Consider the following 88,106-nt stretch of genomic DNA (forward strand, 5'->3'; position numbering starts at 1 on the left):
GAACTGCGAGTCGGGCTGCTTGAGCACGCAGGGGAAGCCCAGCTCGCGCGCGACCGACGACACGTTGCCGCGATGGATCAGAACCGTCTTGGGCTGCGGAATGCGGTGGCGATCCATCAGCTCCGCGAGAAACACCTTGTTGGTGGCGCGCAGGATCGACACCGGGTCGTCGACGACGATCAGACCCTCGCGTGCCGCACGACGGGCGAAGCGGTAGGTGTGGTGGTTCACCGCCGTGGTTTCGCGGATGAACAGCGCGTCGTATTCGGCGACGTGGCCGTAGTCCGACTTGTCGATGAAGTCCACTTCGAAGCCGAGCTTCTCCGCGGCCTTCTCGAACAGCTTGAGGGCGCGCGCGTTCGAAGGCGGTTCCTTCTCGTCCTCGTTGACCAGGATCGCCAGGTCGTAACGCGCGGAGTCGCGACGTGCACGCGGCATGCGCCGGCGCGTGAAGTAATCGCGCGCAGCCTGGTGCATCAGCTCGCGGTGCGAGGTCGGCACCTCGCCGAGAGCGATCGGACCCAGCTGCGCGACGCGCCACTCGTCGCCGCGATAGACGAACGTGGCCTGCAGCAGCGGCGCGGGAAACAGGTTGAACAGCGCCCGTGCGAGACGTTCGTGCCGCTTCGACGGGGAATTGCCGAAATAGACGTTGAGTACGTACTCGGGCGAGCCGATGCGCGCGAGGCTGGTCTGGATCAGTTCCTCGATCTCGTCGTTGAGGACGCTCGGCGCTTCGGCGAGCTTCAGATCCTGGATCGTCGTGATGTCGGGCAGCGGGCGATGCCCGCGCGCACCGGCGAGCAGCGACACGTAGTAGCCCGTGGTCTGGTAGCCGAAGCTGCGGCACAGGTTGTAGACGCGCACGTTGCGCGCGAGCGTTTCGGGTTCGAGCGAGAGGTATTCCCAGGCGGTGACGATCTGCATGCCGGGAATCTGCAGCGGCCAGTCGGAACGCGTGTCGACAACGACGAGGCCGCTCATCGGGTGTACTTCAAAAGAGGTGGCAGGACGCGAGCGCGCGCATGCCGGAAAAGGGCCGCGGCACTACGGGACGGACGGTGGAGACAAAGCCGTCGTCTCATCGGAGACAGGGCCCCGGAGGTTCTTCGGCGCGCGCGTTGGGCATGGAGGAAGCGATCGGTTGATGGAGGTTGTCGACCGCCCGCGCATGCTAGCAAAGAGTCCCTCCGCCAAGTGCCGCCGCATGCCCCGAAGCGTGTTGCCAAAGGCGAGGGCGCGGCTTACCGTCGCGAACTCCGGCGCGCCTCCGCCATCCGACGGTCCCCAATGCTCATGCCGCACCTGCGCACCTGCCTTGCCGCGATGGTCGCGGCGCTTGCTTCGGCGGCTGCGGTCGCAGCGCCGCTGCCGGTGAAGATCGAACGATTCGAAGGCGAGGTGGTGCAGGTCATCGGTACGGTGCACAGCGGCGTACTTCCGGGCAAGAACCTGGAGCAGGGGACGCAGATCCAGACCGGTACCGACGGTCGCGCCGACCTTTCGCTGAGCGGTGCGCCGACGGTCTCGGTCGGTGGCAATACCGATCTGCTGGTGCACAGCGTCGAGAAGGGCGCGCTCCGCCTTCGCGTCGCGAGCGGCGCATTGCGAATTGATTCGCGGGCGGCGGGGCCGCATCAGGCCAGGGACGTGCGGCTCAATGTCGGCGATCTGAGGCTGCGGATTTCCGGAGCCGAGGGATGGACCGAACTGAGTGATCGCGGCGGACAGGTCTGCCTCATCGCCGGCGCGATCGACGCACAGCAACCGAGCGGCGCCGTGCGACTGGATGTGCCGGGACAGTGTTTGCGGCAGTCCGGGCTCACGGCGCAATGGTCGATGGTGCCCTTGAGCGTGCTCGAGGAGCGGGTTGCGCTGCTGGGCGTCCGCGCCCCGGCGGTTGCCCTGGAGCCGAAGCCCGAACCGAAGATCAAGGCACTGCCGCTCCCGGTCGAACCCGAGCCCGCGGTGGTTGCGCTCGTCGAGCCGGCTCCCGCGGCTGAGTCTCCCAAGCCGGTCGCCATCACGCCGGCCGTTGCTCCTGCGCACGTCGTCATCGAAAAGGCGCCCGCGGCCGCTGCTCTTCGTACGCCGGCCCTGCCGGTGGAAACCGTGGCGCCAGTCGTCAAGGCGGCAGAGCCGGTAGCGGGCGAAGCCAAGCCGACACCGCCGCCGGTCGAGGGCAAGCCGACGCCGCCGATCGCGGTCGCCACCGCTCCCGTCAAGGATCCCGAGATGCCTGCCGCCAGCGTCGTGACAATGGCCACACCGGCGCCCATCGAGACGCCGGTGTGGCCGAATCTGCCAGTCACGCAACCCAAAGCGCCTGTTGTCGAGCCGGTCGCGCCTACGGCCAAGGCATCCGCGAAGCCGCAATCCACCCCTTTGCCGGCGGCTCCTTCACCTGTCCAGGCAGAGGCAGCATCGAGCAGCGCGGTGACTTCCGCGGCGGGATCGTCCGCCTCGCCGGTCGACGAAGCCGGTGCTGCGAAGCCTGCGGCGCAGCAGGTCACCGAAGTCGCCTTGGCAGCGCCTGCAGAGCCGGAGCCTGCCGTTGACGATGGGCGCCGGTGGCGTGTGGTCCTGGCGTCGATGCCCGAGCGCCTGAAGGCGGAGACGGAAGCCGAGCGCCTGAAAGCGCGCGGCTGGACGGTGGAAGCGAGGGAATACCGCGTCGGCGATCGACATGGATACCGCATCGGTTTCGGCGAATTCGCTGCACGCGAGGAAGCGCAGAAGGCCCTCGAAGCATTCATGATCCAGGCCCCGGATGCGACGGCCTGGCTGGCGAAGTACTAGGTCGCCGGACCGCTTCGACGGGAGAAGACCCGCTGGTGTTTCGGGTGGTCCACGAAGGCCGCGGCGGCCATCCGGACGTGGACGGCTCGCGCTATCCGATCGAGCATATCGAGGCTGTGAGATTCGCCATCGCGGTTGCGGCGGGCAACCGGCGCAGGCTGCAGCTGCAGCTGCGCCGGATCGAGCAACTCGTTCTCGATGAACCTGGGAAATAGCTCATCGGCAAGCTCTGCAGGACCGCTCCTCGCTAGCCCTGCACCTGCACGGCCTCGCCGCGCAGGCTGATCACGGGCCAGCCGCACTGCTCGGCGGTCTGGCGTAAACGATCGTCCGGATCGACCGCGACGGGCGAGTCGGCCAGCAGCAGCAGCGGCAAATCGTTGTGCGAGTCCGAATAACAGCTGATGCGCTCCGGCGGCGCGGGCTGCTCGGCGAGCCAGGCCTTGAGGCGCGTGACCTTGCCCTCGCGGAAATTGGGTGTCCCGCTGAGTTCGCCCGTGTAGCGGCCATCGACGAACTCCGGATCGGTCGCGATCAGCACGTCCACCCCCAGCAACTCCGCGATGGGCTCGGTGATGAAGCGATTGGTCGCCGTGGTGATCAGCAGGCGATCGCCCTGGCTGCGATGACGCTCGAGCAGCGCGGGCGCGAGTGGCGCCACGACGGGTCCGATGCGCTCTCGTATGAAGCGGGCACGCCATTCGAGCAGCGTGGAGAGCGGGTTGCGGGCCAGCGGCGCGAAGGCGAAGCGCGAGAATTCGACGATGTCGAGGGTCCCGTCGCAATAGCGCTCGTAGAAGATCTGGTTCTGACGCTCGTAGGCGGCGCCGTCCACGAGGCCGAGGTCGACCAGGAAGCGACCCCAGAGGTAGTCGCTGTCCCCGGCCAGCAGGGTGTTGTCGAGATCGAATATGGCGAGATTCATTTGCCGCGCAGTGTCCGGTTTCCGAGCACCGCATTCCAGTTCGCGCTTTCGCGGCCGCAGGGCCCCGTGCACAATCGGACGACGATTTCCGCGGCATCTCCCGTGATCGACGCAGACGGCTTTCGCCCCAATGTCGGCATCATCGTGGCCAACCAGGCCCGCGAGGTGCTGTGGGCCAAACGGGTGCGTCAGGACGCCTGGCAGTTCCCGCAGGGTGGCATCCAGCATGGGGAATCGCCGGAGCAGGCGATGGCCCGCGAGCTGCACGAGGAGCTGGGACTGTCACTGGATGATGTGGAGATCATCGGATGCACGGTGGGCTGGTACAGCTACCGGCTACCGAGCCAGTTCGTGCGGCGTGGCCGCGGCCGTACCTGCATCGGGCAGCGGCAGAAATGGTTCGTGCTGCGCCTCACGGCCGGCGCAGAGAGCAAGGTCCGATTCGATGCAGGCCCGCAGCCGGAGTTTGAAGGCTGGCGCTGGGTCAACTGGTGGCTTCCGTTGACGGAAGTCGTGGAGTTCAAGCGCGATGTCTACCGTGGTGCGCTGCGCGAACTGGCCCCGCTGCTGGGAATTGCTCCGCCGGAATCCTCCGCTGTCGATGCGGTATAGCCTGCTTATGCTCGTCGCGGCGCTCGCGCTGAGCAGCTGCGCGACGCTGAACGAATCCGAATGCCGTACGGCGGACTGGTATCAGCTCGGCATTCGCGACGGCACCGACGGCTACCCGCGCACGCGGCTCGACGACCATCGCAAGGCCTGTTCAGAGTTCGGCATGTCGGCGAACGACGCCGAGTGGCAGGAGGGCTACGAGACCGGTCTGCTGAATTACTGCACCGTTGACAACGGGTACAAGGTGGGGCGAGGCGGCGGCTACTACTCGCGCGTCTGTCCGGCGCAGTCCGAGGCCGATTTCGTTTCGGCGTACGAACTGGGCAAGGAAACCTACGACGTGGAACGCGAGATGGCCGATCTCGACCGACGCGTGGAGACCCTGCAGGACCGCTTGGTCAGCGACAAGGTTGACGACGCGACCCGAAAGGACGCCCGGCGCCAGCTTTCGGACTTGTACGACCGTTCGCACTGGCTGCGACGCGCACATGACCGGCTCGAGAACGAGTGGCGCCGCCGGTACTGAATCCATCGCCTTTCGCCACCGGCCTGTGGCTCCCCGGCACACGGTTGACAATCATTCGCATTAACTTTAATTTTGCGAGCCATGATCGTCTGCATCTGCAAGGCCGTTTCCGACAAGCGCATTCGCCGTGCCGCGAGTGAGGGCGTCGTCAGTCTGCGGGAGCTGAGCCGCGAGCTCGGCGTCGGTACCTGCTGCGGCAAGTGTGTTCCTCAGGCGCGCGAGGTTCTCTCCCAGGCCGTCGAATCGCAGCCGATGAAGCTTGCCGACATGATGTCACCGGCCTTGATACAGGCGACGGCCTGAAGATCGCGATTCGACGCGTTTGAGAATCGCACGTAAAAGCAATTGAAATTCCTTCGTCTTCAGCTACTTAGGCTGGACGATCGAGGTGTGGCGGACTAGACTCGCGGCTTCTCTACCGGAAGCCCTGCCATGCGCGGTGACGCCAAGGTCCTCGAGTACCTCAATCTCGCCCTCCGAAACGAACTGACTGCGATCAACCAGTACTTCCTGCACGCCCGGATGCTGGACAACTGGGGCATGAAGAAACTCGGAAAGAAGGAATACGAAGAGTCGATCGACGAGATGAAGCATGCGGATTCGCTGATGAAGCGGATCCTCTTCCTCGAAGGTCTGCCCAACCTCCAGGACCTCGGGAAGCTGTTCATCGGCGAGGACGTCAAGGAAGTCCTGGAGTGCGATCTCAAGCGTGAGCTGGAAGCGCACCCGATGTACAAGGAAGCGATCGCCTACTGCGAGCAGGTGCGTGACTACGTGACGCGCGAACTGCTGGTGCGTATCCAGGAGAGCGAGGAAGAGCACATCGATTTCATCGAAGAGCAACTCGGGCTGATCGAACGGATGGGCCTGCAGAACTACATCCAGAGCGTCAGCGGCGAAATCGAATAAGCAGCTGTTCCGATATGAAAAGCCCCGCACAGCGGGGCTTTTTGTTGGGCTCAGAACGGTTTGACGATCACCAGGATCACCACCGCGATCAGCACGATCGCCGGCACCTCGTTGACCCAGCGCCAGAATTTTCCCGAATGCGTGTTGGTGCCGGCCGCGAACTTGCGCAGGTTGACCTTGAGCCAGCCCTGGTAGCCCGACAGCGCTACCACCAGCGCCAGCTTCGCATGTAGCCACCCCATCTTCATGTACTCGGGCACCAGCGTGATCATCCAGATGCCGAAAGCCCAGGTCAGCACCATGCCGATGGTCATCATCGCGTAGAGCTTTCGCTCCATCGTGCAGAAGCGCGCGTGCTCGTCGGGAGTCTTGGCTTCGAGGTGATAGATGAACAGGCGCGGCAGGTAGAACAGCCCCGCGAACCAGGTGACCATGAAGATGACATGGAAAGCTTTGATCCAAAGCATGAGTGGCGACGTGGATTCAGAAGTCAGCCGTTAGAATAGCGACCCTTTCGCGGTCGGAACGCAAATGACCAAGGTCGGTATCGTCGGCGGCACCGGTTACACCGGGGTCGAACTCCTGCGGCTGCTTGCGCATCATCAGGGCGCGCACGTCGAGGTCCTGACGTCGCGTCAGGAGTCGGGCAAGCGCGCCGATCAGCTGTTTCCGCAGCTGCGCGGATACTGCGACGCCGTCTTCGAATCTCCGGATATCGAGCGCCTGGCCAAGTGCGACGCGGTGTTCTTCGCGACCCCGCACGGCACCTGCATGCAGATGGCGCCTCAGCTCATCGAGCGCGGCGTGCGCATCATCGATCTGTCCGCCGATTTCCGGCTCAAGGATCGGGACGTCTTCCAGCGCTGGTACAAGATGCCGCACACGGCGTTCGATCTGCTGCAGGAAGCGGTCTACGGCCTCCCCGAATTCGATCGTTTCTCGATTGCCCACGCACGGCTGGTCGCCAGCCCGGGCTGCTATCCGACGGCCGTGCAGCTGGCGCTGATGCCGCTGCTGGAACTCGGGGCCCTCGAGACCACAGGCATCATCGCGGACTGCAAATCCGGAGTCACCGGCGCCGGTCGCGAGGCCAAGATCGGCTCGCTGTACTGCGAGGCAACCGACAGCCTCAAGGCTTATGGCGTCGCGGGACATCGGCACCTTCCGGAAATCGAGCAACAGCTCGCCGTTTTCGCGGGCGAATCGGTGCAATTGACGTTCGTGCCGCATCTGACGCCGATGAGTCGCGGTATCCACGCGACGATCTACGTGCGGCCGAAGGATCCGGATATGGACTTCCAGTCCAAGTACGAGCTGCGCTACCGCGGCGAGCCCTTCGTCGACGTCATGCCGGCCGGCGAGCACCCGGAAACCCGCAGCGTCCGTGGCAGCAATGTCTGCCGAATCGCGCTGCACCGGGCGCCGGATCGCAAGACGCTGGTGATCCTGGCGGCGATCGACAACCTGGTCAAAGGCGCCTCGGGCCAAGCATTGCAGTGCTTCAACCTGATGTTCGGGTTCCCCGAAACGCAGGGCCTGGACGGTCCGGCGCTGGCGCCCTGATCGAGCGCGGCCGTGCAGCACCGGGTCGTCGTCCGGCACGGTCGCCGATCGTGGGGCAGGGTGGCCGCTGCGACCGCAGTCGCCGTCGTCGTGCTGGTCAGCGCGGCGTATGCGGCCTATCGCTATGGAAGGGACGGCGGCGGCATCGGCCAGTACCCTGACAAGGCTTCCGAGGTCGACCAGTTGCGCGAGGAGCGGCGCCGCCTGACCCGCGAACTGCGGGCCGCGCGAAGCGAGTTGTCGGAGATCAAGGGACGTTCCACGTTCGAGGCCCGGTCCTGCGAGATCGACGTGCAGGCCTGCGAGGCCTTGCGCGGCAGCGTGGCGAGCCTTGAATCGCAGCAGGCCGAATTGCGCGAGCAACTCGCGTTCTACCGCAACGTGGCGGCCCCGGAACAGGAAGTCCGGGCGGGTGTGCGGATCCTGCGCATGGCGATGCGGCCCACCGGCGAAACCGGTGTCTGGCGCTACGAACTGGTGGTGGTGCAGCCCACGCGCAGGGATCACACGGTGACGGGCCGCTGGGATCTCAAGGTGGCCGGCGCGCTCGGCAAGCAGATGAAGACGCTCGGCTTGTCCGAGTTGCAGGCCGGCAAGCCGTCCGACAAGAGCTTCACTTTCCGGGCTTTCCAGGAGTTCGGCGGCGAGCTGACGCTGCCGTCGGGATTCCTGCCTTCACGTGTAACGGTTACGCTGCGTGTGCAAGACGGCAAGAACGAGGCGGCAGAAGTCGAGGAATCCTTCGATTGGTCCCGGCTCGCAGCCGCCAAGGAGTGATCTGATGTCTCTCTTCGGAAACGACGGCAGCAAGCCGCGCAAGCGCAAGCCGGGTGTGGTCGACACGCTGGTCGGCAGCAACACTGAAATTCGCGGCGATGTGCTGTTCACGGGCGGTCTTCACGTGGATGGCCGTATCAAGGGCAAGGTGCTGTCGACGCCTGGCGACGCGGCCATCCTGTCCGTCAGCGAAGCCGGCTCCATTGAAGGTGACGTGAGCGTCCCCATCCTGACCATCAATGGACAGGTTTCCGGGAACATCTACGCAAGCGACAAGATGACGCTGGCGCCGAACGCCCGGGTCACCGGCAATGTCTATTACAACCGCTTGGAAGTTCAGGCGGGTGCAGAGGTCAACGGGCAACTGGTGCACGACCCGGGCGGCGAGCGAGCCCCGGCGTCCATGCATGAGATGCGCGGTGATTTTGCGGTTGGAGATCTGCGTGACGTGCGCGACCTGCGCCGTCCCAAGGTCGCCTCCTGAGCGAGGCGGGTAGCGAGAGGGTTATCGAGATGGAAGCTGAAGTGCTGGCAGATGTTCCCCTGGTGTTCACCGACTCCGCCGCGCGCAAGGTGCGGGAACTGCTGGACGAGGAAGAGAATCCCAGCCAGGTGCTGCGCGTGTTCATCACCGGCGGCGGCTGTTCCGGATTCCAGTACGGATTCAAGTTCGACGATACGGCCGAGGAAGACGACCTTCAGGTCGAGAACCACGGTGTCCGCCTCGTGGTCGACCCGATGAGCCTGCAGTACCTCACCGGCGCGGAAATCGACTACAAGGAAAGCGTCGAAGGCGCGCAGTTCGTCATCCGCAATCCCAACGCCAGCACCACCTGCGGCTGCGGCTCCTCGTTCTCGGTCTGAGCCGATCCTCCGTCGGCGGCTTCGCGCGGTAGCGGTCGTCGCCCTCGTCGCGATCTGCGTACTCGCTGTCATTCGCTACCGGCCACGAGAACCGCTCGCGGCATCCATCGCACAGTCGCAGGCGGTTTTCGACGCCAAGGGCCGGCTGCTTCGGCTGACGCTCGCGCGCGATCAGCAGTACCGATTGTGGACACCGATCGAATCGGTCTCTCCGGTGTTCGTCGATGCGCTGCTGCTGCATGAAGACCGCAGCTTCTGGTGGCATCCCGGAGTCGATGTCGCAGCGCTCGTTCGCGCGACCTGGGCGCTGGCGACCGGCGGCGCCCGCCAGGGCGGATCGACGCTGACGATGCAGCTCGCGCGCCTGTATTACGACATCGACACCACGTCGATCGCGGGCAAGTTGGGCCAGATCCTGCGGGCGCTGTGGCTGGAAGCGCGGTATTCCAAGCACGACCTGCTCGAGGCCCATCTCAACCTGCTGCCCTACGGCGGCAACCTGCAGGGCGTCGGCGCCGCGAGCCGGGTGTACTTCAACAAGTCCGCCGACCAGCTTTCGCTGCCCGAGGCGTTGAGCCTGGTGCTGATTCCGCAGGCTCCAGGCGCACGAGGGCCGGCCCGGACCGAGCCGCCGAACCTGCTGGCGGCACGCCTGAGGCTGTTCGAGCGCTGGGTGTCGCGCCATCCACAGGATGAGCGGGAGCGGGGCCTGGTGGCGTTGCCGCTTCGCTACGGCAGCCTCGCCCAACTGCCGTTCTCGGCTCCGCACTTCGTCGATCGCCTGGTGCGCGAGCACGCGGGCGCAGCGCGTCTGCAGACCACGCTGGATCTCGACCTGCAGCGGGCGCTGGAGCGCGAGATGCGCGAGTACCTCGCGCGCGGATCGCGCATCGGTCTGCGCAATGCTGCGGCGATGCTGGTCGACTGGCGCGACATGAGCGTCAAGGCCGCGATCGGTTCGGCCCGCTTCTTCGATGCCGGTCTGCTCGGTCAGGTCGACGGGACGCACGCGAAGCGCTCGCCCGGATCCGCACTCAAGCCGTTCATCTACGCGCTGGCGATCGACCAGGGCCTGATCCATCCGCGCTCCGTGCTCAAGGACGCGCCGACGTCGTTCGGGCCGTTCACGCCCGAGAATTTCGACGGCGCGTTCGTCGGTCCCATTGATGCCACGCAGGCCCTGATTCGCTCGCGCAACGTTCCCGCGGTGGCGCTGGATTCGCGGCTCAAGTCGCCCGGTTTCTACGAGTTCCTGAAGCGCGGCGGCGTGACCCGCATGGCCTCCGAATCGCATTACGGCCTTGCGCTCGCGCTCGGCGGCGGCGAGACCACGATGGAGGAAATGCTGCGTCTTTACGCCCTGCTGCCCAATCGCGGCCGTCTGCGTCCGCTGCGTTACTTGCAGGACGACCCCGAAACCGCCGACGGCACGCGCCTGCTCTCCGACGAGGCGAGCTTCATGGTCCTGGACATGCTGCGGCAGAACCCGCGCCCCGACGACCTCGTGATCCAGGGCGTCGGCAAGGGCGTGCGGGTGGCCTGGAAGACCGGGACGTCCTGGGGATTCCGTGATGCCTGGACGGCGGGCGTGTTCGGACCCTACGTGCTCGCCGTCTGGATAGGTGAATTCGACGGACGCCCCAATCCGGCCTTCGTCGGCGTTCGTGCCGCTGCACCGCTGTTCTTCCGGATGGTCGATGCGACGCGTGCGCAGCCCGGGTACGTGGAGCCCGCTGTGACCCAGCCGCTGCACCTGGCCAGGGTGGAAGTGTGCAGTGCGTCGGGCGATCTGCCGAACACGGATTGCCCGTTGCGCACGAGCACCTGGTTCATTCCGGGCGTGTCACCGATCCGCCTGTCGCAGGTGCATCGACGCATCGCGGTGGACACGCGCACGGGCAGGCAGGCCTGCCCGCCGTTCGACCCGGCCAACGTGCGATGGGAGTTGCACGAGTTCTGGCCGTCCGACCTGATGCGCCTGTTCTCGCAAGCCGGCATTCCGCGCCGTGCGCCACCGCCGACGGGCGATTGCAGCCTGGGTGTGGCGCAGGGGTCGCCGCCACAGATCGTGTCGCCGATGACGGGGGTGAGCTACGGCGTGCGCGACGCGCAGATGGAGACGGAGCGACTGAGCCTGAACGCCAACGCGGACGGCGACGTTCGCACACTGTACTGGTTCGTCGACGAAGCCTTCGTGGGTCAGTCGGCACCGGGAGTCGCGCTCGGATGGGTGCCCACGCGGCCCGGTCGCTTCAGCGTCAGCGCGCTCGACGAGCGCGGCCGGTCGGACCAACGCGAACTGCGGGTGGAGCTGGTCCGTTAGCTACTCGTCGATGCGTCGCACGGCGACCCGCGTGCCGACGCCGTCGATCTTCATCTTGAGCTGACCCAGGAAATCGCGCTCGAGGACCACTTGCGGCCCTTCGATCTTGCGCACGTTGAATGTGCTCGTGCCGATCGATTCCCAGGTCTGTCCGTTCTCGAGCTTGAACCGGGTGCCCTGGCGCCAGCCGTCGAAGCTACCGACGATGCGGGACTCGATGCGCTTGGGTTCTACGGGTTCAGGAGCGGCTGCGGCGGGCGCCGCGGCAGTCGGAGCCGCGACGGCGGGTGGAGCCGGCGAATCCGCGGTCGCCGGCGGCGCGCGCCCCGCGACACGGTCGTAGCAGAACAGCCGCACCGCATCGTCCTTGATGCCGACGCACTCGCCCAGATCGGCCGCGGAGGCGCAGAAGGCGGCAAGCGTCAGCAGCGCGGCGAGCGGCGGCCCATGCCGCCTCATGCCGCTCCTTGGACGATGCCGTGGGCCTGCTGGTCGGCGTGATAGCTCGAACGCACCATCGGTCCGCTCGCCACGTGTGCGAAGCCCATGGCCTCGCCGACGACGCGCAGGCGATCGAATTCGTCGGGGTGCACGAAGCGCGCAACCGGCAGATGGTTTCTGGACGGCTGCAGGTACTGCCCCAGCGTGAGCATGTCGACCTTGTGCGCGCGCAGGTCGTGCATCACCTGCTCGATCTCCTCGATCTCTTCTCCGAGCCCCAGCATCAGGCCCGACTTGGTCGGCACCTCCGGATGCAGGCCCTTGAAGCGTTCGAGCAAGTCCAGGCTCCAGTCGTAGTCGGAGCCCGGGCGCGCCTGCTTGTACAGGCGCGGCACGGTTTCGAGGTTGTGGTTGAAGACGTCGGGTGGCGTGTCCTTGAAGATCGCCAGGGCCGGATCCATGCGGCCGCGGAAATCCGGCACGAGCACTTCGATCTTCAGGCTGGGACTGGCGATCCGCGATTCCCGGATGCAGGACGCGAAGTGAGCCGCGCCACCGTCTTTCAGGTCATCGCGGTCCACGCTGGTGATCACGACGTACTTGAGCTTCATTGCCGCGATCGTCTGCGCCAGCTTGGCCGGCTCATCGGTGTCCAGCGGTTTCGGGCGCCCATGCGCGACGTCGCAGAACGGGCAACGCCGCGTGCAGATGTCGCCCATGATCATGAAGGTGGCGGTGCCCTTGCCGAAGCATTCGGACAGGTTCGGGCAGCTGGCTTCCTCGCAGACCGTGTGCAGGCCCTGCGCACGCAGGATCGACTTGATGCGATCCACTTCCGGCGAATTGCCGAGCCGTGCACGGATCCAGGCGGGCTTGCGCGGCAGCTCGGCCGTCGCTTCGAACTTCACGGGGATGCGCGCCATCTTGTCGGCGCCGCGCAGCTTGACGCCCGGCACGACCGGCGCGGGCGCTAGGGGGGGAGTGCTCATGGGGCGTAGTTTACGCCCCGTTGCGCCGGCTCAGGCCGTCAAAAGTTCCGGAGCGACGGTATCGGTTGCCGTTTCCAGCATCGAATGCGCCAGCGCCTCGCGAATCGACGAGCGCGCGGCCTCGGCCAGCTCTTCGCGGGTGGCGCCCTCCGGCTGCAGCGGCCGGCCGAAGCTGACCTCGACGTCCAGTCCGCGGCAGCGCAGCAGGCGCAGCAGGTGCGAGACGAGGTCGTCGTCGCCGATGAAGGGCGCGATGTTGTGGCCCGCCCGATCCAGCCCGTAGCGCAACGCCACCGGCTGGACCGGTCGGCGGGAATCGATGGCCGCGCAGAACAGGCGCGGATGAAAGGGCAGCACGTCGCGGCCATCGCTCGTCGTGCCCTCGGGGAAGATCGTCACCGCGCCACCGGCTTGCAGAAAGGGCAACAGCTCGTTGAGCAGCGGCCGTGCGCCGCCCTTGCCGCGACGGATGTAGAACGTGCCGGCCGCATCGGCCAGCCATCCGGCCACCGGCCAGTGCTGCACCTCGGACTTCGACACGAAGCGCGTCGAGGCGACCGCGCACATCACCTGGATGTCGATCCAGGAAACGTGGTTGGCCACGATCATGCGGCCCCCTTCCATCGGCACCGCGCCGCGAACACGCAGCCTCATGTTCAGCAGGCCCAGCAGCAGACGCGACCAGTGGCTCGCCATCGGCTCGGGCTTCAGCCTTCGCCAGAAATCCAGGCGCAGCAGCGCGATCATCAACATGCCGTAGACGATCAGGACCAGCAGCGCCGTGCTGCGCAACAGGAACCGGAGCAAGCCGACCTCGGGTCCTTGTCCGAAGCTCATGTAACCCGCGGGGAGCATGCCGATCTCAGGCGTGGCCGGCCGCGAGCGTCTGCACACTGCCGGCCGCGCGTTCGAGGAAGTGCCGTGCGTAGCGCGGATTGAGGTCGGTGACGTTGAGCAGCATGAAGACGTCGGCGCAATTGAATTCGCGATCCCAGTACGCCTCGCCGCAGGCTTTCGCGCCGAGGCTCACGTAGGCCTTCAGCAGCGGCGGCATGCGTACCTTCTCTGCGAGCGTTCCGTCGACGGCCGGCAGCGGGTAGTAGGGCCGCACGCGCTGATAGTCCGGCGACAGGTACTTGCCGCGGATCTGCTGCAGGATCGCGTGCGCCTGCGCGCCGCCGTCCTCCAGCCCGATGCTGGCGCAGCCGAACAGGTAATCGAAGCCGTGCGTCATGACGTGCGCCGCGATGCCCTGCCAGAGCGTCGCGATGACGGCGCCGCTGCGGTACTCCGCATCCACGCAGGTGCGGCCGATCTCGGCCACGCGCCCGGGCAGGGCATCGAGCATCGCCAGGTCGAACTCGCCTGAAGAGTAGAAGCCGCCGGCATTGGGCGCCTTGTCGTCGGTGAGCAGGCGCGTACAGGCCACCAGCCGGCCGTTCTGTGTGTCGAGCACCAGCAGATGGCTGCACCAGGGATCGTACTGGTCGCGGTCGACGCCTTCGGCGCCGCCGTCGATCTGGGCGCCCATCTCGCCCGCGAAGATGCGGTAGCGCAGGCGCTGGGATTCGAGAATCTCTTCTTCGTTGCGCGCAAAACGCACTTCGAAGCGGGGCAGGTCCGAGGACTGCGACTCACGGACGGCGCCGGTGGCGCCAGGGCTCATCTCGATGATGGCGGACATTCGATTTTCCTTTTTCATGACGAGGAAAATCTATGAAAGCCGCGTGTGATCACCGTGAAAGCGCAGTGAAACTTCGGTGACACCGACGCCGCCCGTTCCCGCGATGCGTGCATACTCGGTGTGCCGCCACGCGCGGTGAATATCCACTCGGGAGGTAACGATGATCAGCGTTCGGTCGTGGGGATTGGCTTCAGTCGCGCTATGCGCCGCGCTCGTGCATCAGACGGCGTCGGCAGAGATCGTGGTCGGTGGCGGCGTCGGCATGTCGCAGCTGTCGAAATATGACGATGTCGACGAGGGCACCGCATACCGCGCGTTCGCCGGCTATCGCTCGTCGGACCTCCCGCTCTACTTCGAAGTGCAGTACTTCGATTCCGGCGACATGGATATCGACGATGTCGATGACGTCTCGCTGTCGTTCGATGGCTTTACCGCGGCGGTGGGCTTCCGTCTTCCGCTCAGCGATACCGGCTCCGACATCCTGATAAAGGGCGGCGGCTACATGCAGGACTCGAAGCTCGAAGGCCCGGGTGGCAGCGCCGACGATGACGGCAGCGGCGGCATGCTGGGCATCGGTGGCAACTGGATGTTTACCGAGCACTTCGGGCTGAATCTCGACGTGCAGGTGCTGTTCGGTGTCGAGGACTTCGCAAACAAGGAAGACCTCACGCTCGCAACGGTCGGCCTCGTCTACTCGTTCTACACGGACTGAGAGACTGGCGGCGCGGCTGGGGCGGTAACGCCCCAGCCAGCGTGAGGCTTGCTCGACGTCCAGATGCGTTCGTGCAGCCGGCCCAGCAGCAGCGGGTCGTACAGCAGGACATTGCGCTGCACGTCGTTCAGCGATTCCGGCCCGTCGTTGAGCGCGCGTTCGATCAGCTGCTCGCGTTGTTCGATCAAGGCCGCAGGTCGCCGCGTGCGCGGGATGCCGGCCGTCGACACCAGCGCGTTGGTCACCGGATCGGTGACGGCCTTGCGGAAATCGGCGAGCGGTTCGCGCTCACGTCGCACGGCCATCCACAGCCAGCGCAGTTCACGCGGAGGCATCGACTCCTCCGGGATCAGGAACAGGCGCGCCGAGCGGAATCCGCGTCCCAGACTGACGCGCGATGACCATACCGACAGCGGGATCGCCATGATCAGGCTGCCGACGACGGGCAGCAGCCACCACAGGAACTGCGGCTGCAGCCAGAACACGCCGCCGGCCCACACCAGGCCCAGCAGGCTGCCCATGCCGTGCTTCTCGAAGGCTTCGCGCCATGTGGTCTCGTTGTCACCGCGCGGCGGCGACTTCCATACCAGCTTCCAGCCCAGCAGCGCCCCGAGCACGAACTTGGTGTGGAACAGCATCCGGATCGGAGCCAGCAACGCCGAGAAGAGGGTTTCGATCGCGACGCTCGCCACCAGTCGCAGCGGACCGCCGAAACCACGCAGCTCCGAGCGCTTCACCAGTAGCAGCACGGTGGCGAGGATCTTGGGCAGGAACAGCAGGGTCGCGGTGGCGCCGAACAGGCGGATCGCCCATTCCGGATGCCACTCGGGCCACAGCGGGAAGAGCTGGTAGGGCTCGGGGAAGTACACCGGCTCGGCCATCACGCTGATGCCGAGCAGGGCCGTCGAACAGACCAGGAACAGGAACCACAGCGGCGCCGACAGATAGGCCATGACGCCGGTCATGAACACCGCGCGATGCGCCGGATGCAAGCCCTTGGCGGTGAACAACTGGAAATTCTGCAGATTGCCCTGGCACCAGCGGCGATCGCGCTTGAGTTCGTCGAGCAGCGACGGCGGCATTTCCTCGTAGCTGCCCGGCAGGTCGTAGGCGATCCACACCGACCAGCCAGCGCGACGCATCAGCGCGGCCTCGACGAAATCGTGCGACAGGATCTCGCCGGCAAGCGGACCCTTGCCCTCGATCTTGCCGAGCGCGCAGTGCCGCATGAACGGCGCGACGCGCAGGATCGCGTTGTGACCCCAGTAGTGGCTCTCGCCGAGCTGCCAATAGTGCAGGCCGGCCGTGAACAGCGGACCGTAGATCCGCGTGGCCATCTGCTGGATACGCGCGTAGAGCGTGTCGCGTCCGGCCGCGCGCGGCGCCGTCTGGATGATGCCGGCCTTCGGGTTGGCCTCCATGAGCTGCACGAGGCGCTTGAGGCAGCCGCCGCTCATGACGCTGTCGGCGTCCAGCACGATCATGTAGCGGTACTGGCTGCCCCAGCGTCGGCACCAGTCGGCGACGTTGCCCGACTTGCGCCGGATGCGGTTCGTGCGGCGGCGATAGAAGATATGGCCGAAGCCGTTCACTTCGCGACACAGCTTGAGCCAGGCTTCGAGCTCCGCCACGCGCGTGTCCGCCTCGCTGGTGTCGCTGAGGATGAAGAAGTCGAAGTGCTCGCGTTCGCCGGTGCGGGCGAGCGAGTCATAGGTGCTGCGGATGCCGGCGAACACGCGCGCCACGTCTTCGTTGCAGATCGGCACCAGGATGCCGGTGCGGGCATCCGGAACGATCGGCGCATCCGGCGCCGCGGTCGCGTTGATCGAGTAGCGATCCTTCCCGCGTATCAGTACCCAGAATCCCATCAGCGCAGTCCAGAAGCCCATGCCGACCCAGGCGAACAGGATCGAGTACAGGGTCAGCAGGATCATCTCGAGCCAGTGACTGCCGTGGTACGGCAGGATTGCCGTCATGAAATAGGCGGCGAGCCAAGTCTGGCCGATGACCAGCGCGACCAGGATCAGCCGGCGCAGGCGGGCAGCGCCCTGCCAGTGCAATTCACGTTCGGGATCGGGCACCGGCACGTCGAGCGTGGCGCCTGGCAGGCGGCTGGCCATCAGGCCACGCCGCGGGACTTTGGCGGCCGCGACGCGCTTGGCGATGCGTGCAACGAGATTGGTGTCCCAGGGCAGCGGCGTCATCGATGCACGCGCCAGCGGTGGCATCGTGACCAGACGCGCGTGACCGTGGCGATCGGACTGCAGGACGCTGTCGAGTTCGGCGTCGCCCCGGCGGTGACGTCGGGTCCAGTCCTGCCTCAGGCGGGCTCCGACCGAATTCTGCGGGCCGGCGCCGTCGCGGCCGGACAGCTCGGCGTGGATCTGTGCGAACGCTGCGCCGGTGGTTTCGCCGGCAATGCGCTCGAGGATCGCCGCGCGACGTTCGGTGTCCAGCGGCAGGCGATCGAGATAGTCCGCGATGCGGCCCGCGGCGGGTTCTGCAGAGGTCGCGTCGTCCGCCATCAGGGCGCCAGCAGGTAACTCCAGGTTTCGGTCAACGTGTCCTGGTCGTTCTTGAGGAAGGCGCGGATCTCCACCGGCTTGTCGTCATCAAGCCGGCGGAAGCGGAAGGACAGGCGCCAAGCGCCGGTGACCTCGTTACGGAAGACCTGGCGCTCCATCAGTTCGCCGTTGTCGTTGAACCACATGCCGCCCAGCACCTTGGCGTCGGGCTTGAGCCCGCGCAGCCGGGGTCCGTCGAAATCCACCACCATGCGGATGGAATTGTCCGGCTCGCGCGACCAGCCATGGCCCTTGCGCGACTGCACGGTCCAGCCGGAGTCGGGGCGCGTCTCGTCGTTCTTCTGCCAGGACAGGCGATAGCTGATGTCGAACGGACGTCCCACGGCCGGCGGGTTGTCCGGCACCCAGTAGGCCACGATGTTGTCGTTGGTCTCGTCGGGCGTGGGAATCATCACCAGCTCGACGCGACCGGCGCCCCAGTCGCCCTTGGGCTCCACCCAGGCGCTCGGGCGCAGCTCGTAGCGCGCTTCGAGGTCTTCGTAATGCTCGTACGAGCGATCCCGCTGCATCAGGCCGAAGCCCTTGGGATTCTGCGAACCGAAGGACGTCACGATCAGCCGCTTGGGATTGGTCAGCGGTCGCCAGATCCATTCGCCGCTGCCGCTGTGCACCAGCAGGCCGTCCGAGTCGTGCACTTCCGGGCGATAGTCTTCGGCGTTGGCGCGCTGGTTCTCGCCGTACAGATACATGCTGGTCAGCGGCGCGATGCCGAGCTTGGCCACGTTCTCACGCAGGAACAGCCGCGACTGGACGTCCATCGTCGTGGTCTCGCCCGGACGCAGCTCGTAGCGATAGGCGCCGGTGACACGTCGCGAATCCATCAGCGCATAGATGACGAGGTGCTCGTCCTTGTTGCGCGGCCAGACCACCCAGTATTCGGTGAACGTGGGGAATTCCTCGCCCGAGAGCATGCCGGTGTCCACCGCCAGTCCGCGTGCGGACAGGCCGTAGCGCTGTCCTCGGCCGAGTGCGCGGAAGTAGCTGGCGCCCTGGAAGACCAGGACCTCGTCCTTGTAGTCGGCCTTGTTGAGCTTGTAGTGGACGCGCAGGCCCGCGTATCCGATATCACCGCTGTACTTGCTCGGATCGAGCTGCCCGTTGAGCTTGCCGTAGTCGAACAGGCTCGGCTTGAACAGCAGCGGGCTGACCCCCTCGGAGTGCACGAGGTTGATCTTCACCGGGTATTTGAAATACAGCCCGCTATGGAAGAGCTGCAGCTCGAAGGGCAGGTCGCGGTTGCGCCAGATCGCCTGGTCGGGCTTGAAGCGGATGTCGCGGTACTGGTCGTAGCTCAGGTCGAGCAGCTCCTTGGGGAGCGGTGACTCGGGCGCCTTGTAAGGCTGGGCGGCGAGCGCCTGGGCGCGCTTGGCCACATCTTCGATGTCGAAAGCCTGCGCGGCGCCCGCTGCCGGGACCAGGCAGAGCGCGATGAACAGGTTCTTGAGCCAGATGCGGGTCCGTCTCTGCGGCATTAGCTTGTTTTTTCGATGCGGCGGCGTTGCCGAGCGGTCCGCATTCTATTCGATGGAGCCGTAACGGCGGACGACAAGCTGACCGCGTCCGCCTTGCCTTGAACTGAATGGCCGGCATCGTCGAGCGTGGCCATACGCTCCTGGATGCGTTCCATCAGCCCGACGGCCTCCATCAATTCCGCTCGGGAAAACGCTGCCAGCACCGAAGCGCGCAGTTCCGTCAGGACCTTCTCGATGTCCGCACACAGCGCCCGCGCCGCCGCCGTGAGTTCCACGTGGTACGCACGCCGGTCGCCGGGGCAGTTGCGACGGTGCACCCATCCCTTCTCCACGAGCCGGTCGAGCAGCCGGACCACGGTCGGCGATTCGAGTCCCAGCGCACGCGCGATCTGGACCTGCGTCATCGGCCCGGAGGCCCCGTCGAGCAACAGCAACGGACGCCATTGCGCACTGGACAGCCCCATCGGCTCCATGCGCGCGTCGATCACGTTACGCAGCAGCCAGTAGTTGCGCGGCAGCAGGCTCAGGAACTTTCGTTGCAATTCGGGGACAGTGGGATTCACGTGCCAACCAGTTGGGTAGGTACCTTGACAGTAAGTTAGCAGGCTAATCATTATGACGCTAGCTTTGATCCGGTCTCGTCCGCCATGCCCTCGCCCTCCCTGGTTTCCCGCGGTTCCGCGCGGTTCGTTCTCCTCCTGCTGGTCGGCGCTGTCATGGCGGCCTGTTCGGGCAAGAAGGAAGCTCCACCGCCGCCGCCCTCCGACGTTTCGGTGATCGAACTCAAGCCGCAGGCGGCCCGCGTCACGGTGGAGTACGTGGCGGAGACCGAAGCCTTCAATACCGTCGAGATCCGGCCGCGTGTCGGCGGCCTGCTGGACAAGGTGGAGATCGTCGAAGGCGCCCGCGTGAAGAAGGGCCAGGTGCTGTTCGTCATCGACTCCCAGCCCTACCTGGCCGCACGGGCCGAGGCACGCGCCGCGGTGGCGCAGGCACGCTCCGCCACCGAGCAGGCCGAGCGCGATTTCGAACGCGTCTCGCCACTGGCCGCGATGAACGCGGTCAGCCAGCAGGAGGTGGATGCGGTCAAGGCGCGTCTGTCCGCAGGCAGGGCATCGGTGGACGCGGCCCTTGCCGCGTTGAAGACGGCCGAGCTGAACCTCGACTACACCACGGTTACGGCGCCGATCGACGGCATCGTCGGCCGCGCACAGATCCGCATCGGTGGACTGGTGACCGCCTATTCCACGTTGCTGACCACGGTGTACGACACCGACCCGATGTACGTGAACTTCAGCATCAGCGAACGCCGCATGCTGGAGTTGCAGCACCGCTACGGCATCAATCGCGAGAAGCCCAGCCCCACGGCCGTGTTCCATGTGGTGCTCGCCGACGGCACCGAGCACGCAGGGCCGGTGAAGCTCAATTTCATCGACGCTGCGGTGGATCGCGCCACCGGCACCCTGCCGATTCGTCTGGTTGTCGACAACGAGAAGGGCGAGCTGCTTACCGGCCAGTTCGCCCGCGTTCTGGTCGACACCGATCGCCTCGACAACGCGCTGCTGGTGCCGCAGCGCGCCGTGCAGGAACTGCAGGGGAAGACCTCGGTGTGGGTCGTCGACGCCGACAACAAGGTGCAACCGCGTGACGTCACGATGGGTGCGCGCATCGGCTCCGACTGGCTGGTGCAGCAGGGGCTGAAGGCCGGCGAGCACGTCGTCATCGAGGGCATGCAGAAGCTCAAGCCCGGCGCCCCCGTGAACGCCAAGGTAGCCGACGCTCCGCCACCTGCCGTGGTGCCCAAGGCCGACGAGCCCGCGCCTGCGAAATCCTGAGGCGCACGCCATGGTCAATTTCTTCATCGACCGTCCGATCTTCGCGGCGGTCATCTCGATCATCATCACGATCGCCGGCGCGATTTCGCTGACGCAGTTGCCGGTTGCGCGCTTCCCGCAGATCGTGCCGCCGTCGATCGTCGTGTCGACCAACTTCCCCGGCGCCGATGCCGCCACTGTCGAGCAGTCCATCGCGGCGCCCATCGAGCAGCAGGTCAACGGCGTCGAGAAGATGCTGTACATGAGTTCGAAGAGCGGCAACGACGGCAGCTACGCGCTCACCGTCACCTTCGACATCGGCACCGACCAGGACATCGCCGCGGTGCAGGTGCAGAACCGCGTCGCCATCGCGCAGCGCCAGCTGCCGCAGGAAGTCGTGCGCCAGGGCGTCACGGTGACCAAGCGTCAGCCGCAGATCCTGATGCTGGTGACGCTGCGCGCCACCGATCCGAAATTCGATTACCTGTTCCTGAGCAACTACGCGACGCTGAATGTCTACGACGCCCTCGCGCGCGTACCGGGTGTCGGTCAGGTCATCGTGTTCGGCGCGCGCGACTACGGCATGCGCATCTGGCTCGATCCCGAGAAGATGGCGCGCCTGGGCGTGACCACGCAGGACATCGCCTCGGTGCTCAACGAGCAGAACGTCGTGGCGCCCGCCGGCACTGTCGGCGCGGAACCCGCGCCCAAGGGGCAGGAGAAACAGTACGCGGTCTACGTGAAGGGTCGTCTGACCAGTACGACCGAGTACGAGAACGTGGTCGTGCGCGCCCAGCGTGACGGCAGTCTCGTGCAGTTGAAAGACATCGCGCGCATCGAGCTTGCCGCCACCGACTACAACCGCGCCAACAAGCTCAATGGCGAACCCTCGGCGGGTATCGGCATCTATCAGCTACCCGACGCCAACGCGCTCGACGTGCGCCGCGGCGTGCAGAAGGCGATGGAAGACCTGTCGAAGAGCTTCCCGAAGGGCATCGAATACGCGATTCCGTTCGACATCACGCAGTTCGTGTCCGAGTCGGTCAACGAGGTCGTGCACACGCTGGTCATCGCGACGATCCTGGTGCTCGTCGTCGTGTTCCTGTTCCTCGAGAGCTGGCGCGCAACCCTGATCCCGATGCTGGCAGTACCGATCTCCATCATCGGTGCGTTCAGCGCGTTCGTGGCACTCGGGTTCTCGATCAACACACTGACCTTGTTCGCGCTGGTACTCGCCATCGGCTTGGTGGTCGATGACGCGATCGTCGTCGTCGAAGCAGTCACGGCGAAGATGGATGCCAACAAACGGTTGACCGCGCGCGAAGCCACACGCGAGGCGATGGCCGAAGTCGCGGGTCCGGTGGTGGCCATCGCGCTGGTGCTGTCCGCGGTGTTCATCCCGGCCGCGTTCCTGCCAGGTCTCACGGGCCAGTTCTACCGGCAGTTCGCGATCACCTTGTCGATCTCGGTGCTGATCTCGCTGCTGGTGGCGCTCAGTTTCACACCGGCGCTGTGCGCGATGCTGCTGCGGCCGAGCGAGGAGTCGCACCTGCCGGGCGTGCTCGGCAAGATGTTCGGTGCGTTCAATCGCGGATTCGCGCGTGCGACCGAAAGCTATTCGCGCACGGTGCAGCGTGGTATCCGGCGATCCGCCATCGGCATCGCGGTGTTCGGCGTGCTGACGGTCGCTGCCGGCTGGCTGGTGCTCGCGCGACCAGGTGGCTTTCTTCCCGACGAGGATCAGGGTTACCTGCTGGTGTCCATCCAGTTGCCGCCCGGCGCTTCGATGCAGCGCACCGAGCAGGTGATGCTCAAGTACGACGAGGCCGTGCGAAAGATCCAGGGCGTGGACAACGTCATCGAGATCATCGGCTTCAGCTTCCTGTCCGGCATCACCAACTCGTCATCCGGTACGTCGTTCATCTCGCTCAAGCCCTGGGGCGATCGCGGATCGAAGCATTCGGCGCAGGAGATTCTCAAGGAACTGCAGGCGGCGACGAGCAAGATCACGGACGCCAATTTCCTCGTGATCAATCCACCGTCGATCCCCGGCATCGGCTCGGGCGGCGGCTTCGAGTTCATTCTCGAGGATCGCACCGGCGGCCAGCTTGGCGGCCTCGTCGGCAGCATGGGCGACCTGCTGTCGAAGGCGAATCAGAATCCCGAGCTGACGCGCGTGTTCACCGTCTTCAATCCGAACACGCCGCAGGTCGAGTACGCGATCGACCGTGAACGCGCCAAGACGCTGGGCATCCCGATCTCCGACATCTTCAGCTCGCTGCAGACGTTCTTCGGCGGCAGCTACATCAACGACTTCAACCTGTTCGGTCGCACCTATCGCGTCACCGCGCAGGCCGACGGCCACGCGCGGGCATCGCCCGAGGCGGTCAACCAGCTCTACGTGCGCTCGAAGGACGGCGACATGGTGCCGTTGTCGACGCTGGTTTCCACCAAGATGCGGCAGACGCCGGACTACATCGAGCGCTTCAACATTTTCCGCTCGGTGACGATCAATGGCTCGGGTGCGCCCGGGGTGAGTTCAGGCGAGGCGATGGCCGCAATGGAACGCCTGGCGGCGGACCTGCCGGCGGGATACATGCATGAATGGAGCGGCGTCAGTTTCCAGGAACGGCGCGCATCCGGGCAGGCGCAATACATCTTCGCGGCCAGCGTGCTGTTCGTGTTCCTCGTGCTCGCAGCGCTGTACGAAAGCTGGGTCGTGCCATTCGCGGTGCTGCTCGGCATTCCATTCGCGGTGTTCGGCGCGTTCCTTGCGCTGACATTCCGCGGGTTCGCCAACGATGTGTACGCGCAGATCGGTCTGGTCATGCTGATCGGTCTGGCGGCGAAGAACTCGATCCTGATCGTTGAGTTCGCCAAGCTCGGCTACGAGCGCGGCATGCCGCTGGCCGAGGCCGCGGTGGAGGGCGCCAAGGCGCGCCTGCGGCCGATCCTGATGACCTCGTTCGCGTTCATCCTGGGCACCTTGCCGTTGGTGATCGCCAGCGGCGCAGGCGCCGCGGCGCGGCAGGTGCTCGGCACGACGGTGGTGTTCGGCATGCTGGCCGCGACGCTGATCGGCATCTTCCTGGTGCCGGTGTTCTATGTCGTGATCCAGGGCACGATCGATCGCTTCCGCGGTGGGCCATCTCATCCGCACGCCCCTTCGGCTGAGCGTCCGCAGGAGGCCGTGTCATGAGAGGTCTGCTCGTCAGCGTTGCAGCCATGGCGCTTTCGGCCTGCGCGCTCGGACCCGACTATGCGCGGCCGGACATCGACGTCCCCGCCAGCTTCGGCGAGGCGCCTTCGACGGCGCCCGGATCGATCGCGGACCAGGGCTGGTGGGATCTCTACCGCGATCCGGAACTCAAGCGTCTGATCGCCACCGCCGTCGAGAACAACCTGGACCTGCGTGCTGCGGTTGCGCGCGTCGACCAGGCGCGAGCGGTGTTGGGCTCGACCGGCCTGACCTTGCTGCCGCAGATCGGCATCACCGGCGGCGTCGAGCGAGGCAAGAGCGCGGTAGATGCCAGCGCAGGTGGCGATCGCATCGGGACCACCCGAACCGCGCGGGTGGGTTTGTCGTGGGAGCTCGATCTGTGGGGCCGTCTGCGACGCGAGGACGAAGCGGCGAGCGCCGAACTGCTCGGCGCCGAGTACGCGCGTCGTGGCGTGCTGGTGAGCCTGGTGTCGGATGTGGCGACCGCGTGGTTTCGGCTCGAGAGTCTGGAAGAACAGCTGCAGGTCACGCGCGCCACGCTCAATACCCGCGAGGAATTCCTGAAGCTGACACGAGCGCAGTCGGATCGCGGCGTCGTCAGCGGTCTGGATGTCGCATCGGCGGAAGCGCAGCTGGCGCAGGCGCGCGCGAACATTCCGGACTTCGAGCGCCAGGTGGCTCTGACCGAGCACGCCCTGTCCCTGTTGCTCGGTCGCAATCCCGGGAGCTTCACGCACGGAACGCTGGCGACCGCCAGCACGATGAATCCCGAGGTCCCGAGCGGCCTGCCGAGCAAGTTGCTCGAACGCCGGCCCGACATCCTGCAGGCGGAGCAGGGACTGGTCGCGGCCAATGCGCGCGTCGGCGTGGCCAAGGCGGCGCTGTTCCCGAGCATTTCGCTGACGGGTGGTTACGGATCGCTGAGCGGCGACATGGCCGATCTGTTCACGCGTGGTGCCGAGACGTGGTCGATCGGCGTGGACCTGCTGCAGCCGCTGCTCGACGCCGATCGCAATCTCTATCGCGTCGACCTGGCGGATGCGCGCAAGGCGGAGGCCCTGGCGTTGTACGAACGCGCGGTCCGCAACGGTTTTCGCGAAGTGGCGGACGCGTTGGTCGCGCGCCAGAAGCTGGCCGAGGTCGAGGTTTCGCAGAATCAGTTGGTGGAGGCGCAGCAACGCGCGGAGGAAATTGCGACCGCGCGCTACAAGGTGGGCTATTCGTCGTACTTCGACGTCATCAACGCCGACCGCGACCTGTTCAACGCCAAGCTGGCGCGCGCATCGGCGCGACTGAGCGCACGCCTGTCGACGGTGGACTTGTATCGGGCGCTCGGCGGCGGCTGGGTGGAGCAGGCATCACCGTAGCCCGGACGTTGAATTTCGCGAAGCGAAAGAGCGGGGTTTTCCTCGCAATACGGAGCGCAACCCCGGACTTCGTCCGGGCTACGCTGAGGCAGCGCCGTCCTCGGCTTCCACCGCAGCCGCATCGCGCGGCAGGCCGATGCCTTCGAACAGCGGCCGCACGCGGTTGATCAAGGTGCAGAACAGGTCGGCCGTCATCTCGGCGTCGTAGATCGCCGAGTGCGCTTCGCGCGCGTCGTACGGCAGTCCCGCCGCCTCGGCCGCGCGCGCCAACACGGTCTGGCCGAGCAGGCTGCCGCCCAGGGTGACGGTGTCGAAGCACGAGAACGGGTGGAACGGATTGCGCTTGATGCCGGTGCGCGCGACCGCGGCGTTCAGGAAGCCCAGATCGAAGTGCGCGTTGTGTCCGACCAGCACGGCGCGCGTGCAACCGTTCTCGGAGATCGCCTGGCGGATCGGCTTGAAGATGTGCGCCAGCGCGTCGGTTTCCTTCTTGGCCAGCCGCAAGGGGTTGTCCACCTTGATGCCGTTGACCTCCATCGAGGCCTTTTCCATGTTGGCGCCGGGGAAGGGCTCCACATGGCTGAAGACGGTCTGGCGACGCACCAGATTTCCGGCCTCGTCCACGCCCAGGATCACCGCGGCGATCTCGAGCAGGGCGTCGGTCTGGTTATTGAACCCGCCGGTTTCGACATCCACCACCACCGGAAGGAATCCGCGGAAGCGATGGCCGATGCGGGGCGGAGGAGGAGGGGGAGGGGCATCCATGGGGGCGGCACTATAACCGACGGTCCGGGCGGACCCGGGACCTTGCTGGCGTTTTCAGCCGCTTTTTTGCAGCCCGACACCGTATGGAAGCGCGATCAACCGCCGAGCTTGCTGAGCGCGAAGGCGGACAGGAAACCTGCCACGGTGATCAGGCCCGCCATGTCGTGCGCTTCCTCGAAGGCCTCGGGGATCATCGTATCGGCCAGCATGGCCAGGATCGCGCCCGCCGCGACGGCGGTGGTGGCGGCGATGACATCCGGCGAGAACTCGCGGAACGCGGAGTAGCCCAGCAACGCCGCCAGACCGGACGCCAGCGCGATCCCGCCCCAGACGCCGAAGATGAAGCGCGCGCTGCGTCCTGCGCGCTTCATGCCGGCCGCGCTCGACAGGCCCTCCGGCAGGTTCGACAGGAAGATGGCGATGACCGCGACCATGCTGACGACGCCGCCCTGCAGCAGGCTCAGGCCGATCACGATGGATTCGGGAATACCGTCGAGCAGCGCACCGACGGCGATGGCCGTTCCGCTGCCCTGGCTGTCCTTCTCCGTGGGTTGCAGCGCGCCCGAGCGCTTGCGGTGTTTCGCGCCGCGGCGGGCCAGCAGGGCGTTGCCGCCCGTGAACAGCGCGGCCCCTGCCAGGAAGCCGATCGCGGTCGAGTCGAATCCGCCACGCTCGAAGGCCTTGTCCATCAGTTCGAACGACAGCGCGGAGATCAGCACGCCGCTGCCGAAAGCCATGACGGCGGCGATCACGCGCTGCGGAATGCGGGCGAAGTACCCGATGCCGGCGCCCAGCAGCAGGGCGGAGCCGGCGAGCAGGCCCCAGAAGCCGGCTTCAAGCCAGGTGGGCATGAGGGTGTCGCACGAGGGTGAGGGGCAGGCCGGTCGGGGTCACAGGTGCCCAAGATAGCCTGCGGTCACGGGTATGGAGGGGGTCTCCCGCCATGTGACAACTTGAGACATCCGCCCTGGGGTCCAATAATTCGCGCCCGCTTCGTCGCCCCTTCGGCCCTTCCCTCCATGAGCAAGACCCGCAAAGTCGTCCTCGCCTACTCGGGCGGTCTCGACACCTCCGTCATCCTCAAGTGGCTGCAGGACACTTACCAGTGCGAGGTGGTGACCTTCACCGCCGACATCGGCCAGGGTGAGGAACTCGACCACGTGCGTCCCAAGGCGCAGCAGTTCGGCGTCAAGGAAATCTTCATCGACGACCTGCGCGAGGAATTCGCGCGCGACTTCGTCTTCCCGATGTTCCGCGCCAATGCGATCTACGAAGGCGAGTACCTGCTCGGCACCTCGATCGCGCGCCCGCTGATCGCCAAGCGCCTGGTCGAGATCGCCAAGATCACCGGCGCCGACACCATCAGCCACGGCGCCACCGGCAAGGGCAACGACCAGGTGCGCTTCGAACTCGGCGCCTACGCGCTGTGGCCGGAGATCAAGGTCATTGCGCCCTGGCGCGAGTGGGACCTGAATTCGCGCGAGAAGCTGCTGGCCTACGCCGCCGAGCACAACATTCCGATCGCCAAGAAGAAGGGCGGCGGTTCGCCCTACTCGATGGACGCCAACTCGCTGCACATCAGCTACGAAGGCGGCGGTCTGGAGGATCCGTGGTGGTGCCCGCCGGACGATATCTGGCGCTGGACGAAGAACCCGGAAGACGCGCCCAACGAACCCGAACTGATCACGATCGAATACGTGAAGGGCGATCCGGTTGCGATCAACGGCGAGAAGCTCTCGCCGCACAATATCCTGGCGAAGCTCAACGAGATCGCCGGCAAGCACGGCATCGGTCGCCTCGACATCGTCGAGAACCGCTACGTCGGCATGAAGAGCCGCGGCTGCTACGAGACGCCGGGCGGTACCGTGTTGCTCAAGGCGCATCGCGCGATCGAATCCCTGTGCCTGGACCGCGAGGTCGCGCACATGAAGGATGAACTCATGCCGCGCTACGCCAGCCTGATCTACAACGGCTACTGGTGGAGTCCGGAGCGCAAGATGCTCCAGACGATGATCGATGCTTCGCAGGAGCGCGTGAACGGTGAAGTCCGCCTCAAGCTCTACAAGGGCTCGGTCTACAACGCGGGTCGTCGTTCGCCGGACAGCCTGTTCGACGCGACGATCGCCACGTTCGAGGACGATCGTGGCGCGTACAACCAGAAGGACGCGGAAGGCTTCATCCGCCTGAACGGTCTGCGTCTGCGTACCGGCGCCAAGCGCGACCAGCGCTGAGCGATGTAGCCCGGGTGCAACCCGGGGCTTCTTCTCCGATGTCGGAGGAAAGCCCCGGGTTGCACCCGGGCTACGGGTGCGGTGTGCGACGATCGCATCGCACTTTCCCACGACCTGAACGCATGGCCGTTCACGCACAGCGCCACAGCTATCGGGACGACGCGTCGGTGCCGCGCTTCGACGACGGTCGCCCGATCGTCGTCTTCGACGGCGTCTGCGTGCTGTGTTCGGGTTCGATGCACTTCATCCAGCAGCACGACACGCGCGACGCCTTCCGCTTCGTGCTCGCGCAATCGGCGCTCGGCCAGGCGCTGTTCCGTCACTACGGCCTGCCTGCCGAGAATTTCGACACGGTGTTGGTGCTCGACGATGGCGTGCTGCACACCAAGCTGGACGCTTTCGCAGCCGTGATGCGCCGCCTGCCCGGCGCATGGCGCGTGCTGTCGGCGGCCCGTTTCATTCCCTCGCTGATCGCGGATCTGATGTACGACCTCGTCGCGAAGAACCGCTATCGCTGGTTCGGCAAGCGCGAGGCCTGCCTGATGCCGACGGCGGCGTTGCGTGCACGCTTTCTGCCGGACGGATGGAAGACCGCGCCAGCGTCCTGATCGTCGGCGGCTACGGCGTCTTCGGAGGACGCCTGGCCCGGCTGTTGCTCGCGCGCGGAGACCTTCGCGTCCTGGTCGCCGGCCGATCGCTCGACGCGGCGCGTGCGTTCTGCGCCCAGCATGGCGGCGAGCCGCTGCAACTGGATCGCGACGATGATCCGGCGGCGGTCTTCGCACGCGAGCGCCCGTTCGTCGTCGTCGACGCCGCGGGTCTGTTCCAGTCCTACGATTCGGGCGATCCGTATCGCCTCGCGCGCGCGGCGCTGCTCGCCGGTGCGCACTATCTCGATCTTGCCGACGACGGTGCCTTCGCGGCCGGCATCGTTGCGCTCGATGCGCAGGCGCGCAGTGCACAACGGGTCGCGATCTCCGGCGCCAGCTCGGTCCCGGCGATCTCCTCGGCGGCCGTCACCGCGCTGGCCGCGGGCCTGCAGCGCATCGAGAAGATCGAGACGCTGATCCTGCCGGGCAATCGCGCGCCGCGCGGACTGTCGGTGATGCAGGCGATCCTGGCGCAGGTGGGGCGGCCGCTGAAGCTGTGGCGCGGTGATGCGACGAGCGTCGTCGATGGCTGGAGCGGGCTGCGCCGCGATGGACTGCAACTGCCGGATGGCACGCGCGTTCCGGCGCGATGGTCGAGCTGGATCGGAAGCCCGGACCTGCTGCTGCTTCCACGGCATTTCAACGCGCGTTCGGTGACGTTCCGGGCAGGCCTGGAGTTGCCGCTGCTGCATCTCGGATTGTGGCTGCTGTCGTGGTTGCCGCGGCTGCGACTGCTGCGGTCGCTTGCGCCGTGGGCGCGGGCCTTGCGCTGGATCGCGCAGCAGCTCGAGAGCTTCGGTTCCGATCGCGGTGGCATGCGCGTCGACGTGCTCGGGCGCGAGTCGGGTACGGGTCGCGGCGTTCGGCGGACCTGGACGCTGATCGCCGAAAGCGGTGAGGGTCCGTACGTGCCGGCCATTCCCGCGTTCTGTCTGATCGGGCGGCTGTCGAGCGGCACGCTCGCGGTGGGCGCGCGCCCTTGCGTCGCCGAGTTGTCGATCGACGAGATCGAACAGGCAACGAGCCGGCTTCCGATTCGTTGTGGCCGCGACGAGTCGGCGTGGTACACGCTGTACGAGCGGGCGCTCGGGGCCGAATTCACCCGGCTGCCGCCGCAGGTGCAGGACGGCCACGATGTCTTCGACGTGCGCCGCTTCCGTGGCGAGGCGCGCGTCACCGGCGGTGCGGGCGTGTTGGCGTGGCTGATCGGTCGCGTGATGCGCTTCCCGCCGGCGATCGAACGCACGCCCGTGCTCGTGCGGATGGAACGCTGCGGCGCGAGCGAGCGCTGGACGCGGCAGTTCGGACGGTACCGGTTCGAGTCCGTGCTGAGCGCGGCTGCCGGCGATCCGCTGGGCCAGGTTCGCGAGCGGTTCGGTGCACTGGTATTCCGCCTGAAGGTGCCGGTCGACGAGACGGGCTTGCAGATGCCGATGCTCGGTGCCACGGCGCTCGGCGTGCCCTTGCCACGATGGATCGTGCCGGTGAGCCAGACCCGTGAATACGTCGACGGGCAGGGGCGTTTCTGCTTCGACGTGGACATCAGCCTGCCGATGGTCGGGCGGGTGGTGCGCTACGAAGGATGGCTGCTGCCGGAGTCCGCGCACGGAACGTGCTGACATGCGCCCGGACGGACGTCGGGCTCGAGATCTTTCCTGCGTGGACCACGTTTTTGCCTCGGGAATTCGACGTCCGCAGCGGGATCGCAGTGATCCACGTCCGCGCTCCCGTGAACGTTGGGGCGTGGCCGGATGTCGATGCATCGGTGGGCGGCGCGACGCGCTACCCGCTGCAACACCCCTGGGTTAAGGTCCTCCCATCACGGCTCTCATTTTTCTCACACGCACGATGACCGAAGTTTTCGACGCTCCGCAGATCCAGACCATTCGCGCCAACGGTCTCGAGTTCGCCTATTACGAAGCCGGGCAGGGCCCGCTCGTGCTGTTGCTGCATGGTTTTCCGGATACCGCGCTGTGCTGGCGCCAGGTCGTTCCGCGTCTGGCGGCAGCGGGCTTTCGCGCGGTCGCGCCGTTCCTGCGCGGCTACGCGCCCACGGATCTGGCGCCGGATGGCGACTATTCCCTGCCGACGCTGGGGCTCGACCTGCTCGCACTGATCGAGCACTTCAACAAGGGCGAGAAGGCCTACGTCGTGGGCCACGACTGGGGTGCGCCGATCACGCAGTACGCCGCCAACCTGCGGCCGGATCGCTTCGAGAAGATCGTGGTCGCCGCAGTGCCTCACCTGCGGCGTTTCCTGCTGTCACCGAGCGGGGCGCAGCTCAAGCGATCGCACTACATCTTCAAGTTCCAGTCGCCGTTCTGGGCGGAAAGCCGGCTGCCAGCCAATGATTTCGAATGGGTCGTCGAGAACCTGATCCGACGCTGGTCGCCGGGCTGGAATTTCTCGCTGGGCGACATCGAGCCGATCAAGGCGAATTTTCGCGAGCCGGCACGCCTGAAGGCGGCGCTCTCGTACTACCGGTCGCTCCCCGGGCTGCTGGTGAACCCGTCCGCGCTCAAGGTCGCGTTCTCCGCCGTCAGCGTGCCGACGCTCGCGATCTACGGCACCGAGGACGGTGCCATCGGGCCGGAGATGTTCCAGAAACAGCAGAAGCGCTATCGCGGCCCGTTCGAGCTGTGCGAGGCGACCGGACGCGGACACTTCATGCAGTACGAAGACCCCGAGTGGTTCGCGGATCGCGTGATCGAGTTCTTCAAGGCCTGACCCGCAGCCGTAGCCCGGACGAAGTCCGGGATCCCCGCCCGAATCACCTCCGTCGGACCGCGACCCCGATCGGAAGATCGTCGTCGCCGAGGTCTGCCGGTTGTGACCGGGTAAGACGTCTCCATATTCGAGGGGTGACTGTTTCTTCTCGCCGCCACGACGCGATTTACGGACTTCTGCCTGCCCCCCGCCGCAAATAAAGTTGCCGTCCCCCTTGAATCCGCAGATTGAGTGGCCAAGAATTAGCAGCCTTCACCAGAGAGTGCTAACAACCTGAGTTCCGCCGGTCCGGCGAGTCTCATGTGGTTGTCGCAGCTTCTCAGTGAATCAACCCCAAAGCATTGAATAATCAGGAGTAGAGATATGGCACTGCGTCCCCTGCATGACCGCGTCATCGTCAAGCGTCTCGAAGAAGCCAAGACGAGCGCTGGCGGCATCCTCATCCCGGACAGCGCCGCTGAGAAGCCGCTGCGTGCCGAAGTCATCTCCGTTGGCCCCGGCAAGCGTTCGGACGATGGCAAGGTTCACCCGCTCGACGTCAAGAAGGGCGACAAGGTCCTGATCGGCAAGTACTCGGGCACCGAAGTGAAGATCGAAGGTGAAGAGCTCGTCGTGCTGCGCGAAGACGACATCATGGCGGTCATCGCCTGATCAAGGCTTTCGCCTCTCAAAAATAATCTAGCCCGACCGCACAGCGGAACGGGCCTTGAATGTAATTAACGGAGCTAAACATGGCTGCAAAAGACGTTAAGTTTGGTGATGATGCACGTTCGCGCATGGTCTATGGCGTCAACGTTCTCGCCAACGCGGTGAAGGTCACGCTCGGTCCCAAGGGCCGCAACGTGGTGCTCGACAAGTCGTTCGGCGCCCCCACCGTCACCAAGGACGGCGTGTCGGTTGCCAAGGAAATCGAGCTGAAGGACAAGTTCGAGAACATGGGCGCCCAGCTGGTCAAGGAAGTCGCTTCCAAGACCTCCGACGCCGCCGGCGACGGCACCACGACGGCGACCGTGCTGGCCCAGGCGATCGTCAACGAAGGCCTGAAGGCCGTGACCTCGGGCGTCGACCCGATGGACATCAAGCGCGGCATCGACAAGGCCGCCGAAGCAGTCTCCAACGAGCTCAAGCGCATCAGCACGCCCTGCAAGGACCGCAAGGCCGTTGCCCAGGTCGGCACCGTCTCGGCCAACGCGGACGAGGCGATCGGCAAGATCATCGCCGACGCGATGGACAAGGTCGGCAAGGAAGGCGTCATCACCGTTGAAGAAGGCAAGGGCCTGGACAACGAGCTGGACGTGGTCGAAGGCATGCAGTTCGACCGTGGCTACCTCAGCCCGTACTTCATCAACAACGCGCAGAGCCAGTCGGTCGAACTCGACAACCCGCTCATCCTGATCACCGAGAAGAAGATCGCGAACATCCGCGAGCTGCTGCCGGTGCTGGAAGGCGTGGCCAAGCAGGGTCGTCCGCTGCTGATCATCTCCGAAGACGTCGAAGGCGAGGCCCTGGCCACGCTGGTCGTCAACAACCTGCGCGGCATCCTGAAGGTCGCGGCCGTCAAGGCCCCGGGCTTCGGCGACCGTCGCAAGGAGCAACTCAAGGACATCGCGATCCTGACCGGCGGCACGGTCATCGCGGAAGACGTGGGCCTGACGCTCGAGAAGGCTGAGCCGACCCATCTGGGCAACGCCAAGAAGGTCCAGATCGACAAGGAAAACACCACCATCGTCGACGGTTCGGGCGACAAGAAGGCGATCGACGCGCGCATCAAGGAAATCCGCGTGCAGATCGAAGCCGCCACGAGCGACTACGACAAGGAAAAGCTGCACGAGCGTCTGGCCAAGCTGGCCGGCGGCGTGGCGGTGATCAAGGTCGGCGCCGCGACGGAAGTCGAGATGAAGGAAAAGAAGGCCCGCGTCGAAGACGCCCTGCACGCCACGCGTGCGGCGGTGGAAGAAGGCATCGTGGCCGGCGGCGGTGTTGCGCTGGTGCGTGCTGCCAAGGTGCTGGACAACCTCAAGGCTGCCAACCCCGACCAGCAGATCGGCATCAACATCCTCAAGCGCGCCATTCAGGAGCCCCTGCGCCAGATCGTGCGCAACTCCGGTGACGAGCCGAGCGTTGTGCTGAACAAGGTTGCGGAAGGCAAGGATTCGTTCGGCTACAACGCCGCCAACGGCACCTACGGCGACATGATCGAGTTCGGCATCATCGACCCGACCAAGGTCACCCGCCTGGCGCTGCAGAACGCGGCCTCCGTGGCCGGCCTGCTGCTCACCACCGAAGCCATGATCGCGGACGCTCCGGCCAAGGGCGATGCCCCTGGCTTCCCGGGCGGCACGCCGATGGACGGCGGTGGCGGAATGGGCGTCGGCGCGGGCATGAACTTCTAAGTTCGGCTCCAGCCCCTGGTCGCGCGCCCACCGCGCGGCCACGCGCAGCAGCAAGTTGCAGATCAGGGCGCCTTCGGGCGCCCTGATTTTTTGTGGGCGTCGTCCGAACCTGTAACCCGGATTCTCGTCGAATACGGAGCGCAACCCCGGGCTTTGCCAGGGCTACGGGTTCCCGGACGCGAGTGAATAATGGAGTCCGTTTCACACGAGGAGAACGATGCTGTGACGGTGCCTGACCTGATGAGCAGGGCGCGAGCCGCCAGCCGTTTCGTGGCGCAATGGGCCGGGCGCTTTTCCGGACAGGATCTGCTGGGCGCGATGCCCGAGCCGTCGGGCGCAGGGCAGCCGACGGATCACAACGAACGGATCGCCCAGCTGCGGATCGAGCGCAACGCGGCGATGGCGCGCATCGCGGCGACATCACTGACGGACGTCGCGTCCGTCGCGCAGACGCTCGAGCGTCTTTCGGCGCTGGCGGATTCGGCCTGCCAGCGCGCCGTTGCGTGGGTGAGCGAAGGGCTGATCGAGCGGCATGGACGCCCGCGCGACGCCGACGGTGCGCAGGCGCATCCGGTGATCCTCGGCATGGGCAAGCTCGGCGGCCGCGAGCTCAACTTCTCGTCGGACATCGACCTGATCTTCCTGCACACCGCCGACGGCATGACCGACGGCGCCCATCCGATCGAGAACGAGCGCTTCTTCATCAAGCTCGCGCAGGAGGTCGGCAAGCTGCTGTCGGAGCGCACGGCCGACGGCTTCGTGTTCCGCGTGGACACGATGCTGCGGCCTTTCGGTTCCGCCGGCCCGATGTCGATGAGCGTCGATGGGGCCGAGGAGTACTACCAGACGCACGGCCGCGAGTGGGAACGCTACGCGATGATCAAGGCACGGCCGATCGCGGGCGATATCGCGGCCGGCGAAGACTTCCTGCGACGGCTGCGGCCTTTCGTATATCGCCGCTATCTCGACTACAACGCCATCAACAGCCTGCGCGATCTCAAGCGCCGCATCCACGACGACGTCGTCGCTCGCAAGGTCGTCGACGACGTGAAGCTCGGACCGGGCGGGATCCGCGAGCTGGAGTTCATCGTGCAGTCGTTCCAGCTCGTGCGCGGTGGACAGGACGCGTCCCTGCGCAATCCGTCGCTGCGCCCCACGCTCGAGTATCTCGGCGAATCGGGCCTACTCCCGCGGGATACCGCGCAGAAGCTCGACGCGTCCTACGTCTTCCTGCGCAAGCTGGAAAACGCGATCCAGATGTACGAGGACGAGCAGACGCATCGGCTGCCGATGGACGAGGACAGGCGCCACGCACTGTGCGTGGGGCTGGACTTCGCAAACTGGGGCGAACTGCGCGCGCGCTTCGACGAGGTCGCCGCCTACGTCAACGCGGAATTCCGCCGCGTTTTCGCAGACCCCACACAGGACGCCGAAGACAGTGACTGCGCGCCGCTGGTGCGCACCGCGTTCGGACCCGAGATCAAGGTTTCGGATCTCAAGGCGGTGCTGCTCGAGAAAGGCTTCTCCGGCGCCGACGAAAGCCTTGCGCAGCGACTCGTGGACCTTGCACAAAGTCGCCTCGTGCGAGGTCTTTCGGAAGCTGCAGGGCTGAGCCTGCACCGCGCGCTCGGCCAGTTGCTGGACGAATGTCTGCGCACCGACGAGCCGACTCGCACGGCCGAGCGCGTGCTGCGCGTCGTGCAGTCGGTTGCCGGCCGCTCCACGTACCTGACCCTGCTCGACCAGTCGGCCGTCGTGCGCGCCCACCTGGTGCGGTTGTGCGCGGCGAGCCAGTGGGTGACGGAACAGATCGCCGCCTCGCCCGCGGTGCTCGACGCGCTGCTCGACCAGCGCACGCTCTACGCGCCACCGGGGCGCGACGCGATGACCTCCGAACTCGCGGCGCGCTTCGCGGGCGTGCCAGTGCAGGACGTCGAGACCGGCATGGACCTGCTGCGTCGTTATCGCAACGAGGTCACTGTGCGCATCGCGGCGGCGGACATCTCGGGCAGCCTGCCGCTGGTGAAAGTCAGCGATCACCTGACGTGGCTCGCCGAGGCTGTGCTGTCGGCGGCGATGGAGCGCGCGATGCTCGAGCTCAAGGAAAGTCACGGCCTGGTCGTGCGCGAGGACGGCAGCGTGGCGGGCCTCGGAGCCATCGCGTACGGAAAGTTCGGCGGCATCGAGCTCGGCTACGGCTCGGATCTGGATCTCGTGTTCGTGCACGAGGACGTGCCGGGGGACGTCGAGACGTCTGGAGGCGCGCGTTCGATTGTCGCCGCCGCCTGGTTTGCGCGCCTGACGCAGCGGATCATCCATTGGCTGTCGACGTTGACGCCGGCCGGCCGCGCCTACGAGGTCGATCTGGAATTGCGACCCAGCGGGCAGTCCGGTCCGGTCGTGGTCAGTCTCAAGTCCTTCGCTGCCTACCAGCGCGACAAGGCATGGACCTGGGAACACCAGGCGCTGACGCGCGCACGTTACGTCGCAGGTCCGGTCGCGCTGGGTGAGCAGGTGGAGGCGCTACGGCGCGAGGTGCTGGGTCGGCGCCGCGAGCCGAAGAAGCTGGCGAAGGAAATCGTCGAGATGCGGCGGAAGATGCGCGGCCATCTGGAAAAGCGCCGGCCCGGAGCCTGGGACGTCAAGCAGGGCGAAGGAGGCGTCATCGACAGCGAATTCCTGACGCAGTACCTGGTGCTGCGCGACGCGGCGGATCGGCCCGAGTTGCTCGAATGGTCGGACAACTGGCGTCAGCTCGACGCTCTGGCCGCGGCCGGCAGCCTGCCGCCGGAAGACAGGAGCGACCTGATCGCGGCTTATCGCGCGTATCGCGCTTTCGCGCACTCGCGGGCGCTGCAGAGCGAAGAAGCGCTGGCCACCGAAGAGAGGTTCGCCTCCGAGCGCGCGCATGTTCGCGCCGCGTGGAAGCGGCAATTCGCCGAAGCGGAAGAGTCGAAGGACTGACACCCTTGTCGCGAGGTGCTGCCGACGTGCACCCACCTTGTCCCCTCTCCCCGCGCCAGCGGAGAGAGGGGAGATGGGTCGCCTCGCGTTGACCATCTGGACTCCCCACCCATAACCTTGCGGCCTGTATCGTCCTTGCAACGATCACCCGGCCAGCCCATCGCCAGCCTCTCCCAGGAGCCTGCGATGCACAACGAAGCCCCGTTCCGTTCTTCGCTCGACTCACGCGCAACACGCACCGAGATCCTCCCCGTGCTGTCCGCTCCGTGCCGCCGACCTCGTTCTTCGCAGCTTTCTGCAGACTTCCTGCGCCTCAGCGGCTGCTTGGTGCTGGCGACCGGATTGGCCGCATGTGCCGTTGCGCCGGCGGAGCCCGAGCCTGTGAAGGCCCCCGCTGCTACGACGTACAAGGCGGTCGAGCGTCCTGTCGTCGATGCCGGCGAGGCTCCGTTCGAGCGCGACCGCCGCGCCATTCTCGCGATGCTCGGCGAGTACCAGGTGCGCTTCACGTTCGAGGAAACCACCGTGCTCGCGCCCGGCTACCAGCGTCGCGACAGCAAGAACACGGGCGCCTTCGAGACGGTGGTGCTGGTCGAGGATGCCTCGCGTCGCATCGTGCTGCAGCACCTGCTGGTCTCGGACGATGGGCAGCACATCACCAAGCACTGGCGGCAGGACTGGACCTACGAGGCGGCCAGCCGCTTCGAGTTCACCGAGGAGCAGACCTGGCGCATCAAGCCGCTGCCGGCCGCCCTCACACGCGGGGCCTGGACGCAGTGCGTGTACGAGGTCAGCGATGCGCCGCGCTATTGCGGCACCGGCCGCTGGACCTACGACAACGGTGTCGCTACCTGGAATTCGGATCACACCTGGCGGCCGCTGCCCCGGCGCGAATACACCGTGCGCTCCGACTACAACGCGCTCGAGGCGGTGAACCGTCACAGCATCACGCCGACCGGCTGGACCCACGAGCAGGACAACACCAAGACCCTGCGCGATGGCGAAAAGCCCACCGGCTCGCTGGTCCGCGAATTCGGGTTCAACGATTACCGCCGCATCGAAGGTTTCGACTTCATGGCGGCCTACGACTACTGGGCCGGCACGAAGGATTACTGGGCGCAGGTGCGCGCCGCCTGGGCTTCGCGTTTCGCTGCGAATGCCGGGCTGAGCCTGAAAACCAAGGTCGACGGCATGGGTCTGATCATTCCGCTGTTCACGCAGGCGGCAGCGGTCGAGGCGGGGGAAGCGGTCGGGGCCGAGCAGATCGACAAGACGTTTCAGGAGTGGGTCGTGCCGCCAGGAGCGGCTGCCATTCCGTTGGCTGCGAAGCATCAGGAAGCACCGCCGAGGTACTGATCGCCGGCGCGATCGATCGATAGCCAGCCACCCACAAGGTCGCCAGCCAACTCACCAGAAGATTTTCAATGGAGTTGGTCAACGTGTGGAGATGAGCGTGCGTTTTCGATTTCTGGCGAGTCCGTTTCACGATGCCGCCATCCGCTGCTGAAAAGTCCGGTCCGGGCATCGCACGACGCTGGTCGCGCGGAATCCTCGCGGGTCCCGTCGCGTTCATCGCGGCTGCCGTCGTGATGGCGGGCGGCGCGCTGTGGGTGCCCAAGGGAGCCGCGAGCATCGACAACATCGTGCTGCCGATCGTGTTGTTCCCGGCGATCTGGGCCGCGTTGTTCTTCTACACGAGCCTCGATCGCAATCTGCTGCGCGCCTGGCTCGTCACCCTGGGCCTGCTCGTCATCAATGGCGGGATGATCGCAATGGAGTTCGTCGGAAAAGGAGCTGCCGCATGATCCGGCTATCGCAGGAACGCGCGAAGGTGCTGCTGGCCGTCCACGGCTGGAGCGGTGTGCTGCTCGGGCTGCTCTTGTACGCGGTGATCCTGACGGGCGTCATCGCGGTGTTCGCGGACGAGATCGGCGACTGGTCGAGTCCGCTGGAGCAGGAAACGGTGGCGCCTTTCCCGGTGGGGCTCGACGCCAAGCTGCGCGAACTGGCGACGACCGTCGATCCGAAGTACCACGAGGACCTGTCGATCTTTCCGCGGGCGGGCGGACGCATCGAGGCGTTCTTCCATCACCACATCACGCCGGAAGGCGCGTCGCAGCCCGAAGACTTCGGCGTGGAGTTCAAGCTGCATCCGCAGACGCTGGAAGTGCTGGATCGTCGCGAGGGGTTCGGCGAGGACATCGGCGCGTTCAACGTCTCTAACGCACTCGCGGATTTTCTCGTCGAGCTGCACGTGAGCCTGCACATCCCTGATCCTTGGGGATTGCTGGTCACCGGCATGCTGGGCCTCGCGATGATGGTGGCGGCGGTGACGGGCCTGCTCGTGCACCGGCACCTGATCAAGGAGATGTTCACGATCCGCAAGTTCCGCGAGGCCATGCTCGTGCGACGCGACGCGCACGTGATCGCCGCGACGTGGAATCTGCCGTTCGCGTTCATCCTGGCGTTCACCGGCAGCTTCTTCAGCTTCGCGAGCTCGATGGGTATTCCGGCGATGGCGATGGTGGCGTTCGGCGGTGATCAGGTGAAGCTGATCGAGACCATCGTCGGCATGCCGCCGGTGGAGAACACCGCGGCGGCGCCGATCGGAAATCTCGACGCGATGTTCGCCGACGCGCGACAGCGCGCGAAAATGGAGCCGGCGTTCGCCAGCATTTCGCATTTCGGACGCGCCGATGCGCAGGTCACGGTGTTCACGCGTCCTGCGGACGGCGAGCTGATCAGCCACAACTACGTCTACGACGGCCCGACCGGGGCCTTCGTGCGCGAGAAACCGGGCCTGGGCCTGGTGCCTTCGGTGGGCGGCGCGGCGGCGGACCTGATGGGACCGCTGCATTTCGGCAACTTCGCCGGCTTGTTGTCCAAGGCGGTCTGGTTCGCGCTGGGTTTCGCCAGCTGCTACGTCGCGCTGACCGGGATGCTGCTGTGGACGGCGCGACGCGCCGAGTCGCCGGCGTGGCGTCGCATGGAGCGCGCGGTGATCTGGGTGGGCTTTGGCCTGCCGCTGTCACTCGCCTTGGTGCCCTGGGGTTACTTCATCGGCCGCAGCCGGGGGGCGATGGAACTCGAGGCGCCGATGGCGATTGCCTTCATCGCGACGGCGCTGGCGACCGGCCTGCTGACGATCCTGGTCAGCGAACCGGAGCGCCTTCGCCGATTCCTGCTGGCGGGTACGGGCGTCGCGCTGATCGGCGCGCCGGGCCTGCGATTGATCGCGGACGGACCGGGGTGGATGTCGGCGTTGTCGGCGCATCTTTCGACGGTGCCGGCACTCGATGTCGCGCTGCTGCTCGGCGGCGTCCTCTGCCTGCGCGCGGCCTGGGGCCGCTCGCGGGTCGTCGTGCCTGCGGCGCAGGACGGTGACGCCGAAGAAGGCGAGGTCGCCGCCTCATGAGCGTGACCTTGACCTGGGCGGCCTGTGCCGTCGCGGCCAGTGCGCTGGCGCTCACGCCGATCGCGCTGCGCGATCCCAAACGGCTGCGCACGGCGTTCAAGGGCGCCATGAGGACAGCCTCGCCGATGCCCACGTCGCAGCGACGGCTGCTGGCCTGGGCGAGCCTGCTGCCCGGCATCGTGCTCATCGTGTGCGGGCAGTGGCCGGCGTTCCTGATCTGGATGGGCGCGGCGACGGCGATTGGTTGGGGTCTCGTGCAAGTGCTGGCGCCCAAGCCGCGTTGATGTCCCGCACGGGTTGTCTGCGCCCGAGGTCGCCATCGTTGCAAATGCGATGAATTCTCATTAAAGTGGTTTTGCCAGCGAGACGACTTGCCAGCACGTCCTTCGTCCATCCAGGAACCGACGTGCCCAAACCGCTCCCTGATGACGTGTCCGCTGGCCCGATCGTCATCTTCAATCTCGAATCCCTGCTCGTCGACACGGTCGCGGGCGTCCGCCGCGCGCTCGATTCGGTGGCGCGGCTGCGCGGGCATTCCGGGTTTCCGAAGCTGAGCCAGGAGGACCTGCGCTCGCGCAGCCTCGGCGATCTGATCGGGAACATGACCTGCGGCACCGATGCGACGCTCGCCGCCGAATTCGTCGAGCACTACTGGCGCGTCTACGAACAGCAGGCGCGTTACCAGGCGCCGTTGCTGCCGGGTGCGAAGGGGCTGATCGGCCTGCTGCCGAACCTCGCGTCCGAACTGCATTACCTGTCCACGGCCGGCCCGGAGGTCGCGACGCGCCTCGCGCACGTGCATGGCCTGCAGCAGACGCTGACCAGCGTCTACACGCCGCCGACGGCCGTGTGCAGCCGCGCTCGCGGCGTGCTGCTTGAGCAGTTCTTCCGTACGCAGGACGTGGCGCCCTCGAACTGCGTCGTCGTCAGCGACTGCGTGACCGAGCTGTACGCGGCTCAGCGCCTGGGCGTCGCGGCACTTGCCCTGGGCTACGGGCACTCGCCGCTCCAGGCGCTGGAGTCGGTCGCCGGCGTGATCGGGGTGGCGCACTCGCCGCGCGACGTGGCGGTCTGGCTCTCCGCGCAATCCATGGCCCGTCGATGCCTGCGCGCGATGACGCGCAGGCCGTCGACCCACTACCTGCACTGATCGAGGACGCTGCCATGATCCTGGCCTGCCTGCTGCTGATCGACCTGCTGATGTGCGTCGGCATCGTCTTCCTGCTCATGCCGTCCGATACGCGAAGGAATCGCCGGTGGGGATGAGCCATCCCGTTTCCCTGCCCGTGCCGAACGCCCATCCCGAATCGCGCCTTGACCACGCGCGTCTGATCATCGAGTCGGAATACGCCTCGCCGCTGACGGCCCAGCGCCTGGCGCGGCGCCTGCGGCTGCCGCGGCTGGCGTTCCATCAGGGATTCATCGCAGCCTTCGGCACCTCGCCGCAGCATTACCTGCGGCGCTGCCGCATGCAGGCCGCGGCCCGGCTGCTCAGCGAGGGATTCGATCGACATACCGTCGCGCAGCGGGTCGGATATTCGGCTTTCACGCCGTTTGCCGCCGACTATCGACGCGAATTCCGTGGGGATCAGGATCGTGCCCGGCTGCTCGACGAATCTCGCCGAAGCCAGACGCAGCGAGCTTGATTGCGGCCGTTTTCAGATACGCGGCCGACAGCCGAATCCAGCGCCGGCCGGGGCCGCGCTGAGCAAATCGACGAGGGATTTACGCTAGTCGCCGGTCACGGCCGCTATGGCCGTGATGCGTCGGAAGCCGTGCAGCTTCCGCCCCCGCGCTCGCCGAATTGGCGCTCCTACCGGGATTCGAACCCGGGTTTAAGCCTTGAGAGGGCTCCGTCCTAGGCCTCTAGACGATAGGAGCGAGGCGTGGGGGCGCGTATTATAGGGATTCGTGTCGCGCGGACAACGCGAATTTTCCTCTCGCACATCCGCGGGCTTCCCGCTTCGAACATTCAGGATTTACGCCATTACTCAGCCCCGCCGTATTCCGCGCGCCGAGCACCCCATTTCGCGCTCGATGATTTCCCAGGGCACGCTCAAGACGCTGTACACGCTGCGCGATGGAGGCCATGAGGCCTACATGGTCGGAGGCGGGGTGCGTGATCTGCTCGCGGGCATCACGCCCAAGGACTTCGACGTCGCCACCAGCGCGCACCCGGAGCAGGTCAAGAAGCTGTTCCGGTCCTGCCGCCTCGTCGGGCGCCGCTTCGTGATCTGCCACGTGCGTTTCGGCGAGGAGATCCTGGAGGTCACGACGTTCCGCGGACCGGTCACCGACTTCCACCAGCGCGATGAAACCGGCCGCATCCTGGCGGACAACGATTACGGCACGCTGGTGGAAGACGCCTTCCGCCGCGATTTCACGATCAACGCGCTGTACTACGACATCCGCGACTACTCGATCGTGGATTACTGCGGCGGCGTCGAAGATCTCAAGACCGGCACGCTGCGCCTGATCGGTGAACCCGAGCTGCGCTATCGCGAAGACCCGGTCCGCATGCTGCGGGCCATCCGCATCGCCAACAAGATGCGCTTCCGGCTCGAGCCTTCGACCGCTGCGCCGATCCGCAAGCTCGCGCCGCTGCTCGCCGAGATCCCGCCCGCGCGGCTGTTCGACGAAGTGCTGAAGATCCTGCTCACGCGCGAGGCGGTCGACAATCTCTACGGCCTGCGCGTCTACGGCCTGTTCCGGCAGCTTTTCCCGGCAACCGACGCATTACTGGACGATGCCGCCGCGCTGGCGTTCGTGAACCGTGCGCTGGCCAATTCGGCGCACCGCATCGAAAACGATCTGCCGGTCAGCCCGGCCTTTCTCTACGCCGCGCTGCTGTGGCCGCCGGTGGAGAAGCGCACGCGCGAGCTGCGCGAGAAGGAAGGCTTTCCGGAGCACACGGCGCTGGCGCAGGCGGGCGAAGAAGTGATCGCCCGCGCGATCTCGCGCGTGGCCATTCCGAAGCGCTTCACGATGCCGATGCGCGAGATCTGGGGCATGCAGTCGCGTTTCGACGTGCGCAACTCGAGTCGCGCCCGCCGGCTGATGACCCATCCGCGTTTCCGTGCGGCCTACGATTTTCTGTTGCTCCGGGCAGAGTCCGGCGACCCTGCTCTGCGTGAGTCCGCCACGTGGTGGACCGAGGCGCAGAAGGGCGGCGATCTGCCCCCCGTTGCAGCGGACCACGTCGAAGGCGAAGAGGCCCAGGAAGGGGCCGCGCCGGCCGATGGGCCGAAGCGTCGCCGCCGCCGCCGTCGAGGCGGACGTCGCGGTGGCGGTGGTGGTGGAGCCGAGGCTGCCCCGGCGGGGTAGTCGTTCCATGTATTCCGCCTACGTGGGTCTCGGTGCCAATCTCGGAGACCCGGCGGCGCAGTTGCGCGCGGCGCTCGACGCCATCGCGGCGCTCGACGGCACGCGGATCGTCGCGACATCGCGCTTCTATCGATCTGCGCCGATGGGGCCGCCGGACCAGCCCGAATACTGCAACGCCGTCTGCCAGGTGCAGACCGCGCTGTCGCCGCGCGACCTGCTCGATGCCCTGATCGGCATCGAACGAACCGCAGGCCGTATCCGCAGCGGCGAGCGCTGGGGTCCGCGCCGGCTCGACCTCGACCTGTTGCACGTCGAGGGCATTGCGATGGACGAGCCCGGACTGCATCTGCCGCATCCGGGCATCGCGTCGCGAAACTTCGTGCTGGTGCCGCTGGCCGAGCTCGCACCGCAGTTGCAGATCCCCTCGCTAGAGCCGATCGACACGCTGGCCCGGACCGTCGGCATGGAAGGGCTGAGCGCCTGGGACGCCCTCGACGCGCCACCCGCGTGAAGTCCGGATACATCGCGATCGAGGGCGTGATCGGGGCAGGCAAGACCACCCTGGCGAAGAAGCTGGCAGCGAGCCTCGGGGCGACGTTGCTTCTCGAGCAGCCTGACGAAAACCCCTTCCTGGCGCGCTTCTATCGCGACCCTGCCGGCGCGGCGTTCTCGACGCAGATGACGTTCCTGCTGCAGCGCGCGGGCCAGGTCGAGCAACTGCATCAGCGCGACCTGTTCGCCGGGCAATTCGTCGCCGATTTCATGTTCGACAAGGACCGCCTCTTCGCCGAACTGACCTTGTCGGCGACCGACCTTGCGCTGTACGCGAAGGTCTTCGAGCGCCTGTCCTTCGAGTTGCCGCAACCGGACCGCCTGATCCATCTGACGGCACCGGTGGATCTGCTGATGTCCCGCGTCGCCCATCGCGGCCGGGAGTACGAGACGCCGATCGAAGCCGGGTATCTCGAGGCGCTGTCGGATGCCTATGCACGCTGGTTTCGTGAATCGGTTCGGGTGCCGGTGATCGAGATCGATACGTCGCGCATCGATCTGGTGGGCTGCGAAGCCGATTACGCCTTGTTGCTGGACGCGCTCGATTCCGACTCGCCGTTCGTGCAGTTGCCCGGTAGTGCCTTGTTATAGTCGCGGCCGCCGCACCTTCCGACCAAGACGATGGAATCCGCCGCTCCCAAGCCCGTACAGATTGCCGAACTTCGCCGCATGCGCGAGGCCGGCGAGAAGATCGCCTGCCTGACCTGCTACGACGCCAGCTTCGCGCTGGTCGAGGACCGCGCCGGCGTCGATGTGGTGCTGATCGGCGATTCGATGGGCATGGTGATCCACGGTGGCAACACGACCACGCCGGTCAGCGTCGCCGACATCGTCTATCACTCGAAATGCGTCGCTCCGTTTCTGAAGCGTGCATTCCTGATCGCCGACCTGCCGTTCCTGTCCTACGCCACGCTCGAACGTGCGCTCGATGCGAGCCAGCGCGCGATGCAGGAGGGCGGCGCGAAGATGGTGAAGCTCGAAGGAGGACGCGAGCAGACCAGCATCGTCGAGTACCTTGCGGTGCGCGGCGTGCCGGTGTGTGCGCACCTGGGACTGCGCCCGCAGTTCGTCCACAAGATGGGCGCGATGAAGGTCCAGGGCCGCGACGAAGCCGCTGCCGAAGAGATGTTGCAGGACGCCAGGATGCTTGTGGATGCCGGGGCGGACATGCTGCTGCTCGAATGCGTGCCGTCGGAGCTGGGCAAGCGCATCACCCAGGAAAGCCGGGTGCCGGTGATCGGCATCGGCGCCGGCCACGACGTCGACGGCCAGATCCTGGTGCTGCACGACATCCTCAACATCTCGCCGATGGTCACCATCGGTCGCAAGCCGCGTTTCGTGAAGAACTACATGACCGGCGGTGCGGATATCGAAGCGGCGATCCGCGCTTACGTGCAGGAAGTGAAATCCGGCGCGTACCCCGCGCCCGAACACTGCTTCTGAGGCCCCGTCGTGCGCACCGTGCACACGGTCGCGGAACTGCGCGAACAGATTGCGGAGTGGAAGCGGGCGGGCGAGCGGGTCGGCCTGGTGCCGACGATGGGCAACCTGCACGCGGGGCATCTGGAACTCGTCGCGCGAGCGCGTAGCCTGGCCAGGCGCGTCGTCGTCAGCATCTTCGTCAATCCGCTGCAGTTCGGTCCCAACGAGGATTTCGATCGTTATCCGCGCACGCTACCGGCCGATGCCGCCAAGCTCGACGCCGCCGGCTGCGACCTTCTGTTCGCCCCCGACGTGGCGCAGATGTATCCGCAGGGACGCGAGAACCTGAGCACGGTCAGCGTGCCCGCGCTGAACAGCCTGCTCGATGGCGAGTTCCGTCCGGGGCACTTCGACGGCGTGGCCACCGTCGTGAGCATCTTGTTCAACCAGGTGCAGCCGGATCTCGCGGTGTTCGGCGAGAAGGACTGGCAGCAGCTGCAGGTGGTCCGGCGCATGGTGGCCGACCTGCACCTGCCGCTGACGATCGTCGGCCATCCGACGGCGCGCGACACCGATGGCCTGGCGCTGTCCTCGCGCAACCAGTACCTGTCGGCCGAGGAACGCGCGCTGGCGCCGGAGATATTCCGCACGCTGGGTGGCCTCAGCGACAGTTTGAAAGCTGGACGCCGGGATTTCGAAGCGCTCCAGCGCGAAGCGCTGCAGCGGCTCGAAGGCTTCGGATTCAAGGCGCAATACGTGGAAATCCGCGCGCCGGACCTCTCCGCGGCGACGGCAGACGGCCGCGAATGGATCCTCCTCGTCGCCGCTTTCCTGGGGCGGACCCGGCTCATCGACAATCGGTATCTTTGCTTATGACCAGGTTGTTGCCGCACTAGGAACGCATCGTTACACTCCGCGTCCGCTTTGCACCATGCCTCGCAAAGCCCGGGTGTATGTCTTTTTGGGCCGCCCGTTGCTGTTCATAACTTGAATCCCGTGGTGCATGTCTTAGTGGGCCGCCCGGGGTCGCTTAGCCAAGTGGATCAGCCATGCAACTGACGATGCTCAAGTGCAAATTGCACCGTGCCCGCGTAACTCACTCCGAACTGGACTACGACGGTAGCTGCGCGATCGATTCGCGCCTGCTCGACCTGGCCGGGATCATGGAGTTCGAGCAGATCCAGATCTACAACATCGCCAACGGCGAGCGCTTCACGACCTACGCGATCAAGGCCGAACCCGGCTCCGCGATCATCTCGGTCAATGGAGCGGCGGCCCACAAGGCCCGCGTTGGCGATCGCGTGATCATCTGTTCGTACAGCGCGATGGAAGAAGGTCAGGCCCGCGTCTTCAAGCCGCGCCTGGTCTATCTCGACGAAACCAATCGCGTCGTGCGTACGGCCAACACCATCCCCGTTCAGGCCGCTTAATCCGGCGCGGCGCCCGGTTCTGTCGGGCGCCGCTGATCAAGATGTAGACGGTTCGCCGCGCTTGGCCGCGCGGCGAAGTTCGTGCATGGTCGCTCATGTCGATCTCAGCCGGTGCTGCCGTGATTCCACTCGAACGAACCGACGCCTGGTCGGCTGTGCTGTCGCACGCGCGGGCCACGGGTTCTGACTCGCTGAATGCGCTGTTCGCAGCCGACGAGACTCGCGCGCAATCGCTTTGCGCCACGGCCTGCGGATTGACCCTCGATTTTTCCAAGCAGCGCATTGATGCGCGAACCCTTGAGCTGTTGCTGGCGGTGGCCGAAGCGCGCGATCTGAAAACCTGGCGCACGCGCTTGATGGCGGGCGAGGCGATCAACCACACCGAAGGACGCGCGGTGATGCACGTTGCGCTGCGGGCGCCGCGCGGTCTGCCGATGTTCGCCGACGGCAAGCGCATCGACGGCGACGTCCACGACGTGCTCGACCGCATGGCCGCTTTCAGCGAGCGCGTGCGCGATTGGAGCTGGCGCGGCGCGCGCGGCGACACGATCACGGATGTCGTGAACATCGGGATCGGCGGTTCCGATCTGGGGCCGCGCATGGTCTGCGAAGCGCTGACTGCGATCGCCGGAAAGGGACCGCGTGCGCACTTCGTCGCGAACGTCGATGGCGCGCAGCTCGCCGCGGTCCTGGAGTCGGTGGATCCGGCGCGCACGCTGTTCGTCGTGACCTCCAAGACGTTCACGACGCAGGAAACGATGGCGAATGCCAACGCCGCGCGACGCTGGCTGGTCGATGCGCTGGGCGCGCCTGCGGTGGCGAAGCACTTCGTCGCCGTCTCGACAAATCTCGACGCGGTGACGGCTTTCGGCATCGAGCCGACCAACGCGTTCGGCTTCTGGGACTGGGTCGGCGGACGCTACTCGGTATGGTCGGCGGTAGGCCTCTCCGCGATGCTGCGTGTCGGCCCAGCGATGTTCCGCGAGCTGCTCGCGGGTGCGCACGCCATGGATCGCCATTTCGTCGAGGCGCCGTTCGCGCAGAACCTACCGGTCCTGCTCGGGCTGCTCGCGGTCTGGAACCAGAGCGCGCTGGGCTGCTCGACGCAGGTGATCGCGCCGTATGCGCAGCGTCTCGTGTTCTTCGCGGACTGGTTGCAGCAGCTCGAGATGGAATCCAACGGCAAGTACGTGATGCGCGACGGCACACCGGTGACGCGCTCGACGCCCGCGCTGTGGGGCGATGTCGGCACCAACAGCCAGCACGCCTTCTTCCAGATGCTGCACCAGGGACCCGAAGTTCATCCGGTCGACTTCATCCTGCCGGTGAAAGCGGATCACGCCTTGCCCGAACAGCAGCGCCTGCTGATCGCCAACGCGCTCGCGCAGGCGGCGGCCTTGATGCGCGGCAAGACCGCGGACGAGGTTCGTGCCGAGCTCGTCGCCAAGGGCATGAAGGGCGAGGCGCTCGAACAGGCGATCCCGCACCGGGTTTTCCCGGGCAACCGGCCGAGCAACCTGATCCTGCTGCCGCGCCTCGACGCCTTTCACCTGGGGGCGCTGATGGCGATGTACGAACAACGCACGTTCGTGCTGTCGGTGCTGTGGGGCATCAACGCGTACGATCAGTGGGGCGTGGAGCTGGGCAAGCAACTTGCTACGCGGCTGCTGCAACCGGATGCGAAGCACGACCCGGGCCTCGATGGCTCGACGCGCTCGCACCTCGGCCTGCTGGGTTGAGCCATCATTGCCGCGACGCGGCGAAGCCGGCCTGACCCGAAAAATGATGATCCGATCCCTTCAGAGGAGTACTTCGATGCACGCAACCCTTCGCACCCTGTTCGTAGGCTGGCTTTCCGCCGCCCTGATCCTGATCGGCTTTCCGGCGCATGCCGGCATGATCGGCACGGAGAGCGCCCTTTCGGTCGATGCGCGCGCATCCCATCTCGCCACCGTCGAGCAGTTCATGGCGCGTGACGAAGTGCGGGCGCAGCTCGAAGGCTTCGGCGTGGAGCCGGCGATGGCCGCCGAGCGCGTCGCCAACCTGAGCGACGCCGAGTTGCAGCAGATGGCCTTCAACATCGAGTCGCAGCCGGCCGGCGCCGGTGCGCTGGCGGTGATTGGCATCGTGTTCGTCGTGCTGCTGATCCTCGAACTGGTTGGCGTGATCAACGTGTTCCAGTCGTTCTGACCTTGATCTCAATGTTGTTCGAACGGCGGGCCCTGTGGCCCGCCGTTCTGTTTTTGCTGTCGGCGTGCGCAGGCGCGCCTCCGCGCATCGACGCGCCCGGCGATGCCGTCGAATTGTCGGCCGTCCCGTTCTTCGCCCAGACCGAACATCACTGCGGCCCGGCGGCGCTGGCCACGATGCTCGCCGCGCAGGGCGTTGCGGTCACACCGGACCAGCTCTCCCCGCTGATCTACATTCCCGGACGCGAGGGCACACTGCAGGCGGAGATGATCGCGGCGACGCGACGTTACGATCGCCTGCCGCTGCGACTGGAGCCCACGCCGGAGGCGGTGATCGCGGCCTTGCACGAGGGCCAGCCGGTGCTGCTGCTGCAGAACCTGGGCTTCCGGCGCTGGCCTGCCTGGCATTACGCCGTGGCAGTGGGCTATGAGCCCGAGGCGTCATCTTTCATCCTGCGATCCGGCACCGAGCAACGTCTGACGACCGGACTGCGCCGCTTTCTGCAGACCTGGGATCGGGCGGATCGCTGGGCTTTCGTGTCAGTGGAGCCGGATCAGGTTCCCGCCAATGCGACGCCGGAAGCCTGGCTCGCCGCGGCCGCTCCATTCGAATCGCTCGGCCGGATCGACGTCGCGGAGCGCGCGTACAAGGCCGCGCTGGATCGCTGGCCCTCATCGTCACTGGCCTGGCAGGGCCTCGCGAACACGCGCTACGCGGCGAACGACAAGCCGGCCGCCGAGGCCGCGCTGCAAAAGGCGGTGGAACTGGATCCGGCGTCAGTGACGGCGCGCAACAACCTCGCGAGCGTGTTGCTCGAGCGCGGATGCGTGACGGCGGCGCGTGCGCAGCTCGAAGCCGTGGGACGAGTCCCCGGGGCGCTGGCCAAGGCCGTCGAGCAGACGCGGCGGGATGTGGATTCGGTGGGCACGCGCGAAGACGCATCAGGGTGCCCGTAGCCCGGGCGTTGAATTTCGCGAAGCGAAAGAGCGGGGTTGCGCTCCGTATGCGAGAGCCCCCCGGGTTTCACCCGGGCTACGGGGCTTGGCGCCGCAGCGCCCACTCCACGTGATCGCGCACCGCCGCATCCGGGTGATCGACGTGTTTGCGCAGTGACTCGACGACCTCCGCCGACCGCGGCGCGTTGCCCAGCGCGATCGCCAGGTTGCGCAGCCAGCGCGCGTGGTCGAGCCGGCGCAACGGCATGCCTTCGGTGCGCTGCAGCCACTCGGCTTCGTCCCAGTTCCAGAGTTCGAGCAGGCGCGCCGCATCCAGGCCATGGCGCGGCGTGAAGTCGCTCTCGGCGGTGGCGCCGGATTCGCGATTCCAAGGACAGGCCAGCTGGCAGTCGTCGCAACCGAAGATCCGGTTGCCCATCGGTACGCGGAATTCTTCGGGAATCGGGCCGTGGTGTTCGATGGTCAGGTACGAGATGCAACGTCGCGCATCGACCTTGTACGGCGCCACGATGGCGCCGGTAGGGCAGGCACGGATGCAGGCGCTGCAGCGTCCGCAGCCGTCCGCGACGGGTTCACGCACATCCGCCTCGAGCGGTACGTCGACGAACAGCTCGCCGAGGAAGAACCACGAACCACCGCCGGGTGCGCCGTCGGCGCTGCGCACCGAATCCTGCGCGCGCTGGATCAGCAGCGTGTGCTTGCCGATCCAGCCCAGCCCGGCGTTGCGCGCCACGGCCTTTTCGAGGATCGGCGCGCTGTCGGCGAACACGCGGTGACCCAGCGGTCCGATCTCGCGCTCGATGCGGCGTGCCAGCTTGAGCAGGCGCGCCCGCATGACGCGGTGATAGTCGCGTCCCAGCGCGTAACGCGAGAGGTAGGCGAGCTCGCCGTTCTGTAGCACCTCATCTGCGTCGTGCGCCTTGGGCCAATACGGCAGGCGGACCGAAATCACGCTCAAGGTGCCGGCGCGCAGCGCCTGCGGGGAGGCGCGCATTTCGGGATCGCGCGCCATGTAGGTCATCGATCCGTGATGGCCGCTGGCGATCCAGTTGCGCAGGTGCTCCAGGTCGTCGCCCAGCTCGGGACGCGAGATGCCGGCGTCCGAGAATCCAAGCTCGCGTGCCCATTCGCGGATCGACACCGCGAGCGTCCGCAGCGCATCGGCGGATAGGCTCGTCATGACGCGCGGCCGCGGCGTGCTGCCCGCATAATCGCGCCATGAATTTCGGCGCGGATTCCACACGGCGGGCGGGCGTTCATCGGGCGCGATTGTATTCGGCTGCCCAGGTTCGCGAACTGGACCGCCGGGCCATCGAAGAGCTGGGAATCGCCGGTTACGTGCTGATGCAGCGCGCGGCCGGTGCCGCGTTCGAGGCGCTGCGGATGCGATGGCCGCAGGCGACGCGCATCGTGGTGCTGTGCGGGTCCGGTAACAACGGCGGCGATGGCTACGAGATGGCCTGCATCGCGCGCGCCGCAGGCTTTCAGGTGGACGTGGCGCGCGTCGGGGTGCTGCCGTCGAGTGGCGACGCGGTGCATGCGCACGCGGCCTGGGCGCAGTCGGGCGGATTCGTGAGCGTGTTCGACGCGAACTTCGTTCGCGACGTGCTGCCGCAGGCCGACGTCATCGTCGACGGCATCTTCGGCATCGGGCTGTCGCGCGCGGTCGAAGGAGTGGCGGCCGATGCCATCGCGGCGATCAACGCGCGCGCGCCGAAGCAGGGCGCGCTGGCCCTCGATCTGCCGTCGGGCCTGGATGCCGATACCGGCGCCGTTCTGGGCACCGCCGTGCGGGCGGATATCAGCGTCAGCTTCATCGGCCGCAAGCTCGGCTTGTACGTGGGTTCCGGTCCGGACCACGCGGGACGCCGCGCCTATGCCGACCTGGGCGTGCCGTCCTCGCTGACCGAGGCATCGCCGTCGCTGGCCGAGCTGATGTGCGAGGACGAGATCCCGATTGCGCTGCCGCGTCGCGCCCGCTCGGCGCACAAGGGCTCGCATGGCCATGTGCTGCTGATCGGGGGAGACGTCGGCATGGCCGGCGCCATCCTGCTGGCGGCGCGCGGCGCACACCGGTCCGGCGCCGGACTGGTCAGCGTCGCCACGCGTCCGCAACACGCGCTGGCGCTGACCGCTGCGCATCCCGAGGCGATGTTCCATGGCCTCGACAACGCCGCCGCGGTCGACGAGCTGATCCGTCGCGCGGACGTGCTGGGCCTCGGGCCGGGCCTGGGCACCGGCGTGTGGAGCGCCGGCCTGTTCGATCGCTGCGTGCGCGCCGGCAAGCCGCTGGTGCTGGATGCCGATGCCCTGAGCCTGCTGGCGCGGGCCTCCGCCACGCGTCTGGCGCCGGGCACCGTGCTGACGCCGCATCCGGGCGAGGCGGCGCGCCTGCTCGGCACCGATACCGCGCGGGTGCAGGGCGATCGCATCGCGGCGGCGCGCGCTCTGCGTGCGCGCTACCCCGGCGCGATCGTCGTTCTCAAGGGCGCAGGGTCGATCGTGCTCGGCGAGCAGCTCGCGATCTGCCCGTACGGCAATCCGGGCATGGGCGTCGGCGGCATGGGCGATGTCCTGACCGGCGTGATCTGCGGGCTGCTCGCGCAGCGCCTCGATGCCGAGGCGGCCACCGCCACCGGCGTGCTCGTGCATGCGCTGGCCGGCGATCGCGCGGCTGCGCAGGACGGCGAGCGCGGCCTGCTGCCGAGCGACCTGGTGGCGCAGCTGCAGGCTGTCGTGAATCCTTAGATGACGATGCCTATCGAACTGCCGGACGAAGCTTCCACGACCGCGCTCGGCGAGCGGCTGGCGGCCGAGTTGCTCCAGGCGGGACGCGGCGTGGTCTTCCTGCACGGCGACCTGGGCGCCGGCAAGACGACGCTTGCGCGCGGACTGCTGCGGAGTTGCGGCGTGACCGGGACGCTGCGCAGCCCGACCTACACGCTGATGGAGCCGTACTCGGTGGGCGGGCAGGGCTTCCTGCACCTGGACCTTTACCGGCTCACCGATCCGTCGGAAGTCGAGAACCTGGGCCTGCGCGACTACCCGCCCGAATCGACGATCTGGCTGGTCGAATGGCCACAGCGCGGAGCGGGATTCCTGCCGGCGCCGGACCTCGAGGTCCGCCTGGCGCCGCAGGGCGAGGGACGGGTCGCGACGATCGATCGACACTCGGCGAAGCGGCCCGGTTGACCGATAATCGACATGAGGTAACAGTCTTATCTGACTGGTTCAGAAGAAAATAAAATCTTGCGTTCGATTAATAGTCACGCTATGTTCCGCGCCATCTTCCGGCCGGAGCGAGCGGCCATGCGGTTCCTTGTGTTCCTCCTTCTGACTGGCGCGGCGTCACTGGCGACCGCAGGGGAACTGCGCGACCTGCGCCTGTGGGACTCCCCGGAAGGCACGCGCGTCGTCCTCGAACTGAGCGGTTCGACGGCCCACAAAGTTTTTGCGCTGGAAAACCCCTCGCGGATCGTCATCGACCTGCCCGGTACGACCGGTGTGCGCCTGGCCAACAAGGCGGCGGGCAAGGGCGCGGTCGAACATGTGCGTGCCGCGCAACGCGAAGAAGGCCTGCGCATCGTGCTGGACATGCGCAAGTCGATCGAGCCGCGAGCCTTCCTGCTCGATCCGGCCGATCAGTACGGCTATCGCCTCGTGCTCGACCTCGCGGGTGCGGGCGATGAAGGCGCGGCGCCTGCAGCGCCGCCGGTCAAGGCGGAGGCCTGGGAGCCCAAACCCATCGTCGTGGCGATCGATGCGGGACACGGCGGCGAAGACCCCGGCGCGATCGGTCACGGCGGCCTGTTCGAAAAGGATGTGGCGCTCACGCTGGCGCGCAAGCTTGCGGCCCTGGTCAACGCCGAGCCGGGCTTTCGTGCGGTCCTGACGCGCGACGGCGACTACTACCTCGAGCTGCGCGAGCGCGTGAAGCGCGCGCGCAAGGCGCAGGCGGACCTGTTCGTGTCGGTCCACGCCAACGCGCTGAAGGATCGCAACATGCGGGGCTCCGCCGTGTACGTGGTGTCGGCGCGCGGCGCGACCAGCGAACACGCGCGCTGGCTGGCGCAGAAGGAGAACGCGGCCGATCTCGTCGGCGGTGTCGGCCTTCACGGCAAGGACGATGAGCTGGCAGCCGTGCTGATCGACTTGTCGCAGGCCTCCACGATGGAGGCGAGCTTCGACGTCGGCGCACGCATGCTCAAGTCGCTGGGCCGCGTGAACACCTTGCAGCGCGCGCAGGTCCAGCAGGCGGGTTTCATGGTGCTCAAGGCGCCGGATATTCCTTCGGTGCTGGTCGAGACCGCGTTCATCACCAATGCCGAGGAAGAGCGCCTGCTGCGCGATCCCAAGGGGCAGGACCGCATCGCGCGCTCGCTGTTCGATGGCATCAAGGGTTATTTCGAGAGTTACCGGCCGCGCGAGCAGCGGCCTGCAGATTCGCCCTCGCCGCGCCTGCAGAAGGTGCGCGCCCCTTCGGGCGATGGAGTCCGCGCAATCGCGGATTGAGCGTGTCAGGGAGGCTGTGGGGACCTGGGGCCGGGCCGCGAGGCACGGCCTCAGGTTTTTTCAGGGCCGCGAAAGCCGATAATCCCGCGCCATGCCCATCCGCCTGCTGCCCGATGTCCTGATCAACCAGATCGCCGCTGGCGAAGTCGTCGAGCGCCCGGCTGCGGTGGTCAAGGAACTGGTCGAGAACAGTCTCGACGCGGGAGCACGCCGCATCGAGGTCGATCTCGAGCAGGGAGGGCTCGCGCTGATCCGCGTGCGCGACGACGGGCGAGGTATCGAGCTCGACGAACTGCCGCTGGCCTTGGCGCGGCACGCCACCAGCAAGATCGCGTCATTGGCGGATCTCGAAAGCGTCGACAGTCTCGGGTTCCGTGGCGAGGCGCTGCCGAGCATCCTGTCCGTATCGCGGCTGACGCTGGGTTCGCGCACCGCTACGTCCGAGCACGGCTGGAGCGTCAGCGGCGCGGGAGCCTTCGATTCGAGCGTGGCGCCGCAGGCGCTGGCGCATCCTCCGGGTACGTCGGTGGAGGTCTGCGACCTGTTCTTCAACACGCCGGCGCGACGCAAATTCCTGAAGAGTCCGTCGACCGAGCTGCGCCACGCCGAGCAATGGTTGCGACGCCTCGCCCTCGGGCGCACGGACGTCGGGCTTGTGCTGCGCCACGAGCGCCGCCGCCTGATGGACCTTGCGCCGGTGACCGACGACGCGACGCGCGATGCGCGTCTGAAGGCGGTGTGCGGTGACGAGTTCCTCGAACATCGCGTTCTGGTCGACGAGTCGCGACACGATCTGCGCCTGACCGGCTGGTTCGCGCGGCCGAGCTTTTCGCGCGCGTCGGCGGACCTTCAGTATTTCTATGTGAACGGCCGCTGCGTGCGCGATCGTCTCGTGGCCTTCGCGTTGCGCCGCGCGCTGGCGGACGCCATGCATTCGACCCGGCATCCGGCGTTCGTCCTGTATCTGGAACTCGACGCGCGCGCGGTGGACGTCAACGTGCATCCGCAGAAAACGGAAGTCCGCTTTCGCGATTCGGCGCGCGTGCACGATTTCCTGTTCGGCGCGGTGCAGCAGCGCCTGCGCGATCTGCGTCCCGAGGCGGACCAGCATCGTGTGCACTTCGCCGGCTTGCCGGCGAGTGGAGACCAGGGGGCGTCGCCGATGGCGCGACCCTGGTCGACGAATACGGCGAGCCTGCCGCTGTCCGCGCGCGAACCGAGCTTCGCGCAGACCGCCTGGGGCCTGATGCGTGACGCGGCTTCCGCCGGCCCGAGTGCGACGACGGCCGAACCGATCCCCGCGCAGGAGTTCGCACTCGGGCGGGCGTTGGCCCAGCTCCACGGTGTCTTCATCCTGGCCGAGAACGCGCGCGGACTCGTGTTGGTGGACGCCCACGCCGCGCACGAGCGCGTGCTGTACGAACGCATGAAGCGCGAACTGGCCGAAGGCCCGGTGCCCTCGCAGGCCATGCTCGTGCCCGAGCCGATCCACGTCGCCGAGGACGAGGCCGATGCGCTCGAGGCCCGTCGTGAAGAACTATCCGGGCTGGGCATCTCCCTGGATCGCGTCGGGCCCGCGACCGTGGTCGTGCGCGCGGCGCCGCCGCTGCTCGGTCGCGAAGACGTCGCTGCGCTGATTGCGGGCCTGGTGCGCGACGAGGGACGGCCGGCGCCGCACGCGCATCTGGGCGAGGTGCTCGATGCGCAGAGCCGTGTGCTCGCCGATGTCGCCTGTCGTGCGGCGATCAAGGCCAATCGCCGTCTGAGCCTGCCCGAGATGGATGCGCTGCTGCGTGACATGGAACGCACGGAGCTCGCCGATCAGTGCAATCACGGCCGCCCGACCTGGGTTCAACTCGAGATGTCGGAACTCGATCGCCTGTTCCTGCGCGGTCGCTGATCGATGCACGGACTTCCGGTGGTGTTGTTGATGGGGCCCACCGCGTCGGGAAAGACCGACTTGTCGCTGCGCCTGGCGGATCGGCTTGCAGCGCAGGGACGCGGTGTCGAGATCATCAGCGTCGACTCCGCGCAGGTGTATCGCGAAATGGATGTCGGGACCGCCAAGCCGGATGCGCAGGCGCGCGCGCAGATTCCGCATCACCTGCTCGACATCTGCGATCCGGCCGAACCGTACTCCGCGGCGCGATTCCGTGGCGACGCGCAGCGCTTGATCGGGGAGATCCGCTCGCGCGAGCGCCTGCCGCTGCTGGTCGGCGGCAGCATGCTGTACTTCCGCGCGCTGACCGCAGGGCTGAGCGATCTGCCGTCCGCCGATCCCGTGCTGCGTGCGCGCATCACGCAGCGCGCCGAGCGTGAGGGATGGGCGGCGCTGCATGCGGAACTCGCGACGCTCGACGCAAGAACGGCCGCACGCCTGCACCCGAACGATGGCCACCGCATCCAGCGCGCACTGGAGGTCGTGGCGACCACCGGCCGGCCGCTCAGCGAGCTGCGCGGCGACGCCGGGCCTGCCAGCGCGGCATTCGATGGCGTGAAGCTGGCGCTGATGCCGCCGGAACGCGCTGAACTCCACGCGCGCATTGCCTCACGGTTGCAACAGATGATGGCGCAAGGTTTCGAAGAGGAAGTCCGGCGGCTGCACGCGCGAGGCGATCTGCACGTAGAGTTGCCGTCGGTGCGCGCAGTCGGCTACCGGCAGCTCTGGGCCTGGCTGGACGGCGAAGGCGATCTCGCGCAGGCCACCCAGAAAGCGCTCGAGGCCACGCGGCAGTTCGCGAAGCGGCAGATCACCTGGCTCAGGTCTGAGCACGATCTTTGCTGGTTGAACTTCGAGGCGCCGGAAGCGGTCGATATGGCGCTTCGGCAAATCGATGAATGGACGCCAAAATCGCCGTGCTAGACTCCAAAGCCCGTGCGGGCGGCGTACCTGCAGCGCGGCCAAATAACGAAACACCCAGGGGATACAAACATGTCTAAGGGCCACACCCTCCAGGAACCCTTCCTCAATGCGCTTCGCAAGGAACGCATTCCGGTTTCGATCTACCTGGTGAACGGCATCAAGCTCCAAGGACAGATCGAGTCGTTCGACTCGTTCGTTGTTCTGCTCAAGAACAGCGTGAGCCAGATGGTCTACAAGCACGCGATCTCCACCATCGTTCCGGCCCGCGCCGTGCGTCTGCACGATCCGGACGCGGAACCCAGCGAGGAAGGCCCGGCGGCCTGATCCGCACGCGCCGCAGGCAACTGATCGATTGTCCGTTCAATCTTTTCTAGAACGTCCGCCCAGCGGTCAGCGCGCGGTACTCGTTCACCTCGAATTTCCGCGGACGGATTTTGAATCCGATCGCCGGGAGTTCGAGGAACTTGCGCGTTCGGCGGGCGCGGAAATCCATGTCGTCGTCGGAGGATCACGCGTCAAGCCCGATGCCGGGTTGTTCATCGGCAGCGGCAAGGCGGACGAGATCGCCGGCATCGTGGCGGCTGCCGAGATCGAACTCGCGATCTTCAACCACGACTTGTCACCCAGCCAGGAACGCAACCTCGAGCGAATCATCAAGTGTCGCGTGCTCGATCGTGCCGGCCTGATCCTCGATATCTTCGCCAAGCGCGCGCGCTCCCACGAGGGCAAGTTGCAGGTCGAGCTGGCGCAGCTTCAGCATCTCGCGACGCGTCTGGTGCGCGGATGGACGCATCTCGAACGGCAGAAGGGCGGTATCGGCCTGCGCGGTCCGGGTGAATCGCAGCTGGAGACGGATCGTCGTCTGGTCAGGGATCGCATCACGACGCTCAAGCGTCATCTCGACGACGTGCGCCGCCGCCGCGCGCAAAGCCGCGCATCGCGCAAGCGCAACGAAGTGCCGGCGGTCTCGATCGTCGGTTACACCAACGCCGGCAAGTCCACGCTCTTCAATGCGATGACCGGCGACGACACGTACGCGTCGAGTCAGTTGTTCGCCACACTCGACACGACTGTGCGCAAGCTCGCGTTGCCCAACGGCGAGCCCGCCGTGCTGGCCGATACCGTCGGTTTCGTGCGCGATCTGCCGCACGATCTGATCGCCGCGTTTCGCGCTACGCTGGAAGAATCACGCGATGCCGATCTGCTGCTGCACGTGGTCGACTCGGCAGACCCCGAGCGCATCGCGCGAATCGAGCAGGTCGCCGAAGTCCTGCGCGAAGTCGGCGCGGGCGATGTGCCCTGCATGCTGGTGTTCAACAAGATCGACCTGCGCGAGGCCGAACCGGCCCGGGTCGAACTCGACGAGCAGGGGTTTGCGCAGCGCGCCTTCGTTTCGGCCCGGACGGGTGAGGGCCTGGAGGCCTTGCGGGAGGCGATCGCGCATCGGCTGCGACCGGACGAGACGGTTCACGAGCTCGTTCTGCCGCCGAATGCGGCGCGTCTGAGGGCTCAGCTGTTCGAGCATCGGGCGGTGCGCGACGAGCGCCTCGAGGAGGACGGCTCGTCCCATCTGCGGGTCGTGATGCCTTACGAGCGACTGCGCGGACTCTGTGCTGCCGCGGGCGTGACGCCGCCGCCTTCGCCCAAGGCGTTTGAGGAATGGGAACGGCACCCCTAGAATTCCGCGGCCCCGCCACAATCTGTTCAGTGGAAGGCTGGCTGCGGTCCCCGGCCCATATAACGAGGCGTCGCCACTTGGCGCCACCGAACTCGAAACCGACGAACGCCCCATGGCTTGGAATGAAGGACCCAATCGCGACCCCTGGAGTCAGGGGCCCGGCGGAAACAAGCCGGGTGGTGGCGGTGGACCGCCCGATCTCGACGAGATGCTCAAGCGCCTGAAGGCGCGCTTCGGCGGCGGAAATGGCGGTGGCGGCGGACCGCGCGGAAGCAGCGGACCGGGCCTGCCCCGCGCCACGGTGGGTCTGGCGATCGGGTTGATCGCCGTCATCTGGCTCGCCAGCGGCACCTACGTGGTGGACGAGCAGGAGCGGGGTGTGGTGCTGCGCTTCGGTGAATACGACCGTACGGCGATGCCCGGCATCGGCTGGCGTGCGCCGTGGCCGATGGAATCGATGGAGCGCATCAACGTCACGCAGGTGCGCCAGATCACCGACCAGCAGAGCATGCTCACGAAGGACGAGAACATCGTCGACGTCGAGTTGACGGTGCAGTACCGCGTCTCGGCAGTCGAAGACTTCCTGTTCAACGTCGACGATCCCGACCTCACCCTGCAGCAGGCGGTGAAGTCGGCCGTGCGCGAGACCGTGGGCCGCAGCGCGATGGACTTCATCCTGACCGAAGGCCGCCAGGCCATCGCCGACCAGACCAAGCAGATCCTTCAGGAGACCCTCGACGAGTACAAGTCGGGTCTGGTCGTCACCGAAGTGAACCTGCAGCAGGCGCAGCCGCCCGAGGCCGTACAGGCTTCGTTCGCCGACGCCATCAAGGCGCGCGAGGACCAGGAGCGACTCAAGAACGAGGCCGAGGCCTACGCCAACGATCGTCTGCCCAAGGCGCGTGGCGCCGCGGCGCGACAGATCGCCGAGGCCACCGCGTATCGCGACCAGGTGCTCGCACGAGCCGAAGGTGATGGATCGCGCTTCACGCAGCTCCTGCTCCAGTACAAGATCGCACCGGCTGTCATGCGCGAACGCCTGTACCTGGACAGCATGAGCCAGGTCATGGCCGGCAGCTCGAAGATCATGATCGACGTCGACAAGAGCAATCCGATGCTTTACCTGCCGCTCGACCAGCTCATGAAGTCGATGCCGCGCGCCGAAGGCTATCCCTCCGACTACGTGACCGCGCCGGGAACGGGCGCAGGCACCAGCACGCTCGATTCTTCACGTTCGCGTGACCGGAGCCGCCCATGATGAGAAATCCTCCGGTATTGCTGGTGGCGATCGCGGCGTTGCTGCTGATGATCATCAGCGGCAGCTTCTTCACGGTCGACCAGCGCGAGCGCGTCCTGCTGTTCCAGCTGGGCGAAATCAAGGGTGCGGACTTCAAGCCCGGCCTGCATCTGAAGCTGCCGTTCTTCCAGCGCGTACTGCGTTTCGACGGCCGCATCCTGACGCTCGACAACCAGACCGAGAACTTCCTGACGATCGAGAAGAAGAACGTCGAGGTCGACTTCTTCGTGAAGTGGCGCATCGTCGACACCACGCGTTACTACCGTGCCACCGGCGGGCAGGAACTCGTGGCGATGGACCGACTGGCTGCGATCGTGAACCCGGGCCTGCGTGCGCAGTTCGGTTCGCGCACGATCCGCCAGGTGGTCTCCGGCGAGCGCAACGAGATCCTCGACGCCGTGCAGAAGATCGCGAAGGACCGTGTGGCCGAACTGGGCATCGAGATCGTCGACGTGCGGGTCAAGCGCGTGGACCTGCCCAAGGACGTCAGCGAATCGGTCTACCAGCGCATGCGCGCCGAGCGCACGCGCGTGGCGTCCGACCTGCGTGCCCGTGGCGCGGAAGAAGCCGAGCGCCTGCGCGCCGAAGCGGACCGCGAAGCGCAGATCACGCTGGCCAACGCTTATCGCGAATCCGAAAAACTGCGCGGTGAAGGCGATGCCAAGGCGGCCGAGGTCTATGCCAAGGCCTACGGCCAGGACACCGAGTTCTACAAGTTCTACCGGTCGCTCAATATCTACCGCGACACCTTCGGCACGCGCGACAACATCCTGGTGCTCGAACCGGATGGCGAGCTGTTCAAGTACTTCAAGGGCGGCGGCAAGTAAGGGCGGACACGGTTTCGCTCCTCCGGGCCCCCTCGATCCGCACCAGACGATCGAGGGGGCCCGGGCTCGTTTCGCTCCGTTGGCCCGCCCGGTCCCGGGCTGGATTTCGCGGCCGTTGAGCGCCGCGTGATGCGCGGACCGGGCCTCGCCTGCATGATCGGCGGGCCGTTGCTCCTCAACGCAGTAAAATAGGCGTACCGCCTCCTTTCACGGCGGCTGCGCACGGACTCCCCCTCATCACCATGGCTACCAAACGCTGGATGCTGCCCGACGGCATGGAGGAAGGTCTTCCTCCGGTCTCCTGGCAACTGGAGCGGCTGCGCCGGCGGCTGCTCGACCATTACCACGACGCCGGCTACGAACTGATCCTCCCGCCGCTGGTGGAGCATCTGGACTCGCTGCTGACCGGCAGCGGCGGCGACCTCGAGCGCCAGACGTTCAAGTTCGCCGACCCACAGGGCGGCCGGATGCTCGGTATCCGCGCGGACATGACGCCGCAGGCGGCCCGCATCGCGGTGCGGCGCTTTGCCGAATCGAAGGTCGTGCGTCTCTGCTATCTCGGGACCGTGCTGCGCACGTCGCCCGACAGCCCGGGCGGCCCGCGTTCGCCGCGCCAGGTCGGCTGCGAGCTGTTCGGGGAGCCGGAGCTGTCCGGCGATCTCGAAGTCCTGCGCCTGATGCTGCGTACCCTCGCGCTGGCGGGCATGGCGGACGTACATCTGGACCTGGGCCACGTCTCCATCTATCGCGCCGTCATCGGTCGCCTGAACCTGGAGACCGACGACGAGGCCGCGCTGTTCGGCATCCTGCAGCGCAAGTCGCATCCGGACCTCGCGGACTTCGGTCGCGCGCGCGGCCTGAACGGCGTCATCGAGACGCTGGGCGAACTGATGGATCTCAACGGCGATGTCACCGTGCTGCAACGCGCCCGGCAGACGCTGGTTCGCGGTGATGCCCAGATCGGCGCTGCGCTGGATACGCTGGAAGCGGCGGCCGCGAATCTGTCGAAGGAATTCCCGAACGTGCCGATCCACGTGGACCTCGCCGAGTTGCGGGGCCTGCGCTATCACACCGGCCTGGTCTTCGCCGCATTCGTGCCGGGTTACGGCCGCGAGATCGCGCGCGGCGGGCGTTACGACGGCGTTGGCCGCGAGTTCGGTCGTGCGCTGCCGGCGACGGGTTTTTCGGCGGACATGAACGAGTTGTTGCGGCTGGGTTCCAGCGAGTGAAGAGCCCTGGCATGCGCGGCATCTGATGCGCACAGGGCCGTCATTCATTCTTTTGTGGCTTCGCGGATTCTTTGAAGGATCAGGACATGGGTAAGAGTGTGGTTGTCATCGGCGCTCAATGGGGCGATGAAGGGAAGGGCAAGGTCGTGGACCTGCTCACCGATCGCGTCGAGGCCGTCGTGCGCTTCCAGGGCGGACACAATGCCGGGCATACCCTGGTCATCAACGGCGTGAAGACGGCGCTGAACCTGATCCCGTCGGGAATCATGCGGCCCAAGGTCGCGTGCCTGATCGGCAACGGCGTGGTGCTGTCGCTGCCCGATCTGATCAAGGAGATCGAGAAGGTCGAAGCCACAGGTGCATCGGTGCGCGACCGGCTGAAGATCTCCGAGGCCGCGCCGCTGGTGCTGCCGGTCCACGCCAAGCTGGACCAGGCGCGCGAGCGTGCCCGTGGCGAGGCCAAGATCGGGACCACCGGCAAGGGCATCGGCCCGGCCTACGAGGACAAGGTCGCGCGTCGCGCAATCCGCGTCGGCGACCTGTTCCACCGCGAACAGCTCGCCGCGAAGCTCGGCGAACTGCTCGCCTTCCACAATTTCGTGCTGCTCAACTACTTCAAGGAATCGGCGGTCGATTTCCAGGAGACGCTCGACTCGCTGCTGGGCTACGCGGAAGTTATCCGGCCGATGGTGGCGGACGTCACCGAACTGCTGCGCCTGCATCTGCGGCGCGGCGACAACGTGCTGTTCGAAGGGGCGCAGGGCGCGCTGCTGGACGTGGATCACGGCACCTATCCGTACGTGACCTCCAGCAACACCACGGCGGGCGGCGCTTCGACCGGCTCCGGCGTGGGCCCGCGTGAACTCGACTACGTGCTGGGCATCGTCAAGGCTTACGCCACGCGTGTCGGTTCCGGTCCTTTCCCGACCGAGCAGGAAAACGACATCGGCCAGCACATCCGCGACAAGGGCCAGGAATACGGCACCGTCACCAAGCGCCCGCGCCGCTGCGGCTGGTTCGATGCAGTGGCTGCGCGCCGGTCGATCTTCAACAACAGCGTCACGGGCCTGTGCGTCACCAAGCTCGACGTGCTCGACGAGCTCGACGTGATCCGCATCTGCACCGGCTACAAGTTGAACGGCGTGCCGGTGGACGTTCCGCCGATCGGCGCCGAGGGCTTCGGCAAGATCGAGCCGGTGTACGAGGAACTGCCGGGCTGGAAGTGCAACACGTTCGGCGTGAAGAACTACGCGGATCTGCCGGAGGCGGCCAAGCGTTATCTCGATCGCGTGCAGGAAGTCACCGAGACGCGCATCGCGATCATCTCCACCGGCCCGGATCGCGAGCACACGATGGTGCTGCACCACCCGTTCGATTGAGCCTGCGAACGTAGCCCGGACGAAGTCCGGGATTTCTCCCGATCGATCGCGACCGCGGTCCCGGACTTCGTCCGGACTACGGGCAAGCTCAGTGCGGCCGGTGCCGGTAGTGCTCGGGCTTCTCGAACGTTCCTGACCAGATGCCGCGCTTCGCCGACTTCGCCTTGGCCTGCGCACGCGCGTAGGTCCCCTTGCTGTATCGCGCGTAGTCCGTCGCCCAGCCCTCGCCCACCATCCATTCGCTGATGCTGCGCTGGTGGCTCGAACACTTCGCCACGAGTCGGCCGTAGCGGTCCTTGTCGACGGTCACGCACTGCACGATGGCACCATCGAGATGCCGGCGCAGCGCATCGGTCGCCGCGTAGCCGCAACTCCAGCGCTCCTTGCCGCGCGTGCATGTCTGCTTGAACTCGGGCGCATCGATGCCCCAGAGCCGGATGCGGTGTTGGCCGATCTCCAGGCTGTCGCCATCGACCACTTTCGCCTTGCCGGCGACGGTCTGTGCCGATGCGAGCGGAGGAAACACAAGCAGGACGGCGATGGCCAGTACGGCCGCGCAGCGCATCCGGAATCGATCGCGGATCAGGCGCCTGCCGACGGACAGCCCGATGCGGCCGGCGTGCGTGCCAATCCTTCCAGGCCGCGGCCGATCTGTGTGGCGAGACCGGCGACAGCACCCCGGTACGCCCGGACCAGCGCCGCATAATCGGCGCCGGCGGGCTGCTGCAATTGCGACACGCAGGTCAGCGCGGCGGACTTGGCATCGGCCGCGCGCAGGCTCCAGGCTGCGGTGACGAGCACCTGCCCATCGGCCAGCGATTCGAAGCGCTGCACGTCGACGCGCACGCGGAACAGCTTCAGGCCTTCGGGAGCGGACACGCGGCTGAGGTCGCTGATGCCGAACTGCTCGCGAAGCTGCTGCGCGAGCGCAGTGCCGATCTCGTCCGGCAACGGCGCGCGCCAGCGATGGTCTTCGGTCAGATGGCTGCGGCCATCGGAGCCGGTGATGAGCAACTGCGGGATGTCGGCGCTGCGCGGCACGCTGACCGGTTCCAGCAGCATCGCGAACGACGGATTGCCGCTGGCCGTCGAGGGTGCCGCGCCGGCCAGCGTGTACAGGTGGATCGGCGCGGAGCTGCAGGCGCCGAGCGATGCAGCGGCCCAGAGCATCAACGCGGCACGCAATCCGGAACGCAGACGAATCATTTTGCGGGCTCCTGGATCTGCGGCTCTTCGGCTTCGCGTCGGCCGCGGACGAGCGACTCGGGGTGACGTTGCAGGTAGTCCGAAAGATCCCGCAGCGAGCGCACGGTGCGTTCGACTTCGATCAGCGTACGGCGCATGTCCTGCTGGATCGGCGCATCCGCCGACGTCAGCGAGCCGCGTGCGGACTCGAGCGTGTCGCGTGCCTCGCGCAAGGTCTCGGTGGCGGCGGGCGCCACTTCGCCGTCGAGGCGCTTGATCAGCGAGTCGGCATTGCCGAGCGCGGAGTTGAGGCGCTTGCCGATGTCGTCGAACGGAATCTGGTCGATCTTGGTGACGATGTCGGTGATGCGCGTCTGGATCTGGTCGAGGCTCGCGGTCTCGGTGGGAATGCGCAGCGGGCGATCCTTCGCATCGAAGTCGGCCTTCTTGGCCTGCGGCGGGAAATCCAGCGCCACGTAGAGCTGACCGGTGATCAGGTTGCCGGCACGCAGCTGGGCACGCATGCCGCGTTCGACCATGTGGGCGAACAAGATCTCGGGTTCGGTGGCGTCGGCGCCTTCATCGTCCGCGATGACCTCGTCGTACGCGCGACCCATGCGCTTCGGATAGATGTCGGCCGATACCTCGGTGTAGAAGCGCTTGCGCGTCGCGTCGAAGCCCAGGTCCAGTCGCGTGATGCGGCCCAGGACGGTGCCCTTGAAATCGATCGGGCCGTCGACCGTGAGGCCGCGCACGGACTCGAAGAAGCGCATGCGCACCGGCATCACCACCGCGTCGCGCGGCGCTAGTGCGGCGCCCTGGTTGGGATACAGCGGGAACGTCGCGCCGTCGGCCGCGGGCTTGGGATTCGGGTCCGCGAGGGGCAGGGATTGAAACGCGACGCCGCCCGCCAGCAGAGTGACGACGGACTGCGTGTCGAGCTTGAAACCGTTGGCGTCGATCGACAGGTCGATGCCGCTGGCCGACCAGAATTGCGTGTCGGTCTTCACGAAGGTGTCGTAGGGCTCCTCGATGAAGACGATGACCGAAACGTCCTTGCCCTCCTTGTCCAGCTCGAATCCGAGCACGCGGCCCACCGGCACGCGCAGGTAGTAGACCGGCGAACCGACATTGAGCGATCCCAGGTCCGCGGTCTTCAGGTTGAAGCGCCGGCCCTTCTCGTCGTTGGTCAGGATCGGCGGATCTTCCAGGCCGACGAATTCGTACTGCGATTCGGTCGAGGTGCCCAGATTCACGCCGATATAGGTGCCGGACACCAGAGTCTTGAAACCCGAGATCCCGCCGAGGTCGGCGCGCACACGCACCACCCAGAACTGCGTGTCTTCCACGGCGATGCTGCTGGCCTCGCTGGTCAGCCCGACGGTTGCGACCACATGGCTGCGGTCCTCGGACATCTCGACCCGTTTCACCTTGCCGAGCACGACGTCCTTGTAGCGGACTTCGGTCTTGCCGGCGTCGAGGCCTTCTGCGGTCTTGAAGCTGATCTCGATCGTGGGGCCGTTGGCCATGTAGGCGCGCACGATCAGCAGCGCGCCCGCGAGCGCAGCGACGATCGGCACCAGCCAGATCATCGAGGGCCTCATTCTGGCGCGCCGGCGTACGACCGGATCGGGCAGGTCGTCGACGTCGGGCGGAGGGGCGGAGGCCGGTGTATCAGTCATCGTGCAGAGAGCCTTCGGCTGCATCCCAGATCAGTCGCGCATCGAAGGCCTGCGCCGCGAACATCGTCAGCACCACCACGGCGCCGAACGCCGCCGCGCCCGGTCCGGGATCGATGCGCGCCAAGGTCGAGAACTGGACCAGCGCCACCATCAGCACCACCACGAAGATATCGAGCATCGACCATTGACCGACCCACTCCACGAGTCTGAACAGACGCGTGCGGCGCCGGCGCCCGGTGACCCAACCCAGCTGGACGCTCAGCAGCAGCACGACGAGGACCGCGATCTTGGCGAGTGGAACCACGACGCTGGCCACGAACACGATCAGCGCCAGATCCCAGGAGCCGGCCCGCCACAGGGCGAGGACGCCGCTGATGATAGTGTCCTGGCGATCGTCGAACAGCGTCTTGGTGCGCATGATCGGCAGCGCGTTGGCCGGGATGTACAGCAGGATCGCGGTCACCAGAAATGCCCAGGTGCGCGCGATGCTGTTCGGCTTGCGCGCGTACAAGGCCTGGCCGCAACGCGGACATTCGACGTCCACGCCTTGCGGCGCCGCGCGGCACACCATTCCGCAGATCGGGCAGCCGAGCACGCCCAGCTCGCGCGCGGTCAGCATGGCGTGCGGGTCGTGGCTCATGGGGTGGCGCGCTCCGCGTTCTCCCACAGCGTGTCGGGATCGAAGCTGGCCAGTATCGTCAGCAGAACCGTGAGCACCGCGAATCCGGCCAGGCCCGGCCCCGGAATCACCGTGGTTTCGCCGCCGAGTTTCACCAGGGCCACCACGACGCCGAGCATGAAGACTTCGACCATGCTCCAGGGCCGGATATGCACCAGTGTGTGCATGGCGGCGCGCAGGGCCGGCGGGCGGCGTCCGAGCTGCAGGTAGGCGAGGACGACCGTCTCCAGCCCGATACGCACCAGGGGGAAGACGAAGGCGCAGAGCGCCGCGAGCGCGGCGACCGGCTCGGCGCCGCTGTACCAGGTGGCGGACAGCGCCTGGAACAAGGAGGCCTGCGTCGATTCGCCGCGCAACTGGATCTCGACGATCGGGTTCAGGTTGGCGACCAGGTAGGCGATGGCGCTGGCGATCGTCAGCGCGAGCCAGCCGTCCAGATGCCGGCGGCGCTCCGTGTACAGCACCGTTCCGCAGCGGATGCAGTGCGCGCGTGCCCGCGGCGCGAGGTGCACGCGCCGATGCACCGCGTCGCAGTGCTCGCAGACCGCAATGGAGGAAGGCTTCACGGTCCTAGCGTTCAATGTTGCCCCGATGCGGTCAACTTGCGCGGACGCGCCCGCCTGCCGGCTGAACGACGCTGCATCGTGGAAGCGGCTTTGCCGGCGCTTACAGGGCCTCGGCCCGTGTCACCGCCAGCCAGGGACCCCGCGACCGCCCAAGCAGCGCATTCCAGTACCAGGCGGAGGCGTCGGTGAACGTCTGGCCGGCGTCGTCGACGACCTGCTCGCAGACGCGCTGCCGCTGGCCGGCGCGCTCGGCGACGAAGCAGCGCCATAGGCGGCGCCGGCTGTCGCGTTCGAGGACGGGCGCGCCGACCTCGTAGCCGAGGCCGCGATAACAGTCGACGGCCGGGTGGAGCATGCGGGTCGGCGCCATGATCTCGCGCAGCACCACCGTGCGGCCGCCGTTGTCGAAGCGCCCGATACGACCGGGGAAGCGCTGCGCAAATCGCCGCTCCACCGCGGACAGCGCGAGCGGACGCAGCGGCATTCCGTCCCAGAGCGCCGGCCACTCGCCGAGCGATTCGGCGCGTGGCGCGAACGCCGAAGCCGTCGACTGTCGGGCGGCCTGTGCCATCAGCGCCGCGGCGATCAGCGCCGGCGCCGCGCCGTACATCCAGCGACTGCGGTACGCGGCGTCCGGTTCTTTCGCGTGCGCGGCCCGCTGCTCCACGAACGCGCCCGATCGCATCCAGCGCAGCACGAGCAGGCACACCACGCCGAGCACCGTCAGCCCGATCGCTTCGTGCGACGCATCGTCCAGCCCGCCGGGCCGGGTCTCCAGCAGCACGAGAACCAGGTTTCGCACGATGTTGCCGACGATCACCAGCGCGCCCACCAGCGGGAGCCGCAGCAGGAACGCGCGATCCGGCAGGTCGCGCAAGGCCGCGAGGGTGCAGGCGAGGAAGTAGGCCATCCACGCCAGTTGCACGCCCGAACACGGCGCATCGACGATGACCAGTTGGCCCTGGACCATCATCGAGGCACCGCTGCGTTCGGCGGCGACGCCGGCCGCGCCCAGGACGCGCGCGCTCAGTTCCGCGGTCACGATCCGCAACGGATATCCGGCGTAGAACTGCAGCGAGGAGATCAGCGGCAGCCCCAGCACGGCCAGCCCTGCCAGCGGGAGGCGAGCGATTCCCGAGGGCAGCCACGCCGCCAGCGCCGCTACCAGCGACAGCACGCCCAGCAGCGCCGCGAACAGGGGCGGCAGATGCCGCGTGGCGAACGCTGCCAGTAGCAGCAGCGTCGTCGCCAGCAGCATCCAGGTCGGGCGCGGCGACCGGCGCAGCGTGGTGCCGTGCCGCGCGACGATCAGCGTCAGCGCGAGGATGGCGACCACGCCCAGCGGATCATCCGAGCCGTCGCGCAGGCGCGTCCACATCCAGCCCGCCTGCGGCCACAGCGCGATGGCGTGCAGCGTGAGGTGCAGCCATGCCGGCGAGAGCCGGAAGCCGAAACCCGGCGCGCTTTGCACACCGGAGGGCGCTACCGAGGACGACATCGCGGCCATCCGCGCGTCTCAGGCCGCCAGCCGGCGGCGCGTCGCGCGCACGAGCACTGCGGCGACGACCAGCAGCGAAAGCAGAAGGCCGGGTTCCGGCGTGCCCGGCACTTCGACGCCGACGGCCCGATCGCTGACGCCTTGCGGCATCGGCGATGCCTGGTCCACCGGTACCGCCGCCGTGTCGGTGCGCACGACCTGGTCGACGGCGATGAAGCTGGTGTACTGCGTCAGCAGTCCGTAGCGAAGGCCCAATGCCGTGATCGGGCCGCGCTGGGAGTCGTTGCCGTGCAGCGCCTCCTCGTCCGAGAGCTGGGCGATGCGGGCACGCGACCACAGGTGGCGCAGCGCCACGGCGTTCGCGCTGGGCGAGGGCACCGGGACGATCTCCTGGTAGTCGCCGTTCGCGGCATGGCCTTCAAGCACGAGCTGCCCTTCGGGGTTCTCGTCGCCGGTACTGTGCCACTTGCCCCACAGCAGCACCGGGCGGCCGCCGAGCACGTCCGGCAACTGCGCCGGCTCGACGTCGTACACGTCGAGACCTTCGAACGTCGCGGTGAGCGAGGTGAGCACCGGCGAGTCGATCATGTGGCGCAGGCGTTCGGCTTGTTCGGCCGCCTGCTCGGGCCGGGTGACGACGAACGCCTCGCCCTGTCCCGCCCGCGCGATACCTTCGATCAGCATGCGGTTCACCGAGCTGCCGATGCCGAACGCGAACACGTTGCTGTTGCCCAGGTTCTGGCGCACCAGCCGGAACACCTCTTCCTCGACGCTGACGTAGCCGTCGGTGACCACCACCACGGTGCGCGAGACGTCGTCGTTCTTCGGCAGCGCGGCGATGTGACGCAGCGCCGGCACGATCTCGGTGCCGCCGCCCCCCTGCGTGCGGCCGATCGTGGCGATGGCGCGCTCGATGTTCTCCTGCGTGGCCGGAATCGGCACCGGGCTGAGCATCACGTTGCTGCCGGAGAACAGCATCACGTTGAAGGTGTCGCTCGGCCGCAGGTGGCCGATCAGGTTGCGCATCAGGACCTTGGCCGTGTCGAGCGGATAGCCCCACATCGACCCGGAGACGTCGAGCACGAACACGTATTCGCGTGGATTGATCTGCGCCGGCGTGATTGCCCGCGGCGGCTCGACGACGGCGAGAAAGAAATTCTCTTCTTCGCCGCGGTAGAGCATCAGGCCGGTCGCGGTGCGATCGCCGGCGAGGCGATAGTCGAGGATGAAGTCGCGATTGTTCTGGCCCTTGATGTTCTTGAGCCGCACGGTGGCCTGCGTGCGCTTCGCGCCGCTGACCTGGATCTCGTGCGAGGTCGACGTGATCTCGCTGACCGGCAGCGGCGCGTCGAGCGCCACCTGTAGATCGAAGGTGGATGCGGACTCCGCACCGGCGTGCAGGAACGGCATGGCTGGCAGCGAGCTGCTGCCGCCCGCGCTCGACGGACGGTGATACCGCGGGCCGGCCACCGTCGGGAACACGAACTGGTAGCGTCCTTCGGTCGGCGCGATCAGTTCGGTGTAGCGCAGTTCCACGCGCACATCGTCGCCCGGCAGGATGTTCGCGACGTTCATCTGGAACAGGTTGGGCCGCGACTGCTCGAGCAGTGCGCTGGTCTTGCCCTCGCGCCGCGCCTGTTCGTACTCGTCGCGTGCGCGCTGCTTCTCGCGGATCTGCGCCGTGATGATGCGGCCGCCCAGGTGCACCGTCATGCCATGCACCGCCGCGCGCGTGGAGCCCGGAAACACGTAGCGCGCCTCGATCGGCTTGCTGCCCTCGTTGCGGTACCGCTGCGTGACGGTGACGTCGGCTATGACGCCCGCGATCTTCACATCGACCTGCGTGGACTTCAGCGGCAGGCGATCCAAGCCGGGTTCGCCGCGCTCGATCTGGAAGTAGGGCCCTTCGGCCGGAAGGGCTTCGGAGTCGTCGGCATGCGCGATGCCGGCGACGACCAGACCGCAGGCCAGCGCCAGGTGCAGCAGCACCCCGAATACGAAGGGAAGGCTCGAGAGCCCGGAACGCGCCGGCGGGCGCGGGATCGACGAGGTGACCACGTTTTGTTCTCCCTGGACGGGCCCGGCGATATCGCGTCGTGAAGGACGACGGAACCCCGTGGCTGCAATCCAGTCTGGGAGGGCGCGGTGGCCGGCCGATGGCCCGCCGGTGCAAGTGCCGTGCAAGCGCCGATTCGAAGCGGTGGCGGGAGCGGTGCTTGCCAAGAGACGTCGGTCACAGAAAATCGCGCATTCATCCCGTCGCACTCGAATTCTTGAACAGGGAGTGCTTCTACTTCGACGAATATCGGCGTCCGGAAATGTATAGTTTGTCGCGTCAGGAGGGCCCTGGGCCCGCCACGAATCGGGGAGCGATCTGATGGGGCTTATTCAAGCGGTGGCGGGTTCGATTGGCGGCACGCTCGCGGACCAGTGGAAGGACTTCTACACGGTTCCGGACGGCCTGCCGGCAACGGCGGCGATGTTCGCCGCGGTGCCGCGCGGCACCAATGCGGGACGGGGTTCGAACACCAAGGGTTCTTCGAACATCATCTCCAACGGTTCGAAGATCGTCGTGCCGGAAGGCTACGGCCTGCTGCTGTTCCAGGATGGCGCTGCCACCGGCTTCGTTGCCGAGCCAGGCGCCTACGAGTGGCGGTCGGACGACCTCAATTCGAAGTCGATCTTCGCCGGCGACAACCTCGTCGACTCGCTGATCAAGCAGAGCTGGGAGCGATTCAAGTTCGGTGGCCAGCCCGGTTCGCAGCAGGCCGCGTTCTTCGTTTCGCTGAAGGAACTGCCTGACAACCGCTTCGGAACGCAGTCCGAAATCTACTGGGAGGACGGATTCCTCGGCACGCAGGTCGGCGCGGTGACGCGCGGCTCGTACACGCTGAAGATCGTCGATCCGATCCTGTTCGTGAAGAACTTCGTGCCCGCGAGTTATCTGCAGTCCGGGCAGGTCTTCGATTTCACCGACATGGACAACGCTGCCGCCAGCCAGCTGTTCAATGAGGTGGTCGGATCGCTCGCGCCGGCGTTCAGCATCTACACGAACGATCCGGGCAAGAACAATCGCATCACCAAGCTGCAGCAGGACTCCGTCGGCTTTGCCAAGAGCCTGTCGGCTGCGGTGGAGGATGCGTATCAGTGGAAATCGGATCGCGGCCTGGTCATCGCCAAGACCGCGATCGTGTCGATCGAATACGACGCCAACACGAAGGAGCTGCTCAAGACCGTGCAGCGTGCCGATGCCTTGGCCGGTGCGCGCGGCAATTCCAATCTGCAGGCGAGCGTCGCTGCGGGCATCCAGTCGGCCGGCGAGAAAGGCGGTGCGGCGGGCCTCGTGGGTGTCGGCATGGCGACCGGCATGCTCGGCGTCGGCGGCGGTCTGCAGCAACCGGTTGCGCCGGCCGCTGACGACCCGATCGCCAAATTGAAGAAGGCCAAGGAGATGCTCGATCTCGGATTGATCACGCAGGCCGATTACGACGCGGCCAAGTCCAAGGCGCTGGGTCTGTAAGCGGCGGAGCACGCAACCCGATGTCGACCACCAACACGTCGCCGCCCCTTTCCGGCCCCGGGTCGCCGCAGGACGTGCCGCCGCTCCCCGGCAGTTTTCCGATCGACCCGAACACGCTGCCCAAACCCATCCGCGACGAGGTGCTGGCGCCTGATCCGGTTGCCATCGATACGGCCGCCGCCGAACTCAAGGACGGTCTCAACCGTTGTCCGAAATGTGGTGCGACGGACATCCGCCCCAAACCAGGCGGAGACCTGCTGATCTGCCTGTACTGCCGCAACGAGTGGCAAGGCGCGCGGGTGGAGGAGGAGTTCGGGCTCGGCGTCGGGCTGGACGAACTCACGGGCACGATCATCGCCTCCGGCGCGGCGGACATCGACGACGGCGCCGCGAGCCTGATGAGTTTCAAGTGCAGCGGCTGTGGCGCCGAGGTGACGGTCAACACCGAAAGCCAGATGACCGCGCGCTGCCATTGGTGCCGCCATGTCTTCGGTGTCAACGAGCAGGTGGCGAACGGCGCAGTGCCGGACGCGGTCCTGCCGTTCCACATCAAGAAGGACGACGCGGTGGCGCGCATCCGTCAGTTCGTCGACAAGCGGCGCTTGTTCGCGCTGAAACAATTCAAGGAAGAGTTCACGCCCGAGAACGTGATCGCCGTCTATCTGCCGTACATGATTGTCGATGGCAGGGTGGGCGCGGACGTAGCGGGCCGGGGCGAGATCGAGACGGCGCGCTACACACGAGGCACCGGCGACAACAAGAAGACCTACTACGACGCCGACGTGTACCAGGTCGAGAGGCACGTGGATTTCACCGTGGACGATCTGCCGCTGGAATCTTCCGCCAAACGTGGCGACCTGGACACCAAAGCGAATACCAACAACATCATCAACACGATCCTGCCGTTCGACACCAAGAACGCGGTGAAATGGAATGCGTCCTATCTGAACGGTGTCACGTCGGAGAAGCGCGATCGCGACGTCGAGGATCTGCGTCCGCGCCTCGAAGACCAGTTGCTGTCGATCGCGCGCGCCCAGGTCGAATCATCGGTACGCCAGTACGGTCGTGGCGTGCGCTGGGAGCAGGAGCGCCTCGACGTATACGGCACGCGCTGGGTGTCGATGTATCTGCCGGTGTGGCTCTATTCATACCACCAGCCAGGCGGCAAGAACGGCATGCTGCACTACATTGCGGTGAACGGCCGCACCGGCGAGACCATGGGCAGCGTACCGGTGCAGCAATGGAAGCTGTTGCTGACCGCACTCACCGTCGGCACCTTCGTCGAAGGTATTGCACTCTGGATGGTGGGGTTCTGGTGATGGATGGAGATGGCGCCCTATTGCTCCTCCTCGCTGGCCCGGCCAGTGCCACCGCTCTGTATTGGGCGTTGTACCGCTACTACCGCAACACCGACAAATCCCACGCGTTCGAACGCGAGACCACCGTCGACGCCAAGCCGGTCACCGGCGCGGACGCGGACGTGAAAGTCAGCGAAGTGATCGGCACGCGCGAGACCCGCATCAACGGGGACAATGTGAGCGCGTATCGCACGCGTGTGGCGCGTATCCGGGACGCTGCCCAGCCCCACACGTAAGGGCTGAGCGTTCTTCGCCGGAGACAGGCGCGGAATCCATCGGTATCGGTCGGAAACGGCCGGCAGAAGGCTGGAAGAGCGCCGTCACTTCGATGACAAGCTCAGCGCTTCAGCAATGGGTACGCCGTGTGGCCGATCGGGAAGGTGCTCGGGAAGAGGGCTGCCGGTCGACGATGCGCGGTCAAGGTCCTCGAGATCCCATCGACCGCGGTCCTAGACCAGCACCTGGCGGGTATGCCGGGCGAACCAGTGAATCTGATGTTCCACCTTCGAATCGATCATCACCGCGGGAGCGCGACCGTTCGGGCAGGGCAGGCGCGGCGTCGTGCCGAATAGCCGGCAGATCAGAGGCCGTTCCTCGTAGACCTCGCAGCCGTTCGGGCCGAGATGAGGACAGCTCAACGCGGCGAGCGCAGCCTCGTGCACGGCTTCGCTCTTGACCGGAAGGCGAGCCATTTCGGTCGACGAAGCGGTGACCGGTCCGCAGCAGTCATGGCACCCGGGGACGCATTCGAAAGAGGGAATCCTGCGCCGCAGATAGCGGATGGCCCGATCCTCAGGCGTCACTAGCGTCGGGCGCCCGGGCTTCGGCCTTTTGCATCGCGCGGACGTTCCAGCGTGATTCGCAGAAAGCTGCCGCGCAGTTCTCGGCCGTTCAGCGCGGCGATCGCGGCGCGTGCCTCGTGTCCTTCCATGTCGACGAAACCAAAGCCGCGGCACTTTCCCGAGAACACGTCCTGCGGCAGCTTGATGCCACGCACCTTTCCGTGCGCGGAGAACAGCTCGGCCAGCTCCTTTTCGGTGGTGTTGGAAGGCAGATTGCCGGCGTAGATCGTCAACATGGCAGTTCTCGCATGTAGGGAGTTTCGAACGGGCAGCGGTCCCCGCGGGAAGGGCGGGCATGCGAAGGCGGGCCCGTGCTGGCGGCCCGACTTTCACGATCCGTCTGGAAGGAGTGTCGGGCTGCGACATGATAATGATGTTAACATTATAAACACACGATATGTGATTATCATGAAAACGATGCAGGAGATGCGCAGCGTCGCCCATGCCGAGGCCCGGTTCGTGACGCATCGGCGTCTGCCGCCGGGGGATCGCGTGTCTCGAAGAAACCCATCGCGACTTCACAGGAGCTGCAACCCATGAGTACGGGAACCCCTTCCATGTTTACGGATCTCGACACCGTTCATCTGGTCGAGCAGGCGCTGCTGCGTGGAGAAGGCTTGCTCGCAGATACCGGCGCATTGGTGGTCACGACGGGTTCCCGGACGGGTCGGTCGCCCAAGGACCGCTTCATCGTGCGCGACGCCATCACCGAAGCAACGGTGGACTGGGGCGCCGTCAATCAGTCTTTCGATCTGGATCGGTTCGAGGCGCTGTGGAAACGTGTGCGAACGTACCTGAGCGTCAAGACCAGGTATTCGTCTCGGCTGCATGTGGGTGCTGACGCCGAGCACTACCTGCCGGCGCTGGTCGTCACCGAAACCGCCTGGCACTCGCTGTTCGCGCGCAACATGTTCATCCGGCCGGCGCAGTACAACCCAGGCGGCAAGCCGGAATGGCTCGTGCTGAACGCGCCTGGATTCGAATGCAACCCGGCCCGCGACGGGACCAACTCCGAAGCGACGGTGATCCTGGATTTCGAGCAGCGTCGCGTGCTGCTCGCCGGGCTGCGGTATGCCGGCGAAATGAAGAAGGCGCTGTTCTCGGTCCAGAACTACCTGCTGCCGGAGGCCGGCATCCTGCCGATGCACTGTTCGGCCAACGTCGGCGAAGACGGCGATACCTGCCTGTTCTTCGGTCTGTCGGGAACCGGCAAGACCACGCTGTCAGCGGATCTGAATCGCTACCTGATCGGCGATGACGAGCACGCGTGGGCCAAGGGTTCGGTGTTCAATCTCGAAGGTGGGTGCTATGCCAAGACCATCAACCTGTCGCGCCAGAACGAGCCGGTGATCTGGGACGCCATCCGCTTCGGCGCTATCGTCGAGAACGTGGTCGTTCATCCCGATAGCCGGAAACCGGACTATGACGACACCGCGTTGTCGGAAAACGGGCGTTGCTCGTACCCGCTGGAGCATGTGCCCAAGCGCATGAAGAAAAATTCCGGGGCCGAACCCCGAACGGTCATTTTCCTGACCTGCGACGTCTCCGGCGTGCTGCCGCCGGTATCCATCCTGTCGAAGGAAGCAGCGGCGTTTCATTTCCTGAGCGGGTACACCGCTCGCGTGGGCTCAACCGAAGTCGATGCGGTTCCCGGGATTCAGCCTACGTTCTCGGCCTGTTTCGGGGCGCCGTTCATGCCCCGGCCGGCAGCGGAATATGCCGAGCTGCTGATGCGACGCGTCGAAGCGTTTGGTTCCCAGGTGTACTTGGTCAATACCGGTTGGACCGGCGGTGCCGGTGGTCCGGGCGGATCCGGTCGACGCTTCCCGATTCCGGTGACGCGAGCCATCGTCGCGGCCTGCCAGAGCGGCGCCTTGCTGGGCTGCAAGACGGAGCATCTGGACGTCCTGAACCTGGACATTCCGACCGCGGTGCCGGGCGTCGACCCGCAGCTCCTGAACCCGCGCCGGTCCTGGCTTTGCGCAGCGGACTACGACGAAGCGGCCGGCAAGCTGGCGAAGCTGTTCCGCAACAACATCCGCAAGTTCAGGACCACGGAGCAGGTCGTCAAGGCGGGTCCACGCGGCTGAGCGGGCACGTCGGGGATCATTTCATTCAAATCGTATGCGGATCATTGAGCATGGAATCCAAGACGGCGCGCTTCACCGTGTTGATGGATCCCGATAAGAAGCGGGCGTTCGAAATGCTGTGCGCGCAGCAGGATCTGACACCGTCGCAGGTCGTCCGTCAGCTCATCCGCGAGTATCTCGCCAAGCACGGCGTGACCTACACCAGCAAGGCGGGCTCGCAGAAGTAATCCTGGGTGCCCCCGTCGCTTCGTTCAGGGGCTTGATGACGAATCGGGCATTGGCCTCCACCCTGGAGGGATGCGCAACTCCGGCATTTGCTGCTTGAGTTTGATGCCGGCATTCGGCGAGGTTCGCGGAGGCGCTTCGAGATCGAGCGGGGCGATGTCGCGGTCCGCGAAGAGCCCGGACGGGTTGAAGACCGCGCCGACGGCAAACGCTTGTGCCAGCGTGTGATGGAGCTGGCGTATTCCGGAATGGCCCCGGCGATCACAGGCAAGCACCATCACGTCGTCCTTTTCCCACAGGATGTCGTTCACGAAGGTGGTCAGCATGCCGGCCGGTCCCACTTCGATGAACACACGGAAGCCATCCTCGTACAGACGACGGATGGTTTCGGTGAAACGCACCGGCTGTTCCCACTGCGTGGCAAGCATTTCGCGCGCGGCGTCCGCTTCCGGGGGAAAAGGGGCGGCACTGCATGCGCTGTAGAGGCTGATTCCATCGGCTCCCAGGTCCAGATCCCGGAGATAGGCGCGGAGCGCTGCGGTCAGCGACGTGCAGCGGGCGGTGTGGTGCGGGTGCTTTGCCGGGAAATGAGTGGGGGTGGCGCCTTGCTCCTGCAACCACGGCATGAGCGCCAGCGATTCCGCAGGAGGTCCGAAGAACGTCACCTGGTTGGGGCAGTTATCGGCCACCAGCGTCAGTGGGGAATCTTGTGCGGCCAGCTTGTCGAGAAGCTCCTGGCGAGTCTCCGGCCACAGGGTGTCGGCAAAAGTGATGACCCCCTCCGCCTGATCCTCACCGTCTGTCGCTGCGCAAGCCAGAAGGCGCGCGAGTTCGCGTGCCCAATTCAGGTGCCCGTCGAGATGAGCGAACCATTGATTGTTGCGGGCGACGACGGCGGTGAATTCTCCCGCCCCGTAACCGAGCAGGGCATCGGCCTTGATCGCCACGTCGTCGAGCAGGCGCAGCATCGCCAGGCTCGCCACGAACGCACATTCGAAGCCGGGGTCAGTCCGATTCAGATCGGCCTCCAGCAACCGGCGACGGTTTTCGTCAAGCCCGGCCGGCGCCGGAAACAGCATCGGCGCCCGCGCGGGCCGGCCGTCGGCCCGTCCAGAACGCTCGAGGCGGTCGAAGCATTCCCGGACCTTGGGGAAGTGCATGCAAAGATCGGCCAGCATTTCCGGATACTGGGTGCTCTCGCCGGGGAACGTCCCCTTGCCGGGAAACAGGAGGCACAGCTTGCCCGGCGCTGCTCCTGAACCCTGGTAGATGCCGCTGCTTGCGTCGAAAGAGGGCGGATCGTCGGCCCGAAGGGCCTCGATGACCCGACGAAGCTTGAGCATCAGGTCCTCGGCATTCTCAGCAACGATCGCGAGACGGTGGCCGCCTTCGACGCGGGCGCTGCACGCCTTGGCGACTTGCGCGACGCTGACCGGGGCCGGGCCACTCAGATGCGCCAGGACCGATTCGGCGAGTTGCACCAGCGAGGACACCGAGCCCGCCGTCATCGCGATCAGCTCGGAATCCTGCGGTGCGTGCAGCGTCGCATCCGCCGTGCTCTGCGGGCTGGTGTACTCCTCGAGAATCACGTGCGCATTGGCGCCGCCAAAGCCAAAGGCATTCACCCCGGCACGACGCGGATGCGGGCCTCCATCGATCCAGGGGCGCGCCCGGTTGTTGATGTACAGCGGTCCGCCCGGACCCACCAGCTCCGGGTTGGGCGGATCGCAGAGCGTGGGGGGCAGCAGTTTGTGGTGCAACGCCAGTGCGGTCTTGATCAACGATGCCGAGCCCGCGGCAGGCAGACAGTGCCCGATCATCGATTTGACCGATCCCACGGCAATCTGCGGCGCGGTGCCGCGGGCGCCGAAAACGAGGTTCAGTGCGTCGATCTCCGCGCGGTCGCCGGCGGCGGTCCCGGTGCCGTGGGCTTCGATCAGATCCACCGTCAGCGGGTCGATCCCGCTGCTGCGGTAGGCCTGTTCCAGCGCCATCACCTGGCCTTCCACGCGCGGGGCCAGCAGGCCTTTGGCCTTGCCGTCGGATGCCAGGCCGATTCCCTTGATGACGGCGTAGATGCGGTCGCCCTCGCGCTCTGCGTCGGCCAGGCGCTTGAGCACCAGCATGCCGACACCTTCACCCAGCAGGATTCCGTCCGCACCGGTCTGGAAGGGACGGATCTTGTCGTGCGAGAGCGCCTGGATCTGGCAGAACTGGATGTAGAGCTGCGGCGGCGTATGCGACTGCACGGCCCCCGCCAGCATCAGGTCGCAACGCGCCGAGACCAGTTCGCGCACGGCACCATCGAGCGCGAACAGGGCGGACGCGCAGGCCGCATCGAGGATGTAGTTCGGCCCCATCAGGTTGAGGCGGTTGGCGATCAGCCCGGCGATGACGTTCGGGGTCGTGGCCCCCACCATGTCCGCGTTGAAAGCGGGCAACTGACGCTGGAAATGCTGACGCAATTCGGCCAGATCCCCGGCCGACAGGTCCGGCCTCAGCGCGTGCGCCATGCCCATCGCCTGATCGAGAAACAAGCCGCGGCTCATGACGCTGGCCATCGCGCGATTGCCGTAGGTTCCGCGGCCGATCACGACCCCGGTGCGCTCCGGTTCGAACACGCGTCCACCTTTGAGGTAGCCCGCATCGAGCAGCGCCTCGCGTGCATATTTCAGCGCCATCCACTGGTCCGGATCGCCGCCGTCGACAATATTGGGCAGCACACCAAATTCGATGGGGTTGAACTCGGCCAGCTCCTTCAGAAATCCGCCCTTCGTCGTGTAGGTACGGTCATTGGCCTGGGTATTGGCCTCGAAGTACGGGCCGGTCCATTCGGGTCCGGCTTCGCTGACGGAATCGACCTTGTCGAGAATGTTCTGCCAGAACGCGCGCGCATTCGGGGCGCCTGCATAACAGCCGGCGAGACCGACGATGGCGATGTCCAGCGGCATGGGCGGACGTATTTCGTCCCGGGCCTGGGCGGTGCCCATTTCCGCGGTGGCAGCGGCCGCCAGATCGGATTTGATATCGGACGATGCGCGCTTCACTTTCTTTTGTCGGACGCGCTTCATTGTGCTGCCGCGTTCTTCGCCGGATGGATGAAGCTCTTAAGCGCAACGAATCCTGTCACTGCAAGAATGGAGATCGCCCCAGGCAGGGCGCCGGTTCCGACCGGGGACACATCGCGCCCGCGTTCCCGTCGGCTGCGAATGCCGACGGTCGCCGCGAGAACATCGCCGAGCAGGCGCAAGGAATTGAGGGGCTTCTTGCCCGGATCGTCGGATGAGTTCATGGGGCAATGTCAGCCAGTTTGCGCGGGTGGTTTTCGCGCAGGCTTCAAGGGCGAAGGCTTTAGCGCCTTGCGGGCATTCGCTTGCAGGCGCTTCGAGAATCCAGGCAAGTCGAGGCCGTGGTGTTTGCCCAGCGCCACCGCGCGTTGATCGACCTGCGGCCAGTCCGGTGGCCAGGCCGGATTGCAGAACGCCAGCGCAATACGGTTGCCGCCCACCGAAACCGGCACGACCAGGACTTGTTCGTCGAAGATCTTGGCGATGCTGCGGATCAGGGCATCGGAGCGGCCGACGGTGCCGACGAGATTGACCACCAGCAGACCGCCGGGCCGCAGGCGCGCGCGTACCGAAGCGTAGAAACGCTCCTCGCAGAGCGCGGGCGCAATGCCATGCTGATCGCAGCCATCGACCAGCACCACATCGGCCGATTGGTGCGTCGTCGCAAAATACTCGGCGCCGTCGGCGTGCACGATGCGCAGGCGCGCATTGGGGCGGGGCACCTGGAACAGCGGCGCCAGTTCGATCACGCTCTGATCGATCTCCACCGTCGTGATCCGCGCATGCGGAAGCTGGCGATAGCAGAACTTGGTCAGGGAGCCGCCACCGAGCCCGACGATCACGACGTGCTTGGGCTGAGGCTGAAACAGCAGGAAGGCCATCATCTTCCGGGTGTAGGCCAAGCTCAGCGCATCCGGTGCCTTGAGGCTCATCCGGCTCTGGGTGAAACGCAGGCCCAGATGCAGTTGCCGATATTCGCCGTCTTCGAGTACGAAGGGTTTGGCGTATCGTCCGTTACGCAGGCGTTTCAGTAGTTCCGGCACTGCCACGGGCTCCGGGATGGGCTCATTGAGATAGGCGATGTACCGCCCGTCCGGAAAGACCACCGGCACTTCCCAGATCTGGGAATCCGCCAAGGGATCCAACGGGTCGGAGACGGCGGCAGGATCGAGAAGGCCGTTGGCGTGGCGCGCGCTCATCGCCTGTCATCGCTGCCCGGGGGCAGGTTCGCGGGCGCCTCGGCGCTGCGGGTCGCTGCATCGCAGGCTCTCAGCGCGGTGCCGAAATCCCGGAAGTAGCGGCGAGGCCCGGAATGCTTGCGCGCCAATCCGGCCCGCACCAGTTTGCGCAGGACGTTGGGGCGGGCTTCGCAGAGCATCACGCGCACCTTGCGGCGCTCGAGGTTCTGAGTCGCCTCTTCCAGCGTCTGGATGCCGGTGATGTCGATGAACGGCACCCGGTTCAGGCGAATGACGATGCAGCGCGGATCGCTGTGCGTCTGTTCCAGCGCGCGCTCCAGATTCTCCACGGCCCCGAAGAAGAACGGACCTTCGATGGAATAGACCAGCACATCCGGCGGCAGATGCGAGCGGCCGTTGTCCCGCAGTTCGTGCTGCAAGGCGTGCTCATCGAGGCGGAGCACCTCGACCGCGGAGGCCATGCGCCGCAGGAACAGCAGCATCGCCAGGATCACGCCCACGTTGACCGCCACCACCAGATCGGAGAACACGGTCAGCAGGAAGGTGATGAGCAGGATGGACACATCGGCCCGTGGCGCAGTCCGGACCATGCGCAGGAAATGTCGCGCGTCGCTCATGTTCCAGGCCACTACGAACAGGATCGCCGCCAGGGCGCTCAGCGGCACTTGCGCCGCCAGCGGCGCCAGCAGAAGCAGGATCAACAACAGGGTCAGCGAATGCACGATGCCCGCGAGGGGGCTGGTTGCGCCGTTGCGGAAATTCGTGGCCGTGCGTGCGATGGCCCCGGTGGCGGCGAATCCACCGAACAGCGGTGTCACCAGATTGGCGATGCCCTGGCCGATGAGTTCCTGGTTCGAGTTGTGGCGCGTACCGGCCATGCCATCGGCGACGACCGCTGACAGCAGCGACTCGATGGCGCCCAGCATCGCGATCGCGAATGCCGAGGGCAGCAGTGCCACCAGCCGATCGAAACTCACCGCCGGGAAGCTCAGGTGCGGCAACCCCTGTGGAATCCCGCCAAAAGCGGTGGCGATGGTCGCCACGCCTTCCAGGCCGAAGACCCACTGAATCGAGGTGGCCACGACCATGGCGATCAAGGGGCCGGGTACGCGCGCAAGACCGGGTATCCGCGGTCCGTAGATGACCAACCCCAGGCTGAGCAAGGCCAGCATCGTGGTGGGTGCGTGAAGCTGCGGAAAGCTCGCCAGCAGGTGCAGCAGTTTCTCGTGGAAGTGCGCGCCGGTGGCAGCCGGCATTCCGAAGAAATCCTTCCACTGGCCGATCCAGATGATCACACCGATGCCGGCGGTGAAACCGACGATCACCGGATCGGGAATGAAGCGCAGCACGCCGCCGAACTTGGCCACGCCGAGCAGAATCAGCATCACGCCTGCCATCGCGGTTGCCAGCAGCAGTCCGTCCACGCCGTGCTGGGCCGTTATCGCCGCCAGGATGACGATGAAGGCGCCGGTCGGCCCGGCAATCTGGATGCGGCTTCCGCCGAACAGGGACACCACCAGCCCCGCGATGATGGCGGTGTAGATGCCCTGCTCGGGCTTGACGCCCGACGCGATGGAGAAAGCCATCGCCAGCGGCAGGGCCACGACGCCGACGATCACGCCCGCCACCACGTTGCGCGCCCATTGATCGCGTCGGAACAGACCGGCTTTTGCTGCCTCCAGCACCGCGATCATGGATCCGCTCTCGTGCAATGTAATGTGAATAATATTATCATGACATATGTATAAAATACGTGTTCAATGCCCCTGTGAGCCGCCCCTCGGCCTCTCCCGCGCGAACGCCGGTGCTTCGACTTCGAGACTTCGATGGAACGCCTGATCCGACCGATGCAGGCGCGCGACATCCCGGCCTGCCTGGAGCTGTGGCGCGAAGTCGAGGGCATCGTGCTGCGGGATGAATCGGACAATGCCCCGGCGCTGGAGACGTTCCTGGCGCGCACCCCCGATCTGAGCTTCGTCGCCGAGGACGGCCCCCACATCATCGGCAGCATTCTTTGTGGCCACGATGGGCGGCGGGCCCACGTCTATCACCTGGCGGTTCGCCAGGGATTGCGCCGGGCGCGCTGCGCCACTGCCCTGTTCAACGCCAGTCTCGAAGCGATCCGGGCGCAGGGCATCACGCGCTGCCACGCGTATGTGCGTGCGCGCAATCTCACGGCATTGAAATTCTGGAGCAGCGTGGAGGCGCGATTGCGACGCGATATCCACGTCGTCACGTTGCAGATCGACCCGTCCGCTCTGTCGGGCGCTTGAGACCGGCTCTCGGCAACAGCGCGATTCCACATTCTTGCGCAGGGAGCACCATGCGTTTACCCGCGACCAGCTTTGCAGGCGTACTCGGCGCCTACGACGTCCTCATCAACTGGGGCGATCGGGAATACCGGGAAGATATCCGAACCCTGCGGCGTAATGCCTACGAGGATTTACTGGACGGCCTGCGTCATCTGGAACCACGGGCGGCAGATGCGAAATCCGAGACCCAGATGAAGACCGCATACGCGCTGGCTGAAAAGGCGCGTGTGATGTACAGCGCCGGCGGGGACATCAATGGCAGCGTGGCGGCTCTCAAACTGTCACGGGATGCATTCCTCAGTGCCTCGCTGAAGGCGGAGGATGAGTCCGCTTCTTAGTCGTCTGGCAAGACGAGCACGTCTCGCTGCGCGTTTACAGCCCTAAACCGATGGTCTGGTCGACTAGCGGGCGCGACAAAAATCGGAGCCCGTCGTCGCAACGGATCAGATGCCGGACGTCTTCATGGGATTGGCGCTGCCTCGCTGTGCAGGATGCAGCGACGAGAGGGAACAGCGGCTCCCATCATTTTCATCGTCGCCCTGGTCGTAACCGATCCAGGCAGTCGCGGGACTGATCCTGCAGCGATAACCTGCTAGATCCTACCGAGTCGCCCTGGTGGTCTTGCGCGCCGACTTCGATGTGTAGGTCACACCGTGCTTGGTCAAGTATTCTCGGATCAATTGCCGGATGACTTGCGAAGGCGTCAGGTCCTGCTGTGCGCACAGCGTCTCGAAAGCCCTCTTCTTGTCAGGGTCCATGAGCAAGGTGAAGCGGGCCGTCTTCGATTCCATTGACCGATAGTATCATGCAATGTGAATCAAATGATAACGGCGGAGTAGCTCTCGGAGGACCGGCCGGGCGTAGGGATCAGGTCCGGGTCTCTGAATTCACGGAAGTCATTGACGGGCAATCCGGCCAACTCGATTGCCGTTCATCGCGCTGCGTGACACCCGGCTACGCCCGGCGGACATTCGGCGGCGCCCACGCGATTTCAGGGACTTTCGGCGGAACGCCGGGATTCCAGGATGCCGGGCCATTCTACGTTGCCGCGGGTGAGTCCCCCGTTTCGAAAGGCGGCAATCACGGGCTGCGGCTCCGGGTTGATCGGACCGGCGGATCCAACGCCCTTCCTGCGCTCGCGCCGATATCGCACGCGGCATTGCCGGGATCGCGATGCCTGAGGTGACTCGACGCCTCGATTTTGCAGAACGTGATGGGAATCCGTCATTCAGCCGCGGCGCATGCCCCCGGCCCGTCGGGATGCGCGGTAAAAGGAATATTTGATGATCATGAAAATCACATAGCGTCTGTATTCCGTCACAACGCCGAAAAGCGCCGATATTTGGTCGCGAAACCGTCGCTCTATTGGCGTACAGGCTGAACTTATCCGGGGTACGGGACTTGCACTTCTCGCACGCAAACTCAATCCGCGTGCGTTGGTTCGCACGTCATCCGGAGAATCCAGGCCCGTGAATGTTTCCAAATCGATGAATCCCACCGGAGGGCAGGTCCGAGTCGCAGCGGCGCTTCTGGTCGCCCTGCCCACGCTCAGCGCAGTGACCGGGTTTGCTCACGGCAGCGGGGTGCTCGGCGGCACGCTTCCCGTGCTTGCCGTTCTTGCGACGCTCGCGGTCGGTGGATGGGGTGCGCTTCTGCTTCTGGCGAGTTCGAGTCGATCCAAGCAAGCCCCGCAAATTTCCGAAGCGGAGTCGCGTCATCGCCGCGACACCGCGCGGATTCGACAGGGGCTGGATGTCGTGCAAACCAATGTCATGGTTGCAGACGCCGACCTCAACGTGGTCTACGTCAACGAGTCGATCAAACACATGCTGAGTCTCGCCGAGTCCGACATTCGCAAGGATCTGCCGGCTTTCAGCGCGGCTGCGGTGGTAGGCACCAACATCGACACGTTTCACAAGCAGCCCTCCTACCAGCGCAAGTTGCTGGCGGAGATGAAGGCCACGCACAACGCCAGGCTGGTGCTCGGTGGTCGAACCTTCAGTCTGATCCTGAATCCGATCAACGACGACAAGGGCGGGCGCCTGGGCTATGTCGTGGAGTGGAAGGACCTGACCGCCGAACTCGCCGCCGCTGCGCGCGAGCAGAAGCTCTTGGCGGAGACCTCGCGCGTCAAGCAGGGACTGGACGTGGTCGTCACCAACGTGATGATCGCGGACTCCGACCTCAACGTGGTCTACGTCAACAATTCGATCAAGGAGATGCTCAAGCTTGCCGAGGCCGACATCAAGAAGGACGTGCCGAGCTTCAATGCCCTCGCCGTGGTCGGCACCAACATAGATACCTTTCACAAGAACCCGGCATACCAGCGCGATCTGCTGTCCAGGATGACCAGTACGCACAACGCCAAGCTGGTGCTCGGTGGTCGAACCTTCAGCCTGATCCTGAATCCGATCAACGACGACAAGGGTGGGCGCCTGGGCTATGTCGTGGAGTGGAAGGACCTGACCGCCGAACTCGCGGCTGCGGCCCGCGAAGCCGAGCGCCAGGCGGTGGAGCGAAAGCTGTCCGACGAAAATCTGCGTATCAAGAACGCGCTCGACAACGTGTCTGGCAACGTGATGATCGCAAACAACGAGCGCCAGATCGTGTACATGAACGCGGCGGTCAGCGAGATGCTGGTGAGTGCCGAGAGCGAGTTGCGCAAGGCGCTGCCTCACTTCGATGCACGCAAGCTGCAGGGCGCGCTGATCGACGTGTTCCACAAGAATCCGGCCCACCAGACGCAGATGCTGGCCAACCTGCGCAGCACCTATCGCACCGAGATCAAGGTTGGCACGCTGACCTTCGGCCTCATCGCCAGCCCCATCGTCAACGACAAGGGCGAGCGTCTGGGCACGGTGGTCGAGTGGCGCAACCGTACAGCGGAAGTCGCAGTGGAGTACGAGGTCAGCAGCATCGTGGCGGCTGCCGCCAATGGCGACTTCACGCGCCGCATCGGACTCGAGGGCAAGGACGGCTTCTTCAAGATGCTGGCCGAAAACGTGAACCTCTTGCTGCAGACCAGTGAAGTGGGTCTGAAAGAAGTGGTCCGGGTCCTGGGTGCGCTGGCCAAGGGCGATCTCACCGAAACCATTGCGACCGAATACAAGGGCACCTTCGGGCAGCTCAAGGACGACGCGAACGCCACCGTCGAACAGCTGACGCAGATCATCACGCAGATCAAGACCGCCACCGACACCATCAACACGGCGGCCAAGGAGATTTCCTCGGGCAACACCGACCTCAGCGCGCGTACCGAGCAGCAGGCCGCCTCGCTGGAAGAAACGGCGTCCTCGATGGAAGAGCTGACCAGCACGGTCAGGCAGAACGCGGAGAACGCCAAGCAGGCCAATCAACTCGCGATGGGCGCCAGCGAAGTGGCACGCAAGGGTGGCCAGGTGGTCAGCGAAGTGGTCACGACGATGAGCGCGATCAACGAGTCGAGCAAGAAGATCGTCGACATCATCAGTGTCATCGACGGCATCGCCTTCCAGAC

At 66.2% G+C, this 88,106-nt stretch carries 83 protein-coding genes and 1 tRNA gene (1 of these 84 running past the window's edge); 56 read left to right on the top strand and 28 right to left on the bottom strand.

From position 1 onward, the window contains the following. Positions 1–984, bottom strand: partial view of a RimK family protein gene (locus DFR24_RS22855; RefSeq protein WP_133883778.1) — the 5' portion only. The gene continues 480 nt to the left of window position 1, outside the view; 984 of the gene's 1,464 nt are visible here — the first part of the coding sequence; its start codon is at positions 982–984; its stop codon lies off the left edge, out of view. Between the two features lie 306 nt (positions 985–1,290). On the opposite strand from DFR24_RS22855, the gene DFR24_RS22860 reads away from it, so the two are divergent. Further along, positions 1,291–2,799, top strand: a complete 1,509-nt coding sequence (locus DFR24_RS22860) for an SPOR domain-containing protein (RefSeq protein WP_133883779.1) — start codon at positions 1,291–1,293, stop codon at positions 2,797–2,799. Between the two features lie 44 nt (positions 2,800–2,843). Then, positions 2,844–3,014 (top strand): hypothetical protein, encoded by a 171-nt coding sequence (locus tag DFR24_RS22865; RefSeq protein ID WP_162851388.1) that lies wholly within the window; start codon positions 2,844–2,846, stop codon positions 3,012–3,014. Between the two features lie 32 nt (positions 3,015–3,046). On the opposite strand, the gene DFR24_RS22870 is transcribed toward DFR24_RS22865, so the two are convergent. After that, a complete protein-coding gene (locus DFR24_RS22870) occupies positions 3,047–3,724 on the bottom strand; it encodes a histidinol-phosphatase (RefSeq protein ID WP_133883781.1) in 678 nt (225 codons plus the stop codon). Between the two features lie 102 nt (positions 3,725–3,826). Between DFR24_RS22870 and DFR24_RS22875 the strand changes: the two genes are divergently transcribed. From DFR24_RS22875 to bfr, 4 genes are all read left to right on the top strand, one after another. Next, the gene (locus DFR24_RS22875; protein WP_133883782.1) at positions 3,827–4,336 is read left to right on the top strand and encodes an RNA pyrophosphohydrolase; all 510 of its coding nucleotides are present in this window, start codon (positions 3,827–3,829) and stop codon (positions 4,334–4,336) included. Continuing rightward, positions 4,326–4,862: a DUF2799 domain-containing protein gene (locus DFR24_RS22880; protein ID WP_162851389.1), complete on the top strand. Its 537-nt coding sequence runs from the start codon at positions 4,326–4,328 to the stop codon at positions 4,860–4,862. The genes DFR24_RS22875 and DFR24_RS22880 overlap by 11 nt, the downstream gene beginning before the upstream one ends. A gap of 81 nt (positions 4,863–4,943) precedes the next feature. After that, positions 4,944–5,165: a bacterioferritin-associated ferredoxin gene (locus tag DFR24_RS22885; RefSeq protein ID WP_133883784.1), complete on the top strand. Its 222-nt coding sequence runs from the start codon at positions 4,944–4,946 to the stop codon at positions 5,163–5,165. A gap of 129 nt (positions 5,166–5,294) precedes the next feature. Further along, entirely contained in the window at positions 5,295–5,771 is a 477-nt protein-coding gene (gene bfr, locus DFR24_RS22890) for a bacterioferritin (RefSeq protein ID WP_133883785.1), read from the top strand. 50 nt (positions 5,772–5,821) lie between these two features. Here the strand turns inward: bfr and hemJ are convergent, their stop codons facing one another. Beyond that, a complete protein-coding gene (gene hemJ / locus DFR24_RS22895) occupies positions 5,822–6,238 on the bottom strand; it encodes a protoporphyrinogen oxidase HemJ (RefSeq protein ID WP_133883786.1) in 417 nt (138 codons plus the stop codon). A 64-nt stretch (positions 6,239–6,302) separates the two neighbouring features. Here hemJ and argC point away from each other — a divergent pair, with 64 nt between their 5' ends. Genes argC through pbpC form a run of 5 tightly spaced genes read left to right on the top strand, consistent with a single transcriptional unit; the run spans position 6,303 to position 11,298 of the window. After that, positions 6,303–7,334 (top strand): N-acetyl-gamma-glutamyl-phosphate reductase, encoded by a 1,032-nt coding sequence (gene argC, locus DFR24_RS22900; RefSeq protein WP_133883787.1) that lies wholly within the window; start codon positions 6,303–6,305, stop codon positions 7,332–7,334. A 60-nt stretch (positions 7,335–7,394) separates the two neighbouring features. Continuing rightward, the gene (locus DFR24_RS22905; protein ID WP_133883788.1) at positions 7,395–8,111 is read left to right on the top strand and encodes a DUF6776 family protein; all 717 of its coding nucleotides are present in this window, start codon (positions 7,395–7,397) and stop codon (positions 8,109–8,111) included. A gap of 4 nt (positions 8,112–8,115) precedes the next feature. Beyond that, positions 8,116–8,595, top strand: a complete 480-nt coding sequence (locus DFR24_RS22910; RefSeq protein WP_133883789.1) for a bactofilin family protein — start codon at positions 8,116–8,118, stop codon at positions 8,593–8,595. After that, a complete protein-coding gene (gene erpA / locus DFR24_RS22915; RefSeq protein ID WP_407075132.1) occupies positions 8,592–8,975 on the top strand; it encodes an iron-sulfur cluster insertion protein ErpA in 384 nt (127 codons plus the stop codon). Before DFR24_RS22910 ends, erpA begins: the two co-directional genes overlap by 4 nt. A 4-nt stretch (positions 8,976–8,979) precedes the next feature. Continuing rightward, entirely contained in the window at positions 8,980–11,298 is a 2,319-nt protein-coding gene (gene pbpC / locus DFR24_RS22920; protein ID WP_133883791.1) for a penicillin-binding protein 1C, read from the top strand. On the opposite strand, the gene DFR24_RS22925 is transcribed toward pbpC, so the two are convergent. The 4 genes from DFR24_RS22925 to DFR24_RS22940 are packed head-to-tail and all read right to left on the bottom strand — an operon-like array spanning position 11,299 to position 14,412. Further along, entirely contained in the window at positions 11,299–11,757 is a 459-nt protein-coding gene (locus DFR24_RS22925) for a hypothetical protein (RefSeq protein ID WP_133883792.1), read from the bottom strand. Then, a complete protein-coding gene (gene lipA / locus DFR24_RS22930; protein WP_133883793.1) occupies positions 11,754–12,728 on the bottom strand; it encodes a lipoyl synthase in 975 nt (324 codons plus the stop codon). The genes DFR24_RS22925 and lipA overlap by 4 nt, the downstream gene beginning before the upstream one ends. A gap of 30 nt (positions 12,729–12,758) precedes the next feature. Then, a complete protein-coding gene (locus DFR24_RS22935; protein WP_133883794.1) occupies positions 12,759–13,583 on the bottom strand; it encodes a lysophospholipid acyltransferase family protein in 825 nt (274 codons plus the stop codon). A 7-nt stretch (positions 13,584–13,590) separates the two neighbouring features. Beyond that, a complete protein-coding gene (locus DFR24_RS22940; RefSeq protein ID WP_246051766.1) occupies positions 13,591–14,412 on the bottom strand; it encodes a GNAT family N-acetyltransferase in 822 nt (273 codons plus the stop codon). A gap of 160 nt (positions 14,413–14,572) precedes the next feature. On the opposite strand from DFR24_RS22940, the gene DFR24_RS22945 reads away from it, so the two are divergent. Then, positions 14,573–15,124: an outer membrane beta-barrel protein gene (locus DFR24_RS22945; protein WP_133883795.1), complete on the top strand. Its 552-nt coding sequence runs from the start codon at positions 14,573–14,575 to the stop codon at positions 15,122–15,124. Here DFR24_RS22945 and mdoH read toward each other — a convergent pair. From mdoH to DFR24_RS22960, 3 genes are read right to left on the bottom strand one after another with little or no spacing between them, the layout of a single operon-like run. Continuing rightward, positions 15,112–17,649, bottom strand: a complete 2,538-nt coding sequence (gene mdoH, locus DFR24_RS22950; protein WP_133883796.1) for a glucans biosynthesis glucosyltransferase MdoH — start codon at positions 17,647–17,649, stop codon at positions 15,112–15,114. The two genes, DFR24_RS22945 and mdoH, sit on opposite strands and share 13 nt — an antisense overlap. Then, positions 17,649–19,181: a glucan biosynthesis protein G gene (locus DFR24_RS22955; RefSeq protein ID WP_133883797.1), complete on the bottom strand. Its 1,533-nt coding sequence runs from the start codon at positions 19,179–19,181 to the stop codon at positions 17,649–17,651. The genes mdoH and DFR24_RS22955 overlap by 1 nt, the downstream gene beginning before the upstream one ends. Further along, the gene (locus tag DFR24_RS22960; protein WP_162851390.1) at positions 19,181–19,744 is read right to left on the bottom strand and encodes a MarR family winged helix-turn-helix transcriptional regulator; all 564 of its coding nucleotides are present in this window, start codon (positions 19,742–19,744) and stop codon (positions 19,181–19,183) included. Before DFR24_RS22960 ends, DFR24_RS22955 begins: the two co-directional genes overlap by 1 nt. A gap of 153 nt (positions 19,745–19,897) precedes the next feature. Between DFR24_RS22960 and DFR24_RS22965 the strand changes: the two genes are divergently transcribed. The 3 genes from DFR24_RS22965 to DFR24_RS22975 are packed head-to-tail and all read left to right on the top strand — an operon-like array spanning position 19,898 to position 25,582. Continuing rightward, positions 19,898–21,016, top strand: coding sequence for an efflux RND transporter periplasmic adaptor subunit (locus DFR24_RS22965; protein ID WP_162851391.1), 1,119 nt, complete (start codon positions 19,898–19,900; stop codon positions 21,014–21,016). A 10-nt stretch (positions 21,017–21,026) separates the two neighbouring features. After that, positions 21,027–24,194, top strand: coding sequence for an efflux RND transporter permease subunit (locus DFR24_RS22970; RefSeq protein WP_133883800.1), 3,168 nt, complete (start codon positions 21,027–21,029; stop codon positions 24,192–24,194). After that, positions 24,191–25,582, top strand: coding sequence for an efflux transporter outer membrane subunit (locus DFR24_RS22975; RefSeq protein ID WP_133883801.1), 1,392 nt, complete (start codon positions 24,191–24,193; stop codon positions 25,580–25,582). Before DFR24_RS22970 ends, DFR24_RS22975 begins: the two co-directional genes overlap by 4 nt. Before the next feature lie 78 nt (positions 25,583–25,660). Here DFR24_RS22975 and rnt read toward each other — a convergent pair whose 3' ends face one another. Then, entirely contained in the window at positions 25,661–26,347 is a 687-nt protein-coding gene (gene rnt / locus DFR24_RS22980) for a ribonuclease T (RefSeq protein ID WP_133883802.1), read from the bottom strand. Positions 26,348–26,442: 95 nt separating this feature from the next. Then, positions 26,443–27,198 (bottom strand): ZIP family metal transporter, encoded by a 756-nt coding sequence (locus tag DFR24_RS22985; protein WP_133883803.1) that lies wholly within the window; start codon positions 27,196–27,198, stop codon positions 26,443–26,445. Positions 27,199–27,366: 168 nt separating this feature from the next. Between DFR24_RS22985 and DFR24_RS22990 the strand changes: the two genes are divergently transcribed. The 13 genes from DFR24_RS22990 to DFR24_RS23050 all read left to right on the top strand — a co-directional run bounded on the left by DFR24_RS22990 (position 27,367) and on the right by DFR24_RS23050 (position 42,373). After that, the gene (locus DFR24_RS22990; protein ID WP_133883804.1) at positions 27,367–28,578 is read left to right on the top strand and encodes an argininosuccinate synthase; all 1,212 of its coding nucleotides are present in this window, start codon (positions 27,367–27,369) and stop codon (positions 28,576–28,578) included. Positions 28,579–28,700: 122 nt separating this feature from the next. Further along, positions 28,701–29,186, top strand: coding sequence for a thiol-disulfide oxidoreductase DCC family protein (locus tag DFR24_RS22995; RefSeq protein ID WP_133883805.1), 486 nt, complete (start codon positions 28,701–28,703; stop codon positions 29,184–29,186). Further along, entirely contained in the window at positions 29,162–30,847 is a 1,686-nt protein-coding gene (locus tag DFR24_RS23000) for an SDR family oxidoreductase (protein ID WP_133883806.1), read from the top strand. Before DFR24_RS22995 ends, DFR24_RS23000 begins: the two co-directional genes overlap by 25 nt. 229 nt (positions 30,848–31,076) lie before the next feature. Next, positions 31,077–31,955, top strand: coding sequence for an alpha/beta fold hydrolase (locus tag DFR24_RS23005; protein ID WP_133883807.1), 879 nt, complete (start codon positions 31,077–31,079; stop codon positions 31,953–31,955). Positions 31,956–32,318: 363 nt separating this feature from the next. Continuing rightward, positions 32,319–32,606 carry a co-chaperone GroES gene (locus DFR24_RS23010; protein ID WP_133883808.1) on the top strand — a complete coding sequence of 96 codons (288 nt, stop codon included), beginning with the start codon at positions 32,319–32,321 and terminating at the stop codon, positions 32,604–32,606. 80 nt (positions 32,607–32,686) lie between these two features. Beyond that, entirely contained in the window at positions 32,687–34,348 is a 1,662-nt protein-coding gene (gene groL / locus DFR24_RS23015; protein ID WP_133883809.1) for a chaperonin GroEL, read from the top strand. Positions 34,349–34,570: 222 nt separating this feature from the next. Beyond that, the gene (gene glnE, locus DFR24_RS23020; protein ID WP_162851392.1) at positions 34,571–37,312 is read left to right on the top strand and encodes a bifunctional [glutamate--ammonia ligase]-adenylyl-L-tyrosine phosphorylase/[glutamate--ammonia-ligase] adenylyltransferase; all 2,742 of its coding nucleotides are present in this window, start codon (positions 34,571–34,573) and stop codon (positions 37,310–37,312) included. A gap of 381 nt (positions 37,313–37,693) precedes the next feature. Next, entirely contained in the window at positions 37,694–38,668 is a 975-nt protein-coding gene (locus tag DFR24_RS23025; protein WP_133883811.1) for a DUF6607 family protein, read from the top strand. A 131-nt stretch (positions 38,669–38,799) separates the two neighbouring features. Then, positions 38,800–39,117, top strand: coding sequence for a hypothetical protein (locus DFR24_RS23030; protein ID WP_246051768.1), 318 nt, complete (start codon positions 38,800–38,802; stop codon positions 39,115–39,117). Further along, positions 39,114–40,727: a PepSY-associated TM helix domain-containing protein gene (locus DFR24_RS23035; RefSeq protein ID WP_133883812.1), complete on the top strand. Its 1,614-nt coding sequence runs from the start codon at positions 39,114–39,116 to the stop codon at positions 40,725–40,727. The genes DFR24_RS23030 and DFR24_RS23035 overlap by 4 nt, the downstream gene beginning before the upstream one ends. Further along, on the top strand, positions 40,724–41,011 hold the full coding sequence (locus DFR24_RS23040; protein WP_133883813.1) for a hypothetical protein: 288 nt from the start codon (positions 40,724–40,726) through the stop codon (positions 41,009–41,011). Before DFR24_RS23035 ends, DFR24_RS23040 begins: the two co-directional genes overlap by 4 nt. Before the next feature lie 122 nt (positions 41,012–41,133). Next, positions 41,134–41,877, top strand: a complete 744-nt coding sequence (locus DFR24_RS23045; RefSeq protein WP_133883814.1) for an HAD family hydrolase — start codon at positions 41,134–41,136, stop codon at positions 41,875–41,877. A 112-nt stretch (positions 41,878–41,989) separates the two neighbouring features. Further along, positions 41,990–42,373, top strand: coding sequence for a helix-turn-helix domain-containing protein (locus DFR24_RS23050; RefSeq protein ID WP_133883815.1), 384 nt, complete (start codon positions 41,990–41,992; stop codon positions 42,371–42,373). A gap of 159 nt (positions 42,374–42,532) precedes the next feature. On the opposite strand, the gene DFR24_RS23055 is transcribed toward DFR24_RS23050, so the two are convergent. After that, positions 42,533–42,608 (bottom strand) — tRNA-Glu (locus DFR24_RS23055). A 30-nt stretch (positions 42,609–42,638) separates the two neighbouring features. Between DFR24_RS23055 and pcnB the strand changes: the two genes are divergently transcribed. From pcnB to DFR24_RS23100, 9 genes are all read left to right on the top strand, one after another. After that, on the top strand, positions 42,639–44,051 hold the full coding sequence (gene pcnB, locus DFR24_RS23060; protein WP_407075130.1) for a polynucleotide adenylyltransferase PcnB: 1,413 nt from the start codon (positions 42,639–42,641) through the stop codon (positions 44,049–44,051). 7 nt (positions 44,052–44,058) lie between these two features. Further along, positions 44,059–44,562, top strand: coding sequence for a 2-amino-4-hydroxy-6-hydroxymethyldihydropteridine diphosphokinase (gene folK / locus DFR24_RS23065; RefSeq protein ID WP_133883816.1), 504 nt, complete (start codon positions 44,059–44,061; stop codon positions 44,560–44,562). Continuing rightward, positions 44,559–45,194, top strand: a complete 636-nt coding sequence (locus DFR24_RS23070) for a deoxynucleoside kinase (protein ID WP_133883817.1) — start codon at positions 44,559–44,561, stop codon at positions 45,192–45,194. Before folK ends, DFR24_RS23070 begins: the two co-directional genes overlap by 4 nt. Positions 45,195–45,224: 30 nt before the next feature. Continuing rightward, entirely contained in the window at positions 45,225–46,046 is an 822-nt protein-coding gene (gene panB / locus DFR24_RS23075) for a 3-methyl-2-oxobutanoate hydroxymethyltransferase (protein ID WP_133883818.1), read from the top strand. 9 nt (positions 46,047–46,055) lie between these two features. After that, on the top strand, positions 46,056–46,901 hold the full coding sequence (panC, locus tag DFR24_RS23080) for a pantoate--beta-alanine ligase (RefSeq protein ID WP_133883819.1): 846 nt from the start codon (positions 46,056–46,058) through the stop codon (positions 46,899–46,901). Positions 46,902–47,074: 173 nt separating this feature from the next. Further along, positions 47,075–47,455 (top strand): aspartate 1-decarboxylase, encoded by a 381-nt coding sequence (panD, locus tag DFR24_RS23085; RefSeq protein WP_133883820.1) that lies wholly within the window; start codon positions 47,075–47,077, stop codon positions 47,453–47,455. Positions 47,456–47,550: 95 nt separating this feature from the next. Next, positions 47,551–49,194: a glucose-6-phosphate isomerase gene (pgi, locus tag DFR24_RS23090; protein WP_133883821.1), complete on the top strand. Its 1,644-nt coding sequence runs from the start codon at positions 47,551–47,553 to the stop codon at positions 49,192–49,194. A gap of 76 nt (positions 49,195–49,270) precedes the next feature. Beyond that, positions 49,271–49,645, top strand: a complete 375-nt coding sequence (locus DFR24_RS23095) for a PA2779 family protein (protein WP_133883822.1) — start codon at positions 49,271–49,273, stop codon at positions 49,643–49,645. A gap of 11 nt (positions 49,646–49,656) precedes the next feature. Beyond that, the gene (locus DFR24_RS23100) at positions 49,657–50,601 is read left to right on the top strand and encodes a PA2778 family cysteine peptidase (protein ID WP_133883823.1); all 945 of its coding nucleotides are present in this window, start codon (positions 49,657–49,659) and stop codon (positions 50,599–50,601) included. 76 nt (positions 50,602–50,677) lie between these two features. Here DFR24_RS23100 and queG read toward each other — a convergent pair whose 3' ends face one another. Further along, a complete protein-coding gene (gene queG / locus DFR24_RS23105) occupies positions 50,678–51,781 on the bottom strand; it encodes a tRNA epoxyqueuosine(34) reductase QueG (RefSeq protein ID WP_133883824.1) in 1,104 nt (367 codons plus the stop codon). A gap of 38 nt (positions 51,782–51,819) precedes the next feature. Here queG and DFR24_RS23110 point away from each other — a divergent pair, with 38 nt between their 5' ends. The 11 genes from DFR24_RS23110 (at position 51,820) to DFR24_RS23160 (ending at position 64,386) form a co-directional block, all read left to right on the top strand. Further along, positions 51,820–53,349 (top strand): NAD(P)H-hydrate dehydratase, encoded by a 1,530-nt coding sequence (locus DFR24_RS23110; protein ID WP_133883825.1) that lies wholly within the window; start codon positions 51,820–51,822, stop codon positions 53,347–53,349. Next, positions 53,350–53,793 carry a tRNA (adenosine(37)-N6)-threonylcarbamoyltransferase complex ATPase subunit type 1 TsaE gene (gene tsaE / locus DFR24_RS23115; protein ID WP_246051770.1) on the top strand — a complete coding sequence of 148 codons (444 nt, stop codon included), beginning with the start codon at positions 53,350–53,352 and terminating at the stop codon, positions 53,791–53,793. Between the two features lie 117 nt (positions 53,794–53,910). Then, on the top strand, positions 53,911–55,113 hold the full coding sequence (locus DFR24_RS23120; protein WP_133883826.1) for an N-acetylmuramoyl-L-alanine amidase: 1,203 nt from the start codon (positions 53,911–53,913) through the stop codon (positions 55,111–55,113). A 91-nt stretch (positions 55,114–55,204) separates the two neighbouring features. Next, positions 55,205–57,013, top strand: a complete 1,809-nt coding sequence (gene mutL / locus DFR24_RS23125; RefSeq protein WP_133883827.1) for a DNA mismatch repair endonuclease MutL — start codon at positions 55,205–55,207, stop codon at positions 57,011–57,013. Between the two features lie 3 nt (positions 57,014–57,016). Then, a complete protein-coding gene (gene miaA / locus DFR24_RS23130) occupies positions 57,017–57,976 on the top strand; it encodes a tRNA (adenosine(37)-N6)-dimethylallyltransferase MiaA (protein ID WP_246051771.1) in 960 nt (319 codons plus the stop codon). A gap of 69 nt (positions 57,977–58,045) precedes the next feature. Continuing rightward, positions 58,046–58,300, top strand: coding sequence for an RNA chaperone Hfq (gene hfq, locus DFR24_RS23135; RefSeq protein WP_133883828.1), 255 nt, complete (start codon positions 58,046–58,048; stop codon positions 58,298–58,300). Between the two features lie 28 nt (positions 58,301–58,328). Beyond that, complete coding sequence (hflX, locus tag DFR24_RS23140; protein WP_133883829.1) at positions 58,329–59,654, top strand: ribosome rescue GTPase HflX; 1,326 nt, start codon at positions 58,329–58,331, stop codon at positions 59,652–59,654. Between the two features lie 112 nt (positions 59,655–59,766). Next, positions 59,767–60,912 (top strand): FtsH protease activity modulator HflK, encoded by a 1,146-nt coding sequence (gene hflK, locus DFR24_RS23145; protein ID WP_133883830.1) that lies wholly within the window; start codon positions 59,767–59,769, stop codon positions 60,910–60,912. Then, entirely contained in the window at positions 60,909–61,778 is an 870-nt protein-coding gene (gene hflC, locus DFR24_RS23150; protein ID WP_246051772.1) for a protease modulator HflC, read from the top strand. The genes hflK and hflC overlap by 4 nt, the downstream gene beginning before the upstream one ends. Positions 61,779–62,020: 242 nt before the next feature. After that, entirely contained in the window at positions 62,021–63,007 is a 987-nt protein-coding gene (locus DFR24_RS23155) for an ATP phosphoribosyltransferase regulatory subunit (protein ID WP_133883831.1), read from the top strand. 86 nt (positions 63,008–63,093) lie between these two features. After that, positions 63,094–64,386: an adenylosuccinate synthase gene (locus DFR24_RS23160; RefSeq protein ID WP_133883832.1), complete on the top strand. Its 1,293-nt coding sequence runs from the start codon at positions 63,094–63,096 to the stop codon at positions 64,384–64,386. Positions 64,387–64,474: 88 nt separating this feature from the next. Here DFR24_RS23160 and DFR24_RS23165 read toward each other — a convergent pair whose 3' ends face one another. From DFR24_RS23165 to DFR24_RS23195, 7 genes are all read right to left on the bottom strand, one after another. Next, entirely contained in the window at positions 64,475–64,951 is a 477-nt protein-coding gene (locus DFR24_RS23165) for a thermonuclease family protein (RefSeq protein WP_133883833.1), read from the bottom strand. 17 nt (positions 64,952–64,968) lie between these two features. Continuing rightward, positions 64,969–65,592 carry a PqiC family protein gene (locus DFR24_RS23170; RefSeq protein WP_133883834.1) on the bottom strand — a complete coding sequence of 208 codons (624 nt, stop codon included), beginning with the start codon at positions 65,590–65,592 and terminating at the stop codon, positions 64,969–64,971. Next, positions 65,589–67,175 carry a PqiB family protein gene (locus tag DFR24_RS23175; RefSeq protein ID WP_246051773.1) on the bottom strand — a complete coding sequence of 529 codons (1,587 nt, stop codon included), beginning with the start codon at positions 67,173–67,175 and terminating at the stop codon, positions 65,589–65,591. The genes DFR24_RS23170 and DFR24_RS23175 overlap by 4 nt, the downstream gene beginning before the upstream one ends. Before the next feature lie 70 nt (positions 67,176–67,245). Beyond that, a complete protein-coding gene (locus DFR24_RS23180) occupies positions 67,246–67,893 on the bottom strand; it encodes a paraquat-inducible protein A (protein WP_210772604.1) in 648 nt (215 codons plus the stop codon). Beyond that, positions 67,890–68,498, bottom strand: a complete 609-nt coding sequence (locus DFR24_RS23185) for a paraquat-inducible protein A (protein WP_162851393.1) — start codon at positions 68,496–68,498, stop codon at positions 67,890–67,892. Before DFR24_RS23185 ends, DFR24_RS23180 begins: the two co-directional genes overlap by 4 nt. 100 nt (positions 68,499–68,598) lie before the next feature. Then, positions 68,599–69,996 carry an exosortase Q gene (gene xrtQ, locus DFR24_RS24770; RefSeq protein ID WP_210772603.1) on the bottom strand — a complete coding sequence of 466 codons (1,398 nt, stop codon included), beginning with the start codon at positions 69,994–69,996 and terminating at the stop codon, positions 68,599–68,601. Positions 69,997–70,014: 18 nt separating this feature from the next. After that, positions 70,015–72,054 carry a VIT and vWA domain-containing protein gene (locus DFR24_RS23195; RefSeq protein ID WP_210772602.1) on the bottom strand — a complete coding sequence of 680 codons (2,040 nt, stop codon included), beginning with the start codon at positions 72,052–72,054 and terminating at the stop codon, positions 70,015–70,017. A 319-nt stretch (positions 72,055–72,373) separates the two neighbouring features. On the opposite strand from DFR24_RS23195, the gene DFR24_RS23200 reads away from it, so the two are divergent. Genes DFR24_RS23200 through DFR24_RS23210 form a run of 3 tightly spaced genes read left to right on the top strand, consistent with a single transcriptional unit; the run spans position 72,374 to position 75,110 of the window. Continuing rightward, the gene (locus DFR24_RS23200) at positions 72,374–73,516 is read left to right on the top strand and encodes an SPFH domain-containing protein (RefSeq protein WP_133883837.1); all 1,143 of its coding nucleotides are present in this window, start codon (positions 72,374–72,376) and stop codon (positions 73,514–73,516) included. 20 nt (positions 73,517–73,536) lie between these two features. Continuing rightward, positions 73,537–74,835, top strand: coding sequence for a TFIIB-type zinc ribbon-containing protein (locus DFR24_RS23205; RefSeq protein WP_133883838.1), 1,299 nt, complete (start codon positions 73,537–73,539; stop codon positions 74,833–74,835). Beyond that, positions 74,835–75,110, top strand: a complete 276-nt coding sequence (locus tag DFR24_RS23210) for a hypothetical protein (protein ID WP_133883873.1) — start codon at positions 74,835–74,837, stop codon at positions 75,108–75,110. Before DFR24_RS23205 ends, DFR24_RS23210 begins: the two co-directional genes overlap by 1 nt. 213 nt (positions 75,111–75,323) lie before the next feature. Here DFR24_RS23210 and DFR24_RS23215 read toward each other — a convergent pair whose 3' ends face one another. Then, complete coding sequence (locus DFR24_RS23215) at positions 75,324–75,677, bottom strand: YkgJ family cysteine cluster protein (RefSeq protein WP_133883839.1); 354 nt, start codon at positions 75,675–75,677, stop codon at positions 75,324–75,326. Continuing rightward, entirely contained in the window at positions 75,677–75,952 is a 276-nt protein-coding gene (locus tag DFR24_RS23220; RefSeq protein ID WP_133883840.1) for an RNA recognition motif domain-containing protein, read from the bottom strand. The genes DFR24_RS23215 and DFR24_RS23220 overlap by 1 nt, the downstream gene beginning before the upstream one ends. 300 nt (positions 75,953–76,252) lie before the next feature. On the opposite strand from DFR24_RS23220, the gene DFR24_RS23225 reads away from it, so the two are divergent. Then, positions 76,253–77,806: a phosphoenolpyruvate carboxykinase gene (locus DFR24_RS23225; RefSeq protein ID WP_133883841.1), complete on the top strand. Its 1,554-nt coding sequence runs from the start codon at positions 76,253–76,255 to the stop codon at positions 77,804–77,806. 50 nt (positions 77,807–77,856) lie between these two features. After that, on the top strand, positions 77,857–78,033 hold the full coding sequence (locus DFR24_RS23230; protein ID WP_133883842.1) for a CopG family transcriptional regulator: 177 nt from the start codon (positions 77,857–77,859) through the stop codon (positions 78,031–78,033). Between the two features lie 24 nt (positions 78,034–78,057). On the opposite strand, the gene DFR24_RS23235 is transcribed toward DFR24_RS23230, so the two are convergent. From DFR24_RS23235 to DFR24_RS23250, 4 genes are read right to left on the bottom strand one after another with little or no spacing between them, the layout of a single operon-like run. Then, on the bottom strand, positions 78,058–81,102 hold the full coding sequence (locus DFR24_RS23235) for a type I polyketide synthase (RefSeq protein ID WP_133883843.1): 3,045 nt from the start codon (positions 81,100–81,102) through the stop codon (positions 78,058–78,060). Then, positions 81,099–81,323 carry a hypothetical protein gene (locus DFR24_RS23240; RefSeq protein ID WP_133883844.1) on the bottom strand — a complete coding sequence of 75 codons (225 nt, stop codon included), beginning with the start codon at positions 81,321–81,323 and terminating at the stop codon, positions 81,099–81,101. Before DFR24_RS23240 ends, DFR24_RS23235 begins: the two co-directional genes overlap by 4 nt. A gap of 9 nt (positions 81,324–81,332) precedes the next feature. After that, complete coding sequence (locus DFR24_RS23245; RefSeq protein ID WP_133883845.1) at positions 81,333–82,298, bottom strand: fused MFS/spermidine synthase; 966 nt, start codon at positions 82,296–82,298, stop codon at positions 81,333–81,335. Then, positions 82,295–83,992: a SulP family inorganic anion transporter gene (locus DFR24_RS23250; protein ID WP_133883846.1), complete on the bottom strand. Its 1,698-nt coding sequence runs from the start codon at positions 83,990–83,992 to the stop codon at positions 82,295–82,297. Before DFR24_RS23250 ends, DFR24_RS23245 begins: the two co-directional genes overlap by 4 nt. 132 nt (positions 83,993–84,124) lie before the next feature. Between DFR24_RS23250 and DFR24_RS23255 the strand changes: the two genes are divergently transcribed. Next, positions 84,125–84,571, top strand: coding sequence for a GNAT family N-acetyltransferase (locus tag DFR24_RS23255; RefSeq protein ID WP_133883847.1), 447 nt, complete (start codon positions 84,125–84,127; stop codon positions 84,569–84,571). A gap of 50 nt (positions 84,572–84,621) precedes the next feature. Then, positions 84,622–84,948: a hypothetical protein gene (locus DFR24_RS23260; protein ID WP_133883848.1), complete on the top strand. Its 327-nt coding sequence runs from the start codon at positions 84,622–84,624 to the stop codon at positions 84,946–84,948. Positions 84,949–85,209: 261 nt separating this feature from the next. Here DFR24_RS23260 and DFR24_RS25050 read toward each other — a convergent pair whose 3' ends face one another. After that, the gene (locus DFR24_RS25050; RefSeq protein ID WP_133883849.1) at positions 85,210–85,401 is read right to left on the bottom strand and encodes a ribbon-helix-helix protein, CopG family; all 192 of its coding nucleotides are present in this window, start codon (positions 85,399–85,401) and stop codon (positions 85,210–85,212) included. 678 nt (positions 85,402–86,079) lie between these two features. On the opposite strand from DFR24_RS25050, the gene DFR24_RS25220 reads away from it, so the two are divergent. Next, positions 86,080–88,106: PAS domain-containing protein (locus DFR24_RS25220; protein WP_133883850.1), on the top strand; the 2,027-nt coding region annotated here is incomplete at its 3' end.

The sequence above is a fragment of the Panacagrimonas perspica genome (assembly GCF_004364935.1).
Taxonomy (GTDB): Bacteria; Pseudomonadota; Gammaproteobacteria; order Nevskiales; family Nevskiaceae; genus Panacagrimonas; species Panacagrimonas perspica.

What these genes read in the sequence shown, in the direction of transcription:
- DFR24_RS22860 (WP_133883779.1), top strand. Translation starts at nt 1,291, where the DNA reads ATGCTCATGCCGCACCTGCGCACCTGCCTTGCCGCGATGGTCGCGGCG.
- DFR24_RS22870 (WP_133883781.1), bottom strand. Translation starts at nt 3,724, where the DNA reads ATGAATCTCGCCATATTCGATCTCGACAACACCCTGCTGGCCGGGGAC.
- DFR24_RS22880 (WP_162851389.1), top strand. Translation starts at nt 4,326, where the DNA reads ATGCGGTATAGCCTGCTTATGCTCGTCGCGGCGCTCGCGCTGAGCAGC.
- DFR24_RS22885 (WP_133883784.1), top strand. Translation starts at nt 4,944, where the DNA reads ATGATCGTCTGCATCTGCAAGGCCGTTTCCGACAAGCGCATTCGCCGT.
- bfr (WP_133883785.1), top strand. Translation starts at nt 5,295, where the DNA reads ATGCGCGGTGACGCCAAGGTCCTCGAGTACCTCAATCTCGCCCTCCGA.
- hemJ (WP_133883786.1), bottom strand. Translation starts at nt 6,238, where the DNA reads ATGCTTTGGATCAAAGCTTTCCATGTCATCTTCATGGTCACCTGGTTC.
- argC (WP_133883787.1), top strand. Translation starts at nt 6,303, where the DNA reads ATGACCAAGGTCGGTATCGTCGGCGGCACCGGTTACACCGGGGTCGAA.
- DFR24_RS22910 (WP_133883789.1), top strand. Translation starts at nt 8,116, where the DNA reads ATGTCTCTCTTCGGAAACGACGGCAGCAAGCCGCGCAAGCGCAAGCCG.
- DFR24_RS22925 (WP_133883792.1), bottom strand. Translation starts at nt 11,757, where the DNA reads ATGAGGCGGCATGGGCCGCCGCTCGCCGCGCTGCTGACGCTTGCCGCC.
- lipA (WP_133883793.1), bottom strand. Translation starts at nt 12,728, where the DNA reads ATGAGCACTCCCCCCCTAGCGCCCGCGCCGGTCGTGCCGGGCGTCAAG.
- DFR24_RS22935 (WP_133883794.1), bottom strand. Translation starts at nt 13,583, where the DNA reads ATGCTCCCCGCGGGTTACATGAGCTTCGGACAAGGACCCGAGGTCGGC.
- DFR24_RS22940 (WP_246051766.1), bottom strand. Translation starts at nt 14,412, where the DNA reads ATGTCCGCCATCATCGAGATGAGCCCTGGCGCCACCGGCGCCGTCCGT.
- DFR24_RS22945 (WP_133883795.1), top strand. Translation starts at nt 14,573, where the DNA reads ATGATCAGCGTTCGGTCGTGGGGATTGGCTTCAGTCGCGCTATGCGCC.
- mdoH (WP_133883796.1), bottom strand. Translation starts at nt 17,649, where the DNA reads ATGGCGGACGACGCGACCTCTGCAGAACCCGCCGCGGGCCGCATCGCG.
- DFR24_RS22955 (WP_133883797.1), bottom strand. Translation starts at nt 19,181, where the DNA reads ATGCCGCAGAGACGGACCCGCATCTGGCTCAAGAACCTGTTCATCGCG.
- DFR24_RS22965 (WP_162851391.1), top strand. Translation starts at nt 19,898, where the DNA reads ATGGCGGCCTGTTCGGGCAAGAAGGAAGCTCCACCGCCGCCGCCCTCC.
- DFR24_RS22970 (WP_133883800.1), top strand. Translation starts at nt 21,027, where the DNA reads ATGGTCAATTTCTTCATCGACCGTCCGATCTTCGCGGCGGTCATCTCG.
- DFR24_RS22975 (WP_133883801.1), top strand. Translation starts at nt 24,191, where the DNA reads ATGAGAGGTCTGCTCGTCAGCGTTGCAGCCATGGCGCTTTCGGCCTGC.
- rnt (WP_133883802.1), bottom strand. Translation starts at nt 26,347, where the DNA reads ATGGATGCCCCTCCCCCTCCTCCTCCGCCCCGCATCGGCCATCGCTTC.
- DFR24_RS22985 (WP_133883803.1), bottom strand. Translation starts at nt 27,198, where the DNA reads ATGCCCACCTGGCTTGAAGCCGGCTTCTGGGGCCTGCTCGCCGGCTCC.
- DFR24_RS22990 (WP_133883804.1), top strand. Translation starts at nt 27,367, where the DNA reads ATGAGCAAGACCCGCAAAGTCGTCCTCGCCTACTCGGGCGGTCTCGAC.
- DFR24_RS22995 (WP_133883805.1), top strand. Translation starts at nt 28,701, where the DNA reads ATGGCCGTTCACGCACAGCGCCACAGCTATCGGGACGACGCGTCGGTG.
- DFR24_RS23000 (WP_133883806.1), top strand. Translation starts at nt 29,162, where the DNA reads ATGGAAGACCGCGCCAGCGTCCTGATCGTCGGCGGCTACGGCGTCTTC.
- DFR24_RS23005 (WP_133883807.1), top strand. Translation starts at nt 31,077, where the DNA reads ATGACCGAAGTTTTCGACGCTCCGCAGATCCAGACCATTCGCGCCAAC.
- DFR24_RS23010 (WP_133883808.1), top strand. Translation starts at nt 32,319, where the DNA reads ATGGCACTGCGTCCCCTGCATGACCGCGTCATCGTCAAGCGTCTCGAA.
- groL (WP_133883809.1), top strand. Translation starts at nt 32,687, where the DNA reads ATGGCTGCAAAAGACGTTAAGTTTGGTGATGATGCACGTTCGCGCATG.
- DFR24_RS23030 (WP_246051768.1), top strand. Translation starts at nt 38,800, where the DNA reads ATGCCGCCATCCGCTGCTGAAAAGTCCGGTCCGGGCATCGCACGACGC.
- DFR24_RS23035 (WP_133883812.1), top strand. Translation starts at nt 39,114, where the DNA reads ATGATCCGGCTATCGCAGGAACGCGCGAAGGTGCTGCTGGCCGTCCAC.
- DFR24_RS23040 (WP_133883813.1), top strand. Translation starts at nt 40,724, where the DNA reads ATGAGCGTGACCTTGACCTGGGCGGCCTGTGCCGTCGCGGCCAGTGCG.
- DFR24_RS23050 (WP_133883815.1), top strand. Translation starts at nt 41,990, where the DNA reads ATGAGCCATCCCGTTTCCCTGCCCGTGCCGAACGCCCATCCCGAATCG.
- folK (WP_133883816.1), top strand. Translation starts at nt 44,059, where the DNA reads ATGTATTCCGCCTACGTGGGTCTCGGTGCCAATCTCGGAGACCCGGCG.
- panB (WP_133883818.1), top strand. Translation starts at nt 45,225, where the DNA reads ATGGAATCCGCCGCTCCCAAGCCCGTACAGATTGCCGAACTTCGCCGC.
- panD (WP_133883820.1), top strand. Translation starts at nt 47,075, where the DNA reads ATGCAACTGACGATGCTCAAGTGCAAATTGCACCGTGCCCGCGTAACT.
- pgi (WP_133883821.1), top strand. Translation starts at nt 47,551, where the DNA reads ATGTCGATCTCAGCCGGTGCTGCCGTGATTCCACTCGAACGAACCGAC.
- DFR24_RS23095 (WP_133883822.1), top strand. Translation starts at nt 49,271, where the DNA reads ATGCACGCAACCCTTCGCACCCTGTTCGTAGGCTGGCTTTCCGCCGCC.
- DFR24_RS23100 (WP_133883823.1), top strand. Translation starts at nt 49,657, where the DNA reads ATGTTGTTCGAACGGCGGGCCCTGTGGCCCGCCGTTCTGTTTTTGCTG.
- queG (WP_133883824.1), bottom strand. Translation starts at nt 51,781, where the DNA reads ATGACGAGCCTATCCGCCGATGCGCTGCGGACGCTCGCGGTGTCGATC.
- DFR24_RS23110 (WP_133883825.1), top strand. Translation starts at nt 51,820, where the DNA reads ATGAATTTCGGCGCGGATTCCACACGGCGGGCGGGCGTTCATCGGGCG.
- tsaE (WP_246051770.1), top strand. Translation starts at nt 53,350, where the DNA reads ATGACGATGCCTATCGAACTGCCGGACGAAGCTTCCACGACCGCGCTC.
- DFR24_RS23120 (WP_133883826.1), top strand. Translation starts at nt 53,911, where the DNA reads ATGCGGTTCCTTGTGTTCCTCCTTCTGACTGGCGCGGCGTCACTGGCG.
- mutL (WP_133883827.1), top strand. Translation starts at nt 55,205, where the DNA reads ATGCCCATCCGCCTGCTGCCCGATGTCCTGATCAACCAGATCGCCGCT.
- miaA (WP_246051771.1), top strand. Translation starts at nt 57,017, where the DNA reads ATGCACGGACTTCCGGTGGTGTTGTTGATGGGGCCCACCGCGTCGGGA.
- hfq (WP_133883828.1), top strand. Translation starts at nt 58,046, where the DNA reads ATGTCTAAGGGCCACACCCTCCAGGAACCCTTCCTCAATGCGCTTCGC.
- hflK (WP_133883830.1), top strand. Translation starts at nt 59,767, where the DNA reads ATGGCTTGGAATGAAGGACCCAATCGCGACCCCTGGAGTCAGGGGCCC.
- hflC (WP_246051772.1), top strand. Translation starts at nt 60,909, where the DNA reads ATGATGAGAAATCCTCCGGTATTGCTGGTGGCGATCGCGGCGTTGCTG.
- DFR24_RS23155 (WP_133883831.1), top strand. Translation starts at nt 62,021, where the DNA reads ATGGCTACCAAACGCTGGATGCTGCCCGACGGCATGGAGGAAGGTCTT.
- DFR24_RS23160 (WP_133883832.1), top strand. Translation starts at nt 63,094, where the DNA reads ATGGGTAAGAGTGTGGTTGTCATCGGCGCTCAATGGGGCGATGAAGGG.
- DFR24_RS23165 (WP_133883833.1), bottom strand. Translation starts at nt 64,951, where the DNA reads ATGCGCTGCGCGGCCGTACTGGCCATCGCCGTCCTGCTTGTGTTTCCT.
- DFR24_RS23170 (WP_133883834.1), bottom strand. Translation starts at nt 65,592, where the DNA reads ATGATTCGTCTGCGTTCCGGATTGCGTGCCGCGTTGATGCTCTGGGCC.
- DFR24_RS23175 (WP_246051773.1), bottom strand. Translation starts at nt 67,175, where the DNA reads ATGAGGCCCTCGATGATCTGGCTGGTGCCGATCGTCGCTGCGCTCGCG.
- DFR24_RS23180 (WP_210772604.1), bottom strand. Translation starts at nt 67,893, where the DNA reads ATGAGCCACGACCCGCACGCCATGCTGACCGCGCGCGAGCTGGGCGTG.
- xrtQ (WP_210772603.1), bottom strand. Translation starts at nt 69,996, where the DNA reads ATGTCGTCCTCGGTAGCGCCCTCCGGTGTGCAAAGCGCGCCGGGTTTC.
- DFR24_RS23200 (WP_133883837.1), top strand. Translation starts at nt 72,374, where the DNA reads ATGGGGCTTATTCAAGCGGTGGCGGGTTCGATTGGCGGCACGCTCGCG.
- DFR24_RS23205 (WP_133883838.1), top strand. Translation starts at nt 73,537, where the DNA reads ATGTCGACCACCAACACGTCGCCGCCCCTTTCCGGCCCCGGGTCGCCG.
- DFR24_RS23210 (WP_133883873.1), top strand. Translation starts at nt 74,835, where the DNA reads ATGGATGGAGATGGCGCCCTATTGCTCCTCCTCGCTGGCCCGGCCAGT.
- DFR24_RS23220 (WP_133883840.1), bottom strand. Translation starts at nt 75,952, where the DNA reads ATGTTGACGATCTACGCCGGCAATCTGCCTTCCAACACCACCGAAAAG.
- DFR24_RS23225 (WP_133883841.1), top strand. Translation starts at nt 76,253, where the DNA reads ATGAGTACGGGAACCCCTTCCATGTTTACGGATCTCGACACCGTTCAT.
- DFR24_RS23230 (WP_133883842.1), top strand. Translation starts at nt 77,857, where the DNA reads ATGGAATCCAAGACGGCGCGCTTCACCGTGTTGATGGATCCCGATAAG.
- DFR24_RS23235 (WP_133883843.1), bottom strand. Translation starts at nt 81,102, where the DNA reads ATGAAGCGCGTCCGACAAAAGAAAGTGAAGCGCGCATCGTCCGATATC.
- DFR24_RS23240 (WP_133883844.1), bottom strand. Translation starts at nt 81,323, where the DNA reads ATGAACTCATCCGACGATCCGGGCAAGAAGCCCCTCAATTCCTTGCGC.
- DFR24_RS23245 (WP_133883845.1), bottom strand. Translation starts at nt 82,298, where the DNA reads ATGAGCGCGCGCCACGCCAACGGCCTTCTCGATCCTGCCGCCGTCTCC.
- DFR24_RS23250 (WP_133883846.1), bottom strand. Translation starts at nt 83,992, where the DNA reads ATGATCGCGGTGCTGGAGGCAGCAAAAGCCGGTCTGTTCCGACGCGAT.
- DFR24_RS23255 (WP_133883847.1), top strand. Translation starts at nt 84,125, where the DNA reads ATGGAACGCCTGATCCGACCGATGCAGGCGCGCGACATCCCGGCCTGC.
- DFR24_RS23260 (WP_133883848.1), top strand. Translation starts at nt 84,622, where the DNA reads ATGCGTTTACCCGCGACCAGCTTTGCAGGCGTACTCGGCGCCTACGAC.
- DFR24_RS25050 (WP_133883849.1), bottom strand. Translation starts at nt 85,401, where the DNA reads ATGGAATCGAAGACGGCCCGCTTCACCTTGCTCATGGACCCTGACAAG.